Source organism: Clostridium chromiireducens, from assembly GCF_002029255.1.
In the GTDB taxonomy this organism is placed as follows: Bacteria; Bacillota; Clostridia; order Clostridiales; family Clostridiaceae; genus Clostridium; species Clostridium chromiireducens.
On the sequence record NZ_MZGT01000016.1, the window covers coordinates 1 to 85,165 of the forward strand.

An 85,165-nucleotide genomic window follows, 5' to 3' on the forward strand; every position below is an offset into this window, starting at 1 on the left:
GTATATATAGTTTATATAATTGTCAACATAAATCATTTCCTATTATTAGTGTTCAAATTTTATGTATTACTAAAAGGTTACTCTTAATCATATTTAAGTACAGCAACTCCTGAATAATTTTTAATATTTCCACTGTTTAATTCAAGTTCTTTATACTCCTTTGATGATAATAACCCTGACGCCGATATGAATTTATCAATCTTGGCAAATGCGAGACCGATTATCCCTAATGCTTTTATTCTGTAGTGCATAGGTATAATTACTATTGGATTTAACTGCTTAACTACATCAACTGCATCGAAGGCATCTATTGTAAATTCCCCACCTACAGGAATAAGCAGTATGTCTACATAACCTATTTCCTCCACAAGATTGAAATCCAAAATATGTCCTAAATCACCGCAGTGACAAACATTTATTCCATCAATTATGAAGTTATATATAATATTTTTCCCCTTCTTGGCTCCTGAGACTTTATCATGAAATGTTCTCACACGTTTTATCTCTATGCCATGTTCTGAAAAACTACCAGTTTCGTTTAAGTGTACAAAATTGCACTTTACCGCATTTATATAATTATGATCAATATGATCATGACTGCCCAAACCATTTAATTTTCATTTAAATCACTCCTTGTATTTATTTTAACCATATAAAGTCTAATGTTAGCCCTAATAAACGAAGTTCTACCCATAATACATTCTTCACCTTATTTGACTTCATAATAAATATTAATAAAAAACATTTCATACTTTTTAAAATAATATTAAACTATATTTTATAGTTTACAAGGTATAAATATGGTTAATAATTATATTTTATAATGTTAAATTATTCTTAAGAAATGGAATTACAATGAGTTATATACTTATGCAAAAGCAGAATTTACCAATAAAAAAATCATTCAAGCTGCTTTTTCATCGGTTGACTTTAAGAAGCCTTTTACATGGCTTCGTTTCCTTATATTTCTTTGGATATTTTCACGGTGAAAAAATTATTATATAAACTAAAATTCTATCTTTTTAGGTGGCATTCCTGAAAAATCTGAAATTGTTGCGATACCATGTTCAATATAGAATACCTTAAAAATAGGATTATCTGGCGATTTATATCCTATTCTTACGGGTTCATAGACATTAAGCACTTTTGATTTAATACCTATATCCTCACAAAATTTTATTTCCCCTCGTACCCTTACTGTTACCATATCTTTTGTAGTAACTGAATACTCTACATATGGAGTAACTATCATTTGTCTGTATACTTCTTTCATACTATTTGTACAAAAATATAGTTTACCTTCGTCCTCTAACATAAAACCAAAGGGTCTTACTCTTGGCTTTCCCTCATCTACTGTCGCAAGATATCCATTTACATTTTCTTTTAAAAGTTTAATTACTTCCTTCATTCTTATATACCTCTTTTAATTTATTATAGGTATAATAATAGTATCATCGATTATTTATTACAAGTACGCATATTTATATTACATAGTCATGTAAAACAGACTATTATGAAAAGAGGCGATTTATATGGACAATAATTCTCATATATGTCCTGTTACAATTACACAAAATGTACTTATGGGGAAATGGAAACTTACAATTCTATGGATTCTTCATAATAAGATAAGGCGTTTCAATGAACTTGAAAAACTTATACCATCAATTTCACATGGTGTTCTTGCACAACAACTAAAGGAACTTGAACGTGATAGACTCATACACAGAAAGGTGTATGGAGAAGTGCCACCAAAAGTTGAATACTCATTAACAGAAATTGGAGTAAGTTTCATTCCTGTGATGTCTCAAATTATGGAGTGGGGTGTTGGATATATCAAAAAAACATCTACCTGTAATATTGATATTTGTATGAAGAATGATTTTCCTTGCAATAAGTGCCACGGAATGCTAAATGTAGATTAATTTATAGATGTTTTAATAATATATGAGAGATATTTTGGGAATACATACGTTAATATAGATGAAAGCGATAGAAAGCTTTGCATTTATATTAATGGGTGCTGATATTTAACGCTTAGTGTCCAAAGTACTAAGCATTTCTTATTATTAATAACAGAAAGCCAGTGATATCAACGGATTAAGTAAAAGTCACGTCATTTATGGTACGGTTCACCCTTAATTATCCTAAACTGCATTTACAATTCAAGCACTATATCTACTGACGTCTACTTTCCAACATATATATAATAAAAAATGAGGTCATCAAGTCATAATCCGTGAATTTTTTTAATTTTATTGATTCCTTATTTAAGAGAAATGTGAAATACAATTATTGATTTCTTATATTTAGATAAACAGATTCTGCTACTTACACATTATAATTACACAAAAATTTTATTGAATACTTTATGAAATATAACACTAAATACACTCGGTAAAAATGAGTATATTAATCCTGTTATAATCGATAATGCTAATATATCCATTGTCATCATATTTCTGATATATATTTTAAAGAATGCTAATACTGATATTACACCAAATATTAATCCTGTAAATAATCCAGGTGATATTCTTCGATCTCTAATTGTATATATTACATGATCAAAACAATTTATAAGCCCCCAAACTATTATTCCTACACCCAGAAATAATAACTTATTTCCTGCAAAATGAAAACTAAAAAATCCTATTAATAGAAATGGCAAATAGAAAAATAAGTTGTTTGCCATCCAATGTCCATAAGTCATTTTTTCTGGAATCCACTCATGTTCCTTCATCCAGGTAGGAAAATCACCCAATGCTTCCTCCAACAAGTGAAAAGGAATATAAGTAATTATTATACTTGCCATGAAATACTGAATATTATAATTTAATAAATTCATAGAATCACCCCATTGATATAATATTTACATTTATAAATTGAACATGATCTAAATCAACAGAATTATTATAATCTGCATGATTCCTCTTTACTTCAAATTCTCTCCAATTTCTAAGAAAATCATTTTAAAGTCAAATGTTACGACTTAACTTCATATTGTATTAAACTAATGTACTTGTCATTTTGACTTTTTTATTTCAAGGTTAGAGCCTAACATATATTCTTAACTACAATATAAACTTTTCAATAGCTCTTGCCACTCCATCATTATCATTATCTGATGTTACATACTTAGCTATATCTTTAAGTTCATCAATAGCATTTCCCATTGCAATTCCAAGACCGGCATAAGTTATCATTTCAATATCATTTGCTTGGTCCCCAATGCATATTATTTCTTCTTTTTTAATCCCTAATTTTTCTGCTAAAACATTCACGCCATAGCCTTTATTACATTCTTTATTCATAACTTCTAGAACTATTGGCATGGTTTGTACCACATTATATTCACTATAAAATTCTTCAGGTATTTCAAGGATTTTTTTTGAAAGTACTTCCTCAGTCTGAGAAAATAGTATCTTTGTAATCTCATCTTCTTCTTCAATATCTGAGTTAAAATCAAGAATTTTTACAGTGTTTCCAACATATTCTTTTTCAAACTTCGTGAATTCATTTTCCTCTGCTGAAATAGCACCATTATGAGTATATGCAATCATATTAAGTCCAATCTTTTTACTTAAGGCATGCGCTTTTACTAAGTCTCTACCGTTTAATCCTTTATAAGCTATACATTCAAAATCATTAGTTCTATATATGGTTCCCCCATTATTTGCAATTAAGTACTGATTTTCTCCTCGTAGCTTAACTTCATCTAAAAAATTATCCAAACCTTTTAGACCTCTTCCAGAGGTTATAACAACCCTAACACCTTTTTCCATAGCTTTTTTAATTGCTTCTTTATTTCTCTTTGAAATAGTTCTATTACTATTCAGTAATGTTCCATCCATATCAACCGCTAATAGCTTGTACATATTTTTCCTCCTACAATTCTCTCTTTAGATTATTTATTAATTAGGCATCTTAAAAAACGGCTTATTACAACTATTTTTTAAAGATGCCTAAACATATAAAATATTACGCTAGGCATTACCCTATAACGCTAAATTATAACTTATTTAAAAATACTTCATCGGCTAAGTTTATTTATTATCACTTTTTATCATTTGATAACTTTCATTATCATTATATAACGTTTTTAACCTCGATTCAAGATATTTTATAAAATTAAAGAATAATGTTATAATATTAATCAATAACAATACTAAACGATAATGATTGGTGAGGTGCCTAAATGTTTACTGAAGAAAGACTAGAACATATTTTAAATATACTTAATAAAAATGGTAGAGTAAAAGTAAAAGAACTAAGTGAACAATTTAATGTTTCAGAAGGCATGATAAGAAAGGATTTACAAAGGTTAGAGAAAGAAGGGGTTCTTCAAAGGACCTATGGCGGAGCTATGCTAAATAGAAAGATTTCTAAGTCCAGCTCTATAAATACTAGAATGACAGTTAACTTAAGTAGCAAGGAGTTAATCTCCAAGAAAGCTTTTGATCTTATAGATGATGGAGATGTGATTTTTTTAGAGTCCTCAAGTATAAATTTTTTTCTAGCTAAACTAATAGCTAATAGTACAAAGAAGATAACTCTGGTAACTAATATGTCCATAATTCCACCACTTTTCAATGACAATGAAACTGTTATATTAATATGTATAGGCGGTGTATATGATAAAAGAGACGGAGGCGTTCTAGGATCGGAAGCAATTAAGAGTATATCCAAATATACTTTTAACAAAGGTTTTTTAGGAAGTTCAGGCGTGAATTTAATCACTAATAGCGTAGGTACTGTTATGTTAGAAGATGGTAACATAAAAGAACTTATAGTTTCTAATAGTAAAGAAGTCTTTTTGCTTGTTGAAACAGAAAAGTTTAATTTAGATAGCCCCTATCGATTTGCTAATATAGATGAATTCGATGCTATAATTACCGATTCAAACATTACCGATGATATTAAAGAAAAATTGAATAATTTAACTGTTAAGTTAATATAAAGTTAAAAATATAGCTTAATGTATGCTTTCTTTGAGATCCAAAAGAAAGCATACATATATTTGTGCAAATCAATTCTATATATGATCTTATCTGAGTTTTATAGCCAAAATATGAATTGTTACCGCGATTATCTGAAAAATTATTCCAACACCACATGCTCCAATCCATCCAAATATTCCTCAGAAAATGTTCCTAACCATGAACCTAATGCACCACCACAAAAGCAAAACATCATATATACAGCATTGTTGCGACTACGGGTGTAGCATCTAATGTAATATCTTCCAATGGAATTAGAAAATTTAATTATTGCTTCTATCCTACAAATATTTTTCTGACATTCCATTTTAAACGTATTTATCTCATTTATTTTCTCTTCAGCTCTTGCAATATGACTCTTTAGAAATTGTATCACCTGACGTTTTCCATCTAAAAGCCGTCTGTCTATAAAATAAAAATCTGTAACTTGACCAATCTCATCTAAAGTAAGTCCTAAGTCTTTAAGTAGCTGAATCTTTTTTAAACGCGTAATATCTTCGTTTTCAAACACTCGAAGTTGTCCTAACACTCTATTATCTTTATTTCCTAATAATCCAAGTTCTTCATAGTATCTGATTGTTCTAGGTTATGCCTTGAAGAACATATCCGAAATGACAACTTGGAAGGCTGTGGAAATGAATATTCTTTAAACTTATTAGAGCCAATCAAGCAAAAGTGATTTCTAATGATTAGGGATATGATACGGCTTAGAATACTATTAATTCTCTTAAACCCATTCATATCCATGACTTTAGAGAAAACCTACGTCATTTATGGTACGGTTTACCATTAATTATCCTAAATTTTCTTTAATATTATCAGCTACAATTTGAGTCATATTTTTTCTATTCTCTTCTAGCTGAACAACCCTATTTACATTAGCTCCAGATGGATGCGGAAATCCCTTTAAAATCTGATTTTCTCTTACAATATCACTTTCACATAACATAAATAAAACTTCCTCTACCGATTTTCCAAGGGGTACTATTAATATATTACTAGCATTATCTAATTCTTTCAGTTCATCAACAAAATTTTCATAAATATACTTCATTAAAAACTCACTTCTTATGAGCTTTGGAGTGTGTCCTGAATAATTTTGTCCTTTTACAAATACAGAATAAGGTATTAAAGAAACAGTATGTAACAAATAATCCTTGTCTTCAAATAACTCACTGCAACTATCTATCCTTAAATGCTTATTAAGTTCCACATCATCAAGCATACTAATTAAATTATTTCTAAGACTTCCACTAAAGCGTGCTGCCTGCTTACACTTATATTGAATTTTTTCAATATCATCAGAACTTTCCAATTCACACCTAGCAACAGAAATAGCTGTACTCATCTGCTGAAACCCAGGAGTAATGCCGACTATAAACACCCTTGCCGTAGAATTAATATACTCATTGTGAGGTGAGTAATATATTTCAATATCACCATCTTTTTCAATCAATAAATCACTAATCAAAATTTCCTCTTTACTATATTTATCTTTGAAAGGCAGCTTCATAATTTTATCTTTATAATCATATAACGTTCTCTTCATCTCAATCACCTAAATACCACATTTATTTTAGTATATTTATTATCTTCATAACTTGACGTTATTATTATGATTATGTTAGTTTATCTCCTAAAAAAATAAAGCCTTGCAAGAGGCTTTAAATTATTTATTAATATATTATATAAACTTCATCATATATTTACATTTCAAATTTATAAATTGCTTATCATCAACCATTTGTGGGTAGCTTGTAATCTTAAGGTATCAATTATTCTTCTTTCAAGTTATGTTCAATTACCTCATCAATATTTTCAAAAGCCAGTCCACCAGCTTCATAGCAATCAAGAATTGCAGTTTCCATTTCCTTAATCGGTATATCATCAAAGGTTTTACACTCAAATCCTTCATCAATATAAGATTGGCATATAGCTTCTTTTAGTTCTTCTATTGATACTCCCTTTTCTTGAAATATCTTTAAGAATAGTTCTTTTATTATAATTTCTCTCTCTTGTATACCTAGTTCTTTACTCAATTTAAATACTCCCTTTATATAAAATTTAAGCACATCAAAGATAAAATTCAAAGATGTACTATTATTTAATGAAAAGTTACAAGTTGTAAGTGAAAAGCTAAGAATAAAATCTCTAAGTATTTTTTATAAATATATTTCTTTAAACCCTTTAGGCTTTTTTCTTAACTTTTCACTAATAATTTTTTATTACCGATAATGATTAAGTGCATACATATACCAGAAATCAGATACATTTTTGTGCAGCAATCATTTGAAAATAAGCTGTTGAAAGTTATTAACGGCAGGTTGTTCCGCTTAAGCCTGTCACAATGAATATTGGGAACATGCTTAAGTGGATGCAACCTGACATTTAGAACTTTCCAGCGACATTTTCATAGACTTGCGAAACAAACATGTATCTGATTTCGGTTTGCATACACTTATTCCTCATCTAATATTTCTTCTACTTCTTCGATGCTTAGTCCTGTTGCTTCTGCAATTTCATCCGTTTCTTCAAATCCCATTAGATCTCGAGCTAGAGAAATCATAAGTTTTTTAACATTCTCTTCAACAGTTGGAGGAAGATCCGACATATCAGTTAGATTCTCAGTTAAATCGTAATACTCTTCTTCGTATTCCTCTTCCCCTTGTTCAAATAACTTTCTCTTTTTAGCCTTTTCTCTATCGAACTCACTAAGATATACTAGCTTATCATTACTTACCTCTAAATCTTCATCTGAGAATACAAGCATTCCTTCATCTTCTAACAATTGTGCTGTTATCCCTTTACCTTTAATTTTATTTCCTGTAAAAGTACCATCATACACAAAATTAGATCCACACGAAGGGCTTCCTTCTTTTAATATTGCTCTGGTTGCACCAAGCTCTCTAGCAATTTTTAATGTTTCATAAGCTCCATCTAAGAATTGTTTAGTTACATCTTCTCCTTGATTGCTTATGGCCTTACCATTTCCATTAATAACTTCACTTGCTGTATTATTTAGTTCAACTGGATTTCTTGGTGTTGGTAATCCCCCTAACTGCTCTGGACATACTAAAACAGCTTTTCCTTCTCTAAACAATTTCATGCATCTATCATTCAGATTATTTTTCCCGCTATATTTACAATTAACTCCACACAAGCATGCACTTATTATGTACATATGATCACCTCTATTCTACACACAATTAACAACGCAAATCTATTTTAAATGAATTTATTCATCGTAAACTGCACATTTTTATTACCTTAACAAAATCTTACTACAATTTAATGCTAATATCAAAGTCTATAATTTATCCTTTAAGTTCAACCATCGTAACTCCATCTCCACCTTCACCATAAGTACCTAATCTATATGATTTTACATGGGGATGTCTCTTAAGCATATCATTTATTGCTTTTCTAAGTACTCCTGTACCTTTACCATGAACTATAGTTACTTCACCTAAATTACCTCTATAGGCATCATCTAAGTATTTATCTGCTTTGTAGCATGCTTCTTCAGCATCCATGCCTCTTAAATCTACTCTTGACTCTACACTGCTTAGGTTAAGCTTTATCTCTCTCTTTTTTCTTACTTTTTCTTCTTTGGTCTGCTGAGTCATTCGGAGATCCTTAAGCTTAACATTTATTTTCATTATTCCAGCTTCAACTTGAACTTCACCTTTATTATCTGGCAGAGATGTTATAATAACTTTTTGATTTAATGAAGGTAAGTATGCTTCCATTCCAAGGTTAACCTTAGTAATTAATTCACCCTCATTTTCCTTCATCTTGTGGATACCTTTTTCTTTTGCTTCTAAACTTTCTCTAAGCTTTTTACGTTCTTCTTCAAGTCTTTGTCTTCCGCCACTTTCTATTCCAAGCTTTTCAAGCTCTCTCATAGCTTTTAGAATATCATCTGCTTCGTCTTTTGCATTTGAAATTATTTCTTTTGCTTCACGTCTAGCATCCATATAAGCTTTTTCTCTAGTCTGCTCTAATTTTTCAAGCTTTTCTTCATATTTTCTTTTTAAGTCTTCTGCTTGGTCTCTAAGCATTTTAGCATCTCTTGCTTCTTTTTTAGCTATAATGCTCTTTTCCTGAAGATCTCTAATTAAATTTTCAAATTGAAGATTTTCCTCTGACATATATTCCTTAGCTCTTTTTATTACACCTTCAACAAGGCCTAATCTCTTAGAAATTTCAAAAGCATTAGATTTACCTGGTACCCCTATTAATAATCTATATGTTGGCCTTAAAGTTTCTATATCAAATTCTACAGATGCATTTTCGACACCTTCTGTCTTTAAAGCATATGCCTTTAGTTCACTATAGTGAGTAGTTGCAATTAATTTTGCCCCTCTATTTCTTAGTGTTTCTAATATTGATACTGCAAGGGCAGCTCCTTCTGCTGGATCTGTACCTGCTCCAAGTTCATCGAATAATGCTAACGACTTATTATCTACATGCTTCATAATATTAACTATATTAGTCATGTGAGAAGAAAATGTTGATAAACTCTGCTCAATGCTTTGTTCATCACCAATATCTGCAAATATTTCAGTAAATAAAGCTATAGATGAATTATCCTTAGCGGGTATTAAAAGTCCACTTAATCCCATAATATGAAGTAATCCAACTGTTTTTATTGTAACAGTCTTACCTCCAGTATTTGGTCCTGTAATCATTAAAGTTTGAAATTCTTCACCTAAATAAACATCTGATGGTACAACCTTGTCAGATTCTATTAATGGATGTCTTCCTGATAATATGCTAAAAACTCCATCATCTCTAACTATTGGCTTTACTGCATTTAATGAAGATGCATATCTTCCTTTTGCAAATATAAAATCAAACTCAACAAGTACTTTTAAATTACTTAAACATTCATCAGAATTATTTTTTACTTTCAAGGAAAGTTCAGAAAGTATTCTTTCTATTTCTGCTTTTTCTTTTAAAACTAATTCTCTTATTTCATTATTTAAATTTACTAAGCTCATAGGCTCAATAAAAAATGTTGCTCCTGTTGAACTTTGGTCATGGACAAGTCCTGGAACCTGGCTTTTATATTCTGACTTTACAGGAATTACGTATCTATCGCCTCTCATAGTATATAAATCATCCTGCAGATACTTTGAATTACTTCTAACTATAGAGCCTATTTTTTCTCTAACTGAAGAATTCTTTTCTTTAAGACTTCTTCTTATATTATATAAAGTCTGGCTGGCTTTATCACTAATTTCATCCTCAGAAACTATTGCTCTTTCTATTTCAGCTTCAAGTGCCTTTATCGGAACTAGTATGTATGCTAAATCTTCAAGTCTTGGATACGCCTTTTCAGCTTCTTCCCTTTGGAAAAATTCCTTCATAGTTCTAGTAGCTCTAAGCATTCCGCCAACCTTTAATAATTGTTCTGGAGATAAAGTACCACCTTTTTTAGCTCTTTCAATTCCCTCATGTATATCAGCTAGTCCTTCAAGGGGTGGATTTCCTTTTGTTATTAAAATTTCAAGAGCCTCATCTGTTTCTTCTAATTTATTATTTATTTCATACATATTATCATATGGCTCAAGTTTATCAACCATTGCTTTTCCAGCATTGGTTCTTGCATATTTCTTTATTTTCTCTTTAATTTTATAAAACTCCAATACTCTTAAAGAGCGTTCATTCATTTTATTCACATCCCTTAATTCAATTAAAAGTTAATATTTACGATCTTACATTTGTATTTCATCCATTTACAGGACTGGACATACAAATTAAACTCTTCATTCACAGACAACTGTTAATTGTTTATTCAACTCCACGTCTGTAATGACCTTTTGTATACTGTTTATTCTCATTTTTATTTCCATGAGCAATTTGATTTAAAATCTCATTAACTTCTTCATAACTCTCATCCTTAAAATCTATTCTAAAATTGTTAATATTAAAAGATTTAAGTTCTTCTACTTCATCAATTAGATTTGTTGCTATTGAATTTAATATATAACTCCTGCAACTATTATCCGCTAGCAGACTAAAACTTTCATTCATTCTATCTTTTAACCTGAAAGTATCCTTCATACATGCCCCATTACACTCCTTTTTAGAAGACTTATTTCCAAAAGTGCTTCCTATAGGACAATATTCGCTAACCATAAGCTCAGTCTTACCATAAATATTAATTCCAATTTTAGAATTCATATTCTTCATTATTTCTTTTATTTCTTTCCTGTTTAATTCTAAGCTTATAAAAGGAATATCTATATCTTCAGCATAAAATTCAGCTGCTTCTTTATTGAATATATTTAACTTATAGTCCCCTATTATAAATAGTTTATCTTTATAAAGCTTTAATATTCCGGCATTAGATGTAATTATCCCCTTAATATAAGGTATCATCTCATCTATCACTTTAACAATATTATTAAACTCACCTTTAATGATACTCGGAACTTTTAAGTAAATATTTTTATCTCCTGATTCTTGTTCATATAAGTTTTTTAAATCTTCTTTTTTCAAAGCATTTTTTTGTCTGCTAAAGAATATATCTAATGCTACATTTTTAACATTTTTATTTTCACTTAATGCCTTTAACTGATCTTTTGTAATACAGCTATAAATATATCCTAAATCTTCTTGAGATTTTAGTTCTTTTGCTTTAGGAGCTTCTTCATCTCTTTTTCTTCTATATGAGCTTACTCCTTCTTTTAATATCTTCTCAAATAGTTCTCTTCGTAGATTATTTATTGACGCTATTCTTATAAATCCATCATCAAATGTATCAAAAACTATTTTATCGAATTTATATGGAATTTCTCCTGATTTCTTTAAGGATTCTTCCACTCTTTCCCTTGTTAGCGGCTTATTAGTAGCTTCTTCTACTACTTCTCCATAAACTTTAAATTCTTTTTTATTAAATTTAGTTTTTATACAAAGTGGAGCATTAGCCTTAAACTCTACTTCACCTACTAAACCTATTTTCTTCTTATATGGTTTTAAATCTTCATTTAACTCATCATAAAGCTTTTTGTCGGACATCTTAAATAATCTATATCCCTTTTTATATCCTCCAGTAGGAAATAACTTCACAGTCTCTCCCTTAAAAGCTTCCTTAACTTCGTTATTATTCTTTAAGATTTTGCTTAAAGTAAATCCATCGTCAGCAAATCTTATTCCGTCACCTAAAGCAACATCTGCTTCCAATTTTATTTCTCCGCTACTTAAAACCTGCCCTATAAATACTCCAGTGTTTTTAGGGTAATTATAGCTCATCATATCTTTTCCAGTATTCTTATAAAGGTACGCCTTAGCAAAACCTTCTCTATTAAATAATTGTGCTAATTCATTTCTTCCCTTTTGTAAATCAAATTTTGTATTTACTAATACCTTATCAATAGATTTTCTATAATTTCTTGTAACACCAGCTACGTATTCAGGCTTTTTCATTCTTCCTTCAACCTTTAAAGAAGCAGTTCCACTTTTAATAATCGGTTCAATATCTTCAATTAGACAAGTATCTTTAGGGCTTAATAAATATCCTTTTCTTTCACCTGAAGTTTCACCTATTAAAGTATATTGCATCCTGCAAGGCTGCGCACATCTTCCTCTGTTTCCGCTTCTTCCACCAATCATTGAACTCATTAAACATTGGCCTGAATAACATACACATAAAGCACCATGAACAAATATCTCCGTCTCAATGCCTAAATCCTTTGAAATGTATTTAATTTCATCTAAAGAAAGCTCCCTTGATAAAACAATTCTTTCAAGCCCCTTTTCTCTAAAATATAAGGCACCCTCTGCATTATGAATTGTCATCTGTGTTGATGCGTGAAGTTCAAATTTAGGATATACATCTCTAATTAAACTAACTAATCCAAGATCCTGAATTATTAATGCATCTACTCCTATTTCATAAAGATAGCCTACATATTTTAAAGCATATTTAAGTTCACTCTGTTTTAGAAGCGTATTCATAGTAACATACACTTTTACATTATAACTATGAGCATAGTCTACAGCTTTCATCATAGTTTCATTATCAAAATTCGAGGCATAAGCTCTAGCTGAAAACTTATTTCCTCCAAGATATATTGCATCAGCTCCATTATTTATAGCTGCAATTAAACTTTCCATGCTGCCTGCTGGAGCTAGTAATTCTATTCTCCTCATATTTTCCTCCTTAGTGGCAAACGAGAATTAAAACGTAAGATAAAAATGCCTCCTATTTTCCTGCTGGCATTCTTTTTTCTATAATATAGTTATTCTATCATACCTTATTAAATTTTAACCATTGTATCTCAAACAGTCAAATATTCTATTAAATAAATAATTATACAATATATGTGCTTTAATTTCTATTCTTAAATTTTTGCCTTATTTTCATATGACATCCATATGATTATACTCATATTTTAAATGTTATTTCACAGAATAGTAATTAATAGTTGTTCCATTCTTGCTTTTCACGATAATAGGAATAATAAATATAATATTAAAAGCAATATGTATAGGCAGAATAAGTCATAATAACATTGGAATTCTTTATGATATAATTTAATATGATGTGGTAAGTAGGAGGGATTTATGAGTAAAAAGAATAATATTATAATTATCGTATTAGTCGTATTCTTAATAGTAGTTATTAGTGTTTTCAAATTTAGTTTTAATAGTGGGTATACAATCTCTATTGACAATAATACTAATAAAACCATTGATAATTTAGAACTAAAATATTACGTTGGTAATACTATAAAAACTATTCCACAAATAGAACCTAAAAAATCTTGGAAATATAATATTGATACTAATAATATTCAAGGAGAAAATGCAATAATTTTAACATACAAAGATAACAAAGGTAATTCCTTTGAAGAATCTGTAGTCGGATACTTAGAAAAAGGTTATAGCGGAAAATCTAATGTAATTATTAATAAAATTGATGATACTGGTAAATTAGAAATAGAAGTTAAATAAACTTGTTGAATGTCTCAGTAAAATGCACTGATAGATGAAATTTCCAACACTAGAAATCAGTATCACATCATCCTAGTAGAATCTTCACCTTTTATGCATGCATGTGTATGTAAATAACCCAATTATGAATTTAATTTACACTTTTAAATATATGACATGCACATCAGAAAGAGATGGTACTCTTTTACGCAACGTTGCATTGAAGATACGCGCCTAGATATTTCTACAGTAAAAGTTGTTCCATTCTTGCTTGTCTAAGGAGCAAGCTGAAAGGTACAATTTTTACTATTAGAAATCTATAGTCATATTTTCTAGCAACGGAGTAACAGAGTACCATCTCTTTCTGTTTATTAATTGTATAACTCTATTTTCACCTTAAGTACCTACATGCATATATATAAATACAGAATCTAAGAATTAGACTTATAAATATAATAACTATACATACTTGCTAACTTTGAATGTATCACTTTACTAGAAATAAGTAAAATATTGTTTGCAGTGTTTCATTGGAATTCTGATGGTAATGATTCTTGACTAGAAGTTGTTCCAAAATGCTTGTTCAACGCCTGTCGTTGAGGCAAGCATTTTGGGTACAACTTCTAGTCGTAGAATCATCCATCAACATTCCTAGAAACCGAAACACAATATGTTACTTATTTCGGTAAGTTACACTTAAATTTAGGTTCACAGTTGGTTATCTATATTACCTTTTGCGAACAATAGGTCCTATTTGTTCTGTTTTTAGTCGTGTAATTTCAATATCTTTATTTATTATTTGAGATTGCAATTCAAATAATCTATTTGTGAAGTTTAAAGACTCTTGAGTAAATTTATTATTGGAATCAGCTAATACTTCCTTATCCTTAACTAAAGCCGAAATTTCTTCTTTTAAGTCTTCCATAGATTTCTTGCTAGCATCTAAATCTTTTTCTTTAAATTCTATTTGCCTTTTTAAGTTTAAGAAAATATCTTCTTTATCTTCTAATTCTTTTTCTAATCTAGCTACAGCTCTTTCCTTACTTCCAAGCTCTTCTTTAGTTCTTCTTAATGTAGCTTCAGTAGCTTCTAGCTTTTCACTTATTTCTTCTATTTCACTAATCTTAAGTTCCATTTGTCTTTGATTTTCTTCATGGACTTCATTAGCTTCCTGCTTCACTTTTTCATGATTACTTCTCATGATCTCAATTTCTTCTTGTAAAATCTCTTTCTCTCTATTGCATTTTTCTATCTCTTTTATTAGCTGATCATTTGTATTTCTCAAATGAATGATTTCATTATTTAAAATATTTTCGTCTTCTGTTAGTTTATTAATTTCCTCTTCTAGGATTTCCTTCTCTAAAGTGCTTGCTTCTATTTCTTTTTCTAACTTAATATTATTATCTTTGATGGTATTTATTTCATCATATAAGCTATCTTGCATTTCCTTTAAATTACTAATTTCCTTTTCTAATGCAGTTTTTTCTATAACGCTTGTCTCTATCTTTTTAGTTAACTCATCATTCTCATAGCCCATATTGCTGATTTCATTATTTAAGGTATTTTGTTTTTCTTTTAATGAATTAATTTCCTCTTCCAAGATAGCTTTTTCCAATCTATAGTCTTCTATTTCTTTTGATAACTCGTCATTAACTATAATAAGTTTATTATTTTCCTTATTTGAATTTTCTTGTTCTAAAGTTAACTTTTTAATCTCATCTTCTAAAGCTAGTTTTCTTCTATCATATTCATCTATTTCTTGTGATAATCTATCATTAATATCACTCATATTAGTAATATCATTGTTTAATCTATCTTGCTCTTCAGTTAGCTTATTAATTTTACTTTCTAAATTTTCTTTTTCTTCACTTAATGAACTAACAAGACTCGTTAAACTCTCATTTTCCTTACTTATCTTATTTATCTCTTCCTTGCATTCTGTAATTTCCTTATCTGATTCTTCAAATAAATCATTTAATTGTTTCTTAAGATCATCGTTTTCTAAGTCACTCATCTCTGCTCTCTTGGTTAATTCGCTGACCTTTTCTGTTTCTATTTTTAAAGACTCACTTAATTCTTGTTCTTTTGCAGATAATTTCGCAATCTTATTACTTAGACTTTCTTTATTCAATGCTAATTCTTCTACTTTTTTATTTAAAGCTTCTCTTTCCTCATTAAATTCAGATGTAATTGCATTATTAATGTTCATTTGCTCTTCTAAGTTTGCCTTACATGCTTTCAATTCTTTATTACATATAGAATATTCTTCATTTAAGTTTTCTAGATTTGTTTTACATACGTTATATTCTTTGATAATAGATTCTTTATCGCCAATTTCAGCTTCCAACTCTGCCTTTGCTTTTTTAAAGTCTTGGAACGCATCATAAGAACTAGTTTCAATTGAAACGTTTTTTTCTTTTAACGCTAAAATTTCATCATTCAACTCTTTTTTAACTTTATTAAGAGTTTCAATTTCCTTGCTTAATCCAAAGTTATTAGCATTTATTATATTTAACTCTTTATAAATATTCTCTTTTTCTTTATTAATATTAGTTATTTCATTATTTAAACTATTTATTTGATCATTAGACTGTTGCAATTGCTTATTTAATCTATGCTCCTTATTTTTGGCCTCGTCCACTTTTTTATAAAGAAGTTTATTCTTTTCCTTGAATTCACTAAATTCTTTATTAAGCACAATGCTGGCATTCTTATTTTTCTTTAATTCCTCATTTACTAGCTTATTTTCTTTTTGCATTTTTTCGTTCTCTGCTTTTAGCTTGTTTATTGTATCATTCAATGATTGAAAATTCGCTTCTACATCTCTATATTTTAAAAGTAATTCTTTTTCTTTTCTTTCAAAATCATTTTTGATATTTAATTTCTCATTGTTGGATTTTTCTAATTCTAAATTTAGAATTTCTATTTTATGTTTTAACGAAACATTTTCTTCATCAATTTCACTTTTTCGTTTTGTAGCTTTGTCTAATTCCAAATCGCATTCATAAAGTTCATCTGCAATATTAACAGCGGCTAAAACAGATGCCGCGGTTGAACTAAGACCAGCTTTTTTAGATGTTATTTCCTTAATTCTCGAATCAACGAAATTTGCCACACCCAACAAATACTTTTCGTCTTTTTCACCCTTTAAATTATAATTCATACCATTTATGTTAACTGTTACCTTTATCATAATAACACCTCGTAAATTTCTTTATTACCTTTAATTATATTGTATATTCAACAATAAAACAATTGCGTAAGGCCAACTAAAGCATTTAATTCTTTCACTTTTAAAGGTATTGTGAAGAACTCGAAATATAAAAATACTTACTGTCTTATGAAATTTTAAGTTTACTGCTAAAAAACCGAAAGTGAATATATGTGTTTGCTCCGGTCCCTCGAAGATTTGGCCGGGTGATTCTAAGAATATAAGTTGTACCCAAAGTGCTTGCTTCAAGGACTGCGCTTTGAACAAGCACCTTTGGAACAACTTATATTCTAAGAATCACGACCAGCAAAATCTTCTAATGAACACTTCGCAAAAACATATATTCACTTTCTTTGTTTAGCGTAACCTTAAAGCACAGTATATTTAAGCAAGTACTTTTATATTTCTGTATTGACAATACCTTTAAAGTGCATATTCCCAACCTTCCATGAAATACATTCCATTTATCTCTATTAGGAATTGCCTAAATAACTAAAGTGACAATAAAACAAAGAAATAGAATACATATATGTGGAGCAGGCATAAAAAAATGAGCATCTGGTATATCTTAATGGGAAGTTGTTCCATTCCTGCTTGTCATGCGCTTGTCGCAGGAGCAAGCAGAAATGGGCACAACTTTCCCATTTAGATATACCTTGCAAAATTTTTTATAGCCCTGCGGAACATATATGTATTCTATTTCGGTTATTAGTTGCCTCACTTTAAGTTCTTCGCAATACCTTGATTTTGTGCTATACTTAGTTTGATTATTTTTTGATTAATGTTATAAAAGTGATTAACAATAGTTTATTATGTTAATCATTGTTATATATAACTAAAATTGGGCGGTGAGTAAAATTAATATTAAGTCTATTTTAAGCATATTGTTATCAAAAATTACTGCTTTTGCTGCAAAGCATATCGTAAAAGGCGGTAGTAATTTCCCTGGTAAAATTGCATTAAAAATTGATAAATCGATCTTAAAAAAAGTTAGTAAAGGATATAAGGTAATTCTTGTAACTGGAACTAACGGGAAAACAACAACTACTAGTATGATCTATAATATCTTGAAAGAAAACAAATTTAATGTTATTACAAATAGTACTGGTGCAAACCTGTATCCTGGAATTGTAGCTTGTTTTGTTTCAAATTATTCTTTTTTCAAAAAGAAAGAAAATCCTTATGCCATAATAGAAGTTGACGAAGCCAACGTTAAATTTATTACAGAACACCTAACTCCTGAAATAATAACAGTAACTAACCTTTTCCGTGATCAATTAGATCGTTATGGGGAAGTGTATACTACTCTAGTTAAGATATTAGAAGGTGTAACAAAAGTTCCAGAATCTAAATTAGTTTTAAATGGAGATGAATCTTTACTTGGAAAATTAGATGTTAAAAATCCAGTAGTTTATTACGGTTTTAACACTCCTATAAAAGAAAATACGACCTTAGACTTAAATGCTGATGCAAAGTTCTGTAAATTTTGTAAAGCTCCTTATTCATATAACTTAGTTACATATAATCACTTGGGAGATTATTATTGTCCTAGCTGCGGTTATAAGCGTTCAGATTTAGCTTATGCTGTGAATACAATCTTTGACTTAACTCCTGAAAATTCTTCTGTTTTAATTAACGATACTGAAGTTTTCATAAGTCAATCAGGTGCTTATAATATTTATAATGCTTTATGTGCCTTTGCTATTACAAAAGAACTTGGTGTAGAAGATTCAGTAATTAAAACTTCTCTTCAAAATCAAAGTTCAAGTTTTGGTAGACAAGAGCAAATAACTATAGGAAATAAAGATATACAAATTATATTAGTTAAGAATCCTGCTGGATATAATCAAGCCCTCGACACTCTTGCCCTTAACCAAAATGAATTTTCAGCTGTCTTCATGTTAAATGATAATTATGCTGATGGTCGTGATGTTTCTTGGATATGGGATGTTGATTTTGAAAAAATCTCAACTCTTAAGATAGAGGATATTTTTGTTTCGGGTGTTAGAATGTACGATATGGCTGTTAGATTAAAAGTTGCTGGTTTAAATGTTGATAAATTTGTTTTACAAGAGGATTACGAGGAATTAACAAATAAAGTTAAGAATTCTGTCTCTAAAAAAATATATATACTTGCAACTTACACAGCAATGATTAATTATAGAAAGTATCTTCATTCAAAAGGCTATATTGAAAAGTTATGGTAATTATAGGAGGTGAAAATTATGGAATTAACAATTTGTCATTTATATCCTGATTTATTAAACGTATATGGTGATGTAGGTAATGTACTTATCTTAAAGCATAGAGCTGCTCTTAGAGGTATTGATGTAAATATAGTTAACTGCTCCTTAGGTGAAGATATTGACAAGGAAAATGTGGACATAATCTTCTTTGGTGGTGGTCAAGATTATGAACAATCTATTGTTTCTAATGATTTGGATGAAATTAAGAGAGATTCATTTACAAGTTATATTGAAGATGGTAAAGTTGTTCTTGCCATATGCGGTGGGTATCAGTTACTAGGCAAATACTATACTGCACCAAACGGCGAAAAGATAAATGGTCTTGGCATTCTAGACATTTATACTGAAGGTGGAGACAATAGATTTATTGGAAACACAGAAATATTTAATAAAGAGTTTGGCGAAACTTATGTTGGTTTCGAAAATCATTCAGGAAGAACTTATATAAACAACCATACTCCTCTTGGAAAATGCATTCACGGTTATGGAAACAATGGTGAAGATGGTAATGAAGGATGTATATATAAAAATACTTTTGGCTCATACTTTCATGGTTCTTTCCTTTCTAAGAATCCTGAATTCGCTGATAGACTTTTGACTTTAGCTTTAAAGAAGAAATATGGCGATGATGTAAAGCTTGAGCCTTTAAATGATGATTTTGAACTAAAAGCTAAAAGCTCGATTATTGAGAGATTAAAATAGCTCTAATTGATTACTTTAAATTGTCACATATTGTATGTAACTTTCAGTAATTGATTTATTGTTATAAGTTTACATAAGTGTTATACTAAAAATGTTTTAATATATAAGGCATGTCCAAAACAAGTGAATTTTAAATATGCCTAAATAGAAGTGGAGAGATTTGACTTGAATAAAAAATTAATATTAAAAGCTCTAGCATTAACTTTTTCTCTTTCTTTATTTAGTCCATTAACAATGGCAAGTTCTGCAGAAACTTCCAAATCAAAAACAGAAACATCTGCTCAGAGTTTACCTAATATTGTAGCTGAATCAGCTATAACTGTGGATTTAGAAACTGGAGAAGTAATATATAGTAAGGATGCTGACAGCAAAAGATACCCAGCCAGTACAACTAAGCTTTTAACAGGTTTATTGCTTTCTGAAAGCAAGCAGAAAACAGATCAGCTTGAATACACAAAGACAGCTAAAGAACAACCTGAATATTCTTTGAATCTAAACTATATGCATAATACTATGCAGCCTGGTGATAAGGTATTAGCAGATGACATAATGAAAGGATTGCTTTTATTCTCTGGTAATGATACTGCTTATGTAATCGCAGATAATGTTGCAGGGGACTCTAAGTCTTTTTCTGAATTAATGAATAAAAAGGCAAAAGAACTTGGAGCAAATAACAGTAACTTTATTACACCTAATGGATTGCATGATCCAAATCACTATACTACAGCTTACGACCTTTCATTAATTACAAAAGCTGCTTTTGCAAATGATTGGGAACGAGACACTATGGCACTTGAAAAAGCTCCAATAACACTAAAAAATTCTAAGATAATTTTAGAGAATAGAAATTTAACACTTGGTAAGAATGGTAATATTGGTGGTAAAACCGGAACTACTAATGAAGCCGGTGGATGCTTAGCTACTGTTTATGAACGAGATGGCAGAAAAATAATTGGTGTTGTACTAAAGAGTAGACAAATTGATAATGCTGATATGACAAAGTTTAACGATATGGATGCTATTATGAATTATAGCTATTCTGCTAACAAGGAAATTTATAAATCTAATGGCGAAAGCGTTGGAACTGCTGAAGTAAAATATAAACCTTTTGTTGTATTGGGACCTACAAAGACTATTGCTGTCCCAGTAAAGCTAACTCAAGATGTTAATTACTATAAAAATGACATAAATGATGAAGAGTCTAAGATAACTTTTAATGGTACTGATTCTAGTGCATGGGATTTGCTTTTTAATAAAAATACTAAGCTTACTTATAGCACAAGAAATCATAACGAAGAAGTCACTGGTACAGTAGCTCTTTCATTTGGTGATTTAATTAAAGATAATTTACTAATATATATATCTACAATAGTTATATTAGCTATCATTATTACTTTAGTTTTACTAATTAAAAACATGGCAGCTAATTCAAGACGTAGAAAGAAAAGAAGTTACTATAATCGTTCAAATAGAAGAAGATAACAATTACTTATTTTTATACAATTTATAAGGCATCTTCAAATAACTAGGCTGACTATTTCCTAATTATTCTTGAAGGTGCCTTTGTTTAAAGGAGCAATTAAGATGAATAAAGTCGATTTTAAAGGAAGTGTAATTTTAAATCCAGTACCCGTGGTTTTAATCACCTCTAAAAATAAAGCTGGTAAAACTAACGTTTTTACAGTTGGGTGGACTGGTACTATCAATACTAAACCCCCTATGCTTTATATTTCTATAAGACCTGAGAGATTGTCTTATGAATATATCAAAGAAACCATGGAATTTGTAGTAAATATGCCAAGTTCAGATTTAGTAAAAAAAGTAGACTATTGTGGCGTTAGATCAGGAAAGAAAAATGATAAGATAGCTGAAATGGGCTTTACTTTAAAAGAAAGTCATAACATTTCAACTCCATATATAGACGAATGCCCAGTAAATATTGAATGTAAAGTAACTAACATAGTTCCCCTTGGTACTCATGATATGTTTATAGCTGAAGTAGTTGGCTCTCACGTTAATGAAGATTTATTCGATGACAAAGGAAAAATTCACTTTGAAAATGCAAATATGATGTCTTACTGTCATGGCGAATATTTCCCACTAGCAAAGAAACCAATTGGTTCCTTTGGATTTTCAGTAATGAAAAAGAAAACAAAAAAACGCAGAAGACTTGAAAAGTCTTCTAAGTAAATGTACATACAGATATCTCATACGTAACTTAGGTTTATGAGATAAACTAACAGAAATAGAATGTACTCTGTTACTCGGTTGCTAGAAAAAATGGCTATGGATTTCTACCAGTAAAAGTTGCACCAGTCCTGCTTGCTCCTTAGGCAAGCTAATGACAAGCAGGACTGGAACAACTTTTACTGAAGAAATACCTATAGCCATTTTTTCAATGCAACACTGCGTAAAAGAGTACATTCTATTTCTGGAATGATATATCTCTAATCATAAATCAGATTAATAGTTTTAGTATCAATTATATGCCCAAGGTTTTACTTAGACTTATGTGATGACTTACCGAGATCAAATACATGACTGTAGTATGTATTGAAGATTTTAAGTAAAAGCTATGTTTTAATATAATGTTGAAATATAGCCTTTTAAGAATTATAGGCGGTATTGTCCACCTAAAATACTCAATATTAGAGATTTATGACATTTTAACTCTTCTCCTTGGTGAATAATATAAGAAGAACACAAACCATAAATTAAATAATAGAGTTATAGCATACCTATCTAAATATAACGCCTCACTTTATTCATATATTTTATATATTCTTCTCCGAATTTCTTAATACACCATCTTTCTTCTGAAAGAATAATCCAGTGTGTTGATACTTGAAAACCGATTAATAACCCAAGTAATATCAATGAATGTGTTAGCAATACACACCCTAAAAAATAAATAAAATATGCAATGTACATAGGATTGCGGGATACTCGGTATAATCCGCTTAAATTTATTCCATTCATTTTAGGCTTAGCATAATTTACTACAGATACAGCATATAAAATAATTCCTAAACTATATATTACTAAACCTATGTAAAACCAATCAGAGTCAGTTTTTATTTTGAGTAATAGTAGATATAGTAAAATAAGGACGGTTGTAATTTGATAAACCCAGAATGCTACTTTTTCTCTTCCGATTAATGGCGCAAAGAAACCCGCACGTTTAAGTGATTCTTTGTCTATTATACTTAAAATCCCATACCTAATAAGTATTAGTGGTATTACTGTCAAAAATGCATTCATTTTACCCCACCTTTTATTTTTTTGCTCTATAACATTTCTATTTTAGTTAGTTCGCCTTTCAAACTATTGTTCATTAGATTATAGTTCTGTATAACACTTATCATAACACAATTTACAAAATATTACATATATATTAGTTCTCTATTTTTTATTTTTTTTACTTTGGTATATGAATATACTACATTGCTTTGAAACATAGCCTGAGTAAATATAAACTTGAATCATCTCTTAAAAAATATATACCACATCAGAAAGAAAGACTAACTATTTTGCGCAGTGTTGCATTAAGAATAGGATTGAAGTATTTCTTCATTAGAAGTTGTTCCATTCTTGCTTGTCCTTAGTTTATCTAAGGAGCATGCAGGAATGGGTACAACTTCTAATGTTAGAAATACTCAATCCTATTCTCTAGCAACCGAGCAACATAGTTAGTCTTTCTTTCGACCGGTATACTTTTATAAAATAAAATGTTCTTCTAAGGCTTTAAGCATTTCGGGTTTGAATTTATCGTATTTATCTGCAATACTTACTTTTTCATTTATCTTGTTATATTTAACTAATGAAATATATACATTATCATTTTCATAAGAAAGTAAGTATCCTAATTCTGTGTTATAATTTAAATCAATTTCCTCGTAGTCACTTGAAGTTATTTGATATAAATTACTTTCTTTTTTCTCTAAAAGCACATATTTACGATTATTTTTTGTATCTTCACCACTTGTTTTAGCTGCAATTTTATTGCAGTATCTTTCGTCATTTAACGTTATAAATATGTTATCTTCATTATATCTTCCAAAAGGAACGTATAGATATTTTTTTTCTTTTAGGAAAGAAATCACATAATCTTTTATCTCTGATTTGGAGCCTTTATATTTTCTTCCATCTTTATTTATTGAATACATTAGGCTTGTATACTTTTCGTTCCAACTAAAATACTTACTTTCCCACTCTTCAAGGAATAGTAACAAATTTAAAAAATCTAATTCATTATACTTCTTTTTTACTAAATAGTCGTTCTTAAGTATGTTTTCTAAATATTTTTCTGTAGTATTATCTATAATTCCAGCTTGTCCTTGTTTGGTTAAGAAACGACTAAAATCATTCCCGTAATTCGTTGTTAATATGATTTTTAAAATAACTTTATTATATTTTAAAGATTTGTGTTCTTTGTTTTCAGTATTTACATTTGAAGCCCTATCACAATTATCTAAATACTCTTTAATTAAAGTTGAATCTTTTTGTACATAGCCTTCTTTTCTCAATCTCATTTGACTCAAATCTCTTTTTATGTACTCATCCATCAAATTATCTTGTCTATTTGCGTTTTTGGCTTTTATTGATGTAATTATGGGTATTATTTTTGATAATTTTTCTTCTAAAGCTTCTTCTACATTTGAAAGATAACTTTTAGGAAACTTTAAATCACATTTAGCATCTAACTCTTCCTTAAATTTATTAATTGCATTTATCTCTTCCATAATATCTAATTCTTTTTTTAATATAGTTTTTTCTTCAATTTCAGAAACAATTAATAATTTACTTTTTTCAAAAGCATACCCTAATCCATACGTTATAAGCAATTCATCTTCGTAAGCCATATCTACACCGTCTCCCACATTCTATAATAATTATATAAACCGCAATTAATTAATTATTCGTTCTCTACGATTTATCTACCTTACATAATTATAGTTTGCACTTGAGAGTATAATCAAGAAGTAAATATTGCTAAACCTCTTTGATAGTGCCATTCTTAATAGCACTCTTATATAATTGTATTTTTTATGAAATCTTAATTCTCTAAACTTTTAAAGCCCTTACCTAGAACTTCACTTGTTTCACTTACAGTAATAAAAGCCTCTGGGTCATTGTTTTTAATAAATTGCTTTAATTTAATAAACTGTCCTCTTTTCAATATAGTCAAAATAACACAATTTTCATTCCCAGTATATCCACCTTTTCCATAAAATACTGTACAGCCTTTATCTATATTGTTAATTATATAATCTGAAATAAGATGCTCATGATTAGTAAATACCATGACCTGCTTTGACATATTAAGTCCATCTATGAACTTATCAATTAAATTTCCTGTTAAGTATATACTTAATAGACCAAATAAAGCTAATTCGGTTCCAAAAGTGTACATTGCAAGCAATACAACAACAGAATCAGATATTAAAAGACTTTTACCGAAATCTATATTTGCATACTTGCTTAAGATCTTTGCTATAATACTTGTTCCTCCAGTTGTTGCATCTTGAGTAAGCATAATTGCAGTCCCCAATGCCAAAAGTACACTTCCAAAGATTGAAGCAAGCACTAAGTTATCTGTAAATGCCACTGGTGTATATATCTTTTCCATAACCGCTAAGGCAAAAGATAATCCAAAGGCTGCATATAAACTTTTAATTCCAAAACTTCCTCCAATAAGAGTAAATCCTAGTATAAATAATATGACATTACATACTATCATAACAATTCCTGTATCAAATCCAAGGATATGGTTAATTACTAATGCTAATCCGGATACTCCTCCAGAAGCTATTTTATTAGGAAAGAAAAAGAATTCAAATGCGACTACTACTAATGCTACCCCTATGGTTATAATTCCGTATTCTTTTAATTTTTTCATATGTACCTCCCCCATTTATTAAATTTATAAATAACTACAATTTCTAAGTATATTACTATTTTTTTCATATTTCAACATATATATGCCTCACTTTTAAAATATTTCACTAAAAAGATTAACTAATTCGAAAGATATAACTTACTGAAATAAGTAGCATACGTTTGTTCAAGTTTCTAAGGAATCACTACCACAAAAATTCCTTATGAAACATTCCACAAAAGTATGCTACTTATTTCTAGCTAGGTTATATTTCAAAGCATATATTTATATGTTTGGTCCAAATACCACTCCCATTATTCCTGTAAATATAATAACACCAAATATAACTGCTTTATGTCAATAAATATATCAATACCAGAAAGGGAGTAGACTCTTTTATGCAGTGTTGCATTTAGAATAGTTCTATAGCAACCGAAATAACAGAGTCTACTCCCTTGCGGTAAGTTATCACATAAACTTAAGTTTCATGTTATTTATCTATACATAATAAAAGTATGATAAATAAATACTGCTAAATTATACGCTGCTGGAGCAATGATTACTGTCATGATTCCAGCTATGCCGATAGAAAGGCTGCTCATAGCCCCTTCTACTTCTCCGAGCTCTAATGCTTTGCTTGTTCCAACTGCATGGGCTGCAGTCCCTATTGAAACGCCTACTGCAACTTTATCTTTTATCTTAAATATTTTGCATATGGTTGGTCCAAATACAGCTCCAATTATTCCTGTAAATATAATAGCAAGAACTGTTATTGGCACTAATCCACCTAATTGATTACTTATTGATATTCCTATAGGTGTTGTTACTGATTTAGGGACTAATGATTTTATTATGCTTGCATCTAATCCTATTAAATGTGATATTCCAATTATAGAGAAAATTCCTACAACACTTCCTATAAATATTCCACTCAAAATAGCCTTTGCATTCTTTTTAAGCAAATCAAGCTGCCTATATAAAGGTACCGCAAGTACTACCGTTGAAGGTCCAAGAAACATATTTATGAACTGACCACCTTTGTTATATGTATTAAAATCTATATGAAATGCCAATAAAATTCCAATTACTATTACTATTGCAACAAGCAGTGGGTTTAAAATAGGTACTCTTGTATATCTATTAATAAATATCCCTATTTCAAAGGCAGCTAATGAAATTACTAAACCAAATAAAACATTATTTGTTATTATATCCATATATATCACCTCACGTATGAAAAATTCTTGTAGACTAAATTAAATATTTTTATTTTTTTTCTTAGAAATAATTTGTACTACAACTCCTGTTGTTCCAATTATTATAATGGTCGTTAGTAAACATACCACAAGAAGCTGCCACCAAGTTGCCTTTATTATTCCAATTGAAGCCATAAGCCCTACACCTGCTGGAATAAAAAAGAATGCTAGATGATCTAATAAAAAATTTGTCACATTAGAAATATTCTCTACTTTAACTACTTTTGTGTACAATAAAATAAATAATATTATCATTCCTAGGATATTCCCTGGTATTGGCAAATGGAGCAATGAAGATAATAATTCCCCAAACAAATAAATTCCAAGTATAATTAATGCCTCTCTAAATAATTTCAACTTTATCATCCTCCATTATTCGAGTTTTTTCATGTTATTCCTATACAAATTAATTTACCACTATTAATCCCATAAGTAAAACGTCTTTTCTACTAAAGTAAAGGTTACCTTTTGGACAAATATCCTTATCTTGGCGTATTTTTAGCATTAAACATTAAATATAAATATAAAACTAGGGCTTATCTTAAAAATGAAGTTTTCTACAATATATTTTGTTCTGATCTATAACAAAATATATTGAATCCATTTTAGAAAGCCCTAGTTATAAATATCATTTTTTCATCATGATATTAAATATAAACCTCAAGTCTTTTTAGCTCTTGTCCTTTACCAGTCTCTTTTCTACTAATGAAACTACTTCGTACATAATAAAGGCAATTATAGAAAGTATGACTATACTCATCATAACCATATCTAACTGAGCTACTTGTCCTCCATATACTATTAAGAATCCAAGTCCGTTCTTAGCTACCAAAAACTCACCCATGATTACGCCTACCCAGGATAATCCAACATTAATTTTCAAAGCTGAGATAAATATTGGAATCGAATATGGGAAAATTAAATACCTCAGAATTTGTATCTTTGAAGCTCTAAATGTGTTCATAAGCATAATCTTTTCTTTATCAATCTCGTTGAAGCCACTTAATACACCAATAATTGTGGTTATAACTGATATCAATAGTGCAATAACAATTATTGCTGGCATTCCGTTCCCAATCCAGAAAATTATAATTGGTGCTAAAGCAACTTTAGGAAGTGCATTTAATACTACTAAATATGGATCCAATATTTTTGATATCATTGGAGACCACCATAGTATTATTGCAATTAATACACCTAGAATCGTTCCTAAAGAAAATCCTAAAATAGTCTCATAACAAGTTACACCTATATGCTTAAATAAACTTCCATCTTCATATAAAGATACAAATGATTTAATTACTCTTGCAGGGCTTGAGGTCAAAAACGGATCAATCCATTTTTGATTTGCAGCTATTTGCCATAGAGCTATAAAACTTACTAGTATAAGAATTCTAGTAATTACAATTCTTCTTTTAGTACTCTTTATTTTTCTTAAGTATTCCTCATGTTCTTTAGAAACTAGATCTGCTTCTTTTACTTTTTCGTGACTTTTAGTCATTTCCCTGATTCAACTCCTTCCATAATCTATTGAAGTAATCGCTAAACTCAGGAGCTTTTCTCTTTTGAAATGGAGTTAAATCATCTTCTGCAAAGTTCATAGGTACTTCTACTTTTACCTTAGATGGTCTTTTAGATAACACTATTACTTTCTCTGATAAAGAAATAGCTTCTGCAATATCATGAGTAACCATTACTGCTGTCTTCTTTTCTGACTTTATTATTTTGTGAACATCATCACATACTAAAAGACGTGACTGATAATCTAAAGCAGAAAATGGTTCATCTAGAAAAAGTACATCCGGATTTAATGCTAAAGTTCTTATAAGGGCAACCCTCTGCCTCATTCCTCCTGAAAGTTCACTTGGGTAATGATTTTTAAACCTTCTTAATCCATAAGAGTCAAGTAATTCACTTACTCTTTCCTTTGATTCATTATTTAATTGTTTCTTTATTTTTAATCCGAGAATAACGTTCTCCCAAACAGTATACCACTCAAAAAGATGGTCTTTTTGAAACATATACCCTATTTTATCTAAGTTCTTTTTAATATCTTCACCTTTATATAATACGTGACCATTTGAAGACTCTAATAATCCGCTCATTATATTAAGCAAAGTAGATTTTCCACATCCTGATGGTCCTAAAATAGAAATAAACTCACCATCATTCACCTCAAAATTAACATCATTTAAAGCTTGAGTTTCTCCCTTAATTGAATGATAATTCATAAATATATTCGATATTTGTAACAAACTCAAATGCAATCACCACCTTTTCATCTTTATGTTATTGCTATTTAGCTGCCTTCTCAGCATAAGAATTATCTACTATCTTACTAAATTCAGGTCTTTGTGGCATTAAACTTGCATCATAATCTGAAATTATATCCATAAGTCTATTTAAATTTTCTTGTTTGATATCTGGTGTATGAGCTATTGCATCAATCTTCTTATAATTATCGATAACTGTCATAATTGTAGTCTTATCTGTTCCTGGAAAATATTCAATTATGCTATCTGCAACTTCTTCTGTACTATGGCTAAAGAACCACTCTTGTCCCTTATAAATCGCATTAGTAAATCCTTGAATAACCTGTGGGTTCTTATCCATATATGATTTTGTACTGAAAAAACAAGTATATGGAATTAAACCTGATTCTTCTCCAACTGATGCAAGAATATTTCCTGTTCCTTCTTTTTGAAGAGTAGATGCTGTTGGTTCAAAAAGTGCTACATAGTCTCCAGTACCACCTTTAAATGCTCGGTACATAAAAAGACGATATTAGATAATTACATTTTACAAATTGATTTAAGAAATGAATTTAAAGAATTGCCTGCTAGTACTATATCAGAAAATTTAATCAGGCTTAGAAAGTTATATAATATAACTCAAAAAGATTTATCACTTGCTACTAAAATTAATAAATCCAATATATCCAAATATGAACGTGGAGAATTATTTCCCACTTGTGAAAACTCAAAAAGACTAGCTATTTTCTTTAATATTGGAAGCAAGTACTTTTTTGATAGTTATTTAGAATCTATAGATAACTTTCAACAATATTTATCCACCTTACTTTATAAAAACATCCACATTAGTAAGAGTAAGCTGTGTAAATTGCTAGGTATATCCAAAGGAACTTTATATAGGTATTATTATCAAAATGATATACCTTCTAGAAATTTATTTATTAAAATCGAGAAATATATTAATGAAAAGTTATGATAAAGTTTACTGTATCGTTAAACATGTTAATGACTCTGATGCTAAAAACAAAGTTACAAGCACTATTGTTTACGATATCTGGCATTATTATTTCTTTCTTCGAAACGGCCGCTATTACGTAAAATCAAAACATGGAAATTCTAACACAAGATTATACTGATTTTTTTATATTTAAATATCAACAAGATAATAAAAACTAGAATAGCTGCAAAGTTTCTTAATCTCTACTTTTTACAATTTATAAACCTCTTTCATATAAGTACCCACGATTTCTGGATTAGTTAATTTAACATTTATATGGATTTTACTTGATTTATATAAATTTAAAACTTTTATGTGAAAAGTGTGGGGCATGCATTAAACTAGATTAACTAGATTTATCGCAAAAAATTTATTCTGTTTTAAAACATATTCATATCTAAGTTTTTATATAAATTAGCTATTATTTTTAATAACCCAAAAGAACCACACTATATAGTGTGGTTCTTCTTTTTTAATTTAAATTTATTTTTTAGTCGCCGCTAAACGGCATTGTTTTTTATCATTAATATTATATGAAACCTTGTCTTATTTGTCAATACTGAAAATATATAATTCTTTAATTTTAGAATTTACTTTATTTAATTGTTCTGGGGATAATCTTATCCCATCTAATACATCTGAACTGTATTTAGGATCAAATATTCTCATTTTGCTAATTGTTGTAATCTGACCAACAAGAGCCTTTGTCCCTAAGTTCATTCTTTCAAATTCTTTTAATATTTTTTCTGCATACTTTATTTTCATTTTATTTTTATTTATCTCAATCGTCGACAGCTCAAGCTCAAGTTTTTCATTTAAACTATTCAGGTTCTTTTGTATCGCAAGTATAGCGTCCTCATCAACAACTTCCCCAGCACTTTTCTTATTCTTTATTATTTCTAATTGTACTGCTTGCTTGTCTATTTCTTGTTCTACTTCTGTAAGCATGTTTTGTAATTTTTCATTTTCCTCTTTAATTGTTTCTATTGCTAAATTAAGTTTATTTTCTACCAAAATATTTAATTCATTCCCTAAAGACACATCATATTTAGATAAATTATCTTCTGCTTTTTCAGTGCTAAGTGGTACTACAGTCACTACTCCAGAAGCTTGTGAATTATCATTATCTATAACTAGTGCATAGTGTAATCCTCCCTCCTCATTACCTATATTAAATCCAAAATTTACTTTTATTACATCTCCTCTAGCATACTCCTTTAATTTCTTAGGTGAAAATTTCTCTTCGAAATTTAGATATTTTATATAGTCTCTTATCCAATAAGTTACCAATTCTGCTTTCTTACGAGCTCTATCATCTTTGTTACATATATTTTTTAAGTTATTCTTAAATTTTTCTATTTCCTGTTCTACAAAATCTAGCGTTTGCTTTTTATCCATTTTTTCCCCCTTTTTTGATACTATTCTATCATATATTTCACTTTCAAACAAACTCACCAAAACAGCATGTTTTCAGGGAGTAAATCTAAATTACCCGTAAATAATTACCTAAAAATACCTCCTTATGAATTTGAAGTCTTGTCCAAAAAAATATATTGAGTCATTTTTCTTAATTGTAAGTTTGTTATGAATATATTTGAATATGAGTTAAAAAGCATCGATAAAATGAATATTAAAATTTGCATATTTATTATCATGTTATAATTCAGGAATCTCTTATCTTACTCTCTACTAAATAAATAAAAGCAAGGGTCAACTAATTATTTCCCTTACTCTTAATATTAATAAATAGTATTTTATTTAAACGATCTAAATATCCCCACTAACTTACCAATTATTTTGCAATCATATACTAATATAGGTTCCATTGTATCATTTTCAGGTTGAAGTCGTATGCAATCTTTTTCTTTGAAGAATCTTTTTATAGTAGCAGAATCCTCTATTAAAGCAGCTACTATATCTCCATTTCTAGCATTATCAGCTTTTTCTATTATAGCTAAGTCATTGTCTCTAATACCTGCATTAACCATACTCTCTCCATATACTCTAAGCATAAATAGTTCTCTATCATGCTTTATATAGTCTAATGGTAGCTGAAAAGTATCTTCAATGTTTTCTTCAGCCAGTATTGGAGTGCCAGCTGTAATAGTTCCTATAATCGGAATTGATATTATTTCTTTTTTATGTATTGATAATGCTGATATTTCTAGGGCTCTTGGTTTTGATGGATCTCTTTTAACCATACCCTTTCTCTCCAGTCTCTTTAAATGACTATAAACTGTCGAAGTTGAGCGCAATGAAACAGCTTCGCATATTTCTCTTATTGATGGTGGATAACCTTTATTTTCTGTATATGTCTTAAGATATTCATATATTTCTGATTGTTTAGTCATTATTTCTCTCATAACACTCATCCCCTTTTGTTATTTTATTTCTAAGTGTGCCATGTTCCACACGTCTTACATCCACTACCTAATCCATGTATGCTACCACCATATGAATATCTATTAGCTACAGCTTCGTTATTACATATTGGACATATATAGGTAACTGTGCCTTCTGAAATTCCTGCTTCTTCAAAAGCTTTTTGTTCTGCCCAAAAACACTTCATCATTTCATCTATAATCTTATTGGTAGGATGTTGAGGGTTTGTACATGTAATATGTTCCCCTAACTTACATTCAATACAACTAGACTGATACTTTATTGTATTATCATAATCCTTTTGATATAAACAATAAATTCCATCGCACTTATTATCATAAAAATCAAACAAATTTTTATAGGATTCCTTACATAAATAGTATTGATATGATTCCTCTTTATACTCATCATATAATCTATATTTAGGTAAGCAAATATCACTCAAATCTTCATCTACAATCACATCCTCTAAAATTATGTCTTCTTTTAATCCCTCTTCAATAAGTGCATCATCATAAAACTTTTTAACTTTGTGATGTCCACAAGTTTCACTTTTATCGCAATTAGTTGCGACACATCTAGAGTTCTCCATAAAATCCTCTCCCCTTACAAAACATTAATTAGTAAATAAGTTATATACAAAATCAAATCTTCCAAAGTATCCATCGACAATTCTCTATGTCATATTTGATTTCAAACAATTTCTCTACACTATCTACCACAGCAGTACATTTATAAACCCATATTCTGTTACCACAGAGTTTTTCAATATCTGTGCTTATAATTTTAGCTATTTTAATAACTTTTAATTTTTTATTTTCTTCAATTCTGAATCTTATAGGATTTATATTTCCATCATCTTTAAAATGAGCAATCATTTCAATTTCTTTAGCGACAACTTTCATAATATACCCCCTCATACACGAACATATATTCTATTTTTATATCATAACAAACATATGTTCCCTTGTAAAGATTTCAAAAGAATATTTGGAATATAATAAAAGCTAGAATATTTAATCCTAGCTTTAACCCTATTAATATTTTTGCTTTTTTTAAACTTGGCAATATCCAAACATCATCAGCCATACTTGCTATTTGTTGCTCAAATACTTGCTTATTTCTAATTTTCTAAATTGTTTATAGCGTATTGTGCTTCTTCTTCAGTAAATTTTTCACCTGCATCAGACACTAATTGGTCATGTATAGCGCTTCTGGACATATTCATTGTACTTTGATATGTCTTGGCTTTAGCTAACGCATTCTTTTTCCAATCTGCTTTTACATTATCTACAGCATACTGTGCAGCTTCTTTAGGAAATTTTTCTCCAGCTTCTGATGTTAATTGCGCATATAAGCTTTTTTTAGATAAATTCATTTTGTTAGCATAAACATCAGCTTTTTTTAATGCTGATTGATATTCCTTAGGTACATTATCTTTTGTATCCTTTGCAGTATCCTTTGTTGTATCTTTTGCTTTATCTTGGCTGTCATTTGACTTAGATGTATCTTTAGAAGTGTCTGTAGTTGTTGCAGTTGAACTTGATGCAGTATCCTTTAAATTATCGTTTTTCTTACTTCCACTAGATGCTGCTATTATAATTACTATTAAGGCTATAAGTATAAACCACCATCTTAAATAAAATGGTTTTTTATTCTTTGCCCCACAGCTTGGACACGTTTTGGCGCTTTTAGCAATTTCTTTCCCACAAGCTTTGCAATTTGTCATTTTTGACATTAATATTCCCCCTTAATTGTTATGTATATATTAAATTGTATACATTTTGGAAAACTTGTCAAATATAATTATTATATGAAATTTGTGAGGTATATAACTATGCGATTCATTAGAATAGGTTTAATTGTTTTTCTGTCACTTTTACTTGCTGGGCAATTAATTATAATATTCTTTTAATATTTGAATAATTCTACAGATAATGCCTATAATAAAAATATAGACATGATTCCCAAATAGAAATAGTATTTTATTGATCATCCAAATACTATTTCTATTTTTATGCAAAAAAATAAAGGCCACAGGATTATTCCCATTCCCTTTGATACTCTTGTTATTAAATTATTTATTACTTTTCTATTGAATAGAACCAACTACCTAAAATATTTTTCAATTTATTACACTTCTCTATAGGTAAAGTTTGAGTTTCAATCCAAACACCTTTTTCATTCCCTCTGAAGTAACATTTTACATCATTAAAGTATCCTAAAACATAGTCAGCATCTACTCCATTAAATGAGTTATTGCCATGATACCCATTAGGTAAGTATTGAGTTACTACGTAACCATATTCTTGTATAGTTTCTAAACTAGATATTGTTTCTCCTGTAATTGCTTCAACTATTGCATTTGATATTTTTTCAGCGTTGAATTTATCACAGTCACCCTGATTAGTTACAAATCCCATCTCTAGTAATAAAGCAGGAGCATTAGTAGATCTTAATACATAAAAACTAGCTTCTTTCCATCCACGATTGTAATAATTACAACTATCAGCAACTTTATTAACTATATTGCTTGCAATTGCTTTAGCACTAGAATTAGCAGTTGTATAAACTGTAACACCATTTGCTCCTGGATTTGTAAAACTATCCATATGCAAAGATATAAATAAATCTAAAGTTTGTGCATTTGCTAACGCTACTCTATTTGATAATTCATTTACATTTGTATCATAAGTACAATTTACAACTGTATGCCCTAATGTTTTCAATTTCTCTATTAATAATTTCCCAACTGCTCTATTACCATCTGTTTCTGACATAATTCCAAAAGCACCACAATTAAATGGATGCCCCATATCTATTCCTATAACCATTTTTATCACTTCTTTCTTTATATAATAAAATAAAGAGTAACCATAAAGGCCACTCAAAAATTAAGATTGTACTAAATTTCCATTCGCTACTGCTTGAATTGTTTGTATCTGTACTTTTAATGCATCTCTTTCAACTTGTAGTGCTGCTACTTCTACAGTTTGATTAAGAGTTGCATCTGTTGAACTAACTTGCACATTAGTTAAAATTTGGTCACTTTCATTAGTTTCGCTTTCTTTATCACTTGAAGTTGCTTCGCTAACTGCTAAACTATCTTGACTATTTTCTGAAATAATTGAATTAACAGCTGTTGTTGAACCTTCTACTTTTACTTCTTCTGCTGAATTTATTGCTTGTACTGTTGTATCCGCAACAACTTGGTCTGAAACTCCTTTTGTACTAGTATCAACTGTAATTCCTAACATTGTTAATATCGCAAACACTTGCAAAATTATATCTCCATAATTGGTTGGTATAAAATTAGCTAATACATCTAATTTGCAAAGTTTTAAAAATACTATTACTGCACTAATCATTGCAATCCACCAATATTGATTTTTAATTCTAGATCTTAAATTCATAATAAACATTTTTACATTCCACCTTTTCTATTTTTTAATTAAATAAGTTACTGCTGCAGTAGCTACTACAACAATAATTGTTTTTATTAATTCATTCCAATTTTGACCTGGTTTACTTTCTAATGCTTCTAATTTGTTAGCTATTATTTTTATACTATCTTTTATTTCATTAAGCATTTTAAATAGAGATTTAGTTCTATCTTCATTAACTGCTGAATTCCTTTCTGTTTCTGCCACTTTATCCTGTAATATCTCACATTTTTCTTCAAGCTTTGAAACTCTTTCATCTACTTTTTCAAGCATTTTTGCTTGTACACAATTACTGCAATTCTCACTCATGATCCACCACCTATTTCAAATTCAAAAAAACAAGCAATAAAAAAACACCCTAATTGGTGCTAATTAATTTCCTATTTTACTTCTAATATATAATTGTTTACTTAGTAGTAGTTTTAGATTGAATTAATTCATTAAGTTCACTTGATTGCTCTAATGTTATTTTATTTCCTGCAACAAAAGCATCTATTGTTTCTATTACATTTTCCTTATCTGCTTCTAGAGTTCCTTCTGCTGCCTCTGCATTGATTCTATTTGTTAATATTTTTGCTAATCTTAATTGAGTTGCTGTTGCTATCATATTACATACTCCCTTTCATTAATTTAATAATTTATCTAATTCTGATTGTATAATTAAATCTTCTATTTTAGATATCAATTCAGTATTGTCGTTTGATAAATAATCTGATATATCTGAAACTCTAGTATTTAAATCTTTAATATTTTGAGTTTGTTGCTCAATAGACTTCAACTCTTCTTCAGTATAATATACTGGAACGAATACTTTATTATCTACATCTACAGAATATGATTTTATATTCTTAAATGTATTTACTAATGTACCATATTCTAATTCTACGAAATCTATTTCATCTATATCATGAGTTTTTAATTTATCATGAGTTTGCATGTCTTGTTCCTTAGTTGTAGATTCTACACAACCTTGCATTTCTGAAGTGATAGCTAATACCTCTCCAGTTTTTATTAAATAATAAATTTTTGCTGCTATTTGATTCATAATTTATTTTCTCCTTTATATCTTTATCGCAACCCAGCTATAGGTTGCACCAAATTGGCTTGTATCTAATTTTAACGACACAACATTTGAATTAACTGTAAGAGTTGCTCTAGATGTACCAGGAGTGCTAGTATCGCGTAAAGAAGAAGTAGTGCCCCCAAATGTAGATGCCCATATAGTTTTAGCTCCAGACCAACTTGATTGATAGTACACTATAACTACCGTAGGAACAAATGATAATGTTACACTTTGAACCGTATAGTCCCCTGTCGTTAATACAAATGTTCCAGAGGCTGACGAATGACCCCCTAATGTTTCAATAGTTGCTGACCCTGTTAATCCTGCTATAGTAACGCCATTCAATATATTACCTGCATTGAAATTAGCATCATCATAAAATACTCCTTGCAGACCATTGTTTCCAGCACCATTATAGTAACCGTCTGGAATAGCTAAATGAATTCTCCCATCAACTGAAGCAATACCTAATGAAGCTCTTCTCCATCCAGCAAATTCTTCATCTCCCATTAGTGGGATAGTTCCATCAATCTTAATTCCATTTACATAAGCACTAGCACCACTTAGTATTTGTGCTGCTGTTGCTAGTGCATCCGATGTATCTACTACACTTGCTTTACCACTAACACCATTTATTTTTACTCCGCTTTTAATATTTCCTGTGACTAAATTAGTTAAATCTAATGTACCAGTAACCTGTCCACTATCTACTGTTGCCTTTTTGCCAAGCAATATTTGAGCTGCTGTTGCATCTCCACCACCCCCTTTACCCAACACAATAAAATTTGTTCCATTGTAACATAAATGATAAGGCAATCCAGCTTTTAATCCTCCACTAACTATAGGATTTCCTAATGTATCTAAAATTGTTTTAGCACCCAGCCCATTAATATTTAAAGTACTTGCACCTGTACTTGAATTACCTATTTTAACACGAACTGTTAATCCATCTGCGTATGCTGTTATGTCACTATTAGTAATTGTGTAAGCATTGGTTCCACTTGTACTTCCGCAATTATATATTCTGTCATTATTCAATTCTGACAAGGATGAAGCTATTTTTTCTCCACCAAATTGAGATACTAGGCCTGCAATAGCTCTTACATCTGTTATATTAGCTGATGTTATTGAAGTTGCGTTAGCATTTACTCTTACTTGAGCTAAAGCTATACCGACAAATCCTGTTGGAAGTGCAGGTACTGAAGGTGATGCAGCTGCAGTACCTTTTATTACTTTAAGCTGTGGTACATATGGATTAACTGTTGTATCAATTACTATTACAACCAGGTCTATTCTTGGATTTGTTGTATCTGCTGCAGATATGCCTAGTGTTGCTAACGAATCGTTAAATACTCTATAACCATTTGGTAGCCATGCATTTCCTCCAGTTTGTCCTTGCGCTGCTCCAGATACAGTTATATTCATGGATGCAGTAGCTGTTTGAGCAACAACTAAATCACCGGAAGATAATACTCCTGGTGATATCCAATCTGCATCTCTTTGCATCATGTCTGCTGGAGTATACCCAGTACCCCCAGCGTAATAGGTTGCATTTACTGTCATTTATATTCCCCCTTTGTATGATTAGTTAATAGTAATAGTTAAACTACCTGCAGCAAATGATAATGTAGCACCACTACTTGCAACAACTTGAGGATTATTAAGTGCTGCAAACCCTAAAATATTTCCTCCTGTTGCTGTATCGCTAAAAAATAGATATCCTAATTGAGCTGCTGCTAACCACGATCCAGTTGAAGTAGGGAAATTAATTGCTACACCATTACTTTTATTATTACTTGATGTTGTTGGAAAATTTGTCGTGTTGTTTGCAACTGATGCTCTTGCATATCCATTTGTTCCTATAGCTGGTTCTGTAATATTACCACCTGCAACTGTAGGGAGTGTTGAAGATAATCCAATATAAATTGTAGTTGGCGGTGTAAAATTAACTGCTCCAAATATTTCATTAACCAACGCATCTGCTAAATATGTTGTAAATGCCATTATAGTACCTCCTAGAATTTTATTATTTTTATTTCATTTGTGAATTTTGAAATTTCTTTATTAATCACTAATTGTTTTAAACTTGTTATATTCTTAGTAAAAGTAACTTTTTCATATATATTTTGGATTGTTACATCCTTATAATAAGAAAAAGATTTTATACTTAATTTTTCATTTGTATTTAACAATTCAGATTCCCTTATATCACTTATAAGTGTTTTTTCAGTTATATTATTCAAAAATACATTTTCTTTATGATCAATGAACTTATAACTAAACGTATTTGATTTTTTAAATTCGGATATATCTTTAAGGTTTATTATGAATTTGACTTCAAATGCAATAAAATACAAATAGGAAACTACTGCATTAAAATTAGAATTAGACACAATGTTTCCCTTTAATAATAGATTGCTTTTTATAGCTCCACTGATACTTGAGTTTTCAAAAACTGTTCCGACTAATTTATTGTTTATTGATATATTTCCATTTATTGAAGCTGCACTTATAATACTTCCAGATAGTTGTGTAGTATCAGTTATTACATCGTTAATTCCAAAACTTACATTCATCGAACTAACTATAGATATTACACTTGATATTTGTCCATGTATGATTGTCAATGCTTCAACTTCAGATTCAATTAAAGATCTAATATTCCCATGAACTATTGAGTTAATCAAATCGCTACTACTAATGCTAGCAATATTCTTTATTCCTTTTTCAAAATTAAATGGAAATTCTAATGGAAATTCTAATAATTCATTAAAATTAATAAAAGTTTCTGATTCAACTATACTTTCAATAACATTCCAAGTATCACCTTGAATAGTTACTAATGAATTGAAATCAGCGTTTTCTACTAGCGAATTTCTTATTGAACCATTTATATTACTATTTACAGCAACTCTTCCTAATAGCTCAAGTTTTTCAATAATCTCAGAATCTTCAATATTAAAATCAGAACTAATTGCATAACTTTTTAGTATTGCTGATTGAATTAAATTTGCTGAAACATTCGAAACACTTCTTAAGCTATTTGATATAGCATAGTTGCAGGTAATTTCACCACTAATTACTGAATTACCTTTCAAGTTAGCAATAATTAGATTAGTAATTCTATTATTAATTATTGATGAATTAGATGATATGTCATCGCTACTTAAATTTATATCATTATGCAATCCATTAAGAAAATTAAACGGAAAAGTTAATGGAAATTCTAGTTCCTTAAGTATCTCAATTTCAGAAACTTGAAGTAAATCGCAATCTATTAAATTAATTAAATTTCCATTTATACTCGTATTACTATTAACTGTACTCTCAAGCTCAATATAATTTGAGCTTAAAATTGCTATAGATGTATTTGCAATTATATTAGTTATAAGTTTAAACATTGAAGTTGGAATTCCAGTTATATTTGAAGTAGGACTAATAACTGCAGGTGATATCAATTGTCGTTCAGATACCGAAACACTAATCAATGAATCACCTTCAATATTAGAATTAATTGCAACAGTATTTATTAAGTTTGAATCAATATCTACTGAATCAATTAATCCATTTGAAGCTAAATTTGAATTATTCTTTATAGATCCACTAATATTTGAATTTGATATAAATGTACTTTTGATAGGAGTAATTAATAATAAAGATCCACTAACTGTTGTATTACTTATAATATTTGATGTTTCATTATAACTAATATTTGAACTTTCAATAGTGAATTTAAGTGGAAAATTAACTGGAAAATTGAATTTGGCAGATTTTTGAGTTATTGAAGAATAACTTGTTAACGAACTTGAAATATTAGTTGCCATTCACATTCCCTCCAGTTAATATTTATATCAATGATTTCATAATGTTTATTGAACCTGTCAAAACAATAGATGATTCTCCAGATGATGTTGTAACTCTTGCCATATGTTTATAATTACCCTCAAGATTTTTTGTGTCTTGAGCTAACACTGATATCGTAAATTGACCACTTGTAGGATTTGTAATTTTAATTCCATTTCCTACTTCTTTTGATAATATAGCCGAATCCTTATTATCTATTAATACCCATTTAATAGTTGCTGAATTTAAATTAATTGCATTATTATTTTCATCTGTCACACTAATAACTAAATTTCTACTATCACCCGAATAAAATGAAATATCCATATATTACACCCCCATTATCAATGCTGATACATACACTTGATTAGCTAAATTAGCAGTTATATTTACATCAATTGGAGTATTTTTCAAAGCATTTACACATAATTGCCTTAAAAAATGATTTCCTATTGTATATGATTGAACCCCTGAGCTATTAGGGAAATATAATCCATTTCTTTCAGGTATCATCATTTTAGTTTGAACTCCTGCTGTATCGGTATAAGTTATACTGACAGTTATATTAGATGCTGCAAGTACTCTTAAGTAAACGTCTATTTTAAAATTTCCTTGTTGAGCAGGTGTAAATAAAAGTATTTTTGTAGCTGATGTAGTTGTTAATTTGACCTCACTAATAGAGCTTGAATTAATTTTGGCATCAGCATATTGCTTAGCCTGAGTTAGAGCATTGTTAACATCTATTGGGGTTGCATAAACAAGTGATTGGTCTATAGTTGCTGAAACATTCGCAGCGTTTCCAACTAATAGATTTATATCTATACTTTTTTCTATAACATCAGTGCTCCCATTAGCTGGAATAAATTCAGCATTAGTACCTGCATTTCCATAACAGTATAATATTTCTCCTAAATCTGGATCAGTAGCAAATATTCCAATCTCCCTAAAATAAAATCCTGTAGTTATATTTTGATTTGATATTGTGAAACCAATCACTGCTTTACCTGTTGGCAATACCTTAAGTTTTGTTATAGAAATATCTTTAATCTTATTTTTCAAAGCAGTTAAACTTGATATAGAACTACTCCCCAATGCTCCATCCCCGATAGATACTTTTGTATAATTCAATTGCTTGCCTGCTTGCGCCTTTGTTAAAAGGTTTTTCCCTAAATCGGTTAAAACTAACCCTCCAAAGTAACTCATTTTATGTCACCTCCGAAATTGTTATAAAATCACCAGTATGAACTATTGCTGCTAGATATAAATTCATTTCATCACCAATCTCAATAACTACTTTATCAAGCCATGAACGCTCATTTTTTACCGAATTCAAAGCTCTTATAAACTGTTCAGCTCTATCTATTGTTACTGATTCATTAGTCGTTATAACTTGAAAAGTATAAGGTTCTCCACCATAATTAAACCATTCATTTACCTGTCCAGAATCAAAAACAGTAGAAATTAATTCTTCTACTGCTTGTGGAGTACCTTTTTGTTTATGCCATTTATTTGAATTTCTTACTAATTGCCTTTTAACATCTAAATCAAGAGTATTATCATAAAAATCTACATGCATTTGCCATGCTAAAAGATCTACAACATCGCTTGGAAGTAAATCTAAATTAGGTAGCAATATACAATTCCTTACTTCATTAACTATAAGTAAAAATTCATTATCAACTGCTTTTGATGCAGCAATCATATCTGGATCACTTTGTAAATTTGGTGGCAGTAGGTTTAATACTGATGCTTCATATATATTAATCATCCTCAAGTCCTCCATACGTTACTATTACATTCCTTGAAAACGCTACTTGTGTATCTGTTAGCTTTGTATACATAGGACTTGTTATAACTGTTCTCTTAGCTCCAGCGCTCTTTATTCTTGACTGTAATTCATCAACATTTATATCTCTCCCTATTTTGCTTCTTTGCCATAAGTTGTAATCTTGTACTGCCTGACTCACATTTTTTTGTATTGTTGATGCTGCAGCTGCATTATAAGATAAAATATAATAAGTAAGATTAATATCATAATTTATTACCTCAGGTAAGTTGACAGAAACATTATCTGTTAATGGCCTTCTACTTTTATCACTTAAATAAGCTTGCGCTCCTTTTAAAAATGTTGATGTAGGAAGTTCTCCATCCTTTAACAGCAATCGTATATCAACAGTACCTGGACTTGGAGAATATACCTTTACGTCACCAATTGATTGACTATATTGCTTAGCTAAATATTCATATGCTCCACTTGGTCCTGCAACACTAAATCCTTCAGGTGATTCCCTTATTCGCTCTCTATAACTTTCATCATCCTCTTTATCAGTTCCACCTTGACTTACATCAGTATTAACTACACTTTCAATCCAAGGTAAAGGATCAGATAATACATTTAGTTGGCCTGCTATAAAATCATTCCCAATAGTTCCACCTATTGTACACTGGAGTATTGCTTCTACACTTGTATCTCCAATATCAATATTTATATCTTCGATTGTTTGAAAATAAATTTCGCTTGAACCATTGGAAGTAACTCTAGTTCCCTTTGGTATAGTTTTTATAGTAGCTTGTGGAGCACTCAAGTTAAACTTTACTGGTACTGTTGCATAACTTATACCTGTTCTTTCAGTATCCGAAAATGCTCCTACATTATCCAAGTAGTCACCCGAAGAATATTTAAGTAAATTCTGTTTTGCAGAAAAATCAATTAATTGTCTTAATTGAAATTCTCTTAGTGCCTGACTATATAAAAATATTCTTATCTTATCTCCTGGATAAAGGGTAATCTTTTCTCCAGTTTGCTCAAAGTAAGCATTTTCGTAACCTGTTATCATTTCATTAAGTATAGCGGTTATATCTTTTTGAGCAAAATTAACATCTGGTAAACTTGCTAAATTCATTATTCTACCCTCACTTTCGGGATTAAATTATTATCATCATCTGTAATAAAAGTTACTTCCTTAACTTTTACTCTTGGTTCATACTGTTGAACTTTTCTTGCAAATTCAACTGTGAGTTTTCCTTGAGCTAAGTTTATTGATTCATCTAAAATACCGATATCAATACCAAAATTTCTATCAAATGGTACTGTTCCTTGAGGTGTAGAAAATATATTTTTTAGCGTTTCTGCTATTTCTGCTGTAGTTCCTATGATTGATACATTATTAATATTAATCATGTGCTCACCTCTGTTATATATTCTTCTAAAGTAACATCTATTTTTCCACTGTATAACTCACCACGATTGAAAAAAGTATCCCATGCTTCACTAACTTGGGATACTTTCCATTTATCTTGACCTAATACTTTATTGCCTAGAACTAATACATCAACAACTCCATTGTTTACTTTACTTATCCACTTTTCCATTTCTTCTCTTGGCTTAATACCAAAACTACCATTTAACGTTATTGAAAAAGTTACAGAATCTAAATCAGGCCCTATAAATTCACTTTTAGGCTTTTTCCCTATAACATTATGCTTTTCCCACCTACCAGCTGATTGATATTTAAAATCTGTAAAAGTTAGAATTCTTTTGTCTGAAGTTTCAAAAACTACGTCTCCAAAGTATCCTATCATTTTCTATCACCTCAATTTCCATTAATAGCTCCGGTAACATGCAAATTACCTTGTACATTAACATCACCGATAATATTAATAGCTCCTGCAGAGCCTATATTTAATTCTTTAGTTGTTTTGTTATATTGAATCCAGGTACCATCATCAAATTTTTTATAGAATAAATCTTTATTTTTTACTGGTGGTGGATTTACTAGTGAATAAAAACTTCCTAAACAAAAACCTGCTTCAACTCCATTCGGAAGAAACAGGCATAATACTTGATCTTTTATTTTAGGTAAGTTATATTCTGAACTAAGTAACGGTAGTTCGTCGCTAACCATATTGTCTTTGTCTTCAAATATAACTCTTACTGTTCCGTTTATCTCATTTACAGAACTAACAGTACCAATTCTAATTAAATTTCTTAAAATTCCATCATTCATTAATACCCCTCCAATACACGATGCATTTCTAAATCAATATTATAATTAGGGATATTATGCAATGCTTTATCCACAAAATACTTTCCGGTAAATTTTCCAAAACCATTTAATTGGATGCATACTGCTCCAAGATATCTTAAATCACCAAATACATTTAATGAAGCTGTACATTCTTTTTTATTTAATCCTCTAAGAGTTTTTTGAGCTAATCTTTTTGCTTCATCCAAAGATCCAACAACTTTATTAACCTCATATACTTTATCATTATCTTCTAAATCCTTAATTGTATATAGATATTCAATTGTTGTACCTTTTTTAGAATTCTTATATTTAACTTTACAGCCTGAATAACTACTATTAGTCAAAGTTGTTTTAAATTTATAAGTATTAATCAATCCACTATTTGCATCTAACGTTATTATTGCATCCTGATTTTCATACTTTGATTCATCAAATATTACTATCTTGCTATCTGTAACTTTGAAACCAAAACCTTCTTTCTTACATAAATCAGATAGAAAATTCATATCAGCTGTTTCAGATTGATCCTTTCTTTCATAATAAGGATTTGAAGGAGCATCAAAAAATATCTCAAGCCCTGAGTCATCAGCAATATTTTGTGCAATTGATTTTAAATTAATCTTTTCCCATGCCTTGCTTTTTTTAGTTGACGTAAAATTTGTATTACTTGGAATAGAAATAGCCTTTATTGTCATTCTTCTTGGTGGTCCTGAATACTCAGGTTCATCTACAACAAAAGAACCACAATAAAGACTTCCTATATCACCATCTTTATTCCAATTGGTAGTATTAATTGTTGCCTTAATTGTATCTCCCTTTTCAGGAAACCAATCATTTAACCATTTTGAACTTTCATCTTTTAATTCAATTTCAATGTCATCTGCATTTTCTGATGCATTATCAGTATACTTAAAGCTCAACAAATCAGATTCAATATACTTAGTTATATCTACTCCTGCATATTCAACCGATACTGATACTCTTCTTCCATCCATTTAGTTATCACCTCTTCCAAGGTGGCATCGATGAAGTATCTACTGTTTCAGTTATTTCAGGAATATTTATTACTGTACCTGCTGAAAATATTACAGTTTCAACATAATTTATATTAGATTCAACAAGCTCTTTTGCATACTTTTCTTTACCATATATTTTAAATGCTATCATATCCCAAGTATCACCTAATACAGTTGTATAAGTCTTCATAGCTCCACCTCCTCCTAACTATTAAATGATAATCTTTGTCTTTTCCTATTATAGTTATCCATCATTCTATCAAAATCAGCTTGACTCATAGATATTGCCTTGTAAACATCATCTTGTGATGCATTCCCATTAATAATAACTTGTGGAGCATAACTTAAGCTTACTGTTTGTTGTGGTTGAGAATTACTAATTATACTCTTAAGTTTGCTCACCGGTGATACAATTTCATCCTCATTACCTTCACCTATATTAGCTAAAATCCCTCCAGGTCTATGTTTTATATATCCACCATTAGCTAATTGAGGTATGGTTCCGACTGTTTCTATGCTTACACCTGGTACCTTATTAGCCATACCTATTACAGTATTAACTCCACCAATAAACCCATTGATCATTCCGATTCCAGTATTAATTATTGATTTAATTACATTCCAAATATCCATAAAGATACTTGAAATAGTACCTTTTATACTTGTAAATATCGAAACTATACCGTTATAAGCACTTTGAAAACCACTAACAATTGTATTCCATATGGATATTACAATACTTGAAACACTGTTATATGCGCTGTTCCAAATGCTTACTATTGTATTCCATATAGATTTTAAAACTGCAGAAACTGAATTATAAATTGTAGTCCAAATACTTACTATTGCATTCCAGACTGAATTTAAAATAATAGAAACTGCTGCAGAAATTGAATTCCATGTTGTGACTATAACTTTCCATACTCTCGAAACTACACTTGATATTGTAGAATAAATTTTATTCCATACTACCGATAAATAATTTCCAATACTATTTGATGTGCTTTTTACACTTGATGAAATACTATTCCAGATACTTGAAAAAGCTTTGTATATGGTGTATCCAGTTACTATTATTATTGCTAATACTCCTTTAAAAATAGCAGATACTATTTTAAATAAAGGATTATTAACTATAGCATTTACTATGCTATTCCATGCGTTTAAAACTGCGTTTTTTATTGATTGCCATGCATTTGAAACTGATTTCTTAATAGAATCCCATATAGGACTTAAAAAACCTTTAATTTGCTCCCAATGTTGGCCAATTAATAATGGTAATCCTAACATTGGAGCTACTGCTGTAAGTATTAACGGCCCCCATTCAGCTAAGAATCCTTTAAGCCATTCCCAAAAGCTAACAAATGTAGATTTAATTTTAACCCAAACAGTACTAAAGAAATTACTTATTGTATCCCAATTCTGGTATAAGGCTATTCCAGCCACTATTAATGCAGCAATAGCAATTGTTATAACTCCAATTGGATTAGCTGCCATTGCAGCGTTTAATTCAAGTTGTGCTATAGATGCTAATGTCATACCTTCTCGCATTGCTCCCATTACTCCAGTTGTAACCCACCAAGCTTTATTTAAAACTTCAATTATAAGCGCTCCCTTTTGCTGAATAGTTACTGCTGCTAATGCTAATCCATATGATGTAATACCTATTGCCACACCTTCAAGAACAAGCTTAACATTACTAAAGTTATTAATTACAAAGCTAACCACTTCATTAAATCCATTTAATGCGTTGCTTAATCCAGATTGTATTACATCAAATATTGAACCAGGATTAAAAGAACTCCAAATCTTATCTAATCCACTAATTTGAGTAAATCTCATTATGCTGCTCAATAAATTATCTACATTAGGCTTTAGGGAGCTTATTATACTTATTCCTTTATCAAAAGCTCCACCTAATGCAGTACCAATTTTATCAATTGATCCTCCATTAAACATTAGTAGTAAATTATTTAAATAAGGTAGTACTTTACCAGCAACTGTAGCAGCCATTTGAGATAAATTGGTTTGTGCTATTCTTACCTGGTTGGCAAAAGATTCACTTGTTTTATTAAAATCTCCCTGCACATCTTTAGTTGTACTCATTAAGTAATTGTATCTCAATTGTACTTGCTCCGCTTGGCTCATACTTTGAAATGATTTTGTAATACCCTGACTTAAAGCAAATGCTTGTAAATTTGCAACACTCATATTTATACCAAGACTTTTTAATGGTTCAGTTTCACCACTAATTCCTGATTTAATCTTTTCAAAAGATTCTTCTATAGGTAAATTAAAAAACGATGCAAAATCTCCAGATAGCCCACTTAAATTCTCTGACATGTTAACAAGACTATCCCCTGTTATTCCACTACTTTTCATAAGTGCTCCAATTGTTCCATTGAACTGTTTTGCCTGTAGTTCAGAAAGTCCAAATGAATTAAGTGCTGTTTTACTCCATGCATCAATTTGAGTTGAACTATCTCTAAATGTTGTATCCACTACATTTTGAACTTCATTAAGCGAACTTGCTAATTCAACAGATTTTTTAGCTACTTCAGCTATTCCTATAGCAGCTGTAGCTCCTGCAACCACTTTAAATATTTTGCTTGCTCCCTCACTCAATCCTAAAAAGCTTTTACTTGCGGAAACTCCTTGATTTTCCAATCTCTTAATATCATTTGCTGCAGCATTAAAAGTAGCTCCAAAAGTTGAAGCCATTTTTGCACCAAGTAAAAAGGCTATTTCATATGTTTTACTTGCCATTTTTATTCGCCTCCTGAACTTCTTGTGCAATTTCACATAATTCAGTTATGCTTAATTTCAAGAAAAATTCTATTGATGAAAATGTATTTAAACCAAGACGGACAGCTGCTTTTCTTAGCATCTGCCCGTCTCCTGGTTTAATTCCTAATTGTACAAAAAATTTACTACTGCAGTTTTAACCTTTACCCCTTCTCTTCCTGGTAAGTTAGTAAAAAATTCTAAAGGTTTTTTAGCTGCTTTGCTAGCTACTATTAAAGCATATGCCATAGACATTTCAGTTGAAGGAGCAATATTACCAGTAGCATAAAATAACTTATCCGTTTCAACAAGATCCTTGGTTGATATATTCTCAATGTCTGAAAGATCTATCCCCTCATATGTCTGCCCTTCGAATGTATAAGGCTTTTTAAACTTTATCTTATAAACTGAATCAACATCAATTGAAGCAATATTTGTATTTTCCTTGCCTTCTTCTAAATTTGTATTTTGATTTTCTTGATCTAACATTCAAATTCCCTCCATTATTCTTATATTTGATTTCTAATAGCTGCTAAAACATCAACTCCATTAACTTTGAATACGAAGTTAAGTTTATCAAGCTCTATAAGTTCTTTTCCATTCTCTTCTACCTTTAAATAGATTACTTCAAATGTATTTTTAGTTCCTGTTTGTTTTCCTACTGTTAATTTTCCTAAATCTACACCTTTACTTAATATTTTTGTTGTAACTTTTAATGGTCTGAATTTACTTGCACCACTTGCTACATCATAACTTTGTTGTGATGCTCTAAAAACTAGCGTTTTAGCTCCAGGTATTAATAGTTCTGCTGATTGTTCAGTTACAGTATTGAAAGTTACATCAATTTCTATTTTCCCGAAATGGCCTGGTACTGTTGATTCATATTCGCCGGCGATTCCAGCGCCTGAAACTGTTGAAGTCATTTGCTCTAATTTAGGTAATGTTACATCAGTATTTAACCCAATTAACTTATCATTATCTAAATAAGCATTATAGTTTACTATTTTTTCTGGTATTGCATTAATACTCATTAATTATCACCTCCGAATAATGAAGTACTCACAAGACTAGGATCAAATTCAAGCACATTTATAATATTTTCTGCTGGTGTAAAAGCTCCAATCGACTGTTTGAATATAATCTTTCCATTTAAGATATTTTCAGTTGGATTATCAGCTTGGTTAAAGCTTATTTTTGCTCCTGCAATTTGACCAACAGCTTGAAAACCATTAGCTTTTAAATTTTCATCATCAACTATTGATTCTATAAGCCTGTAATTTGTAGGATCATCGACTTTATCAAAGAATTCAACAATAAAGTTGTTTCCCCACCAATCAAAAACTCTTCTAACTGCAATCCATCTGTCTTTTGGATCTGTACTATCTGGATAAATACTTGTGTTATTCCCCCAAGTTCTCCATCCTGACATATTTAAAGCAGTTATAATTCCTGCACCATTAAGCGCATTTGCTTGAGTTATATCTAAAAATACCTCTGAATCATCATCAAGAACTGTTGCACTAATAGGAATTTTCTTATTTGATGGTGATTTATATGGAACATCTTTATTTTGGGTATCTAAATAAACAATTGATGCTGCGAAAATAGCACTATACCAATAAATTTTTTCGCCAATTTTAACTTTAGGCCAAAGAGCTAATTCTCTTTTATTTTTATAGTTATTTGTAGATTTCCAAGTAATTGCCTTAGAATAAGTATTAACAGCTGAACTTGAACAATCAATATCAGATATAACCTGGCTGTTAAATGATCCATTAATAAGTGTATTTTTGTTTACTAATGCGGCCTCGACATCCTTTTTATGGCTCCATCCTGGTGCTATAAGCAATCCTGGCACTAAATTATACATAGGAAAGACTCTAGTAATACACTCTATTCCCTTATAAATATTGGTTGTATCATCATATTTACCAATAATATCACTTGTAACTACTTTTGAAGGATCTATTTTATTATAAGATACCTTTAATTGAGTCGCTGTTCCTGGTATTGCTCCCCCATCTAATATTGTAATTAATGGATATCCATCACTTCCAAATGCAACAGTGTAATCAGTATTTTTTGCATATGTTACTGCTCCTGCACTATCTTTCACAATAAAGTTAGTATCTAACAAAACTCCTGATGATGTAATTTGTGCAGTTTTATTTTTTATTGTTACTGTATCTGTCGATGAACCTTTATGAGTGTTTGGATCAAGTACATTTATAAGTACTAGTGGTCCAACTTCAAATACTTTAAAAAATGCATCAACGGCTTGACATAAAGTGTAGTTATCCCAATCATCACAATATCCAATTGCTGCAACAGCTTCTGAATAACTTTTAACTACAATAGGCTTGTTTACAGCAGCGTTAGGATTACTAATTAAATTTATTGGAGCAGTACCTATTGCAACCGTTATAGTTGATATAGATTGTGTTGGAATTGCTACTGAAGTAGCCTGTTCCTGAATCGAAATTCCATGTTGATATGTCATTTAATTTACCTCCTAATTTAAATCAATGAATCATCAAATTGAATATTAGGTATATTCCAGTTTGTTTCTATACCACCAAAATAATGTGGGAATGTATCCTCTTCATGGATAGCCCATTTTAATGGTAATTCTAATTCAAATTGATTATTATTAAAGTATTTTTTTGTTTTTAACCTATATTTTATTTTTTCAATTATATTCATTAGGTCCTTATACCCTTGATTATCATCAGAATCGTCATATATACCAATGATAAAATATAATTTGCATGAGTCTTTTTCTTCACCTTCATCATTTTTGTTTTCACCATCCATTACTCTAATAACTAAGTATGGAAAATATTCTGAATCCTTTTGACCTTGTATTGAAGGCAAATTTTGAGAGTACATATTTAATTTACCGCTTTCATTTTTAGAGTTTTTAAGTCTAAATTCTTTTAATTGCTCTTTAAGATCTGCAACTAATGCATCTTGTAGGATACTAGGAGTCATTAGCTATTACCTCCCATTATTCTTTTAATCTCATGGTCAAGTCTCTGATCAAATACCTTTGAAGCTTCATTTTCGATAAACTCTTTTATTGAACTGGTACCTAACATTTGAGGTACCGCAGGACCAAATAACTGTTGTATTGGCAATCTTGCTTTCGAAGTTCTCTTAAACACCTTATTTCCATTTATATCAGCAACAAACCCTCCTATAAGCTCCTTTAATCCACCTCTTTTTACTTCAACTCTTAAAACCTTGGGTGGCTTTTTAGGTCTCGGATTACTTGGATTAACTTTGAACTTTATAAGTGGTATTCTTTCTCCAGTTGACCTTAAAACTGCTCTTAAGCTTGACTTATTTGCCTTAGTTATATTAATAGTTGAGTTTATATCCTTGGCTTTTATGTTGTATTGTTCTCTTGCTTTCCTTGAAGCATTTGTTTTTGCTTTTGCTGCTGCTCTGTTTAATGCTCTTGATAATGCAATGGGAGCTTTGGCTTTATATTCACCAAGCTCCCTTTCAACTTCCTCAAATTTAATTGAATCAATGGTTATCATGCTTTATTCTCACTCAATACAATGGTGTAAACTCCCATATCCTCTTGAAAATCAGTGACAAACTTAGGTTCTTTATCAAATCTCATTCTTTGATTAATAACAGGTTCATAACCTAGAACATCTTTTTGAATATAAAAAAGGAGTTCACCTAAATAAGTGCCCTCTGCATACTTTTCTTTTCTTTCTTTTAACTTGTCACTATCAATAGTTATGGTTAAGTCTTTACCATCTATATCATGTTTAGATGAATATTCATCTTCATTAAAAATTGCTGCATTATCACGTTCCAATATCTCCTTGAAGCTAGACATTATTGCTTTGTATCCTTACTTAATAGTTTCTATTTTTTCAGCTGCAGCATCTATAAATTCAGCAAAACCAAGTCCAACTAATCTTTTTTCTTCATCTTCATTCATCTTAAGTTTTGCACCAACACTTTTTATATCACCATCAACATTAACCATTCCTTCTATTACTTTAATTGCCATAATGATACCTCCTATAAAACAGTTGCAACATACCAAGAATCAACTTCTTGTGGTGCTGGTAATGGTCTACTATGCATTGCAAGATATCTTGCTGCTGGATCTTTCTTAATCCATGTATCTGCGGCTCTTTCACCTAAGATAGATCTAAATCCACCTGTATTTTCGTCTGTAAGCGTAATTTCACCATAATATATTGCTGACTTTGCATTACTAGAACCAAGTAGGCATATACCATTTGGGACTATTGGAAGTTCAGTAGGTGAATCTGGATTAGTCCAATCATCAATATACCATTCATTATAAATATAAATTGGCATATTATATTTTAAAATCATTCCACCATAAATAACATTTTCACTCAATTGTTGTGGTTTAATTACTGCTAAATCAACATTTCCAGAAAACTGATTCATATAATTAAGCGCTATAAGTCTTTGCATAAATGCATTATGAGTATCTGATGACATTAAGCATACGTTTGGCGTATGATACCCATTTTTTTGACAAGTTAAAACCCATCTATCAATATCTTTAAGTGGATCTGATGTTGGAGAACTCCATAATGTAGCACCAGTAAGAGCTTCTTTATTTGAGAATCCAAAATCTATTGTATAATTCACACCCTCACCTATAACTGGAATTTTACCAGTAAGCATTGATTGAGCTGCCATCCATTCCTCTCTTCTTATAATGCTATCATTAAATTCAGCTAATTTATCTGTTAATAATGCAATTGCTCTTTCTTCTCTGGTTATTCCACCATATATATTCTCTCCAGGTGCTCTTACTGAAAGATCTTCAATTGTTGTAACATCTTTCGGCTTTAAAAGTGGTGTTTCAAATGTATTTGTTTTATATCCTATTTTTTCAACTGTTTTAGCAGCAGATTTTGGATTCACAAAAGGAGCTACTCTTCTTTTTCCTTTGTAGAAATCTATATCAATTTTTGTTCCTGGTACTGGAGTATGTTTTCTAAAAAATGTATCTCTAAAAAATCCTCCTGTTGCAGGTAATAATTTTATAACTCCATCCAATACTCTTGGATCATATATGTTTATTGGCATTTTCCATTCCCCCTATTATTAATTTCTTTGAGACTTTATTAAATATATTGATTTTTCTGCTAAAACATCAAGGTTATCATCTGATGTTGAGCTTCCACCAAAACGCATTGCATTTGAATCAAATTGACCTGTTTTATATCCAATGCTTGAAACTGTATTATTTTCATCTGTAGTTATATCTTCTGATGCAACAACTACAACATCAGCACTTGTAATAACTGCTGATGGTCTTTGAAATTTACCTGAAACCTTTTTAAGGATATCTCCTCTTTGAATTGTTTGTGATACATCTATAGTTATTTGTTGAGTAACTATATCAACATCACCAGCTAATAAATTGTCATACTTTAAAACTTCTGCCATAATTATTTACCTCCTTATTTCCCTAATGTCTTTTTAGCTATATTTTGAACAAAATTTAAAGTACCAGTTACTTCATCTGTTCCATCATTATCAGATGAAGTTCCTGCTACTTCATTTGCATTTTGAGCATCTGCTTCAATTTGATTCATAAAGCCTGAATTAATCATTTTACCTTCCTGCATAGCTCTAAAAAGAACATCTTGAGCTGTAGCTCCATCCTTATACTTTTCTTCGTTTAAGAAAGCAGGATCAACTTTACCATTAAGCATATCAAATGCTTTTAATCTTTCTCTTTCAGCTTTAATTCCTTCAATATTACCTTCGTTATATATTTGATTGTGTATTTCAGGTAATTGATTCTTTAATTCAGATTCGTTTTTAATAGACATATCTTTTCCCTCCTTATTATTTAAAATCATTTTACTGTAATTACGCATTGTAGTTTGGTCACATTTCCCATCATTACAATTACCACATTCTGAACACTTACAATCATCAGATTCCTGTGAGCATCCATCACATTGGCATGTGTTTTCATTTTTTATTATGCTATTTACATTAAATGCAAGAAAATGCTTTAAAGATTCATTTACACTATTTTTTATAGCATTTCTATTGAATGTAAAGTTCATTATAGGTTCACTATCTTCTTTATTGCTAGATTGGTATAATACACCATCTGCAAACTTTGCCTTTACTGCTTGATTTGCACTCATCCAGGTCTCATCATCCATCATAGATGATATTTCTGATTCATTTAGACCAGTTTTAGCTACATAGGCATTAATAATGGTATTTTTTACAGTATCAAGAACATCTGCTGTTTTTCTCATTACCCTCATATCACCTTGAGCACTTGTTAATGGATTATGTATCATCATAATACCTACTGGTGACATTAATATTTCATCTGCAGCCATAGCAATAACTGATGCAGCTGACATCGCTATAGTTATTTTAGCAGTTACCTTTCCATCATGCTCTTTTAAAGCATTATATATTCCAGCTCCTGCAAAAACATCTCCCCCAAAAGAATCAATCCAAACTGTTATATCTTTGCCTTTGTATTGAGATAGTGCATTTCTAAAACTATTAGGTGATGCTACTGGTATTCCAAACCATTCATATATCCAGCTATCATCATCACTCATGATTTCGCCACAAATTCTTAATTCAACGCTTTCAGGTTGAGTTTCTGTAGCTTCATTCTGTATAAAATTCCAAAACTTATTCAATATTCTCACCTCCTTTCGGTGTATTTTGATTTAATGAACTAGAACTATCTTCTAAAAGTCCAGATTCCCTCATAAGTCTCTGTTCTCTTTTAGCTTGTTGAATATTTTTATCAAAATTTCCTCCATTAATCTCCATTGTTTCTTGCTCTCTAGTAGAAACTCCATTTTGAATTCTTTTTTCAGCTGCACTTATTTCTTTAAGCGGATCTAATTGGCCTGGCGCTGGTCCATTCCATTCCGCTCCACACCATGCCTTTTTAACTATAGGATCATCAAAAAATCCTGGTGCCCTAATTCTTCCCATTGCTACAGCTTGAGTCAACCATTCTTCATAAACTGGCTGGCAGAAACTATTTGACATCCACTCTCTACGCATTCTAAACATCTTCCATGCTTCAAGTAAAGCAGCTCTAGCTGCTGAATAACTAGATTGAAATGATTTTTGAAGTAGTTCTTGAGGTATTTCAAGTGCTGCTCCAACATATCTGCACAAAGCATTAACAAATCCATCAAAAGCTGTGTTTGGTCTACCTGGATTGGCAATTTCAACATCTTCATCAGGTTGCAGTACATTTATGGCTCCTGGTGCAAGTTCATAATTAACTTCTCTATCATTTCCTGGTACTTGTTGATCTTCAGGTATCATTGATCCAAAAGGAATTTCTGAACTTGGGCCTTTGCTCTTAATGAACACAGTAAACATTCCAGTTACTACCGCGGCCATTAATTCAGCTTCAGTATATCTAGTTAATTGTTTTAATGGTTCAATTACTGGAGCTAAAAATGGAACTCCTCTTCTTTGTTCTGGTCTTTCAGATTCCATTAAGTGAAGTATATTCCTTCTCCCAGTTAGCTTTCCAAATGCTTCTACTCTAGTCCACGCTAACGGTACTGTATTATTCATAATATAAAAGCTCTGTGGGTATCTATTGCAAATATAATAAGCTACAACTGCACCATTAGAATCAATTTCAACTCCTGAAACAATTCTATTTCCATTATCAGCTGTAGCTTCTATTGCAAATATTCCATTACTAAATATATTATTTAATGTATTGGGTGTACTAACCCTATCAGCTTCAATTAAAGCTATTCTGAGTCCATAAGGCATATATGGCAGCGGCTTGTCTTGTTTCAATACTGCAAATGTATCTCCACTTTGTAGCCATGTTAATTGAGCTAATTGCTGAATTTCATAAAAATTATTTAACTTACATGAATCACAATGAACTGATTCTGCCCAAAGTGCAAATTCTCTTTCAACATTTTGCTCCCATTCATCTGCTTCATCCTCACTTATTCCCAAAAAATTAAAATCTATTCTTGATTTTAATTTCAATCCACTACCTACAACATTTGTTCTAGTCGTTTGAATAGCGGACCTACCTAATGGAGAATTATATAAATCTCTACATCTATTTCTAAGTACCCAAAGATTTAAATCAATATCTTCTTCTGGACTACTACTTAAAGCATTCCATCCTTTAAGAGCTTTCTTTTGTGTACTGGCCCCACTTTCTGAGTATCCCGTATTCATGAACCGTTCAACTACTTTAGAATGTGCTCTAGCTAATTCTCGTTTAAGTCCAGCTTGAGGATTAACAAAATTTATAACTTTGTCTAATGCATTCAAATTACATCATCCTTTCTACAAATCTCTTGGAATCACTCCAATAACTCTATTTCTTCCTTTTCCTTGGCTTTTACTTTCTTCTGTAGCAATTTCTCTCTCTAAATACTGAATCATTTGAGAAATTTCATTTAAATCAGCACGTTTAAAATCTCTTGATCCAATTTTATATTCTTGAGCACCATTTAATATTGAATCCTCAGCTTTTAAATAGTTTTCAAGTCTAGTTTTCAATGTTTCTAATCTGTTTGCCATATAATCACCTTTCTATTAGTAGTCTATACCTTTTTTAATCACTCCATAACGTTTTTGAACTGGTTTTTGATTATATATATTACTGTTTTGCTTTGAATTTTGAAGCGATTCAAATAAAGGATTTAATATTTCTAGTGCTGCAGTAGCATAATTTCGAATATCTAAAGGCTCATTTCTAGTTCCTGATTTCTTTAACCATTCAACTTTTGGCTTTCCTTTATAGTATTTTATAGTTCTTTTTTCACTTGTTAAGCCTTTGAAATAAGCTTCATCATATCCTCTATCACCTTCCATAGGAAAATGACAATATCCTTCACCTTCAAATTCTAATTTTAACCTTGATAATAATGTTTCTTTTCCCTGGTCAACTCCAAGATTAAATAAAGCAGCCTTTTCTCTATTAGTCCTCGATGCTCTACCTACAAACGGTATACCATCACCACCTTGTCCTTTAACTGCAAATATTCTTCTATGCTCTCTTGCTTTGCAAAATTTATAAACTTCACTAGTATAGTGACCACCACTATCTACGCAAGTACAAGAAACAACTATTCCCTGACCATTTCCATGTATCCAAGTTCTGCTTAAATAACTATCAAGCTGATTCCATATTGCTGATTGTGACGGATCTCCATAGAAAGCTTTATACTCTATTCCCCAGCTCTCTTTTCCGAATCCCCAACCAACAATTTCTACTTCAAGTCTATCATCTTGAGTATCAACACCTGCAGTTAAGACAAGAACTTTATCAGGTACTTGGCAATTATATCTTTCTCTTCTCTTCATTAATGTTTCTTCATCAGCTTTTTCGCCTTGCTCTTCCCAACTCTCACCAAGTGATGTATTTATCCAAACTTTTAATGTTTCAGTATTTTTCTTTGCTTCTCTAAAGTCTTCAATAACATCTGTCCATCTTTTCCAAGGTGATGCTAATTCATTTAAATGGAACCCTCTTTTGTTTCTATGTTTTCTCCTCGCTCTCCATTCACCTTTACCTGATTTCCATTCTGCTTCTGTACCTCTTTCCCTGCAGAATAAACACTCCATGGTTGCATCTTCAAATCTTATCTGGCCCCAAGTTAATGGTTGATGCCTGCCACAATAAGGACATGGTAAACACCATTGTTCCATGGTGCTATCTTCATATTCTGTTTCAATTCTCGATGCTCCTTTGATAGTTGGAGTTGAAACATATACCTTTTTTCTATTCCAAAAAGTTGTAGTTCTTTTAGCTGCTAGATTAACTGGATCCCCTTCTGTACCTGCAGATAATGGATATCTATCAACTTCATCTGCAAGAACTACTCTTATTGGTCTACTTGCAAGGGATGATGGAGAATTTGCTCCTGCCATCGTTATGTGACCACCAGGGAATGTTTTATGAAGTAGTGTATTCCCACTATTTCTTGCTTTAGCATCACCAATTTTATCTTTTAAAACTGGTGTATCTCTGAGCATTGGAGCTAACCTATCTTTTGAGAATGCTTCGGCCATTTCTAAAGTAGGCTGTAATAATAATATTGGCGATGGATCATAATCCATAAAGTACCCTATTATATTTAAAATCAATTCTGTCTTTCCAACTTGAGCTGAAGACATAACAACAACTGTTTCAACTTCTGGATCATTTGTTGCATCCATTATTTCTCTTTGGTATGGTGCTCTATCAGTTCTCCATTGACCTGGCTCTGCCGATGCTTCTTTTGATAATTTTCTATAACTATCGGCCCATTGACTTGCTGTAAGTTTAGGTGGTGGAGCTAGAACTTTTGCAATATTTTTAAATAAATTAAGTGTTCTGCTCTGTATCTTTCTTCTCACCTACCTCACCGCCTTCTAATTCATCTTCTTCTAACTCGATATATTTTTCGTTATAGAATAAAGCAGGATCATAACATGACAATTCAGTTACTACCTCAAAGAATTCCCTTTGAAGTAACTCTTGAATTTCTGAAATATCATTTCTAGCAATAAGAATTGGTGAGACTTTAGTTGGTAATGCAATAATCTTAGCTCTAAAATTAGCAAGCATATCATTCATTACACGCTCAACATCATTTGAAAAATGCATTTGACCTTTCATTGCTGCAAGTTCAAGTTCTAATTTCTCTCTTTGCCTTCTAGTAAGCAGCGCTCTTTCTTCATCTGGATCTAATCTATCATCATCAACTATTTTTTCTTTTAAATCTTGGTTAGCTTTCAAATAAACTATATAGCTTTTTATATTTTCTTGAAGGTTGTATCTACCTCTGCTTGTTTTATGAATTATGCCTTCATCAGCTAACATTCTAATTCTTCTTGTTGTTAATCCAAACATATCTGCTAAAACTGTACTTGAAACAACAACACTATTTACATCTTCAATTTTTTTATTTTTATCATCCAATTCATATTCACCCCCTTTTAGGAAACGGAAACTCTATTTCAAAAAAATTTATATCTAAAAAAACCTCGGGCATCGCAAGACCCGCATATCATTAAGGTTTCTGGAAGAACCTATGTGCATAATAAAAGACACCTACTATTATTTAATAAATAGTAAGTGTCTTCTTTAATCTATTTAATTAAAAACATTGTAAAACTATGAATTAATCTCCTTTCACTCGTTGACTTACACGTTATAACGTGGTATAATATATATATAGTAAAGGAAAGGAGATGATAGCAATTGATATAATAATAAAGGTACTTACAATCATCTGGTTGATATTACAAATAGCCTGCAAGCTTGTAGATATTATCGAAGATGATGATAAGCACCAATAGAACTTGGGGAACTCAGTTCCCCTTGCAAAATAATTATATCATATTGCAAATGCCTATGAAACATTTAAATAATAATCTAATTACCATTATCCTTGTGTTGGTTGTTTTAAAACTTATTGATTTTAACCATGTTTCTGTACTTGATATTATTATACTTACATTGCTAATTATTAACACTATCTTATCTTTTATATCAAGAAAGGAGTAAGCTAATGAAGCTAAAAGTAATTAGAAATTCTAAATCTTTAACTTTAAAAGCGTTATCTGAACTTAGCGGTGTTCCTCAACGTACTATCGAAGATATTGAACGTAAAGATGAATGTAAAGTATCTACTGCAATTAAATTAGCTGATGCTCTCAATGTAACCCTTGATGAATTGTGTAGATAACAATTACTAATTAACTTAAAGTATATTAAGATGTTATTTCTTAATATACTTTATTAATCTTTTAATAGGCTTTTAACGTTCATTTTAACCAACATTCTATCAATGCTTTTCATTTCTTTAATAGCACTTACCAATTCATGCTCTACATGGTATTGTTGCTTATCAAGTATATCTGAAATATCATTTGTTATGAATTTTCTTTCTCCTTTGTATGAACTTGTCCTTATCCTATATCCTCTATCATTTATATAAGCTGTAACCTTAACCAAATCACCAAGCTCTAGATACTTTTTAAATACAACAGTTTCTAATGAATCATTAGGTGCTATTGTACATTTATCAAGTACATTGACAAACCTGTCTATCTTTTGGCTAAATCTTGAAGCAATGTTTCTATACCTTGCCTTCTTCTTTAATAACTCTCTGCTCATCAAATCGCGCTCCATTCTATTAAAGCATAAAGCTCTTACAGCTTTAAGAAAACTAAACCACCCAAAATTAATATTATTAATAATGCTATAATGCCTATGTAATATTTAGTATTAAATCTATGTATATAAAGCTTTCTATTTTTTTATTGATTGCAAGCAATCAATAAGTTTTTCAAAAATAGCATTCTCACTATTTGTAAGTTTTAAGGTTTCTAATATTTCAGTTGTTTCTTCTTTTGATAATCTATTATTGATTTTTTCAAAAGAACTTTTTTCAAGTAAAATATTAAGTAATCTTTCGTTATCCTTTTCTTTATATTTTTCAACTAGCCTAAATATTATATTATTATCTTCTCTTATCCTTTTAATTCTCTCATAATAACGAAATTCTTCCATCATTACTCTATGTTGTCTAAAAAAATAAAATGCAATAAATTCTAGAAAAAAAAGTGTGCCGAATCTAGGAAGTAAATTGATTAATGTTATGGTTATATTAAACTTTTCTTCATTCACTAAAATCGCTTGTCCATAAAATGATTGATAAAAAATCACTAACCCAGTAAATGCAACAAAAAAACCAACAATTAGATATACACCCGAACTCCTACGAATTTGTTTAGAAACATTTCTAGTATCCTCCATAATATCACTTAAAAAATATTGAGTCTCTCTTTCGTATTGCATATCATATAAATCTCTTAGTGCTTCTGGATCTAGTTTGGATTCTGTATCTGTTTTATTATCAGCTTTAACTTCTGTTTTTCCCTTAGCCTCTGTATCTGACTCATTATCATCCTTAACTTCTATTTCTCCCTTAGTCTCTGTACCTGCTTCACTATCAGCTTTAGCTTCTATTTCTTCCGTAGCTTCTGTATCTGTTTTATTATCAGCTTTAACTTCTATTTCTCCATTAGCTTCTGTATCTGTTTTATTATCTACTTTAACTTCTATTTCTCCATTAGCTTCTGTATCTGTTTTATTATCTGCTTTAACTTCTATTTCTCCATTAACTTCTGTGTCTGTTTTATTATCTGCTTTAACTTCTCTATCTGCCTTTTCTTCAGACTCAGAATCTTTTTTTGTAGAATGAGAACTATATTTTTTAAACGAACTTCGCACTAACTCAAGTGGCATACTTTCAAAGATAAGACTAAATACATAAGGAAATAAACCTATAGAAATCGTTATTAGAAATTTATCGTATCTATCAAAAAATAATGATACATAATCCCGTGTCTCTAAGATATAGATTAATTGCGGTAAAAATGAAACAAATGTAATAACGGCCCAGCAAAATATTTCTATACCGTATAAGTTAGTTTGTTTTGTTTTCTTAAGAATTATATTGGTCATTCGTGTGGTTCCTCCTCGATATTTAATTGTTTATTATTACTAAATACACGTAATTATACCATAAAAAATAATTTCTTTCTTTAAAAACCCCTTATTCACTAATCATCCTATTTCTATCTATATGTTACCTTTTATATATTTTGTAACATCATTCTTAAAATTTCTCTTCTTATATATGCATTAAAAATTTCATCATCAGTGTTACATTCGCTTTTTTATGTTACATCCATGTTCAAATAAAAAAACGCTTCCGTTTTTAGCGCTTTCTAACAAAGTTTAATTTCTCTATCATTAAATCCTTTTTGTCTTGATCCATACCAATGTATCCAAGTGTTATTACTGGACTTGAGTGATTATATAATTTCATTAATCCAGCTATATCATTTGTTTTTTTATAATAATGATATCCAAGTGTTTTTCTTAAAGTATGACACCCCATATCATCTACCCCAAATAATTCCCCAACTTCACTTAATATTCTATAAGCTTGTTGCCTACTTAATGGATTATTTGTACCTTTAGGACTTTTAATTATATATTCATATTCCTTTTTATTTTTAAGGTAATCCTTTAATATCGGTTTTATATCACTATTAATTTTAAGCTTTTTATCTTTACCAGTTTTCTTTTCGGTGAGTTCAATATGACTTTTAATATTCCCCTTAGAATCTCTTATATCTCTTGTTCTAAGTTTTAGTATATCTGATATTCTTAATCCAGTGTTTACTCCAAAAAGAAACATAACGTAATCTCTTACATTTTTTTCTTTTAAGTAATCCTGGATATCATATACTATCTGAATATCTCTTATTGGTTCAACAGAATTCATTCCTGTCTCACCTGCCTTATTGCTCCTCGAACCTTTTTATATGATGAATGTTCCATACACTTGCGTAAATCACTTGTTTCATTTTCATTAACTACTCTTTGGCTGCCACAATGAGAACATGAAATATACTTTCCTTTTTTAATAGTGTCCTCAACTTCATCATTAATCAAAATATTTGTTTTCCCACATTTACCACAAATACGAGTTCTATATATTTCTTTCACATCCTCACCTTCTTTCTAAGCTAAAAAGATGAATTGTTAAAAAAACAACTCACCTTTTCTATAACCACTTTTAACTATTTTTCTATTTACTTGTTTTTCGTTATTCTCGTTTCTAAATATTCTTGGAGTATCAAATGTAGTCACTGGAGCTACATTTCTATCGATAATTAAATCTCCATCATTATTAGTTTTATAAATAGATCTATTCTTTCTTACAAATGTTGAATCACTCATATATTGCTTTGATTCATGTCTTGTAATTCTATCAATTTCCTTATTTCTAATTTTGATTGCAATATGTGAAATTTTAAACTGTTTAAAATTACGCTCTATACACTTTCTGACAGTCTCAGGTTTACATTTTAAAATATTAGATATTTGTGACGAACCATAGCCTTCTAGATATAATTCCTTTACCTTTTCTTTATCCAACATAGACACTACCTCCTAAAAATGACTATAGTTATTCCATACCAAAAACGTGACATTTCTTTTTATTGATTTTATGTTATCATAAAGTTTAAGACATTTGTCAGACATTTTCGGGACATTTTAAAGACGTTTTTAGGACATTTTATAAAAAATAAAGAGCGCTTATTGCACTCTATAAAATTATTTTTTTTGCCGCATTATTTAAAATTCTATTTATTTGCCTTTCTGTTCTATCAATTTCTCCTGCAACCTTTTTCTTGTCTTTTCCATCTATTAAAACTAATTTTACAACCTTATATTCTTTTTCAGGAAGTAAAGTTAATATATTATCAATTCTCTTATTTTCATTTTCTAATTCAATTATTTCTAGTCTCAACGATTCTATCCTCGAATCATTTTGTTTAATTCCGCTTAATATTAAACTTTCAATCTCTATTTTCTTATTGGCTATCTTACATTTTCTTTCTCTATATAACTCAAATTTATTTTTAATTTCTCCCATCCTTACCACCTATCCCTTATTTTATGATATAATTTAGATAGGTTGATTAGAGAACTAACGTTCCAAAGCCTACTTCTCTAATCTTATGTAAGGTGTTCGTGATGAACACCTTTTTATTTTTACTTTCTACATGAAATATTAGTATTACGCATTAAAAAAATCGCAAATTCAATTTATTTGAATAATGCGACTTTACAATTTATTATTTATTTTTGTTGATACAATAATATTAATAAAAGTTTGGTCAATACCTAACTAAAATAAATTATATATATCAAATGTTACACTAATTAGTAACCAACTTAGCATAATTGATTAATAAATTACTATACTTTTCACGACGTAATTTATTAGAGTTATTAATAAAATCAACTTCATTTATCCACTTTATTACAAATTTCCTTTGCTTGTCATTCATTTTTGAAATATCATTTTCTATAAATAATCCAATTAGATACGTAATAATATCTATTCTTTCTAGTTTTTTAATGCCAACTGTGCTATCAAGGAAGTTTAAAACATTATCTAATGCTTCTAATGTAACTTGGATCATCTTTTTAATATCTGACACCTCACATTTACCAATTGATTTTGGTTTTACATCTGATGGTATTGGACTAGAATTATTCGTTCTATTTTTTACTGTCACTTTATTAAAAGCGGGATTTAAAGCCGCTAATGGAATTGAAATTTCAGCAGATTTACGAGGAAAAAGGTCTCCAAATCCATAATTATATAATTTTTCTCCAAATGGAATTGCATATTCAGTATAAAAATCTACACCTTTTACTAATAAATCAGTCAAATATACCATTGATTCAGTAACTTGAGTACCAGCCAAATTTAATACTTCAAACCAACCCATTTGCTCAGCTTTTGACATATTTTTAGCAAAATTCACAACATAATAGTACTTTTCATGTTTTTTACGAATTGATGATAATACATCTTTTACATCATCCTTTTTCAATGAGTTTTTACTATTTACATATTCATAAAAAACTGACTGGTCTTTGTTATACAAAATGCCTACAGGAATCTGATAATTTGTAGGTTTAGTTTGAACATTCATATCAAACGTTATAAATTTGCATTTTCTTAAATCCAAAACTATATTTTGAAAATGACGGTGGTTAATATATGCTTTATAATTTGTAGATAAACGTTGTTGGCCATCTGCTACAGATAATTTTCCTACTAAATCATTTTTATTTACTATTTCTCGATTTAAAAAAGTAATTTGTTCAATAACTTGTTCGGGATCATCAATTAGATTTATAGATATAGGAGCAACTGGTGCTTTCCCACTTAGTTGGTAGTTAAAAAGCGCTGTAGCTTTTTCTTTTGTCCATCGAAGATAAGTTTGGAAAACTGGAAGAACAATTTTACCCTTTTCAATATCACTACAAAGTTCACGAATAGTTATCTCTTTTCTTTCTTTACTAGGATCAAAATCTGCTTGTTCCATAAGTTCCCGTAATTTAACATTATTTATCATACCAATCAATACCTTTCCTTTTTAGCTTTCTTATTAATATAATATCATAGCATATATTGAAAGGCAATAAAAAATCTAGCTGCTAACTAAAAAAACTAATAATTAATAATATTTTGCACTTTTTATAGTTAGCTTTTAAATTTAGCATATTCATTTTTTCATTGATTGATTAATTATTCGGAACTTATTTGCTATTGTATTTTATAAATATCGCACTATTCAATTTTCAAAGAACACTTTTCTATTTACTACGTCAAATCTACACATCGCGTAGGATTGTCCTACCCAAATACTATAATTCCTTTAGATGTTCTTATACATCCAGTTAACCATCCAAAAGAATCAGTTTCTCCTGGAAATACATTGAATCCGTTAGCTTTTAAATAAGCTATATTATCAAAGTTTGGTCTCCCCTCTTTGGTTATAAGAACTTCATCCGCTAAATTTACAGCTTCTTTAACTAATTCCTTTGGATCTCTATTAGTTAGATATTGTTTTGGTTTAATATAATCAACTTTTTCTATGGCTCTTAGAGCATTTAATAATCTTTCCATATTCAAAACCTCCACTCTACACATTCTGACTTATAATTCTTTATAAAACTTTTCACTAACTGACCTTCCAAGAATAAATTCTAATCCCTTCTTACTTAACCAAAAGTAAATATATTCATCCTTATTAGGGTTGTTAGTACCCTTTTCAGCTAATTCTTTTTCAACTAATTCATTCCAATCCTTATCAGTTTCCTGAGTAAAGAAATAATTTCTATATGGTTTTCTCTTTCTTCCTATTCCTACACAATGTTTCATTAGCTCTAATTGATAGGGCGTTACTTCTCTCAATAAACTTTTACTTTCTTCATTCTCCCTACTATACAATGCACAATATCCATTTTTACATCTATAAAAAGCAACTGGTTCTTCATCGTCCTTTACAGCTTGCCTCATGGCTTTACATCTTGAAGTAGAAAACCACTTATCTGAATAATTACCATAATCACTACTACTTAACATTGGTAAACCAGTAAGTTTACATGATGCAGCAGTATATAGATTGTATTGATTTTTAACTAGTAAATCATTTATATTCATTAATTTCTCTCCTTTCTTTATTGGTATTAGAAATATATCCTATTTCCTCAAACTCCCTATATAAAGCTTCTTTGCTGCTTGTACCTTCCTTTACTCTTTTTTGCGCATTTGGAACAATTATATCTGCTATATCCTTAATAACTCCCATATTTAAAATCTCCTAAAATCCAAATAATTTATTATCGTCAAAACAAAACTTCTCTCTTTTGATTTCATTTTTATTTACTAAAATGCTTGGTGAATTAACTGTATTAGCTATATTAATACTTATATACTCATTTCTGTGTTTATCGTAAGTAGATTGCTTAATTCCTAACTCATTTAGGTAAATTTCTACATCTTCTTCGTATAGAGCTTTAGGATTTGTCTGAAAAAAGTTAAATGTTTTTTCTTTCTTACTTAATCCCATTAACTTGCCTTCCTCCTAATTTCTGTAATATACCACTTATCAAATATTTCTTTTTCTTCTATGCAGTAGTATATCTGCCAATTATCTATTACTGCATTAAAGAATTTTAATCTATCTTTTTTTCCAACTTTCTCAATCTTATAACTTGCTCCAGTATTTTTACTTGTTATGATAATATTTTTATTATCTATAGCATTTTCCCAAGCTTCTAAAAATGTATATTCAAATGATCTATTTATTTCAATCATATATCACCTATTTTTATTAAGGGGATCTCTCCCCTTATATTTTTTTGCAGTAACCTTAACATTAGCAATTGTAATCCCTGCTACTAACACTCCTAGTCCTGCAAGTATTAACTTACTATCTCTTTTAAGTTTTTATAAAAAGCTGATTTTTTCTCTTCTGAAAATCCTTCAGTAAATTTTTCAAATATCTCTTTTAAATCCTTGTTAGGCTCTTCAAAATGAGCTTTAATAATCTTTTCTATGTTTTCATCCAATTTACTCATATAACACTCCTTATTTATCCCATCCTAGCAACTTCTTTTCTAGTGAATCATAATCATATTGTCTTGCCTCAAAGTTATTAAATCTTAGTGGCTTAACCACATTATCGTCTTTAGTTCTTGCTTTAGATTGTTCTCTGCCTTTTGTTTGCCAATTTTGCAATATTCCTAGAAGATAACCATAATTATTTATTTTCCCACGTTTTACGCATTCACTAGCTGCTTCCATCATCCAATTAGCTCCAAAGACTTTAATATCAGCATCTATAAATTCTTTTAATTTGGCACTACCAATAAAACCACATTTTTGAAAATGTGTATAAATATTAATCATTTCTTCTTCACCACCAACAACAAACGAATCATTGTTATTGGTTGTTGGATTAGGATATTGGTTATTGGATTTAGGATTATGGTTATTGGTTATTGGTTTATGGTTTTGTCCACTTATCGGTAACGTATCGTCAAATCTCCCTATTTGAGCCATTCCTTCTAAATTATAATTTCTCTCAGACTCGTCATACGTATCGCTAATAATTTCTTCTTGATTGGTACACGTATCGTTAGACGATACGTTAATTAATGCTGCTAAATATTCTTCTATTAGCTGTTTAATTGAAGTATTTTTTACATTAGTTGCAATTTCTTTTATAAGAGTTTTATCAATTACATTTCCTAAATCTTTTTTTATACAATCTATCATAGGTTTTCCACCCTTATTTAGATTGTATTTACCATAATTCTTAATGCATATTTCCTTAGTTTCTTCATTGTAAATCACCAACTTATGATTATTAATGAATCTACCCATAAGACTATTTATAGATTCTATGCTATACCCTAAATCAAAAGCCATTTGCTTCTTAACGATTCTATAAATTCCAATCATATTAGTACATGGATTCGTTAATAAATACAAATAAAAATATTTATCTTCTGGTGTCATATCCTCCATTACTTTAGGATCATTCCAAAACTCTGTATAAACCATTCTAAATGCCATATAATACACTCCTTAATAAATTTCTATTTCTTTGTTAGTAAAATTCTGTGATACTCATTAAACTATTTAAATTCGATAATATTCCATATATATTAAATTATCCTATAATGCCACTTAAATATCTTTTAATGCAAAATATAACAATATAAAACTAAAAAATTATTATATATGCCTTAAAAGACATATATATTTTAATTTAATTCAATTTTCTTTTGAAACCACACAAAAATATCATCTGCTATTTTATATGCATATTTAGGTGTCAATGGATTAGTATTGTAGACTTCTATTTCATCTACTTTCTCAAAATATTTGATTCTAACATTTAAATTTCCTTTACCTGAATTACCTTCAAATCCTTTTAATCTTGCTTCCATAGTTGAATTAATAAATTGGGGATTGTCTATATAAAATACCCCTGTAATAATATCGCTTGATATTATTAACCTTGGATTAGTAAATTCTTCAAAAACTTCTTTTAATTTAGCTATATTATCTTGAGCTTCATTGATTTTTTCATCTTTTTTAGCTTTAGTTAAATACTTCTCAGACAAAGATTCTCTATGTTCTTCTTTATCATTTATTTTTTTATCTGAATACATTTCTTCTAAAAGCCTTTTATCTCGATAGCTTTCAACTGGCTGCTTAATTCCATTAATCAGAGTTTCAACTTCTTCTTTATGATCCTTAGAGTTTAGATCCTTAATTTCTTCATGAACTATATGCTGCTCTTCATCTGATAAGCTACTTAAAGTATGTGCCTGAGTTAATGTTATCTCTTCCTTATCAAGCTTTTCTTTAAGTAGCTCAATTAAATCTTTATCTACCTTTTGGTATCTTCCAACTTGTACACCTGAAAGCTTCATATCCTTTCCTATTAAGTCTCTAACCTTCCCTTTAGGTAATTGCTCTCCATTAGTTTTCTTTTGCTCATAGATAGCCTTAAGCCTTCTTATACCTTCCATCTTTTCACTCGGTAATAATTCTCTCTGTTCAACATTTGCTTGTATAAGCATTATCTCTGCATCAAAATCACTAAGTTCTTTGACCTGGCATGGAACTTTTTCATAATTAAGACTTTTTAATGCTCTATGTCGTCTTTCCCCTGAAATAATCTCATACTTACCATCATCAAGCTTTCTAACAACTAAATTATGCATAAGGCCATTTTCTTTAATAGACTCTGCAAGCTCTTCGATTTCTCTAATGCCATAAAAGTTGTTCTGTGAAGGAACTAGATTATTTATATCTAGCTCCTGTGTAAAACCTTTATTCTCTACTCCATTTATTCTATCTGCTATCCCCTTTAAATAAGACATTGCTGCATTTCCTCCACAAAACTTTTATAGTCCTTAGATGCATTTGCTCTTGCATTAAAATAAATCACTGGAGTAGTATTGAAAGTACTTTTAATTACTTCTACATTGTCTCTTATGCTTTGCTTAAATAGCATGTCTCCCAGTTCATCCTTAAGCTCTTGTTTAATTGTTCTGTTAATTGTTGTAGCTCTATCCATTGTTACCAAAATGCCTAACGTTTTTAACTTATTATTAAATTCTTCTCTTACTTCTTGAATGCTACCCATTAGATATTCAAAACCATCTAGTGCAAATTTATCTATTTTCAAAGGAACAATAACATAATCACTAGCAGCTAATGCATTAATAGATAGCATTCCTAAACTAGGCGGACAATCTATTAAGATATAATTAAAGGTATCTTCTCTCTTTCCACTAATCCATTTCTTAAGCCTTGTCTCTCTTGCTTTCTTAGTATCTGCAAGTATTTCGGCTTCACTCATAATAAGATTTATGTTCGCAGGAACAATCCAAAGATTTTTATATACAGTTCCTTGTATTGGCACATCTTCACCAGCAAGTAATTCATATGTACCTTTAGTGTTAGGGTTGTACATATTTAAGTACTTTGTAGCATTACTTTGTGGATCTAAATCTATTAGCAATACCTTATGACCTTGTTTCCCTAACTCTGCTGCAACATTTACACATGAAGTTGTTTTTGCAACTCCACCTTTTATATTTAAAAAACTTATAATTTTCATGTCTTTACATCTCCTTCTAAATATCTTATAATGGAGATACGGTATTCGTAGTACCATATCTCAAGCATTTAATTGAAATTATTGAACCTTTGCATAAGGTTCTTTTTTCATTTCCAGCAATGTTCTTGCAAGCTTATCTTTTAAGTCTTTAGCTTTGCAGACTATAGAAAAATTACTCATTACATTTCCCTCCCATCAATTTGATAATAGTTGAAGTATTCATCTAAATATTTGTCATCATCTTTTCCAAATACATCTTTAATACCTTTAAAAATAGAATTTAAGGCTTCATATCGTATTAATGATTCTTTTAGCATCTGCTTTGCTTTTGGTAATGTAACCTTTGTTGGTAGATTATCTCGTATGGATCTATGACAACGAAAAAAATCTATTTCATAAGTGGTTTCATTAAGTTCAAAGAAACTTTCTTTCTTCCAATCATTTAAAATATTAATTACTTCTTGGATTGCTCTAATCTCATTAATCAAATCATTATAGCTATCTATAAATTCCAATATAAGTTCATAGCCATGATTTTCATTAAATTTCCTTATCAAATCATAATCTTTATATTTCCCCTCATTCTTAGAGCAAAATTTTTTAAATTCCTGCATTATCTGTCCTCCTTGCATAAACTACAATTTTTATAACTTCCACAACAAAACTTAAGTAAATGCACTTTCCTGCTCTTTTTATCCACAATCTTATTTCGAATATTATAGCTATTGTGTATAAACTTTGGACATCTTATCTTGCACATATAAACTTATGTCTCCTTTCTTAATTTCAAGGCATTTAAGCCTATTTATCATTTAGTGACTGCACTCTTATCAGCAGTTAAAATCGCTAATGCATTATTCAAAACTTTAAGTCTTAATTCCTTGGGACACATTCTCATTGCTGCTTCAACTTGCAGTTCAGCTAATAGATCACTAAATCCCTTTCTATCTTCCAAGTCTAATATAGTTACTTTTATTTCATCACCCTTCATTTCTACTCCCCCATAAATATCAATCATTCCATAGTATGATTGAGTATTTTCATTTGTTACTTTGCAAATTTCAAAGCCATGATAGCTTCAACTACATCATCCAATTCTTTTACTATTTGATTCCACTGAGGTCTTTCATATTCATCTATAACCCCATCACAAGTAATTTCTATCATTACATCCCTAAGCTTAATGAAATCAGATACCTCTTTTTGAAGTCTTAATATGGCAACTGGTAATTCTTTTATTTCAATTTCAGGTAAATATTTTTGCCCCACTTCAGCACTTGTTTTTAAATGTTGATAAGCTAAATACTGAGTGTCATAAATTTCAATCATTTTAATAACCACCTTATCAGGTGGAGTTCTCTTTCCTCCTTCATAGGCTCTTAGGCTATCTACAGATATGTCCATGCACTCTGATGCTTTTTCTTGGGTCAAGCCTGTACTTTCTCTCGCTATTTGGTAAATATTTCTGTATTCCTGCACTATTCATTTCACTCCTATTCTTGTATTAAGATATAATAAACAAAGTTTTAGTTTCTAGAACTTAAATATTAAAAAAAAGAGCTAATATTTCTTCTTGATTTAGTTCTAATATTTCACTTATTTTATTAGCTAAATCTATATGCACTTTTGTTTTACCGCACTCTATTAAACAGTAACTAGCTTTATTCTTATATCCCAGCATTTTAGCCATTTGTTCTTGAGAATATTTTTTGCGTTCTCTAAACTCTATAAGCAACTTAGTATTCATAAAATTCTCCTATTCAAATTATTCCAAGTTTGATTTTCTCAAACCTTATACAGTAATTATAGTTTTAGTTTTTCAAACTGTCAATAGCATTTCGAATTAAAGTTTAATTTTCTCAAACTTTATTTTATGATTTTTATATTATGTTAAAATATAATTAGTTTAAATAATTTAAACATTAAAGGAAGGTAAGCTATGGAATCAAATATATTAGGTAATAGATTAAAAACCTTACGATTAGAAGCTAATTTAACACAAGAAGAGTTCGGTAAACCATATTCTTTAAAAAAGTCTACCGTATCACAATATGAGTCTGGAAGCAGTAGACCTGATGATGAATTAAAGAAAAGGATTGCTCTTGATTACAATGTTTCATTGGACTGGCTTATGGGGCTTACTGATACAAAAAACTATGAATCTAAAGAAACTACTATAGCTCTTCATAGTGATACTGATTATAAGGATCTTCCACCTGAAGCAAAAGAAGAAATTTATAATTTTATAGATTATATAAAAAATAAATATAAAGATAAAAAATAAGGTGTTCTTTATGAACACTTATATTTTTAATTTTTTCATAAAATTTTTTGTGTACTGGAGTAACTTAAATGAAGGACTTATTAGATTTATTAAAGAATGGAGATTATACAACTTTTTTTATTTTTGTATTAATATTTATTTTTATCTGGTTATTTAAGGATATGAAGAAAACATTGCTAGAAACCAAGAAATCTGATTTAAATTTTATAGATCAATCAATCGAGTCTCACGCTCTATCATTAAAAGCAGTTTATTTCTTCTTGAATAATTCTAAAAGCGAGAATGATTTATTAACAACTCTATATTCATCATATAAATATTTTGACAAGCACATTTTAGAGATTGTAGATAAATTCTCCGCCTCAAGTTGTATTATTTCCCAAGAAGAAAAATCGAAATTACTTATAACTTTATCTAAAGAATTAAAGGGGAAAATAACTATATTAAAAGAAAAACAATTATATCAAACAGTAGATAAAGATTATAAATTATCCATATTCTATTTTTGGGATACTGCTAGTAAAAATAATTTTGATATATATTATAATGCTTTCCTATATTCATTAATTATTTTAGTTATATCCGTTACTTCTTTAGAATTAATCATGCATCTTTATACTTTAGAACCAAAAACCTCTGTGCCATTAATTGTACTCATAATCGGATATTTATTTTGGTTGTTTTTACTCCCAATTTCAATTAACGTACTTCTAAAAAAAGATTTTAAAAAAATATGCCTACTTATCTTATTTTCTATTTCCCCCTTTGTATTAACATATTTTATTCACATTTTTGAAAATTACATTTTTAAAATAGTTATTCTTACAATTTTTATCATTTCTATTTCTATAAACTTTTACGTAGACATTAAATATTTAAAATTACTTCGTAACAAATAAAGGTGTTTTTTATTAACACCTTTATTTGTTATTACAATCACAGTTACTAATGTAGAACAAGGTGTTCATCACGAACACCTTGTTTGCCGCTATTGCCGAACATACATTCTCGTGTTATAATAATCCCATAATTTACATGGTGGTGATTGACAAATGAAAAATTTAAATACAATTTTTGAGATAATTGACAACGAGCAAATTCTTCTTGAAGAAACAGTCTTTAAACATAGTCGCTCGGAGGGATTATATTTTAATATTCCTGGAATTCCACCAACGATAGGAGTGGACAAATCTATAGTTACTTGTAACTATAAATATATATCAATTTTAGCTGAGGAACTCGGACATCATTTCACAACATTAGGCGATTTAATTGAAGATTGCCAAACCTACGATGAGGAACTTTTAAAAAATAAAAAAGAACAAATAGCTAAACTGTGGGCTGCTGATTTTTTAATAAGTGATGAAGAATTTGTACAAGCTCTTCATAATTGTATCTCTACTATACCTGACATGGCTGAATACTTTACTGTTACAGAAGAAATTATAAAATATAAAATTTTATCTATAACATTAAATGAGTTTAAATATAATAATATCAGAAATAATTTCAGAACTAGAGAAATACCCTATCATACTTGTGCAATATAGTACTCTTCCTACATTTTTTAGTTATTTATATGTAGTCATACTCAATTAACTTACGCTATGTATAAAACTACAATCAATATATAAACAATTTGGAGGTATATTATGAAGGCTGCTATTTATTCCAGAAAATCTAAATTTACTGGTAAAGGTGAAAGTGTAGAAAATCAAATAGAGTTATGTAAAAAATATGCTAGCGATAATGGATACAATGAAATACTTATATATGAGGATGAAGGTTTCTCAGGCGGTAATGTAAATAGACCTGAATTTAAATCTATGATGAAAGATGCCAAGTTAAAGAAATTTGATGCAATTATTTGTTATAGACTTGATAGAATTAGCAGAAATGTTTCCGACTTTTCTACACTTATTGATGAATTAAAGCTTCTCGGAATAGATTTTATATCTATTCGTGAGCAATTTGATACAACTAGTCCAATGGGAACAGCTATGATGTTTATTAGTAGTGTATTTGCCCAATTAGAACGTGAAACTATAGCTGAACGTATAAAGGACAATATGTATGAACTTGCTAAAACTGGTCGTTGGCTTGGTGGTACTCCCCCCTTTGGATTTTCATCCGAACCTGAATATTATCTAGATAATAATTCCAAACAAAAAAAGATGATGAAATTATCACCTATTGAGGAAGAAATAAATGTAGTCAAGTTATTTTTTGAGCAATACTTGGTCCTTGGAAGCCTTGGAAAATTGCAAAAGTACCTTATAAAAAATAATATTAATACCAAAAGAAATGCTGCCTGGGATATTAAAGCTCTACAGCTCTTACTTAGAAATCCAGTTTATGTGAAATCATCCGATTTGGTTGTAAGTTATCTCTCTACTAAAGGCGCAACTGTATTTGGTAATCCTAATAGTAATGGAATATTATCCTATAATAAAAAAGATTCTAAAGATAAATATAGAGATATAAGTGAATGGATCTTATCGGTTTCAATGCATGAAGGAATAATTGAAGACACATTATGGTTAAAAACTCAAAAACTTTTAGATAGAAATAAAGATTTAGCTCCTAGATTAGTAAGTGGGAGTTCTTCAGGGTTATTTAATTCTGTACTCTATTGTTCAAAATGTGGGGGACGTATGATACAGAAACAAGGTCATAAATCAAAAAAAACTGGTGATCTTCTTAGATATTATGTTTGCGTAAATAAAATGAATTCAGGCGGAGATATATGCAAGAGTAAAAATATAAGAGTTGATAAATTAGAGAATGATGTTATGAATGCACTCTTTCAAGAAACGTCTGATAAGGGTTCCTTAATCAAAGCTATCGAAAATTATAAAAAGAGCTTAGAATCTGAAATGATAGATAAATTTGATATAAAAAATTATGAAAAACAAATATCACAAAAAGAAATTCAAATAAAAAATTTATTAGATAAGATTTCATTAAATCCTAACCTGTATGATTTATTTGAGAAAAGAATTGAAGAGTTAAGTGAAGAAATTAAATCTCTAAAATTTAAGAAATTTGAATTAGAGAATATAAATAATAATTTCAAGTTAGCAACAAAAGAAATTAATGCATCCACATCTATGTTGTTAAATTTTAAAAAATTATGGATAGGTGCTGATAGCTCTATGAGAAAGCTCCTAATTAATTCACTAGTGGACTACATTCAATATAACCCTGATACTAAAGAAGCCAAAATAAAGTTATTTTGCGCTAAAAAAAAAGGCGCTATTTAATGTAGCGCCCAAATGCACCTGCAGTTGCAGCAAAATCAATATTAGTAACCATATTAACATCTGTCTTAGGATTAATGTTGTTTTTCTTCATCGAATATTCAAGAGCCATTGCTGGAACCCCACCAGGTCTTCCTCCAATAACACTTTTTCCTTTGATATTTTCCCATTTGAAATTATCCTCTTTGGTTCTTCCAACTAAGAAAGATCCATCCTTTTGAGTAAGCTGAGCAAAAAGCACTGGATAGTCTTCTCTTCCTTGATTGTTGATGTAAATAGTTTGTTCAGGTCCACAGAAACCAATATCTGCTGATTTACTTAATACTGCCTGCATAGTCTTATCAGCACCTTGTGGTGCTTGAACTCACTTGCGATGAAGATAAAAAAATCTAATTTTACGATTGTGTTAATGTTTTGTTATGTCTTAGTTAATACTGCAACCTTTCTAAATTCAAATAATAAGATGATTAATGAATAAAGGTATTAAGGGGCAACTGTAAAGATGCAAAAAAGTATAGTAAAAATACCAAAACTAATTCCTATTATGCTTGCTTTATGTTTCTTATCTATTGGAGTAGATTCTTATTTGAAAAAAGATTTTATTAATAGTCATGGTGGATTTACATTTACTAAAACTTTCATAAACAATAATTGGTATTGTTTTGACGAGACTGGGAGGCTTCAAACTGGAATTTATGAACACAATAATAAGAAATATTACTCTTCTAGCGATGGTGTAATGGCTGCTAATCAGTGGATTACCATCGATAACAAAAAATATTATGTAAAAGCAGATAGTTCCCTAGCAGTTGGGAATATTATTATCAATGGCAAGATGGAGAGTTTTGATGATTCAGGTGAATATAAAGGTTCTGTAGAAATGACAGATAATTTATTTATAAAATTCTTAAGTGTCGGAGATGCAGATTGCATATACATTAAACTTCCAAACGGCGAAAAAGTATTAATCGACACTGGAGAATTCAAGAATTCTGGTAAAATTGTAAGTTTCTTAAAAGAACAAGATTTAAAAAACGATAATGGAAAGCCGTTAATCGATTATGTTATACTTACACATCCTCACGGAGACCATATGGGTGGATTAATTACAATTCTTAACAATTTTAATATTAAGAAAGTGTATCTTCCTAATATTCCAGAAACAAAAGATTGGTATGCTGGCATGGATTTAACTAAAGAAACTCCTTATATCATTGAAGCACTAAGAAAAGATTATGATATGTATAAAGGTATAGCAGATTATATCAACAAAAATAAGATAAAAACTGCAACTATTGAAAAAAAACAATTCATAGATGAAAATAATATCTTGCAATTTATTCAATCTGATAAGGAGTTTGAACCTAAGCCACTAAGAGGTGAAAGTTTACTAGATTACTGGAATGATAGATCTGCAATCATATATTTAAATTACGGAGACTTACAAGTCTTATTTACTGGCGATATGGAATGGAGATCAGAAAAAGATTTTACTGAAAATAAATTATTAAATCGATCAGACGTCGACGTGCTAAAAGTACCACATCATGGATACGACACATCATCAACAATAGATTTTGTCAGATATGTTAAACCTTCGTTTGGCGTTATAAGCAGGTCTGCTGAGAGCATAAATGGAGATAGCTTCAAAAATAAAAATATAAGTAAAAATTCTGCTTACACTAATTTAATTTCAAGTGGCGTTAATATATATGAAACAAGTGAAAAAGATGGAGTTTCAATATATGCAACGGAAAAAAATTGGAATATAGAGAACTAAAAGACTCCATAGATATGCTAAAAAAGCCAAGGTTATAGCCACCATTACCCTACTCCGCATTTCACGACACAGGGGTAATGGTAATCTTTTTCCTACCACTCTAAACTCTTCTCCATTATTTTGTTTCGTATATAGATATCCAATTTATGAATTAGAGTTATTAGATAAATATATTTACAAATTTGCTAAAACTTTAAGCTCATATCTTCACTAGAAATTATAAATATTATTGTACCCACAAGGGGCATAATACGAAGAAAACATTTAAAAATGAGCTGTCAAAGGTTATTAGTTGTAGGTTGTTCCACTTTATCTTGTCACACCGAAGGTGGGATCATGATAAAATGGATGCAACTTACAACTTAGAACCTTCAGCGATATTTTTATAGTTTTTCGGAGCAAAAATATTTATATTTTCGGTAAGCTATCGCATAATTCTAAGTTTTAGTTTAGATATCAATAGCCTATTTAATAAGCTGAGCATTATAACCACTAATTTTAATAACGCCGATTTTCTTATCTAAGAATAGGGAAAACTTAGTAACTCCACTTTTCTTAATCACTATATCTAAATTAGGGATAATGTTAGATAATTCTTTTTTCAGCTCTCCAATATTCATTTTTGCTACTCGCTTCTTATTGAATATCATAATTATTTTGTTTTCAATTTCTTTAATATTTTCTGGCATAATACTTTTTATAGAAACCCAGTATTTGTTTTCTTTATTACTTAAATAAAGACTATCAAATTCTTTTAGCAACTCAGATAATTTTGTATAATGATAATTTCTCACATCAAAATCTGGAAACATATTATTTATCCTTTGCCCTATTTCTCCAAGATGCATAGTATCTATATTACTGTCTAAAATCATATTAATAATAGTTTTTTCTATTATACTTTTTTTCGTAAAAGATTCTTCTTCAAAATGTTTATTCCTGATTTCGCTATCTTTTGGCGCCGTCTCTAATTTTTCATCTTCCGTTTCTATCTCTTCATTTATAATATCTAAATAAATAAATTTTTCACAAGAAGCCCTAAATGATTCTGGTGTTTTTTGTTCTCCCATACCAATAACCAAGTTTCCAGACTCACGTAGTCTTTTTGCTAGTTTATTAAAATCCGAATCACTTGACACAATACAAAAACCATTTACTTTCTCTGAAAACAATATATCCATGGCATCAATAACGAGCCCTATATCTGAAGCATTTTTTCTAGAAGTATCATTAGACTGCATTATAGGAGTAAGTGAAAACTGTGAAGATTTTTCCAACCAAGGTTTTAACCTCTCCTGAGTCCAATCACCATACATTCTCCGAATTGTAACTCTTCCATACTTTGTAAGCTCACCCAGTATATTCTCAATATGTTTTGCTCCAATATTATCTGAATCTATCAATAACGCAATTGTTAATTCTTCCATAATGTATCCCCTTACTATTCAATATAGTATTTCATAATTTTCTTTGAATTTATTTCCATATAAATATTATATTATAATTGTACCTTTTTACAAGCTATTCATATTATCTATTAATATTATTATAGGGTCTCTCGATAATAATTAATCTCATATTAGTCAAATTTGTCATGATGCCGCTCACTATAAATACTGTAATATATAATTCTTAATTGCCAACCCTATATAGATAGATAAATTAATACTTAAACTTTTACTGGCAGAAATCCACAGTTATTTTATCCAGCAACTGAGAAACAGAACATCTTCTCTTGCGGTAAGTTATCACATATTCTTGGTTTAATTTAAAGCTACACATAAACTCAATACAATATTATGTGTAGAAACGAATAAATTTTGCTTATAGAGAAAGTCTATAATTATATGCTTTATTAAGATAAAACTTATGGAGGATGAAAATGACTATATTAAAAAAATTACTATCATTTATTATAGTTTATATATTATTATTTCATAGCATTGAAAATACTGCACATGCTTCCCAAAACATTTCTAATCAAAAGCCACTTAATGTAGGTGTTTTCTTAGTTGATCTTAGTAATGCATTTAATTCTGATTTAAAAAAGAGCTTAGAAGAACTCCAGAAAGAAAGTGGAAATAAAATCAAATTCACCGTTTTTGATGGAAAAGCAAATCAATCTGTTCAAAATGATGATATTGCCAGGGAACTTGACTCAGATTTTGATGTTTTTGTTGTAGCTCCAATTAGTTCCAATGAAGACCAAGTTAGTGATGCTCTTAATAAAATAGTTGATGCAAAACGCCCCTTAATTTAATGGCAAAATTGAAGCCATAATCTCCAATAATGATAATATGGCAATAGGTGCAATCGAAGCACTTCAAAAGTATGGTTTCAACAAAGGTGACAAATCTAAATATATTCCTGTTGTCGGACTCGGCGGCGTACCTGAAGCTAAGAAATTAATTGATCAAGGCTTTATGACTGGCACTATTGTTCAAGATTCTAAACTTCATGCAAAGGCAATTTACGATGTAGCAATGAATTTAGCTTCTAGAAAAGACCCTATTGCTGGCACCGATTATAACTACGACGAAACAGGAATTACAATTAAAATACCCTATTACGTATATATAAAAAAATAAAGATGTCTTGCATTACCCACAAGGCATCTTTATTATAACTATAAGACCAATTCTTCTTTCTTAAGAGAAAGTCTTATTTTTTCAATTCTCTTTTCTTTTATTTCTTTTATTTCGAAAAATAAATTTTCATATTCTATATGTTTTTCCTCTATATTCTTTGGAATATATCCAATAGTCTCAACAATAAATCCACTCATTGTATCATAATTTTCACTTTTTACATCTACATCAAAATAATTATTAAAATCATTAATTGAAAGCATACCTGGTATTATAAATGTATTATTATCTATCTTCTCTATAGCCGGTTCATCTTCATCATATTCATCATCTATGTTACCCATAACTTCTTCGATTAAATCCTCTATAGAAACTATTCCTGAAAATCCTCCATATTCATCTATTAAGACAGCCATATGTTTTCTAGTCTCTTGTAATTCTTTAAATAATTTATCTATCTTTTTAGTTTCTGGAACAAAATGTGGCGGATGTAATATACCTCTAATATCCACATTCTCAAACCCATACTTCCGAGCTTCACTAAGTAAATCCTTAATATAAAGAATCCCAATGATATTATCAATATCATCTTCGTACACAGGAATTCTTGAATATCTTTCTTCTATCAACTTATCTAAATATTCATTTAATGGTTTTTTTATATCAATCGTAAATGCTTCTGTTCTTGGAGTCATTACTTCATGGGCCAATTTATCATCAAATTCAAATATGCTTTTTATCATATCTGTTTCAGTTTGATTTATAACCCCATGTTCTCGTCCAACTTCAACAAAAGACTTAATTTCTTCTTTTGATACTTTCTCCTCTAAATCGTCTTTATCCAATCCGACCAATCTAACTAATACACTTGTTGATGCTGAAAGTAGTTTTACAAACGGAATTGCTATCTTAGATATATATGTTATTGGCTTAACAGAAAACATTGCAATAGCTTCCGCTTTTTTTAGTGCTATTCTCTTAGGAAAAAGTTCTCCAAATACTAATGTTATATAAGATAATACAACTGTAACTACTATCAAAGCAACTTGTCCACTGTAGGGAATATTTAATCCCTTCAGATAAACAGCAAGACTTTCTGATATTCCTGTTGCTGCCGAAGCACTACTAAAAAATCCTGCAAGAGTTATACCTACTTGTATAGTAGATAGGAAGTTAGTTGGTTCTTCCATAAGCTTTAATAAAAGTTTTGCTTTTTTGTTTCCTTCTTCCTCAAGAAACTTTATTTTATTCTTATTTAATGATACTATAGCCATCTCTGCTGATGCAAAAAATGCATTAATTAAAGTTAAAATAGCTATTAAAATTAACTGTGACATTATACTCGTCGGTTCGGGGTCTAATTCCATAAATACTTCCTCCAAAATAATAAAGTTTTAATTTAATCCATTTTAATATAGATTATATGTTTGAATCCTGAAGCCTGCGAACTCTATCCTCAGTAGATGGATGCGTACTAAATAAATTCATTAATCTCTTAGCACTTAATGGATTCACTATAAAAAGATGACTTGCTGCAGGGCTGACGTCCATTGGAACCGTTCTAGAAGCCTGCTCTAACTTCAGTAATGCATTTGAGAGTCCTCTGCTATGCCCTGCAATCCTTGCTCCTGTACTATCAGCAAGATATTCTCTAGATCTTGATACTGCCATCTGTACTAACATAGCTGCAATAGGTCCTAAAATTATTACCGGCAAAGCAGCTAAGAATCCTGGACCTTCTTCTTCATCGCCACCTGCGCCAAACATTAATGCCCACTGAGCCCAATTAGCCATTGTTGTAATTACTCCAGCCATTACAGCTGCAATAGTGCTTATAAGCACGTCTCTATTCTTAATATGTGCCAGTTCATGAGCAATAACGCCTTCTAATTCTTCACGATTTAGTATATTCAATAATCCTTGTGTAACAGCAACAGCTGAATGTTTAGGATTTCTTCCTGTTGCAAAAGCATTAGGCTGCATAGAAGGTGTAATATAAAGTCCTGGCATTGGTATTCCAGCATTTGATGTCAATCTTTCCACCATAGTATAGATTTCAATATTATCGTTTCTTGATAATGGCTTAGCTCCAGTCATAGATAAAGCAATTCTATCACTAAACCAGTAGCTGCCTCCATTCATAATAAGTGCAAATATCAAGGCCATCATCATACCTGATTGACCACCCAAGGCCCCTCCTATTAATACTACTAATATCGTTAAACTACTCATCAAAAGCAAAGTTTTAATTTGATTTCCTAATCCACTCATTTTATTTTCCTCCCTTAATTACAAAAATATTTCAATAAATTTCTTTATAATTATGTCTATAAAATTAAAGAAATTATATAAATAGTTCAAAATCAATGCTATCTATAACAATGTAAATACAGCTTGTCTCCTAAGATAATCTGACTTTTTATTGAGATTATACAACGTAATATCAATGCATCTTCATTATATAACCAATTATTTCTTCATAGATTATATATACAATATCATACATTGATACTTTGCGTTAGTCAATACCACATTACAAGATATTTGTTAAAGTATTATTAAGTATTTATTATATATATTTAAATTTAAACATATATAATAAAAAAGAATGATCTATTAGGTTGTAATAAATCATTCTAAATAATGTGATATTTTATTCTTCTATTTGTTTTAATCTATCTATGCTAGTATTTTTTTAACTGGTATCCATATTTCACTTTTAAAAGTTGATGAAGTTACATCTTTATTTTCATTCCATAGGATTTCTGGTCCTTGCGTTTGTTCATAGTTTGAAGCTGGAAACCATTCAGAATAAATGCGTCCCCAAACGTTTTGTAATGTATCTGGAAATGGTCCTACAGCTTCAAATACTGCCCATGTTGAGGCAGCAACTTCAAGTTTTGATAAGTTATCTGGACACTCCTTTGTTGTTGCTACACCTATATAATGGTCAAGTTCTCCTTTTTCCTCCATTCGTCCTTCTGAAAAATTTAAAGATGCACTTATTAATCCCTTTGGTTCTGTATTAGATAACTCTTTTAATTTATTAATATTTTCAACAGTAAGACTTTGCCACATCTTAGCAATCTCTGGATTTACTCCATTAAAAATTATAGGCACCCTCTTTTTTATTCCAATTATACAAAATGCTTCTTTCTCCTCAATTCTATAGTTCATTTCATTTCCTCCTTCAATTGATAATCGAAAAGTCATTCGTGGATAAGCTTTTAATGATTTTCCATTATACCGCGCCTCTGATGGCGTTATTCCATGTAAACTTTGAAACGCTCTTGTAAATGAATCTGCTGACTTGTATCCATATTTAACAGCCAAGTCAATTATTCTTATGTCGCAATTATTGAGTTCAAAAGCCGCTAGGGTAAGACGCCTCCTACGAATATATTCAGATAACGAAACACCTGCAAGAAAAGAAAACATTCTTTGAAAATGATATTCTGAACAAAATGCCAGTCTTGCTACTTCTTTAGAATCAACTTCGCCATCAAGATTCTCTTCAATATAATTTAATGCTTCATTCATTTTTTTCAACGAATCCATTTAACAACTCTCCTTTCATCAATAGAATATCAGAAATTATATTTACCTATCCGACTATTCTTGCACAATTATGTAGGATTAATTTATTACATTAATTTAAATTCCCTAAAACAAGATTGCAGTTTTTATTATAAAAATACTCTCTGATCAATTATTATTTTATATAAATATCCTTTTTTGTTAATACCAAACAAGTAGGTTTCCTATATTAATTGTCGAATACGTTTAACTATTTCTATTCTTATTTATATATTAAGCTTATTTTATTAATTTATTAACAATATAATGATAAATTAATATTAACACTTGACTAGTATTGGAAAATATTGTTGAATTAAAATGAAATATGTGGTAATATCTTAAAAGTATATTGCTTATATATAGAAATACATATTATAAAAACAAAAAATATAACTCAAACATAAAAGATTAAATATTAAAGATTGCAATAAATTTTCACTTTTAAAATTAATGATACTTTAAAGGAAGTGACATAATGATAAAATATCTAGTTTATTTATAAGAGGAGAAATTACCAATGGTTTATAAATTTAAAAATATAATAGTATATAAT

At 29.9% G+C, this 85,165-nt stretch carries 96 protein-coding genes and 2 pseudogenes; 16 read left to right on the plus strand and 82 right to left on the minus strand.

The window, feature by feature from the left end; translation table 11 throughout:
- Nucleotides 1-83: 83 nt before the first annotated feature.
- Both CLCHR_RS07205 and CLCHR_RS07210 read right to left on the minus strand, forming a co-directional pair.
- Entirely contained in the window at nt 84-605 is a 522-nt protein-coding gene (locus CLCHR_RS07205; RefSeq protein WP_079439023.1) for an MBL fold metallo-hydrolase, read from the minus strand.
- A 401-nt stretch (nt 606-1,006) separates the two neighbouring features.
- The gene (locus CLCHR_RS07210) at nt 1,007-1,408 is read right to left on the minus strand and encodes a pyridoxamine 5'-phosphate oxidase family protein (RefSeq protein ID WP_079439024.1); all 402 of its coding nucleotides are present in this window, start codon (nt 1,406-1,408) and stop codon (nt 1,007-1,009) included.
- A 124-nt stretch (nt 1,409-1,532) separates the two neighbouring features.
- Between CLCHR_RS07210 and CLCHR_RS07215 the strand changes: the two genes are divergently transcribed.
- Nucleotides 1,533-1,925 carry a winged helix-turn-helix transcriptional regulator gene (locus tag CLCHR_RS07215; protein WP_079439025.1) on the plus strand — a complete coding sequence of 131 codons (393 nt, stop codon included), beginning with the start codon at nt 1,533-1,535 and terminating at the stop codon, nt 1,923-1,925.
- Between the two features lie 419 nt (nt 1,926-2,344).
- Here CLCHR_RS07215 and CLCHR_RS07220 read toward each other — a convergent pair whose 3' ends face one another.
- Both CLCHR_RS07220 and CLCHR_RS07225 read right to left on the minus strand, forming a co-directional pair.
- Nucleotides 2,345-2,848 carry an HXXEE domain-containing protein gene (locus tag CLCHR_RS07220; RefSeq protein ID WP_079439026.1) on the minus strand — a complete coding sequence of 168 codons (504 nt, stop codon included), beginning with the start codon at nt 2,846-2,848 and terminating at the stop codon, nt 2,345-2,347.
- Between the two features lie 226 nt (nt 2,849-3,074).
- Entirely contained in the window at nt 3,075-3,878 is an 804-nt protein-coding gene (locus tag CLCHR_RS07225; protein ID WP_079439027.1) for a Cof-type HAD-IIB family hydrolase, read from the minus strand.
- Between the two features lie 320 nt (nt 3,879-4,198).
- On the opposite strand from CLCHR_RS07225, the gene CLCHR_RS07230 reads away from it, so the two are divergent.
- Nucleotides 4,199-4,960: a DeoR/GlpR family DNA-binding transcription regulator gene (locus CLCHR_RS07230; RefSeq protein WP_079439028.1), complete on the plus strand. Its 762-nt coding sequence runs from the start codon at nt 4,199-4,201 to the stop codon at nt 4,958-4,960.
- A 140-nt stretch (nt 4,961-5,100) separates the two neighbouring features.
- On the opposite strand, the gene CLCHR_RS25155 is transcribed toward CLCHR_RS07230, so the two are convergent.
- The 6 genes from CLCHR_RS25155 to CLCHR_RS07260 all read right to left on the minus strand — a co-directional run bounded on the left by CLCHR_RS25155 (nt 5,101) and on the right by CLCHR_RS07260 (nt 13,160).
- The gene (locus CLCHR_RS25155; protein ID WP_242966001.1) at nt 5,101-5,529 is read right to left on the minus strand and encodes a helix-turn-helix domain-containing protein; all 429 of its coding nucleotides are present in this window, start codon (nt 5,527-5,529) and stop codon (nt 5,101-5,103) included.
- A gap of 264 nt (nt 5,530-5,793) precedes the next feature.
- Nucleotides 5,794-6,549, minus strand: a complete 756-nt coding sequence (locus CLCHR_RS07240; protein WP_079439029.1) for a hypothetical protein — start codon at nt 6,547-6,549, stop codon at nt 5,794-5,796.
- A gap of 226 nt (nt 6,550-6,775) precedes the next feature.
- A complete protein-coding gene (locus CLCHR_RS07245; RefSeq protein ID WP_079439030.1) occupies nt 6,776-7,039 on the minus strand; it encodes a hypothetical protein in 264 nt (87 codons plus the stop codon).
- Nucleotides 7,040-7,458: 419 nt separating this feature from the next.
- Nucleotides 7,459-8,181: a 2-thiouracil desulfurase family protein gene (locus CLCHR_RS07250; protein WP_079439031.1), complete on the minus strand. Its 723-nt coding sequence runs from the start codon at nt 8,179-8,181 to the stop codon at nt 7,459-7,461.
- Between the two features lie 133 nt (nt 8,182-8,314).
- On the minus strand, nt 8,315-10,675 hold the full coding sequence (locus CLCHR_RS07255; protein WP_079439032.1) for an endonuclease MutS2: 2,361 nt from the start codon (nt 10,673-10,675) through the stop codon (nt 8,315-8,317).
- A gap of 121 nt (nt 10,676-10,796) precedes the next feature.
- Nucleotides 10,797-13,160, minus strand: coding sequence for a U32 family peptidase (locus CLCHR_RS07260; RefSeq protein WP_079439033.1), 2,364 nt, complete (start codon nt 13,158-13,160; stop codon nt 10,797-10,799).
- A 414-nt stretch (nt 13,161-13,574) separates the two neighbouring features.
- Between CLCHR_RS07260 and CLCHR_RS07265 the strand changes: the two genes are divergently transcribed.
- On the plus strand, nt 13,575-13,964 hold the full coding sequence (locus tag CLCHR_RS07265; RefSeq protein WP_079439034.1) for a hypothetical protein: 390 nt from the start codon (nt 13,575-13,577) through the stop codon (nt 13,962-13,964).
- A gap of 706 nt (nt 13,965-14,670) precedes the next feature.
- Here the strand turns inward: CLCHR_RS07265 and zapA are convergent.
- Nucleotides 14,671-17,136 carry a cell division protein ZapA gene (gene zapA / locus CLCHR_RS07270; RefSeq protein WP_079439035.1) on the minus strand — a complete coding sequence of 822 codons (2,466 nt, stop codon included), beginning with the start codon at nt 17,134-17,136 and terminating at the stop codon, nt 14,671-14,673.
- Between the two features lie 866 nt (nt 17,137-18,002).
- Between zapA and CLCHR_RS07275 the strand changes: the two genes are divergently transcribed.
- The 4 genes from CLCHR_RS07275 to CLCHR_RS07290 all read left to right on the plus strand — a co-directional run bounded on the left by CLCHR_RS07275 (nt 18,003) and on the right by CLCHR_RS07290 (nt 22,292).
- Nucleotides 18,003-19,361, plus strand: coding sequence for a Mur ligase family protein (locus CLCHR_RS07275; RefSeq protein WP_079439036.1), 1,359 nt, complete (start codon nt 18,003-18,005; stop codon nt 19,359-19,361).
- 18 nt (nt 19,362-19,379) lie between these two features.
- Nucleotides 19,380-20,102, plus strand: coding sequence for a type 1 glutamine amidotransferase (locus CLCHR_RS07280; protein WP_079439037.1), 723 nt, complete (start codon nt 19,380-19,382; stop codon nt 20,100-20,102).
- 165 nt (nt 20,103-20,267) lie between these two features.
- Entirely contained in the window at nt 20,268-21,584 is a 1,317-nt protein-coding gene (locus CLCHR_RS07285) for a D-alanyl-D-alanine carboxypeptidase family protein (protein ID WP_079439038.1), read from the plus strand.
- 102 nt (nt 21,585-21,686) lie between these two features.
- Nucleotides 21,687-22,292 (plus strand): flavin reductase family protein, encoded by a 606-nt coding sequence (locus tag CLCHR_RS07290; RefSeq protein WP_079439039.1) that lies wholly within the window; start codon nt 21,687-21,689, stop codon nt 22,290-22,292.
- Between the two features lie 552 nt (nt 22,293-22,844).
- Here the strand turns inward: CLCHR_RS07290 and CLCHR_RS07295 are convergent.
- The 8 genes and pseudogenes from CLCHR_RS07295 to CLCHR_RS07330 form a co-directional block, all read right to left on the minus strand.
- On the minus strand, nt 22,845-23,363 hold the full coding sequence (locus tag CLCHR_RS07295) for a methyltransferase family protein (protein ID WP_079439040.1): 519 nt from the start codon (nt 23,361-23,363) through the stop codon (nt 22,845-22,847).
- A 455-nt stretch (nt 23,364-23,818) separates the two neighbouring features.
- A complete protein-coding gene (locus CLCHR_RS07300; RefSeq protein ID WP_079439041.1) occupies nt 23,819-24,964 on the minus strand; it encodes a hypothetical protein in 1,146 nt (381 codons plus the stop codon).
- Between the two features lie 194 nt (nt 24,965-25,158).
- Complete coding sequence (locus CLCHR_RS07305) at nt 25,159-26,001, minus strand: YitT family protein (RefSeq protein WP_079439042.1); 843 nt, start codon at nt 25,999-26,001, stop codon at nt 25,159-25,161.
- A gap of 473 nt (nt 26,002-26,474) precedes the next feature.
- Nucleotides 26,475-27,197 (minus strand): LrgB family protein, encoded by a 723-nt coding sequence (locus CLCHR_RS07310; protein ID WP_079439043.1) that lies wholly within the window; start codon nt 27,195-27,197, stop codon nt 26,475-26,477.
- 39 nt (nt 27,198-27,236) lie between these two features.
- Nucleotides 27,237-27,593 (minus strand): CidA/LrgA family protein, encoded by a 357-nt coding sequence (locus CLCHR_RS07315; protein WP_079439044.1) that lies wholly within the window; start codon nt 27,591-27,593, stop codon nt 27,237-27,239.
- A gap of 313 nt (nt 27,594-27,906) precedes the next feature.
- On the minus strand, nt 27,907-28,737 hold the full coding sequence (locus CLCHR_RS07320; protein ID WP_079439045.1) for an ABC transporter permease: 831 nt from the start codon (nt 28,735-28,737) through the stop codon (nt 27,907-27,909).
- Nucleotides 28,730-29,497, minus strand: coding sequence for an ABC transporter ATP-binding protein (locus tag CLCHR_RS07325; protein ID WP_079439046.1), 768 nt, complete (start codon nt 29,495-29,497; stop codon nt 28,730-28,732). The genes CLCHR_RS07320 and CLCHR_RS07325 overlap by 8 nt, the downstream gene beginning before the upstream one ends.
- A 34-nt stretch (nt 29,498-29,531) precedes the next feature.
- Nucleotides 29,532-29,999, minus strand: a pseudogene (locus CLCHR_RS07330) (ABC transporter substrate-binding protein); the annotation flags it as partial.
- Between the two features lie 69 nt (nt 30,000-30,068).
- On the opposite strand from CLCHR_RS07330, the gene CLCHR_RS25640 reads away from it, so the two are divergent.
- Complete coding sequence (locus tag CLCHR_RS25640) at nt 30,069-30,464, plus strand: helix-turn-helix domain-containing protein (protein WP_169896774.1); 396 nt, start codon at nt 30,069-30,071, stop codon at nt 30,462-30,464.
- Nucleotides 30,465-31,031: 567 nt separating this feature from the next.
- On the opposite strand, the gene CLCHR_RS07340 is transcribed toward CLCHR_RS25640, so the two are convergent.
- From CLCHR_RS07340 to CLCHR_RS07515, 38 genes are all read right to left on the minus strand, one after another.
- The gene (locus CLCHR_RS07340; RefSeq protein WP_079439049.1) at nt 31,032-31,883 is read right to left on the minus strand and encodes a type II toxin-antitoxin system PemK/MazF family toxin; all 852 of its coding nucleotides are present in this window, start codon (nt 31,881-31,883) and stop codon (nt 31,032-31,034) included.
- A 356-nt stretch (nt 31,884-32,239) separates the two neighbouring features.
- Complete coding sequence (gene lexA / locus CLCHR_RS07345) at nt 32,240-32,848, minus strand: transcriptional repressor LexA (RefSeq protein ID WP_079439050.1); 609 nt, start codon at nt 32,846-32,848, stop codon at nt 32,240-32,242.
- Nucleotides 32,849-32,877: 29 nt separating this feature from the next.
- Nucleotides 32,878-33,459 carry a hypothetical protein gene (locus CLCHR_RS07350; RefSeq protein WP_079439051.1) on the minus strand — a complete coding sequence of 194 codons (582 nt, stop codon included), beginning with the start codon at nt 33,457-33,459 and terminating at the stop codon, nt 32,878-32,880.
- Nucleotides 33,460-33,511: 52 nt separating this feature from the next.
- Nucleotides 33,512-33,772, minus strand: a complete 261-nt coding sequence (locus CLCHR_RS07355) for a hypothetical protein (protein WP_079439052.1) — start codon at nt 33,770-33,772, stop codon at nt 33,512-33,514.
- Between the two features lie 218 nt (nt 33,773-33,990).
- Complete coding sequence (locus CLCHR_RS07360) at nt 33,991-34,605, minus strand: Ltp family lipoprotein (RefSeq protein ID WP_079439053.1); 615 nt, start codon at nt 34,603-34,605, stop codon at nt 33,991-33,993.
- A 346-nt stretch (nt 34,606-34,951) separates the two neighbouring features.
- On the minus strand, nt 34,952-35,701 hold the full coding sequence (locus CLCHR_RS07365; protein ID WP_079439054.1) for an N-acetylmuramoyl-L-alanine amidase: 750 nt from the start codon (nt 35,699-35,701) through the stop codon (nt 34,952-34,954).
- A 60-nt stretch (nt 35,702-35,761) separates the two neighbouring features.
- Nucleotides 35,762-36,289 (minus strand): phage holin, encoded by a 528-nt coding sequence (locus CLCHR_RS07370; RefSeq protein WP_079439055.1) that lies wholly within the window; start codon nt 36,287-36,289, stop codon nt 35,762-35,764.
- Nucleotides 36,290-36,307: 18 nt separating this feature from the next.
- Nucleotides 36,308-36,619, minus strand: coding sequence for a hypothetical protein (locus CLCHR_RS07375; RefSeq protein WP_079439056.1), 312 nt, complete (start codon nt 36,617-36,619; stop codon nt 36,308-36,310).
- 97 nt (nt 36,620-36,716) lie between these two features.
- Complete coding sequence (locus tag CLCHR_RS07380; protein ID WP_079439057.1) at nt 36,717-36,917, minus strand: hypothetical protein; 201 nt, start codon at nt 36,915-36,917, stop codon at nt 36,717-36,719.
- An 18-nt stretch (nt 36,918-36,935) separates the two neighbouring features.
- Nucleotides 36,936-37,355 (minus strand): hypothetical protein, encoded by a 420-nt coding sequence (locus CLCHR_RS07385; RefSeq protein WP_079439058.1) that lies wholly within the window; start codon nt 37,353-37,355, stop codon nt 36,936-36,938.
- A gap of 15 nt (nt 37,356-37,370) precedes the next feature.
- Entirely contained in the window at nt 37,371-38,936 is a 1,566-nt protein-coding gene (locus tag CLCHR_RS07390; protein ID WP_079439059.1) for an autotransporter outer membrane beta-barrel domain-containing protein, read from the minus strand.
- 21 nt (nt 38,937-38,957) lie between these two features.
- Nucleotides 38,958-39,377: a phage tail fiber protein gene (locus CLCHR_RS07395; protein ID WP_079439060.1), complete on the minus strand. Its 420-nt coding sequence runs from the start codon at nt 39,375-39,377 to the stop codon at nt 38,958-38,960.
- An 11-nt stretch (nt 39,378-39,388) separates the two neighbouring features.
- Nucleotides 39,389-41,197: a hypothetical protein gene (locus CLCHR_RS07400; RefSeq protein ID WP_079439061.1), complete on the minus strand. Its 1,809-nt coding sequence runs from the start codon at nt 41,195-41,197 to the stop codon at nt 39,389-39,391.
- A gap of 22 nt (nt 41,198-41,219) precedes the next feature.
- Complete coding sequence (locus CLCHR_RS07405) at nt 41,220-41,543, minus strand: hypothetical protein (protein WP_079439062.1); 324 nt, start codon at nt 41,541-41,543, stop codon at nt 41,220-41,222.
- A 3-nt stretch (nt 41,544-41,546) separates the two neighbouring features.
- Nucleotides 41,547-42,419, minus strand: coding sequence for a phage tail-collar fiber domain-containing protein (locus tag CLCHR_RS07410; protein WP_079439063.1), 873 nt, complete (start codon nt 42,417-42,419; stop codon nt 41,547-41,549).
- 1 nt (nt 42,420) lies between these two features.
- Nucleotides 42,421-42,984, minus strand: coding sequence for a phage tail protein I (locus CLCHR_RS07415; protein ID WP_169896775.1), 564 nt, complete (start codon nt 42,982-42,984; stop codon nt 42,421-42,423).
- The gene (locus tag CLCHR_RS07420) at nt 42,977-44,119 is read right to left on the minus strand and encodes a baseplate assembly protein (protein WP_079439065.1); all 1,143 of its coding nucleotides are present in this window, start codon (nt 44,117-44,119) and stop codon (nt 42,977-42,979) included. The genes CLCHR_RS07415 and CLCHR_RS07420 overlap by 8 nt, the downstream gene beginning before the upstream one ends.
- Nucleotides 44,119-44,397 (minus strand): GPW/gp25 family protein, encoded by a 279-nt coding sequence (locus CLCHR_RS07425; RefSeq protein ID WP_079439066.1) that lies wholly within the window; start codon nt 44,395-44,397, stop codon nt 44,119-44,121. The genes CLCHR_RS07420 and CLCHR_RS07425 overlap by 1 nt, the downstream gene beginning before the upstream one ends.
- A complete protein-coding gene (locus tag CLCHR_RS07430) occupies nt 44,394-44,798 on the minus strand; it encodes a phage tail protein (protein ID WP_079439067.1) in 405 nt (134 codons plus the stop codon). The genes CLCHR_RS07425 and CLCHR_RS07430 overlap by 4 nt, the downstream gene beginning before the upstream one ends.
- Before the next feature lie 11 nt (nt 44,799-44,809).
- Nucleotides 44,810-45,223 (minus strand): phage baseplate assembly protein V, encoded by a 414-nt coding sequence (locus CLCHR_RS07435; RefSeq protein ID WP_079439068.1) that lies wholly within the window; start codon nt 45,221-45,223, stop codon nt 44,810-44,812.
- Entirely contained in the window at nt 45,223-46,239 is a 1,017-nt protein-coding gene (locus tag CLCHR_RS07440; RefSeq protein ID WP_079439069.1) for a phage late control D family protein, read from the minus strand. The genes CLCHR_RS07435 and CLCHR_RS07440 overlap by 1 nt, the downstream gene beginning before the upstream one ends.
- Nucleotides 46,240-46,246: 7 nt before the next feature.
- Nucleotides 46,247-46,450, minus strand: coding sequence for a tail protein X (locus CLCHR_RS07445; RefSeq protein ID WP_079439070.1), 204 nt, complete (start codon nt 46,448-46,450; stop codon nt 46,247-46,249).
- Between the two features lie 14 nt (nt 46,451-46,464).
- Nucleotides 46,465-49,026, minus strand: coding sequence for a phage tail protein (locus tag CLCHR_RS07450; RefSeq protein WP_079439071.1), 2,562 nt, complete (start codon nt 49,024-49,026; stop codon nt 46,465-46,467).
- The gene (locus CLCHR_RS25430) at nt 49,016-49,147 is read right to left on the minus strand and encodes a hypothetical protein (RefSeq protein WP_278336991.1); all 132 of its coding nucleotides are present in this window, start codon (nt 49,145-49,147) and stop codon (nt 49,016-49,018) included. Before CLCHR_RS25430 ends, CLCHR_RS07450 begins: the two co-directional genes overlap by 11 nt.
- 23 nt (nt 49,148-49,170) lie before the next feature.
- Nucleotides 49,171-49,533 (minus strand): phage tail assembly protein, encoded by a 363-nt coding sequence (locus tag CLCHR_RS07455; protein WP_079439072.1) that lies wholly within the window; start codon nt 49,531-49,533, stop codon nt 49,171-49,173.
- Nucleotides 49,534-49,553: 20 nt separating this feature from the next.
- A complete protein-coding gene (locus CLCHR_RS07460; RefSeq protein ID WP_079439073.1) occupies nt 49,554-50,075 on the minus strand; it encodes a phage major tail tube protein in 522 nt (173 codons plus the stop codon).
- Nucleotides 50,075-51,544 (minus strand): phage tail sheath family protein, encoded by a 1,470-nt coding sequence (locus tag CLCHR_RS07465; protein WP_079439074.1) that lies wholly within the window; start codon nt 51,542-51,544, stop codon nt 50,075-50,077. The genes CLCHR_RS07460 and CLCHR_RS07465 overlap by 1 nt, the downstream gene beginning before the upstream one ends.
- Nucleotides 51,545-51,561: 17 nt before the next feature.
- Nucleotides 51,562-52,035: a hypothetical protein gene (locus CLCHR_RS07470; protein ID WP_079439075.1), complete on the minus strand. Its 474-nt coding sequence runs from the start codon at nt 52,033-52,035 to the stop codon at nt 51,562-51,564.
- Nucleotides 52,035-52,589, minus strand: a complete 555-nt coding sequence (locus tag CLCHR_RS07475) for a phage tail protein (protein WP_079439076.1) — start codon at nt 52,587-52,589, stop codon at nt 52,035-52,037. Before CLCHR_RS07475 ends, CLCHR_RS07470 begins: the two co-directional genes overlap by 1 nt.
- Nucleotides 52,586-52,900: a hypothetical protein gene (locus CLCHR_RS07480; RefSeq protein ID WP_079439077.1), complete on the minus strand. Its 315-nt coding sequence runs from the start codon at nt 52,898-52,900 to the stop codon at nt 52,586-52,588. Before CLCHR_RS07480 ends, CLCHR_RS07475 begins: the two co-directional genes overlap by 4 nt.
- Nucleotides 52,901-52,915: 15 nt before the next feature.
- Entirely contained in the window at nt 52,916-53,077 is a 162-nt protein-coding gene (locus CLCHR_RS24730) for a hypothetical protein (RefSeq protein WP_169896776.1), read from the minus strand.
- An 11-nt stretch (nt 53,078-53,088) separates the two neighbouring features.
- Complete coding sequence (locus CLCHR_RS07485) at nt 53,089-54,141, minus strand: major capsid protein (RefSeq protein WP_079439078.1); 1,053 nt, start codon at nt 54,139-54,141, stop codon at nt 53,089-53,091.
- A gap of 18 nt (nt 54,142-54,159) precedes the next feature.
- Nucleotides 54,160-54,504, minus strand: coding sequence for a hypothetical protein (locus CLCHR_RS07490; RefSeq protein ID WP_079439079.1), 345 nt, complete (start codon nt 54,502-54,504; stop codon nt 54,160-54,162).
- Nucleotides 54,505-54,518: 14 nt separating this feature from the next.
- Nucleotides 54,519-55,739 (minus strand): head maturation protease, ClpP-related, encoded by a 1,221-nt coding sequence (locus tag CLCHR_RS07495; RefSeq protein ID WP_207652308.1) that lies wholly within the window; start codon nt 55,737-55,739, stop codon nt 54,519-54,521.
- Nucleotides 55,732-57,372: a phage portal protein gene (locus tag CLCHR_RS07500; protein WP_079439080.1), complete on the minus strand. Its 1,641-nt coding sequence runs from the start codon at nt 57,370-57,372 to the stop codon at nt 55,732-55,734. Before CLCHR_RS07500 ends, CLCHR_RS07495 begins: the two co-directional genes overlap by 8 nt.
- A 15-nt stretch (nt 57,373-57,387) precedes the next feature.
- Nucleotides 57,388-57,624, minus strand: a complete 237-nt coding sequence (locus tag CLCHR_RS07505) for a DUF6148 family protein (RefSeq protein WP_079439081.1) — start codon at nt 57,622-57,624, stop codon at nt 57,388-57,390.
- 15 nt (nt 57,625-57,639) lie between these two features.
- Nucleotides 57,640-59,445, minus strand: a complete 1,806-nt coding sequence (locus tag CLCHR_RS07510) for a phage terminase large subunit family protein (RefSeq protein WP_079439082.1) — start codon at nt 59,443-59,445, stop codon at nt 57,640-57,642.
- Nucleotides 59,414-60,010, minus strand: a complete 597-nt coding sequence (locus tag CLCHR_RS07515) for a hypothetical protein (RefSeq protein WP_079439083.1) — start codon at nt 60,008-60,010, stop codon at nt 59,414-59,416. Before CLCHR_RS07515 ends, CLCHR_RS07510 begins: the two co-directional genes overlap by 32 nt.
- Before the next feature lie 592 nt (nt 60,011-60,602).
- Between CLCHR_RS07515 and CLCHR_RS07520 the strand changes: the two genes are divergently transcribed.
- Nucleotides 60,603-60,779: a helix-turn-helix transcriptional regulator gene (locus tag CLCHR_RS07520; RefSeq protein WP_079439084.1), complete on the plus strand. Its 177-nt coding sequence runs from the start codon at nt 60,603-60,605 to the stop codon at nt 60,777-60,779.
- A gap of 53 nt (nt 60,780-60,832) precedes the next feature.
- On the opposite strand, the gene CLCHR_RS07525 is transcribed toward CLCHR_RS07520, so the two are convergent.
- The 20 genes from CLCHR_RS07525 to CLCHR_RS07615 form a co-directional block, all read right to left on the minus strand.
- Entirely contained in the window at nt 60,833-61,210 is a 378-nt protein-coding gene (locus CLCHR_RS07525; RefSeq protein ID WP_079439085.1) for a hypothetical protein, read from the minus strand.
- A 135-nt stretch (nt 61,211-61,345) separates the two neighbouring features.
- A complete protein-coding gene (locus CLCHR_RS07530; protein WP_079439086.1) occupies nt 61,346-62,563 on the minus strand; it encodes a hypothetical protein in 1,218 nt (405 codons plus the stop codon).
- Nucleotides 62,564-62,819: 256 nt separating this feature from the next.
- Nucleotides 62,820-63,392, minus strand: coding sequence for a tyrosine-type recombinase/integrase (locus CLCHR_RS07535; RefSeq protein ID WP_079439087.1), 573 nt, complete (start codon nt 63,390-63,392; stop codon nt 62,820-62,822).
- Nucleotides 63,389-63,616, minus strand: a complete 228-nt coding sequence (locus CLCHR_RS07540; RefSeq protein ID WP_079439088.1) for a hypothetical protein — start codon at nt 63,614-63,616, stop codon at nt 63,389-63,391. Before CLCHR_RS07540 ends, CLCHR_RS07535 begins: the two co-directional genes overlap by 4 nt.
- Before the next feature lie 36 nt (nt 63,617-63,652).
- Nucleotides 63,653-64,051 carry a helix-turn-helix domain containing protein gene (locus CLCHR_RS07545; protein WP_079439089.1) on the minus strand — a complete coding sequence of 133 codons (399 nt, stop codon included), beginning with the start codon at nt 64,049-64,051 and terminating at the stop codon, nt 63,653-63,655.
- A gap of 169 nt (nt 64,052-64,220) precedes the next feature.
- Nucleotides 64,221-64,550, minus strand: a complete 330-nt coding sequence (locus CLCHR_RS07550) for a sigma-70 RNA polymerase sigma factor region 4 domain-containing protein (protein WP_079439090.1) — start codon at nt 64,548-64,550, stop codon at nt 64,221-64,223.
- Between the two features lie 286 nt (nt 64,551-64,836).
- The gene (locus CLCHR_RS07555) at nt 64,837-66,048 is read right to left on the minus strand and encodes a GmrSD restriction endonuclease domain-containing protein (protein ID WP_139376217.1); all 1,212 of its coding nucleotides are present in this window, start codon (nt 66,046-66,048) and stop codon (nt 64,837-64,839) included.
- A gap of 281 nt (nt 66,049-66,329) precedes the next feature.
- Nucleotides 66,330-66,602 (minus strand): hypothetical protein, encoded by a 273-nt coding sequence (locus CLCHR_RS07560; RefSeq protein WP_079439092.1) that lies wholly within the window; start codon nt 66,600-66,602, stop codon nt 66,330-66,332.
- 30 nt (nt 66,603-66,632) lie between these two features.
- On the minus strand, nt 66,633-67,139 hold the full coding sequence (locus tag CLCHR_RS07565; RefSeq protein ID WP_079439093.1) for a hypothetical protein: 507 nt from the start codon (nt 67,137-67,139) through the stop codon (nt 66,633-66,635).
- On the minus strand, nt 67,126-67,287 hold the full coding sequence (locus CLCHR_RS24735; protein WP_169896777.1) for a hypothetical protein: 162 nt from the start codon (nt 67,285-67,287) through the stop codon (nt 67,126-67,128). The genes CLCHR_RS07565 and CLCHR_RS24735 overlap by 14 nt, the downstream gene beginning before the upstream one ends.
- A 12-nt stretch (nt 67,288-67,299) precedes the next feature.
- Nucleotides 67,300-67,548, minus strand: coding sequence for a hypothetical protein (locus CLCHR_RS07570; protein WP_079439094.1), 249 nt, complete (start codon nt 67,546-67,548; stop codon nt 67,300-67,302).
- Nucleotides 67,548-67,796 carry a hypothetical protein gene (locus tag CLCHR_RS07575; RefSeq protein ID WP_079439095.1) on the minus strand — a complete coding sequence of 83 codons (249 nt, stop codon included), beginning with the start codon at nt 67,794-67,796 and terminating at the stop codon, nt 67,548-67,550. The genes CLCHR_RS07570 and CLCHR_RS07575 overlap by 1 nt, the downstream gene beginning before the upstream one ends.
- A 107-nt stretch (nt 67,797-67,903) precedes the next feature.
- A complete protein-coding gene (locus CLCHR_RS07580) occupies nt 67,904-68,059 on the minus strand; it encodes a MarR family transcriptional regulator (protein WP_079439096.1) in 156 nt (51 codons plus the stop codon).
- A 10-nt stretch (nt 68,060-68,069) separates the two neighbouring features.
- Complete coding sequence (locus tag CLCHR_RS24740; protein ID WP_079439097.1) at nt 68,070-69,059, minus strand: DnaD domain-containing protein; 990 nt, start codon at nt 69,057-69,059, stop codon at nt 68,070-68,072.
- A 191-nt stretch (nt 69,060-69,250) separates the two neighbouring features.
- Nucleotides 69,251-70,378, minus strand: coding sequence for a ParB/RepB/Spo0J family partition protein (locus tag CLCHR_RS07590; protein WP_079439098.1), 1,128 nt, complete (start codon nt 70,376-70,378; stop codon nt 69,251-69,253).
- Nucleotides 70,366-71,121, minus strand: coding sequence for a ParA family protein (locus CLCHR_RS07595; RefSeq protein ID WP_079439099.1), 756 nt, complete (start codon nt 71,119-71,121; stop codon nt 70,366-70,368). The genes CLCHR_RS07590 and CLCHR_RS07595 overlap by 13 nt, the downstream gene beginning before the upstream one ends.
- A 179-nt stretch (nt 71,122-71,300) precedes the next feature.
- Complete coding sequence (locus tag CLCHR_RS07600; protein WP_079439100.1) at nt 71,301-71,735, minus strand: hypothetical protein; 435 nt, start codon at nt 71,733-71,735, stop codon at nt 71,301-71,303.
- A gap of 194 nt (nt 71,736-71,929) precedes the next feature.
- Nucleotides 71,930-72,112 carry a hypothetical protein gene (locus tag CLCHR_RS07605; protein ID WP_079439101.1) on the minus strand — a complete coding sequence of 61 codons (183 nt, stop codon included), beginning with the start codon at nt 72,110-72,112 and terminating at the stop codon, nt 71,930-71,932.
- Between the two features lie 56 nt (nt 72,113-72,168).
- Nucleotides 72,169-72,603: a helix-turn-helix domain-containing protein gene (locus tag CLCHR_RS07610; protein WP_079439102.1), complete on the minus strand. Its 435-nt coding sequence runs from the start codon at nt 72,601-72,603 to the stop codon at nt 72,169-72,171.
- 58 nt (nt 72,604-72,661) lie between these two features.
- On the minus strand, nt 72,662-72,868 hold the full coding sequence (locus CLCHR_RS07615) for a helix-turn-helix transcriptional regulator (RefSeq protein WP_079439103.1): 207 nt from the start codon (nt 72,866-72,868) through the stop codon (nt 72,662-72,664).
- 192 nt (nt 72,869-73,060) lie between these two features.
- Between CLCHR_RS07615 and CLCHR_RS07620 the strand changes: the two genes are divergently transcribed.
- The 4 genes from CLCHR_RS07620 to CLCHR_RS07635 all read left to right on the plus strand — a co-directional run bounded on the left by CLCHR_RS07620 (nt 73,061) and on the right by CLCHR_RS07635 (nt 76,668).
- Nucleotides 73,061-73,405 carry a helix-turn-helix domain-containing protein gene (locus CLCHR_RS07620; RefSeq protein WP_079439104.1) on the plus strand — a complete coding sequence of 115 codons (345 nt, stop codon included), beginning with the start codon at nt 73,061-73,063 and terminating at the stop codon, nt 73,403-73,405.
- A gap of 68 nt (nt 73,406-73,473) precedes the next feature.
- Nucleotides 73,474-74,304, plus strand: coding sequence for a hypothetical protein (locus tag CLCHR_RS07625; protein ID WP_079439105.1), 831 nt, complete (start codon nt 73,474-73,476; stop codon nt 74,302-74,304).
- A 153-nt stretch (nt 74,305-74,457) separates the two neighbouring features.
- On the plus strand, nt 74,458-74,955 hold the full coding sequence (locus tag CLCHR_RS07630) for an ImmA/IrrE family metallo-endopeptidase (RefSeq protein WP_079439106.1): 498 nt from the start codon (nt 74,458-74,460) through the stop codon (nt 74,953-74,955).
- A 102-nt stretch (nt 74,956-75,057) separates the two neighbouring features.
- A complete protein-coding gene (locus CLCHR_RS07635; RefSeq protein WP_079439107.1) occupies nt 75,058-76,668 on the plus strand; it encodes a recombinase family protein in 1,611 nt (536 codons plus the stop codon).
- A 10-nt stretch (nt 76,669-76,678) separates the two neighbouring features.
- On the opposite strand, the pseudogene CLCHR_RS07640 reads toward CLCHR_RS07635, so the two are convergent.
- Nucleotides 76,679-77,017: pseudogene (locus tag CLCHR_RS07640) on the minus strand (substrate-binding domain-containing protein); the annotation flags it as partial.
- A gap of 150 nt (nt 77,018-77,167) precedes the next feature.
- On the opposite strand from CLCHR_RS07640, the gene CLCHR_RS07645 reads away from it, so the two are divergent.
- Complete coding sequence (locus CLCHR_RS07645; RefSeq protein WP_079439108.1) at nt 77,168-78,445, plus strand: MBL fold metallo-hydrolase; 1,278 nt, start codon at nt 77,168-77,170, stop codon at nt 78,443-78,445.
- Between the two features lie 464 nt (nt 78,446-78,909).
- Here the strand turns inward: CLCHR_RS07645 and CLCHR_RS07650 are convergent, their stop codons facing one another.
- Nucleotides 78,910-79,872, minus strand: a complete 963-nt coding sequence (locus CLCHR_RS07650; protein ID WP_079439109.1) for an NYN domain-containing protein — start codon at nt 79,870-79,872, stop codon at nt 78,910-78,912.
- 455 nt (nt 79,873-80,327) lie between these two features.
- Between CLCHR_RS07650 and CLCHR_RS25565 the strand changes: the two genes are divergently transcribed.
- Nucleotides 80,328-80,705 carry a substrate-binding domain-containing protein gene (locus tag CLCHR_RS25565; protein WP_341456888.1) on the plus strand — a complete coding sequence of 126 codons (378 nt, stop codon included), beginning with the start codon at nt 80,328-80,330 and terminating at the stop codon, nt 80,703-80,705.
- Nucleotides 80,706-80,742: 37 nt separating this feature from the next.
- Nucleotides 80,743-81,033, plus strand: coding sequence for a substrate-binding domain-containing protein (locus tag CLCHR_RS25570; protein WP_341456889.1), 291 nt, complete (start codon nt 80,743-80,745; stop codon nt 81,031-81,033).
- Nucleotides 81,034-81,071: 38 nt separating this feature from the next.
- Here the strand turns inward: CLCHR_RS25570 and CLCHR_RS07660 are convergent, their stop codons facing one another.
- The 3 genes from CLCHR_RS07660 to CLCHR_RS07670 form a co-directional block, all read right to left on the minus strand.
- On the minus strand, nt 81,072-82,400 hold the full coding sequence (locus CLCHR_RS07660) for a hemolysin family protein (RefSeq protein ID WP_079439110.1): 1,329 nt from the start codon (nt 82,398-82,400) through the stop codon (nt 81,072-81,074).
- A gap of 52 nt (nt 82,401-82,452) precedes the next feature.
- Nucleotides 82,453-83,304: a zinc metalloprotease HtpX gene (locus CLCHR_RS07665; protein ID WP_079439111.1), complete on the minus strand. Its 852-nt coding sequence runs from the start codon at nt 83,302-83,304 to the stop codon at nt 82,453-82,455.
- Nucleotides 83,305-83,712: 408 nt separating this feature from the next.
- The gene (locus CLCHR_RS07670) at nt 83,713-84,591 is read right to left on the minus strand and encodes an AraC family transcriptional regulator (protein ID WP_079439112.1); all 879 of its coding nucleotides are present in this window, start codon (nt 84,589-84,591) and stop codon (nt 83,713-83,715) included.
- Between the last annotated feature and the right edge of the window lie 574 nt (nt 84,592-85,165).

Bases quoted from the DNA above. Each gene is read 5' to 3' on its own strand.
- CLCHR_RS07435 (WP_079439068.1), bottom strand. From the start codon at position 45,223: ATGAATGATGGAATTTTAAGAAATTTAATTAGAATTGGTACTGTTAGT.
- CLCHR_RS07605 (WP_079439101.1), bottom strand. From the start codon at position 72,112: ATGAAGGGTGATGAAATAAAAGTAACTATATTAGACTTGGAAGATAGA.
- CLCHR_RS07350 (WP_079439051.1), bottom strand. From the start codon at position 33,459: ATGGAGAACTCTAGATGTGTCGCAACTAATTGCGATAAAAGTGAAACT.
- CLCHR_RS07340 (WP_079439049.1), bottom strand. From the start codon at position 31,883: ATGGATAAAAAGCAAACGCTAGATTTTGTAGAACAGGAAATAGAAAAA.
- CLCHR_RS07410 (WP_079439063.1), bottom strand. From the start codon at position 42,419: ATGAGTTACTTTGGAGGGTTAGTTTTAACCGATTTAGGGAAAAACCTT.
- CLCHR_RS07545 (WP_079439089.1), bottom strand. From the start codon at position 64,051: ATGTTGGATAAAGAAAAGGTAAAGGAATTATATCTAGAAGGCTATGGT.
- CLCHR_RS07560 (WP_079439092.1), bottom strand. From the start codon at position 66,602: ATGGAAAGATTATTAAATGCTCTAAGAGCCATAGAAAAAGTTGATTAT.
- CLCHR_RS07620 (WP_079439104.1), top strand. From the start codon at position 73,061: ATGGAATCAAATATATTAGGTAATAGATTAAAAACCTTACGATTAGAA.
- CLCHR_RS07580 (WP_079439096.1), bottom strand. From the start codon at position 68,059: ATGAGTAAATTGGATGAAAACATAGAAAAGATTATTAAAGCTCATTTT.
- CLCHR_RS07305 (WP_079439042.1), bottom strand. From the start codon at position 26,001: ATGAAAAAATTAAAAGAATACGGAATTATAACCATAGGGGTAGCATTA.
- CLCHR_RS07535 (WP_079439087.1), bottom strand. From the start codon at position 63,392: ATGAATTCTGTTGAACCAATAAGAGATATTCAGATAGTATATGATATC.
- CLCHR_RS07255 (WP_079439032.1), bottom strand. From the start codon at position 10,675: ATGAATGAACGCTCTTTAAGAGTATTGGAGTTTTATAAAATTAAAGAG.
- CLCHR_RS07645 (WP_079439108.1), top strand. From the start codon at position 77,168: ATGCAAAAAAGTATAGTAAAAATACCAAAACTAATTCCTATTATGCTT.
- CLCHR_RS07400 (WP_079439061.1), bottom strand. From the start codon at position 41,197: ATGGCAACTAATATTTCAAGTTCGTTAACAAGTTATTCTTCAATAACT.
- CLCHR_RS07455 (WP_079439072.1), bottom strand. From the start codon at position 49,533: ATGTTAGATCAAGAAAATCAAAATACAAATTTAGAAGAAGGCAAGGAA.
- CLCHR_RS07220 (WP_079439026.1), bottom strand. From the start codon at position 2,848: ATGAATTTATTAAATTATAATATTCAGTATTTCATGGCAAGTATAATA.
- CLCHR_RS07520 (WP_079439084.1), top strand. From the start codon at position 60,603: ATGAAGCTAAAAGTAATTAGAAATTCTAAATCTTTAACTTTAAAAGCG.
- CLCHR_RS07550 (WP_079439090.1), bottom strand. From the start codon at position 64,550: ATGGGAGAAATTAAAAATAAATTTGAGTTATATAGAGAAAGAAAATGT.
- CLCHR_RS07590 (WP_079439098.1), bottom strand. From the start codon at position 70,378: ATGTCTTATTTAAAGGGGATAGCAGATAGAATAAATGGAGTAGAGAAT.
- CLCHR_RS07480 (WP_079439077.1), bottom strand. From the start codon at position 52,900: ATGTCTAGCTTCAAGGAGATATTGGAACGTGATAATGCAGCAATTTTT.
- CLCHR_RS07300 (WP_079439041.1), bottom strand. From the start codon at position 24,964: ATGGCTTACGAAGATGAATTGCTTATAACGTATGGATTAGGGTATGCT.
- CLCHR_RS07395 (WP_079439060.1), bottom strand. From the start codon at position 39,377: ATGGCATTTACAACATATTTAGCAGATGCGTTGGTTAATGAAATATTT.
- CLCHR_RS07635 (WP_079439107.1), top strand. From the start codon at position 75,058: ATGAAGGCTGCTATTTATTCCAGAAAATCTAAATTTACTGGTAAAGGT.
- CLCHR_RS07215 (WP_079439025.1), top strand. From the start codon at position 1,533: ATGGACAATAATTCTCATATATGTCCTGTTACAATTACACAAAATGTA.
- CLCHR_RS07385 (WP_079439058.1), bottom strand. From the start codon at position 37,355: ATGAATCAAATAGCAGCAAAAATTTATTATTTAATAAAAACTGGAGAG.
- CLCHR_RS07250 (WP_079439031.1), bottom strand. From the start codon at position 8,181: ATGTACATAATAAGTGCATGCTTGTGTGGAGTTAATTGTAAATATAGC.
- CLCHR_RS07475 (WP_079439076.1), bottom strand. From the start codon at position 52,589: ATGATAACCATTGATTCAATTAAATTTGAGGAAGTTGAAAGGGAGCTT.
- CLCHR_RS07355 (WP_079439052.1), bottom strand. From the start codon at position 33,772: ATGAAAGTTGTCGCTAAAGAAATTGAAATGATTGCTCATTTTAAAGAT.
- CLCHR_RS07490 (WP_079439079.1), bottom strand. From the start codon at position 54,504: ATGGCAGAAGTTTTAAAGTATGACAATTTATTAGCTGGTGATGTTGAT.
- CLCHR_RS07650 (WP_079439109.1), bottom strand. From the start codon at position 79,872: ATGGAAGAATTAACAATTGCGTTATTGATAGATTCAGATAATATTGGA.
- lexA (WP_079439050.1), bottom strand. From the start codon at position 32,848: ATGAGAGAAATAATGACTAAACAATCAGAAATATATGAATATCTTAAG.
- CLCHR_RS07505 (WP_079439081.1), bottom strand. From the start codon at position 57,624: ATGGCAAACAGATTAGAAACATTGAAAACTAGACTTGAAAACTATTTA.
- CLCHR_RS25430 (WP_278336991.1), bottom strand. From the start codon at position 49,147: ATGCTAAGAAAAGCAGCTGTCCGTCTTGGTTTAAATACATTTTCATCA.
- CLCHR_RS07265 (WP_079439034.1), top strand. From the start codon at position 13,575: ATGAGTAAAAAGAATAATATTATAATTATCGTATTAGTCGTATTCTTA.
- CLCHR_RS07430 (WP_079439067.1), bottom strand. From the start codon at position 44,798: ATGATAGGATACTTTGGAGACGTAGTTTTTGAAACTTCAGACAAAAGA.
- CLCHR_RS07465 (WP_079439074.1), bottom strand. From the start codon at position 51,544: ATGACATATCAACATGGAATTTCGATTCAGGAACAGGCTACTTCAGTA.
- CLCHR_RS07210 (WP_079439024.1), bottom strand. From the start codon at position 1,408: ATGAAGGAAGTAATTAAACTTTTAAAAGAAAATGTAAATGGATATCTT.
- CLCHR_RS07665 (WP_079439111.1), bottom strand. From the start codon at position 83,304: ATGAGTGGATTAGGAAATCAAATTAAAACTTTGCTTTTGATGAGTAGT.
- CLCHR_RS07530 (WP_079439086.1), bottom strand. From the start codon at position 62,563: ATGACCAATATAATTCTTAAGAAAACAAAACAAACTAACTTATACGGT.
- CLCHR_RS07390 (WP_079439059.1), bottom strand. From the start codon at position 38,936: ATGACAGTAAATGCAACCTATTACGCTGGGGGTACTGGGTATACTCCA.
- CLCHR_RS07375 (WP_079439056.1), bottom strand. From the start codon at position 36,619: ATGAGTGAGAATTGCAGTAATTGTGTACAAGCAAAAATGCTTGAAAAA.
- CLCHR_RS07460 (WP_079439073.1), bottom strand. From the start codon at position 50,075: ATGAGTATTAATGCAATACCAGAAAAAATAGTAAACTATAATGCTTAT.
- CLCHR_RS07320 (WP_079439045.1), bottom strand. From the start codon at position 28,737: ATGACTAAAAGTCACGAAAAAGTAAAAGAAGCAGATCTAGTTTCTAAA.
- CLCHR_RS07230 (WP_079439028.1), top strand. From the start codon at position 4,199: ATGTTTACTGAAGAAAGACTAGAACATATTTTAAATATACTTAATAAA.
- CLCHR_RS25565 (WP_341456888.1), top strand. From the start codon at position 80,328: ATGACTATATTAAAAAAATTACTATCATTTATTATAGTTTATATATTA.
- CLCHR_RS07565 (WP_079439093.1), bottom strand. From the start codon at position 67,139: ATGAATATAAATGATTTACTAGTTAAAAATCAATACAATCTATATACT.
- CLCHR_RS07630 (WP_079439106.1), top strand. From the start codon at position 74,458: ATGAAAAATTTAAATACAATTTTTGAGATAATTGACAACGAGCAAATT.
- CLCHR_RS07660 (WP_079439110.1), bottom strand. From the start codon at position 82,400: ATGGAATTAGACCCCGAACCGACGAGTATAATGTCACAGTTAATTTTA.
- CLCHR_RS07405 (WP_079439062.1), bottom strand. From the start codon at position 41,543: ATGGATATTTCATTTTATTCGGGTGATAGTAGAAATTTAGTTATTAGT.
- CLCHR_RS07365 (WP_079439054.1), bottom strand. From the start codon at position 35,701: ATGGTTATAGGAATAGATATGGGGCATCCATTTAATTGTGGTGCTTTT.
- CLCHR_RS07425 (WP_079439066.1), bottom strand. From the start codon at position 44,397: ATGATTAATATTAATAATGTATCAATCATAGGAACTACAGCAGAAATA.
- CLCHR_RS07600 (WP_079439100.1), bottom strand. From the start codon at position 71,735: ATGCAGGAATTTAAAAAATTTTGCTCTAAGAATGAGGGGAAATATAAA.
- CLCHR_RS07615 (WP_079439103.1), bottom strand. From the start codon at position 72,868: ATGAATACTAAGTTGCTTATAGAGTTTAGAGAACGCAAAAAATATTCT.
- CLCHR_RS07450 (WP_079439071.1), bottom strand. From the start codon at position 49,026: ATGGCAAGTAAAACATATGAAATAGCCTTTTTACTTGGTGCAAAAATG.
- CLCHR_RS07240 (WP_079439029.1), bottom strand. From the start codon at position 6,549: ATGAAGAGAACGTTATATGATTATAAAGATAAAATTATGAAGCTGCCT.
- CLCHR_RS07570 (WP_079439094.1), bottom strand. From the start codon at position 67,548: ATGGGATTAAGTAAGAAAGAAAAAACATTTAACTTTTTTCAGACAAAT.
- CLCHR_RS07470 (WP_079439075.1), bottom strand. From the start codon at position 52,035: ATGACTCCTAGTATCCTACAAGATGCATTAGTTGCAGATCTTAAAGAG.
- CLCHR_RS07670 (WP_079439112.1), bottom strand. From the start codon at position 84,591: ATGGATTCGTTGAAAAAAATGAATGAAGCATTAAATTATATTGAAGAG.
- CLCHR_RS07440 (WP_079439069.1), bottom strand. From the start codon at position 46,239: ATGGATGGAAGAAGAGTATCAGTATCGGTTGAATATGCAGGAGTAGAT.
- CLCHR_RS24740 (WP_079439097.1), bottom strand. From the start codon at position 69,059: ATGGCATTTAGAATGGTTTATACAGAGTTTTGGAATGATCCTAAAGTA.
- CLCHR_RS07555 (WP_139376217.1), bottom strand. From the start codon at position 66,048: ATGATAAATAATGTTAAATTACGGGAACTTATGGAACAAGCAGATTTT.
- CLCHR_RS07370 (WP_079439055.1), bottom strand. From the start codon at position 36,289: ATGTTTATTATGAATTTAAGATCTAGAATTAAAAATCAATATTGGTGG.
- CLCHR_RS07485 (WP_079439078.1), bottom strand. From the start codon at position 54,141: ATGCCAATAAACATATATGATCCAAGAGTATTGGATGGAGTTATAAAA.
- CLCHR_RS07260 (WP_079439033.1), bottom strand. From the start codon at position 13,160: ATGAGGAGAATAGAATTACTAGCTCCAGCAGGCAGCATGGAAAGTTTA.
- CLCHR_RS07420 (WP_079439065.1), bottom strand. From the start codon at position 44,119: ATGAATTTAGCAAGTTTACCAGATGTTAATTTTGCTCAAAAAGATATA.
- CLCHR_RS07625 (WP_079439105.1), top strand. From the start codon at position 73,474: ATGAAGGACTTATTAGATTTATTAAAGAATGGAGATTATACAACTTTT.
- CLCHR_RS07525 (WP_079439085.1), bottom strand. From the start codon at position 61,210: ATGAGCAGAGAGTTATTAAAGAAGAAGGCAAGGTATAGAAACATTGCT.
- CLCHR_RS07445 (WP_079439070.1), bottom strand. From the start codon at position 46,450: ATGAAGACTTATACAACTGTATTAGGTGATACTTGGGATATGATAGCA.
- CLCHR_RS07360 (WP_079439053.1), bottom strand. From the start codon at position 34,605: ATGTCAAAAATGACAAATTGCAAAGCTTGTGGGAAAGAAATTGCTAAA.
- CLCHR_RS07380 (WP_079439057.1), bottom strand. From the start codon at position 36,917: ATGATAGCAACAGCAACTCAATTAAGATTAGCAAAAATATTAACAAAT.
- CLCHR_RS07225 (WP_079439027.1), bottom strand. From the start codon at position 3,878: ATGTACAAGCTATTAGCGGTTGATATGGATGGAACATTACTGAATAGT.
- zapA (WP_079439035.1), bottom strand. From the start codon at position 17,136: ATGATAAAGGTAACAGTTAACATAAATGGTATGAATTATAATTTAAAG.
- CLCHR_RS24730 (WP_169896776.1), bottom strand. From the start codon at position 53,077: ATGGCAATTAAAGTAATAGAAGGAATGGTTAATGTTGATGGTGATATA.
- CLCHR_RS07415 (WP_169896775.1), bottom strand. From the start codon at position 42,984: ATGATTAATATATATGAAGCATCAGTATTAAACCTACTGCCACCAAAT.
- CLCHR_RS07280 (WP_079439037.1), top strand. From the start codon at position 19,380: ATGGAATTAACAATTTGTCATTTATATCCTGATTTATTAAACGTATAT.
- CLCHR_RS25570 (WP_341456889.1), top strand. From the start codon at position 80,743: ATGGCAATAGGTGCAATCGAAGCACTTCAAAAGTATGGTTTCAACAAA.
- CLCHR_RS24735 (WP_169896777.1), bottom strand. From the start codon at position 67,287: ATGGGAGTTATTAAGGATATAGCAGATATAATTGTTCCAAATGCGCAA.
- CLCHR_RS07295 (WP_079439040.1), bottom strand. From the start codon at position 23,363: ATGAATGCATTTTTGACAGTAATACCACTAATACTTATTAGGTATGGG.
- CLCHR_RS07310 (WP_079439043.1), bottom strand. From the start codon at position 27,197: ATGGATATAATAACAAATAATGTTTTATTTGGTTTAGTAATTTCATTA.
- CLCHR_RS07290 (WP_079439039.1), top strand. From the start codon at position 21,687: ATGAATAAAGTCGATTTTAAAGGAAGTGTAATTTTAAATCCAGTACCC.
- CLCHR_RS07595 (WP_079439099.1), bottom strand. From the start codon at position 71,121: ATGAAAATTATAAGTTTTTTAAATATAAAAGGTGGAGTTGCAAAAACA.
- CLCHR_RS07575 (WP_079439095.1), bottom strand. From the start codon at position 67,796: ATGATTGAAATAAATAGATCATTTGAATATACATTTTTAGAAGCTTGG.